Source organism: Pseudomonas rhodesiae (assembly GCF_007858255.1).
Lineage (GTDB): Bacteria > Pseudomonadota > Gammaproteobacteria > Pseudomonadales > Pseudomonadaceae > Aquipseudomonas > Aquipseudomonas rhodesiae.
In genome coordinates, this window is sequence record NZ_VFEU01000005.1 from 1 (window position 1) to 111,436 (window position 111,436).

General features: G+C 59.9%; 113 protein-coding genes, 1 tRNA gene and 5 pseudogenes (1 of these 119 cut by a window edge). 73 read left to right on the forward strand and 46 right to left on the reverse strand.

All coding sequences use genetic code 11. The features are described 5' to 3' along the window. The 4 genes and pseudogenes from FIV35_RS08945 to FIV35_RS08960 form a co-directional block, all read left to right on the forward strand. Positions 1-146: pseudogene (locus FIV35_RS08945) on the forward strand (ribonucleotide-diphosphate reductase subunit beta); the annotation flags it as partial. A gap of 75 nt (positions 147-221) precedes the next feature. Next, entirely contained in the window at positions 222-731 is a 510-nt protein-coding gene (locus tag FIV35_RS08950; RefSeq protein ID WP_034139058.1) for a hypothetical protein, read from the forward strand. A gap of 34 nt (positions 732-765) precedes the next feature. Further along, positions 766-943, forward strand: a pseudogene (locus tag FIV35_RS29870) (HNH endonuclease); the annotation flags it as partial. 70 nt (positions 944-1,013) lie between these two features. After that, positions 1,014-1,661: an HAD-IB family hydrolase gene (locus tag FIV35_RS08960; protein ID WP_034139059.1), complete on the forward strand. Its 648-nt coding sequence runs from the start codon at positions 1,014-1,016 to the stop codon at positions 1,659-1,661. Positions 1,662-1,777: 116 nt separating this feature from the next. Here FIV35_RS08960 and FIV35_RS08965 read toward each other — a convergent pair whose 3' ends face one another. After that, the gene (locus FIV35_RS08965; RefSeq protein WP_034139060.1) at positions 1,778-2,737 is read right to left on the reverse strand and encodes a LysR family transcriptional regulator; all 960 of its coding nucleotides are present in this window, start codon (positions 2,735-2,737) and stop codon (positions 1,778-1,780) included. A gap of 194 nt (positions 2,738-2,931) precedes the next feature. Between FIV35_RS08965 and argH the strand changes: the two genes are divergently transcribed. From argH to FIV35_RS09000, 7 genes are all read left to right on the forward strand, one after another. Beyond that, positions 2,932-4,359 (forward strand): argininosuccinate lyase, encoded by a 1,428-nt coding sequence (argH, locus tag FIV35_RS08970; RefSeq protein WP_034139061.1) that lies wholly within the window; start codon positions 2,932-2,934, stop codon positions 4,357-4,359. 119 nt (positions 4,360-4,478) lie between these two features. Next, a complete protein-coding gene (locus FIV35_RS08975; RefSeq protein WP_034139062.1) occupies positions 4,479-5,357 on the forward strand; it encodes an amino acid ABC transporter permease in 879 nt (292 codons plus the stop codon). Positions 5,358-5,381: 24 nt separating this feature from the next. Continuing rightward, positions 5,382-6,146 (forward strand): amino acid ABC transporter ATP-binding protein, encoded by a 765-nt coding sequence (locus FIV35_RS08980; protein WP_034139063.1) that lies wholly within the window; start codon positions 5,382-5,384, stop codon positions 6,144-6,146. A 25-nt stretch (positions 6,147-6,171) separates the two neighbouring features. After that, complete coding sequence (locus tag FIV35_RS08985; RefSeq protein WP_034139066.1) at positions 6,172-6,990, forward strand: ABC transporter substrate-binding protein; 819 nt, start codon at positions 6,172-6,174, stop codon at positions 6,988-6,990. 151 nt (positions 6,991-7,141) lie between these two features. After that, positions 7,142-8,311: an MFS transporter gene (locus FIV35_RS08990; RefSeq protein WP_034099980.1), complete on the forward strand. Its 1,170-nt coding sequence runs from the start codon at positions 7,142-7,144 to the stop codon at positions 8,309-8,311. 54 nt (positions 8,312-8,365) lie between these two features. Then, positions 8,366-9,313, forward strand: a complete 948-nt coding sequence (locus FIV35_RS08995; RefSeq protein WP_034139067.1) for a hypothetical protein — start codon at positions 8,366-8,368, stop codon at positions 9,311-9,313. 106 nt (positions 9,314-9,419) lie between these two features. Beyond that, on the forward strand, positions 9,420-9,800 hold the full coding sequence (locus FIV35_RS09000; RefSeq protein WP_034139068.1) for a helix-turn-helix domain-containing protein: 381 nt from the start codon (positions 9,420-9,422) through the stop codon (positions 9,798-9,800). Between the two features lie 29 nt (positions 9,801-9,829). Here the strand turns inward: FIV35_RS09000 and FIV35_RS09005 are convergent, their stop codons facing one another. Next, positions 9,830-10,579 carry a hypothetical protein gene (locus tag FIV35_RS09005; RefSeq protein WP_231980905.1) on the reverse strand — a complete coding sequence of 250 codons (750 nt, stop codon included), beginning with the start codon at positions 10,577-10,579 and terminating at the stop codon, positions 9,830-9,832. Positions 10,580-10,685: 106 nt separating this feature from the next. Next, entirely contained in the window at positions 10,686-11,735 is a 1,050-nt protein-coding gene (locus tag FIV35_RS09010; protein WP_034139069.1) for an MBL fold metallo-hydrolase, read from the reverse strand. Positions 11,736-11,859: 124 nt separating this feature from the next. On the opposite strand from FIV35_RS09010, the gene FIV35_RS09015 reads away from it, so the two are divergent. The 5 genes and pseudogenes from FIV35_RS09015 (at position 11,860) to FIV35_RS09030 (ending at position 15,923) form a co-directional block, all read left to right on the forward strand. After that, positions 11,860-12,486 (forward strand): TetR/AcrR family transcriptional regulator, encoded by a 627-nt coding sequence (locus FIV35_RS09015; RefSeq protein WP_034139070.1) that lies wholly within the window; start codon positions 11,860-11,862, stop codon positions 12,484-12,486. Between the two features lie 192 nt (positions 12,487-12,678). Next, complete coding sequence (locus FIV35_RS09020; protein ID WP_034139071.1) at positions 12,679-13,737, forward strand: diguanylate cyclase; 1,059 nt, start codon at positions 12,679-12,681, stop codon at positions 13,735-13,737. A gap of 340 nt (positions 13,738-14,077) precedes the next feature. After that, positions 14,078-14,770 (forward strand): annotated as a pseudogene (locus FIV35_RS30245) (PAS domain-containing protein); the annotation flags it as partial. A gap of 111 nt (positions 14,771-14,881) precedes the next feature. Beyond that, positions 14,882-15,319 (forward strand): annotated as a pseudogene (locus FIV35_RS30250) (methyl-accepting chemotaxis protein); the annotation flags it as partial. 85 nt (positions 15,320-15,404) lie between these two features. After that, positions 15,405-15,923, forward strand: coding sequence for a DUF1003 domain-containing protein (locus FIV35_RS09030; protein WP_034099993.1), 519 nt, complete (start codon positions 15,405-15,407; stop codon positions 15,921-15,923). On the opposite strand, the gene FIV35_RS09035 is transcribed toward FIV35_RS09030, so the two are convergent. Continuing rightward, positions 15,920-16,804, reverse strand: coding sequence for a LysR family transcriptional regulator (locus FIV35_RS09035; protein WP_034139073.1), 885 nt, complete (start codon positions 16,802-16,804; stop codon positions 15,920-15,922). The genes FIV35_RS09030 and FIV35_RS09035 overlap by 4 nt on opposite strands. An 80-nt stretch (positions 16,805-16,884) precedes the next feature. On the opposite strand from FIV35_RS09035, the gene FIV35_RS09040 reads away from it, so the two are divergent. Together FIV35_RS09040 and FIV35_RS09045 are read left to right on the forward strand one after the other, a co-directional pair. After that, positions 16,885-17,592 (forward strand): CTP synthase C-terminal region-related (seleno)protein, encoded by a 708-nt coding sequence (locus FIV35_RS09040; protein WP_034139074.1) that lies wholly within the window; start codon positions 16,885-16,887, stop codon positions 17,590-17,592. Beyond that, entirely contained in the window at positions 17,589-17,903 is a 315-nt protein-coding gene (locus FIV35_RS09045; protein ID WP_034099998.1) for an antibiotic biosynthesis monooxygenase family protein, read from the forward strand. Before FIV35_RS09040 ends, FIV35_RS09045 begins: the two co-directional genes overlap by 4 nt. Here the strand turns inward: FIV35_RS09045 and FIV35_RS09050 are convergent. Then, on the reverse strand, positions 17,900-18,238 hold the full coding sequence (locus FIV35_RS09050; protein ID WP_034139075.1) for a DUF2025 family protein: 339 nt from the start codon (positions 18,236-18,238) through the stop codon (positions 17,900-17,902). The genes FIV35_RS09045 and FIV35_RS09050 overlap by 4 nt on opposite strands. Positions 18,239-18,470: 232 nt before the next feature. On the opposite strand from FIV35_RS09050, the gene FIV35_RS09055 reads away from it, so the two are divergent. The 4 genes from FIV35_RS09055 (at position 18,471) to FIV35_RS09070 (ending at position 22,897) form a co-directional block, all read left to right on the forward strand. Further along, a complete protein-coding gene (locus FIV35_RS09055) occupies positions 18,471-19,598 on the forward strand; it encodes a glycerophosphodiester phosphodiesterase (protein ID WP_034114948.1) in 1,128 nt (375 codons plus the stop codon). A gap of 79 nt (positions 19,599-19,677) precedes the next feature. Further along, a complete protein-coding gene (locus FIV35_RS09060; RefSeq protein WP_034139076.1) occupies positions 19,678-19,983 on the forward strand; it encodes a PepSY domain-containing protein in 306 nt (101 codons plus the stop codon). Between the two features lie 145 nt (positions 19,984-20,128). Beyond that, entirely contained in the window at positions 20,129-21,151 is a 1,023-nt protein-coding gene (locus FIV35_RS09065) for a transporter (protein WP_034139077.1), read from the forward strand. A gap of 129 nt (positions 21,152-21,280) precedes the next feature. After that, positions 21,281-22,897 (forward strand): inorganic phosphate transporter, encoded by a 1,617-nt coding sequence (locus FIV35_RS09070; RefSeq protein WP_034139078.1) that lies wholly within the window; start codon positions 21,281-21,283, stop codon positions 22,895-22,897. A gap of 215 nt (positions 22,898-23,112) precedes the next feature. Here the strand turns inward: FIV35_RS09070 and FIV35_RS09075 are convergent, their stop codons facing one another. Beyond that, positions 23,113-24,009, reverse strand: coding sequence for a LysR family transcriptional regulator (locus FIV35_RS09075; protein ID WP_034100007.1), 897 nt, complete (start codon positions 24,007-24,009; stop codon positions 23,113-23,115). Between the two features lie 105 nt (positions 24,010-24,114). Here FIV35_RS09075 and FIV35_RS09080 point away from each other — a divergent pair, with 105 nt between their 5' ends. Then, the gene (locus tag FIV35_RS09080; protein WP_034100009.1) at positions 24,115-24,873 is read left to right on the forward strand and encodes an SDR family NAD(P)-dependent oxidoreductase; all 759 of its coding nucleotides are present in this window, start codon (positions 24,115-24,117) and stop codon (positions 24,871-24,873) included. Here the strand turns inward: FIV35_RS09080 and FIV35_RS09085 are convergent. Further along, positions 24,772-25,284: a multidrug/biocide efflux PACE transporter gene (locus tag FIV35_RS09085; RefSeq protein WP_034100011.1), complete on the reverse strand. Its 513-nt coding sequence runs from the start codon at positions 25,282-25,284 to the stop codon at positions 24,772-24,774. The genes FIV35_RS09080 and FIV35_RS09085 overlap by 102 nt on opposite strands. Before the next feature lie 88 nt (positions 25,285-25,372). Here FIV35_RS09085 and FIV35_RS09090 point away from each other — a divergent pair, with 88 nt between their 5' ends. After that, positions 25,373-26,227: a LysR family transcriptional regulator gene (locus FIV35_RS09090; protein WP_034139079.1), complete on the forward strand. Its 855-nt coding sequence runs from the start codon at positions 25,373-25,375 to the stop codon at positions 26,225-26,227. A gap of 5 nt (positions 26,228-26,232) precedes the next feature. Here the strand turns inward: FIV35_RS09090 and FIV35_RS09095 are convergent, their stop codons facing one another. The 3 genes from FIV35_RS09095 to FIV35_RS09105 are packed head-to-tail and all read right to left on the reverse strand — an operon-like array spanning position 26,233 to position 28,265. Next, positions 26,233-27,462 carry an RNA polymerase sigma factor gene (locus FIV35_RS09095; RefSeq protein ID WP_034139080.1) on the reverse strand — a complete coding sequence of 410 codons (1,230 nt, stop codon included), beginning with the start codon at positions 27,460-27,462 and terminating at the stop codon, positions 26,233-26,235. Next, positions 27,459-27,803: a YciI family protein gene (locus FIV35_RS09100; protein WP_034100016.1), complete on the reverse strand. Its 345-nt coding sequence runs from the start codon at positions 27,801-27,803 to the stop codon at positions 27,459-27,461. Before FIV35_RS09100 ends, FIV35_RS09095 begins: the two co-directional genes overlap by 4 nt. 42 nt (positions 27,804-27,845) lie before the next feature. Continuing rightward, complete coding sequence (locus FIV35_RS09105; protein ID WP_034139081.1) at positions 27,846-28,265, reverse strand: YybH family protein; 420 nt, start codon at positions 28,263-28,265, stop codon at positions 27,846-27,848. A gap of 145 nt (positions 28,266-28,410) precedes the next feature. Between FIV35_RS09105 and FIV35_RS09110 the strand changes: the two genes are divergently transcribed. Then, positions 28,411-28,896: a GNAT family N-acetyltransferase gene (locus FIV35_RS09110; RefSeq protein ID WP_034139082.1), complete on the forward strand. Its 486-nt coding sequence runs from the start codon at positions 28,411-28,413 to the stop codon at positions 28,894-28,896. A 74-nt stretch (positions 28,897-28,970) separates the two neighbouring features. Here FIV35_RS09110 and FIV35_RS09115 read toward each other — a convergent pair whose 3' ends face one another. Then, the gene (locus FIV35_RS09115; protein ID WP_034139083.1) at positions 28,971-29,453 is read right to left on the reverse strand and encodes a GyrI-like domain-containing protein; all 483 of its coding nucleotides are present in this window, start codon (positions 29,451-29,453) and stop codon (positions 28,971-28,973) included. A gap of 196 nt (positions 29,454-29,649) precedes the next feature. Here FIV35_RS09115 and alaC point away from each other — a divergent pair, with 196 nt between their 5' ends. Continuing rightward, the gene (gene alaC / locus FIV35_RS09120) at positions 29,650-30,861 is read left to right on the forward strand and encodes an alanine transaminase (protein WP_034139084.1); all 1,212 of its coding nucleotides are present in this window, start codon (positions 29,650-29,652) and stop codon (positions 30,859-30,861) included. A 159-nt stretch (positions 30,862-31,020) separates the two neighbouring features. On the opposite strand, the gene FIV35_RS09125 is transcribed toward alaC, so the two are convergent. Continuing rightward, complete coding sequence (locus FIV35_RS09125) at positions 31,021-32,373, reverse strand: GntP family permease (RefSeq protein WP_034100026.1); 1,353 nt, start codon at positions 32,371-32,373, stop codon at positions 31,021-31,023. An 83-nt stretch (positions 32,374-32,456) separates the two neighbouring features. Further along, entirely contained in the window at positions 32,457-32,990 is a 534-nt protein-coding gene (locus tag FIV35_RS09130; protein WP_034139085.1) for a gluconokinase, read from the reverse strand. A 213-nt stretch (positions 32,991-33,203) separates the two neighbouring features. Here FIV35_RS09130 and gntR point away from each other — a divergent pair, with 213 nt between their 5' ends. The 6 genes from gntR to FIV35_RS09160 all read left to right on the forward strand — a co-directional run bounded on the left by gntR (position 33,204) and on the right by FIV35_RS09160 (position 38,518). Further along, positions 33,204-34,235, forward strand: coding sequence for an HTH-type transcriptional regulator GntR (gntR, locus tag FIV35_RS09135; protein WP_162276713.1), 1,032 nt, complete (start codon positions 33,204-33,206; stop codon positions 34,233-34,235). 314 nt (positions 34,236-34,549) lie between these two features. Next, a complete protein-coding gene (locus FIV35_RS09140; protein WP_034139087.1) occupies positions 34,550-34,783 on the forward strand; it encodes a DUF6124 family protein in 234 nt (77 codons plus the stop codon). A 133-nt stretch (positions 34,784-34,916) separates the two neighbouring features. Further along, positions 34,917-35,549, forward strand: a complete 633-nt coding sequence (locus tag FIV35_RS09145; RefSeq protein ID WP_034139088.1) for a glutathione S-transferase family protein — start codon at positions 34,917-34,919, stop codon at positions 35,547-35,549. Between the two features lie 140 nt (positions 35,550-35,689). After that, a complete protein-coding gene (locus FIV35_RS09150; RefSeq protein WP_034100036.1) occupies positions 35,690-37,105 on the forward strand; it encodes an MFS transporter in 1,416 nt (471 codons plus the stop codon). Positions 37,106-37,236: 131 nt separating this feature from the next. After that, positions 37,237-37,734, forward strand: a complete 498-nt coding sequence (locus tag FIV35_RS09155) for a hypothetical protein (RefSeq protein ID WP_034139090.1) — start codon at positions 37,237-37,239, stop codon at positions 37,732-37,734. 346 nt (positions 37,735-38,080) lie between these two features. After that, the gene (locus tag FIV35_RS09160; protein ID WP_034139091.1) at positions 38,081-38,518 is read left to right on the forward strand and encodes a GNAT family N-acetyltransferase; all 438 of its coding nucleotides are present in this window, start codon (positions 38,081-38,083) and stop codon (positions 38,516-38,518) included. 204 nt (positions 38,519-38,722) lie between these two features. On the opposite strand, the gene def is transcribed toward FIV35_RS09160, so the two are convergent. From def to FIV35_RS09175, 3 genes are all read right to left on the reverse strand, one after another. After that, positions 38,723-39,262 (reverse strand): peptide deformylase, encoded by a 540-nt coding sequence (gene def / locus FIV35_RS09165; protein ID WP_034139092.1) that lies wholly within the window; start codon positions 39,260-39,262, stop codon positions 38,723-38,725. A gap of 3 nt (positions 39,263-39,265) precedes the next feature. Then, complete coding sequence (locus FIV35_RS09170; RefSeq protein WP_034100041.1) at positions 39,266-40,216, reverse strand: YihY/virulence factor BrkB family protein; 951 nt, start codon at positions 40,214-40,216, stop codon at positions 39,266-39,268. A gap of 182 nt (positions 40,217-40,398) precedes the next feature. Next, positions 40,399-40,584, reverse strand: coding sequence for a CsbD family protein (locus tag FIV35_RS09175; protein ID WP_034100043.1), 186 nt, complete (start codon positions 40,582-40,584; stop codon positions 40,399-40,401). Positions 40,585-40,784: 200 nt separating this feature from the next. Here FIV35_RS09175 and FIV35_RS09180 point away from each other — a divergent pair, with 200 nt between their 5' ends. Beyond that, positions 40,785-41,162 carry a hypothetical protein gene (locus tag FIV35_RS09180; RefSeq protein ID WP_024077075.1) on the forward strand — a complete coding sequence of 126 codons (378 nt, stop codon included), beginning with the start codon at positions 40,785-40,787 and terminating at the stop codon, positions 41,160-41,162. A gap of 57 nt (positions 41,163-41,219) precedes the next feature. Here FIV35_RS09180 and fadD1 read toward each other — a convergent pair whose 3' ends face one another. Both fadD1 and fadD2 read right to left on the reverse strand, forming a co-directional pair. After that, positions 41,220-42,911, reverse strand: coding sequence for a long-chain-fatty-acid--CoA ligase FadD1 (fadD1, locus tag FIV35_RS09185; RefSeq protein ID WP_034139093.1), 1,692 nt, complete (start codon positions 42,909-42,911; stop codon positions 41,220-41,222). Between the two features lie 396 nt (positions 42,912-43,307). Then, entirely contained in the window at positions 43,308-44,996 is a 1,689-nt protein-coding gene (gene fadD2, locus FIV35_RS09190; protein WP_034139094.1) for a long-chain-fatty-acid--CoA ligase FadD2, read from the reverse strand. A 211-nt stretch (positions 44,997-45,207) separates the two neighbouring features. Here fadD2 and FIV35_RS09195 point away from each other — a divergent pair, with 211 nt between their 5' ends. After that, positions 45,208-46,152, forward strand: coding sequence for an alpha/beta hydrolase (locus FIV35_RS09195; protein ID WP_034139095.1), 945 nt, complete (start codon positions 45,208-45,210; stop codon positions 46,150-46,152). A 57-nt stretch (positions 46,153-46,209) separates the two neighbouring features. After that, positions 46,210-46,680, forward strand: coding sequence for a MaoC family dehydratase (locus tag FIV35_RS09200; protein WP_003175719.1), 471 nt, complete (start codon positions 46,210-46,212; stop codon positions 46,678-46,680). A gap of 112 nt (positions 46,681-46,792) precedes the next feature. Here the strand turns inward: FIV35_RS09200 and FIV35_RS09205 are convergent, their stop codons facing one another. Next, positions 46,793-47,260, reverse strand: a complete 468-nt coding sequence (locus FIV35_RS09205) for a ferritin-like domain-containing protein (protein WP_034139096.1) — start codon at positions 47,258-47,260, stop codon at positions 46,793-46,795. Positions 47,261-47,466: 206 nt separating this feature from the next. Between FIV35_RS09205 and FIV35_RS09210 the strand changes: the two genes are divergently transcribed. Continuing rightward, entirely contained in the window at positions 47,467-47,703 is a 237-nt protein-coding gene (locus FIV35_RS09210) for a DUF3820 family protein (protein WP_003213031.1), read from the forward strand. Positions 47,704-47,713: 10 nt separating this feature from the next. Continuing rightward, complete coding sequence (locus tag FIV35_RS09215) at positions 47,714-48,895, forward strand: aminotransferase class V-fold PLP-dependent enzyme (protein WP_034139097.1); 1,182 nt, start codon at positions 47,714-47,716, stop codon at positions 48,893-48,895. A 101-nt stretch (positions 48,896-48,996) separates the two neighbouring features. On the opposite strand, the gene FIV35_RS09220 is transcribed toward FIV35_RS09215, so the two are convergent. From FIV35_RS09220 to zwf, 3 genes are read right to left on the reverse strand one after another with little or no spacing between them, the layout of a single operon-like run. Continuing rightward, complete coding sequence (locus FIV35_RS09220) at positions 48,997-49,662, reverse strand: bifunctional 4-hydroxy-2-oxoglutarate aldolase/2-dehydro-3-deoxy-phosphogluconate aldolase (RefSeq protein ID WP_034139098.1); 666 nt, start codon at positions 49,660-49,662, stop codon at positions 48,997-48,999. Positions 49,663-49,679: 17 nt separating this feature from the next. Continuing rightward, a complete protein-coding gene (gene pgl / locus FIV35_RS09225; RefSeq protein WP_034100055.1) occupies positions 49,680-50,393 on the reverse strand; it encodes a 6-phosphogluconolactonase in 714 nt (237 codons plus the stop codon). Next, positions 50,380-51,846: a glucose-6-phosphate dehydrogenase gene (gene zwf, locus FIV35_RS09230; RefSeq protein ID WP_034100057.1), complete on the reverse strand. Its 1,467-nt coding sequence runs from the start codon at positions 51,844-51,846 to the stop codon at positions 50,380-50,382. The genes pgl and zwf overlap by 14 nt, the downstream gene beginning before the upstream one ends. 219 nt (positions 51,847-52,065) lie before the next feature. On the opposite strand from zwf, the gene FIV35_RS09235 reads away from it, so the two are divergent. Next, a complete protein-coding gene (locus FIV35_RS09235; RefSeq protein ID WP_169868275.1) occupies positions 52,066-52,926 on the forward strand; it encodes a MurR/RpiR family transcriptional regulator in 861 nt (286 codons plus the stop codon). A 114-nt stretch (positions 52,927-53,040) separates the two neighbouring features. On the opposite strand, the gene FIV35_RS09240 is transcribed toward FIV35_RS09235, so the two are convergent. The 10 genes from FIV35_RS09240 to FIV35_RS09285 all read right to left on the reverse strand — a co-directional run bounded on the left by FIV35_RS09240 (position 53,041) and on the right by FIV35_RS09285 (position 64,092). After that, the gene (locus FIV35_RS09240) at positions 53,041-53,886 is read right to left on the reverse strand and encodes a D-hexose-6-phosphate mutarotase (protein WP_034114960.1); all 846 of its coding nucleotides are present in this window, start codon (positions 53,884-53,886) and stop codon (positions 53,041-53,043) included. A gap of 97 nt (positions 53,887-53,983) precedes the next feature. Further along, complete coding sequence (locus FIV35_RS09245; protein WP_034139099.1) at positions 53,984-55,330, reverse strand: carbohydrate porin; 1,347 nt, start codon at positions 55,328-55,330, stop codon at positions 53,984-53,986. Between the two features lie 87 nt (positions 55,331-55,417). After that, positions 55,418-56,578 (reverse strand): ABC transporter ATP-binding protein, encoded by a 1,161-nt coding sequence (locus FIV35_RS09250; protein ID WP_034139100.1) that lies wholly within the window; start codon positions 56,576-56,578, stop codon positions 55,418-55,420. A 2-nt stretch (positions 56,579-56,580) separates the two neighbouring features. Next, entirely contained in the window at positions 56,581-57,426 is an 846-nt protein-coding gene (locus FIV35_RS09255) for a carbohydrate ABC transporter permease (RefSeq protein ID WP_034100067.1), read from the reverse strand. Next, positions 57,419-58,327: a carbohydrate ABC transporter permease gene (locus FIV35_RS09260; protein ID WP_034100069.1), complete on the reverse strand. Its 909-nt coding sequence runs from the start codon at positions 58,325-58,327 to the stop codon at positions 57,419-57,421. Before FIV35_RS09260 ends, FIV35_RS09255 begins: the two co-directional genes overlap by 8 nt. A 99-nt stretch (positions 58,328-58,426) precedes the next feature. Then, positions 58,427-59,713 carry an ABC transporter substrate-binding protein gene (locus tag FIV35_RS09265; RefSeq protein ID WP_034139101.1) on the reverse strand — a complete coding sequence of 429 codons (1,287 nt, stop codon included), beginning with the start codon at positions 59,711-59,713 and terminating at the stop codon, positions 58,427-58,429. Positions 59,714-59,817: 104 nt separating this feature from the next. Then, positions 59,818-61,077 carry a D-mannose isomerase gene (locus FIV35_RS09270; protein WP_034139102.1) on the reverse strand — a complete coding sequence of 420 codons (1,260 nt, stop codon included), beginning with the start codon at positions 61,075-61,077 and terminating at the stop codon, positions 59,818-59,820. A 115-nt stretch (positions 61,078-61,192) separates the two neighbouring features. Beyond that, on the reverse strand, positions 61,193-62,020 hold the full coding sequence (locus tag FIV35_RS09275; protein WP_034114963.1) for an ATPase: 828 nt from the start codon (positions 62,018-62,020) through the stop codon (positions 61,193-61,195). A 127-nt stretch (positions 62,021-62,147) separates the two neighbouring features. Beyond that, positions 62,148-63,146: an NAD-dependent epimerase/dehydratase family protein gene (locus tag FIV35_RS09280; RefSeq protein WP_034139103.1), complete on the reverse strand. Its 999-nt coding sequence runs from the start codon at positions 63,144-63,146 to the stop codon at positions 62,148-62,150. Positions 63,147-63,198: 52 nt separating this feature from the next. Continuing rightward, the gene (locus tag FIV35_RS09285; RefSeq protein ID WP_034100077.1) at positions 63,199-64,092 is read right to left on the reverse strand and encodes a LysR family transcriptional regulator ArgP; all 894 of its coding nucleotides are present in this window, start codon (positions 64,090-64,092) and stop codon (positions 63,199-63,201) included. A 98-nt stretch (positions 64,093-64,190) separates the two neighbouring features. On the opposite strand from FIV35_RS09285, the gene FIV35_RS09290 reads away from it, so the two are divergent. From FIV35_RS09290 to FIV35_RS09305, 4 genes are all read left to right on the forward strand, one after another. Further along, entirely contained in the window at positions 64,191-64,592 is a 402-nt protein-coding gene (locus FIV35_RS09290) for an ACT domain-containing protein (protein ID WP_034139104.1), read from the forward strand. A gap of 5 nt (positions 64,593-64,597) precedes the next feature. Beyond that, the gene (locus FIV35_RS09295; protein ID WP_034139105.1) at positions 64,598-65,197 is read left to right on the forward strand and encodes a LysE/ArgO family amino acid transporter; all 600 of its coding nucleotides are present in this window, start codon (positions 64,598-64,600) and stop codon (positions 65,195-65,197) included. 178 nt (positions 65,198-65,375) lie between these two features. Then, positions 65,376-65,972: a superoxide dismutase gene (locus FIV35_RS09300; protein WP_003212997.1), complete on the forward strand. Its 597-nt coding sequence runs from the start codon at positions 65,376-65,378 to the stop codon at positions 65,970-65,972. Positions 65,973-66,201: 229 nt separating this feature from the next. Beyond that, the gene (locus FIV35_RS09305) at positions 66,202-66,423 is read left to right on the forward strand and encodes a hypothetical protein (protein ID WP_034139106.1); all 222 of its coding nucleotides are present in this window, start codon (positions 66,202-66,204) and stop codon (positions 66,421-66,423) included. A 205-nt stretch (positions 66,424-66,628) separates the two neighbouring features. On the opposite strand, the gene FIV35_RS09310 is transcribed toward FIV35_RS09305, so the two are convergent. After that, positions 66,629-66,808, reverse strand: a complete 180-nt coding sequence (locus tag FIV35_RS09310) for a hypothetical protein (RefSeq protein WP_146374963.1) — start codon at positions 66,806-66,808, stop codon at positions 66,629-66,631. A gap of 187 nt (positions 66,809-66,995) precedes the next feature. Here FIV35_RS09310 and FIV35_RS09315 point away from each other — a divergent pair, with 187 nt between their 5' ends. The 3 genes from FIV35_RS09315 to FIV35_RS09325 all read left to right on the forward strand — a co-directional run bounded on the left by FIV35_RS09315 (position 66,996) and on the right by FIV35_RS09325 (position 72,213). Next, a complete protein-coding gene (locus FIV35_RS09315; RefSeq protein ID WP_034100084.1) occupies positions 66,996-69,047 on the forward strand; it encodes a putative bifunctional diguanylate cyclase/phosphodiesterase in 2,052 nt (683 codons plus the stop codon). Positions 69,048-69,174: 127 nt separating this feature from the next. Then, complete coding sequence (locus FIV35_RS09320) at positions 69,175-70,518, forward strand: imelysin family protein (protein ID WP_034139107.1); 1,344 nt, start codon at positions 69,175-69,177, stop codon at positions 70,516-70,518. A 240-nt stretch (positions 70,519-70,758) separates the two neighbouring features. Then, positions 70,759-72,213, forward strand: a complete 1,455-nt coding sequence (locus FIV35_RS09325) for a TrkH family potassium uptake protein (RefSeq protein ID WP_034100087.1) — start codon at positions 70,759-70,761, stop codon at positions 72,211-72,213. Here FIV35_RS09325 and FIV35_RS09330 read toward each other — a convergent pair. After that, positions 72,170-73,228: an AraC family transcriptional regulator gene (locus tag FIV35_RS09330; protein ID WP_034100089.1), complete on the reverse strand. Its 1,059-nt coding sequence runs from the start codon at positions 73,226-73,228 to the stop codon at positions 72,170-72,172. The two genes, FIV35_RS09325 and FIV35_RS09330, sit on opposite strands and share 44 nt — an antisense overlap. Positions 73,229-73,387: 159 nt before the next feature. Here FIV35_RS09330 and FIV35_RS09335 point away from each other — a divergent pair, with 159 nt between their 5' ends. From FIV35_RS09335 to FIV35_RS09345, 4 genes are all read left to right on the forward strand, one after another. Continuing rightward, complete coding sequence (locus tag FIV35_RS09335) at positions 73,388-73,699, forward strand: Mpo1-like protein (protein WP_034139207.1); 312 nt, start codon at positions 73,388-73,390, stop codon at positions 73,697-73,699. A 116-nt stretch (positions 73,700-73,815) separates the two neighbouring features. Further along, the gene (locus FIV35_RS30095; RefSeq protein ID WP_259743740.1) at positions 73,816-73,944 is read left to right on the forward strand and encodes a hypothetical protein; all 129 of its coding nucleotides are present in this window, start codon (positions 73,816-73,818) and stop codon (positions 73,942-73,944) included. Positions 73,945-74,016: 72 nt separating this feature from the next. Continuing rightward, complete coding sequence (locus FIV35_RS09340; protein ID WP_034100091.1) at positions 74,017-74,199, forward strand: hypothetical protein; 183 nt, start codon at positions 74,017-74,019, stop codon at positions 74,197-74,199. Positions 74,200-74,301: 102 nt separating this feature from the next. After that, positions 74,302-75,498 (forward strand): MFS transporter, encoded by a 1,197-nt coding sequence (locus tag FIV35_RS09345; RefSeq protein WP_034114969.1) that lies wholly within the window; start codon positions 74,302-74,304, stop codon positions 75,496-75,498. On the opposite strand, the gene arfB is transcribed toward FIV35_RS09345, so the two are convergent. Together arfB and FIV35_RS09355 are read right to left on the reverse strand one after the other, a co-directional pair. After that, the gene (gene arfB / locus FIV35_RS09350) at positions 75,495-75,908 is read right to left on the reverse strand and encodes an alternative ribosome rescue aminoacyl-tRNA hydrolase ArfB (RefSeq protein ID WP_034114970.1); all 414 of its coding nucleotides are present in this window, start codon (positions 75,906-75,908) and stop codon (positions 75,495-75,497) included. The genes FIV35_RS09345 and arfB overlap by 4 nt on opposite strands. 110 nt (positions 75,909-76,018) lie before the next feature. Further along, positions 76,019-77,440, reverse strand: a complete 1,422-nt coding sequence (locus tag FIV35_RS09355) for an amino acid permease (protein WP_034139108.1) — start codon at positions 77,438-77,440, stop codon at positions 76,019-76,021. Between the two features lie 635 nt (positions 77,441-78,075). Between FIV35_RS09355 and FIV35_RS29570 the strand changes: the two genes are divergently transcribed. Continuing rightward, positions 78,076-78,213 (forward strand): hypothetical protein, encoded by a 138-nt coding sequence (locus tag FIV35_RS29570; protein ID WP_034100099.1) that lies wholly within the window; start codon positions 78,076-78,078, stop codon positions 78,211-78,213. A gap of 73 nt (positions 78,214-78,286) precedes the next feature. Further along, positions 78,287-79,246, forward strand: a complete 960-nt coding sequence (locus FIV35_RS09360) for a CgnE/CgnB domain-containing protein (protein WP_034139109.1) — start codon at positions 78,287-78,289, stop codon at positions 79,244-79,246. A 138-nt stretch (positions 79,247-79,384) separates the two neighbouring features. Here the strand turns inward: FIV35_RS09360 and rluB are convergent, their stop codons facing one another. The 5 genes from rluB to FIV35_RS09385 all read right to left on the reverse strand — a co-directional run bounded on the left by rluB (position 79,385) and on the right by FIV35_RS09385 (position 84,077). Then, positions 79,385-80,593 (reverse strand): 23S rRNA pseudouridine(2605) synthase RluB, encoded by a 1,209-nt coding sequence (gene rluB / locus FIV35_RS09365; RefSeq protein WP_034139110.1) that lies wholly within the window; start codon positions 80,591-80,593, stop codon positions 79,385-79,387. A gap of 231 nt (positions 80,594-80,824) precedes the next feature. Next, a complete protein-coding gene (gene scpB / locus FIV35_RS09370) occupies positions 80,825-81,739 on the reverse strand; it encodes an SMC-Scp complex subunit ScpB (RefSeq protein ID WP_034139111.1) in 915 nt (304 codons plus the stop codon). 12 nt (positions 81,740-81,751) lie between these two features. Further along, positions 81,752-82,570 carry a segregation and condensation protein A gene (locus tag FIV35_RS09375; protein ID WP_034100107.1) on the reverse strand — a complete coding sequence of 273 codons (819 nt, stop codon included), beginning with the start codon at positions 82,568-82,570 and terminating at the stop codon, positions 81,752-81,754. Further along, positions 82,571-83,200 carry an L-threonylcarbamoyladenylate synthase gene (locus FIV35_RS09380; protein ID WP_034100108.1) on the reverse strand — a complete coding sequence of 210 codons (630 nt, stop codon included), beginning with the start codon at positions 83,198-83,200 and terminating at the stop codon, positions 82,571-82,573. A 13-nt stretch (positions 83,201-83,213) separates the two neighbouring features. Continuing rightward, positions 83,214-84,077: a PHP domain-containing protein gene (locus tag FIV35_RS09385; RefSeq protein WP_034100110.1), complete on the reverse strand. Its 864-nt coding sequence runs from the start codon at positions 84,075-84,077 to the stop codon at positions 83,214-83,216. A gap of 87 nt (positions 84,078-84,164) precedes the next feature. Between FIV35_RS09385 and FIV35_RS09390 the strand changes: the two genes are divergently transcribed. The 7 genes from FIV35_RS09390 (at position 84,165) to FIV35_RS09420 (ending at position 89,664) form a co-directional block, all read left to right on the forward strand. Then, positions 84,165-84,761, forward strand: a complete 597-nt coding sequence (locus FIV35_RS09390) for a septation protein A (protein WP_034139112.1) — start codon at positions 84,165-84,167, stop codon at positions 84,759-84,761. Between the two features lies 1 nt (position 84,762). Further along, positions 84,763-85,062 carry a YciI family protein gene (locus FIV35_RS09395; protein ID WP_034139113.1) on the forward strand — a complete coding sequence of 100 codons (300 nt, stop codon included), beginning with the start codon at positions 84,763-84,765 and terminating at the stop codon, positions 85,060-85,062. Between the two features lie 107 nt (positions 85,063-85,169). Further along, entirely contained in the window at positions 85,170-85,577 is a 408-nt protein-coding gene (locus FIV35_RS09400) for an SH3 domain-containing protein (protein WP_034100116.1), read from the forward strand. 7 nt (positions 85,578-85,584) lie between these two features. Continuing rightward, complete coding sequence (locus tag FIV35_RS09405) at positions 85,585-86,262, forward strand: response regulator transcription factor (RefSeq protein ID WP_034139114.1); 678 nt, start codon at positions 85,585-85,587, stop codon at positions 86,260-86,262. A 135-nt stretch (positions 86,263-86,397) separates the two neighbouring features. After that, the gene (locus tag FIV35_RS09410; protein ID WP_034100120.1) at positions 86,398-86,862 is read left to right on the forward strand and encodes an LTXXQ domain protein; all 465 of its coding nucleotides are present in this window, start codon (positions 86,398-86,400) and stop codon (positions 86,860-86,862) included. Positions 86,863-86,929: 67 nt separating this feature from the next. Next, the gene (locus FIV35_RS09415; RefSeq protein ID WP_034139115.1) at positions 86,930-88,276 is read left to right on the forward strand and encodes a sensor histidine kinase; all 1,347 of its coding nucleotides are present in this window, start codon (positions 86,930-86,932) and stop codon (positions 88,274-88,276) included. A 38-nt stretch (positions 88,277-88,314) separates the two neighbouring features. Further along, a complete protein-coding gene (locus tag FIV35_RS09420) occupies positions 88,315-89,664 on the forward strand; it encodes a CoA transferase (protein ID WP_034139116.1) in 1,350 nt (449 codons plus the stop codon). Positions 89,665-89,715: 51 nt separating this feature from the next. On the opposite strand, the gene arcD (FIV35_RS09425) is transcribed toward FIV35_RS09420, so the two are convergent. Next, positions 89,716-91,143, reverse strand: coding sequence for an arginine-ornithine antiporter (gene arcD / locus FIV35_RS09425; protein WP_034139117.1), 1,428 nt, complete (start codon positions 91,141-91,143; stop codon positions 89,716-89,718). A 445-nt stretch (positions 91,144-91,588) separates the two neighbouring features. Here arcD (FIV35_RS09425) and arcD (FIV35_RS09430) point away from each other — a divergent pair, with 445 nt between their 5' ends. From arcD (FIV35_RS09430) to FIV35_RS09485, 12 genes are all read left to right on the forward strand, one after another. Then, the gene (arcD, locus tag FIV35_RS09430) at positions 91,589-93,016 is read left to right on the forward strand and encodes an arginine-ornithine antiporter (protein ID WP_034139118.1); all 1,428 of its coding nucleotides are present in this window, start codon (positions 91,589-91,591) and stop codon (positions 93,014-93,016) included. A 24-nt stretch (positions 93,017-93,040) separates the two neighbouring features. Next, a complete protein-coding gene (gene arcA / locus FIV35_RS09435; protein WP_034139119.1) occupies positions 93,041-94,297 on the forward strand; it encodes an arginine deiminase in 1,257 nt (418 codons plus the stop codon). Positions 94,298-94,366: 69 nt separating this feature from the next. Then, complete coding sequence (locus tag FIV35_RS09440; RefSeq protein WP_034100131.1) at positions 94,367-95,377, forward strand: ornithine carbamoyltransferase; 1,011 nt, start codon at positions 94,367-94,369, stop codon at positions 95,375-95,377. 88 nt (positions 95,378-95,465) lie between these two features. Beyond that, the gene (gene arcC, locus FIV35_RS09445; RefSeq protein ID WP_034139120.1) at positions 95,466-96,395 is read left to right on the forward strand and encodes a carbamate kinase; all 930 of its coding nucleotides are present in this window, start codon (positions 95,466-95,468) and stop codon (positions 96,393-96,395) included. 18 nt (positions 96,396-96,413) lie between these two features. Further along, a complete protein-coding gene (locus tag FIV35_RS09450; RefSeq protein ID WP_034139121.1) occupies positions 96,414-96,776 on the forward strand; it encodes a DUF5064 family protein in 363 nt (120 codons plus the stop codon). A 186-nt stretch (positions 96,777-96,962) separates the two neighbouring features. Beyond that, the gene (locus tag FIV35_RS09455; protein ID WP_034139122.1) at positions 96,963-98,471 is read left to right on the forward strand and encodes a sigma-54-dependent transcriptional regulator; all 1,509 of its coding nucleotides are present in this window, start codon (positions 96,963-96,965) and stop codon (positions 98,469-98,471) included. A 424-nt stretch (positions 98,472-98,895) separates the two neighbouring features. Beyond that, a complete protein-coding gene (gene gcvH, locus FIV35_RS09460; RefSeq protein ID WP_034139123.1) occupies positions 98,896-99,279 on the forward strand; it encodes a glycine cleavage system protein GcvH in 384 nt (127 codons plus the stop codon). Between the two features lie 10 nt (positions 99,280-99,289). Then, complete coding sequence (gene gcvP / locus FIV35_RS09465) at positions 99,290-102,130, forward strand: aminomethyl-transferring glycine dehydrogenase (RefSeq protein WP_034139124.1); 2,841 nt, start codon at positions 99,290-99,292, stop codon at positions 102,128-102,130. A 115-nt stretch (positions 102,131-102,245) separates the two neighbouring features. Continuing rightward, the gene (locus tag FIV35_RS09470) at positions 102,246-103,622 is read left to right on the forward strand and encodes an L-serine ammonia-lyase (protein ID WP_034139125.1); all 1,377 of its coding nucleotides are present in this window, start codon (positions 102,246-102,248) and stop codon (positions 103,620-103,622) included. Positions 103,623-103,662: 40 nt separating this feature from the next. Next, positions 103,663-104,787, forward strand: coding sequence for a glycine cleavage system aminomethyltransferase GcvT (gene gcvT / locus FIV35_RS09475; protein ID WP_034139126.1), 1,125 nt, complete (start codon positions 103,663-103,665; stop codon positions 104,785-104,787). Positions 104,788-105,180: 393 nt separating this feature from the next. Then, positions 105,181-105,393 (forward strand): cold-shock protein, encoded by a 213-nt coding sequence (locus FIV35_RS09480; protein ID WP_003365337.1) that lies wholly within the window; start codon positions 105,181-105,183, stop codon positions 105,391-105,393. Positions 105,394-105,486: 93 nt separating this feature from the next. Then, positions 105,487-105,975, forward strand: coding sequence for an RDD family protein (locus FIV35_RS09485; protein ID WP_034139127.1), 489 nt, complete (start codon positions 105,487-105,489; stop codon positions 105,973-105,975). A 66-nt stretch (positions 105,976-106,041) separates the two neighbouring features. Here the strand turns inward: FIV35_RS09485 and nadA are convergent, their stop codons facing one another. Further along, positions 106,042-107,100, reverse strand: coding sequence for a quinolinate synthase NadA (nadA, locus tag FIV35_RS09490; protein ID WP_034100151.1), 1,059 nt, complete (start codon positions 107,098-107,100; stop codon positions 106,042-106,044). 312 nt (positions 107,101-107,412) lie between these two features. Between nadA and FIV35_RS09495 the strand changes: the two are divergent. From FIV35_RS09495 to FIV35_RS09505, 3 genes and pseudogenes are all read left to right on the forward strand, one after another. Then, positions 107,413-107,838, forward strand: a pseudogene (locus tag FIV35_RS09495) (integrating conjugative element protein); the annotation flags it as partial. Positions 107,839-107,842: 4 nt separating this feature from the next. Continuing rightward, positions 107,843-108,811: a site-specific integrase gene (locus tag FIV35_RS30255; protein ID WP_377731799.1), complete on the forward strand. Its 969-nt coding sequence runs from the start codon at positions 107,843-107,845 to the stop codon at positions 108,809-108,811. Positions 108,812-109,005: 194 nt separating this feature from the next. Beyond that, the gene (locus FIV35_RS09505) at positions 109,006-109,950 is read left to right on the forward strand and encodes an antitoxin Xre/MbcA/ParS toxin-binding domain-containing protein (protein WP_034139128.1); all 945 of its coding nucleotides are present in this window, start codon (positions 109,006-109,008) and stop codon (positions 109,948-109,950) included. Positions 109,951-110,305: 355 nt separating this feature from the next. Here FIV35_RS09505 and FIV35_RS09510 read toward each other — a convergent pair. From FIV35_RS09510 to ybgF, 3 genes are all read right to left on the reverse strand, one after another. Continuing rightward, positions 110,306-110,381: transfer RNA gene (locus FIV35_RS09510), tRNA-Lys, on the reverse strand. Between the two features lie 147 nt (positions 110,382-110,528). Next, on the reverse strand, positions 110,529-111,176 hold the full coding sequence (queE, locus tag FIV35_RS09515; RefSeq protein ID WP_034139129.1) for a 7-carboxy-7-deazaguanine synthase QueE: 648 nt from the start codon (positions 111,174-111,176) through the stop codon (positions 110,529-110,531). 164 nt (positions 111,177-111,340) lie between these two features. After that, on the reverse strand, positions 111,341-111,436 hold the end of the coding sequence (ybgF, locus tag FIV35_RS09520; RefSeq protein WP_034100154.1) for a tol-pal system protein YbgF. 738 nt of this gene lie beyond the right edge of the window; 96 of the gene's 834 nt are visible here — the last part of the coding sequence; its start codon lies off the right edge, out of view; its stop codon occupies positions 111,341-111,343.

Genomic DNA, 111,436 nt, shown 5'->3' on the forward strand with positions numbered 1-111,436 from the left:
CGCAGATTGGCTTGAAGGAAGAGTATCCAGGCACGACCAACCCGTTCCCGTGGATGAGCGAGATCATGGACTTGAAGAAAGAGAAAAACTTCTTCGAAACCCGCGTGATCGAGTACCAGACCGGCGGTGCGCTGAGCTGGGATTGATTAACAAGTAACAGTAAAAAGAGCTGCTCACGGCAGCTCTTTTTTTTGACAAAAATTCAGGATCGGACCTACAGCATGGAAATGCTTGTCTTCACACTTATCAGCATCGCCCTACTCGCTCTTGGTGCCTGGAGCATTCTTTCGGGAAGACTCTACAGACAACCATTTGCCCTGTACCTAATTGGTTTTCTATTGGCGCTGGGGGGCGGGTACATCGCGTACGGCCTGGATCTGGGTTCTCAAAACGGTACAGTTTCTAAATTTTTCACCCATCTCAAACTCGCCTCATCGTTTGTCAGTTACACCATCGCAGCAGCGGGCGGCAGCCTCATCGCCAGCGGTATTGTTCTGAAAGCACAACACCAGGCCCAAAGGGACTACCTGAAAGCGAAAGCCTGCGTAGACCTGATTCTGGACAACATCAGGATCATTCAATTGAGTGCCAAGGAAATACTCGACGACCCTGCAAGATTCCCTTTAGAACAACAGGAAAAAAGACTCCGCGCGTTGCGCGAACGCTTTTGTGACCAGACGATCGCGCTGCATCAAGCCACTGATCGACTAGATCGGATGGCGAATCTATAGAGGCCTGGGTGGGGGCAGACTTATTTTTTGGGGGGGCCGGCCACTTCTTGAAGTACATCAACGCAAGCACCTGCCCCCAGAAGGGTTCGGATCGCATCACCAATGCTGTAGCCTTGTGCCCCAATTGCCATCAGCGTTGTCACCGATCAAGCGACCGGGGTGCTTTCACCAAAGCGCTCTACACCAAGGTCGGAAGATTGGCACGGGAGTAGACTCCTGCTGTCACACCTGATGCACGAAAAAAATACTAGATAGGACCGAGGCCAACCCGTGAACCCAGACATGCTCGAAGCCGGCCCCGTTGACGCCAAAGTACTCTCCGTCTTTGACTTCGACGGCACGCTCACCCACCACGACAGTTTCGTGCCCTTCCTCAAGTTTGCCTTCGGCAGCGGCGAGTTTTATGGCCGGATGGTCAAGCTAGCGGTGCCGGGGCTGCGTTTTTTGTTGCGGCAGATCAGCCGGGACGAGTTGAAGGCGCAGTTGATCCGCACCTTTATGACCGGGGTGGAGAAGACGTGGGTGCAGCAGAAAGCCGAAGAGTACTGCCAGCGCAATTGGGCGCGGCTGATGCGCCCGGCGGGGGTGCTATCGGTGGAGCAGGAGTTGGGCTCGGGGGCGGAGGTGACGCTGTGCTCGGCATCGCCGGCGTTGGTGCTGCAGCCATTTGCGGATCGGCTTGGGATCAAGTTGATTGGCACGGAGCTGGAGGTGGTCGACGGGGTGTTGACCGGCAAGCTCACTGGCAATAACTGCCGCTGTGAGAATAAAGTGCTGCGGCTTGAGGCGGTGTACGGGGATCTGGGGGAGTATCGACTGCGGGCCTGGGGCGATACGCGTGGGGATCGGGAGTTGTTGGCGGCGGCGCAGGATGCGCATTTTCGGCATTTTCATGCGAAGAAGAAAAAGCGCGCTCGCTTGCAGCGGTGATGCGGGTGGAGACGTTCGACAGGGAAACCGAGTCGGTCCCATCGCAGCCTCGCTAAAGCTCGGCACCTCCCACATTTGACCTTTTGCAGCCCGTTGATCTGTGTTCGGCGAAGGGTTTACGGGGTGGCTTTGAGATTTACGCCGAGGGCGGTGGCAAAGGCTTTTACCAGCGGACTTCTCGGCGCGTTGTGGCGCAGGATCAGGTTAAACGCCGTGCTCAGGTGAACCTGCTCCGGACACAGTGCGCGCAGGCGCCCTTCCCTTACCAACGGTGTGGCGTAGTGTTCGGGCAAGAAACCGATAAAGCGGCCGGTAAGGATCAGGATGGCGACGGCTTCGACCTGGGAGGCTGAGGCCGATTGGCTGTCGTAGTTGACGAAATGGCTCTTATCGCGATGGATCGCATACCGATGGTTGACCACTTCATATTGGCGCAGCACCTCAGGCGTGATGTCGTTCGCGGTGAACAGCGGATGTCCTACGGCGCAGTAGGCGTGGGCCCTTTCTTCGTAGAGCGGGAAGTAGTCGAATTCTTCGCGGCGCTGGTATACGGGAACAATACCGACGATCAAGCGCCCTTCCACTACGCCGCGCTCAACTTCATCCAATTGCGAGGCATGTAGGCGCAATCTTATTTTTGGCGATTGGCTATGTAAGGCGCCCAGGGCTTTAATCAATGGTGAATTAACATCGGAGACGGTGTTATCAATAACTCCGACACTAAGATCACCAATAAGCTCGTTTTGCGCCGAACTAAGCTTGTCTCTGAAACTGTCCACCGAGGCAAATAACTCAATGCTCGCCTGATATACCAACTTGCCTTCTTCGGTCAGCCCGAAGCCTTCGCGGCCCCGCGTACACAGGCGCATGCCGATGCGGATTTCCAGGTCGGAAATCTGTTTGCTGATGGCCGCGAGGCCCACGTTCAGCTCGTTTTGCGCGGCGCTGAAGCCTCCCGCCTCGACCACGGCCATAAATACCCGGAGCAATTTGAAGTCCAGGCCGCTCAGTTGCAAAGGCGGTCGAGTGCCGGGTTTTGGCGCTATGTTTCCAGAATTGGAAAGTGGGGTTTCCATAATACGCGTTGACCTCTAGTGCCATATTCAAACAGGCTTTGACCCAATCCTTGAATACAGCCAGGCGGCGATAATGAACATAAACAACCGACCTTGGCAACCTTGAATACGGTGCGTCAGACGCCGGTTCAACCCGATTGAAAACTTACTTTTACTGCCTCCGACTCTTCTAAAAACAAGCGTGAGGAACACCTATGTCTCAGCCTACCGACCGCCTTTGGGGCGCGCGTTTCAAGAGTGGCCCGTCCGCGGCATTGGCGGCGCTGTCCCGTTGCCCTGAGCGTTATTTCCGCCTGACGCCCTACGACCTGGCTGGCTCCCGCGCCCATGCCCGTGAGTTGCAGCGCGCCGGGCTGCTGGACGAATCGGAGACCCTGCGCACGCTGCAAGCACTGGACACTATCGGCGAGGATTTCGCCGCCGGCCGCCTGCATCCGACCCTGGATGACGAAGACGTCCACACCTTTATCGAACGCGTCCTGACCGAGCGCCTCGGCGCCCTGGGCGGCAAGCTGCGCGCCGGGCGTTCGCGCAACGATCAAACGGCCAATGATCTGCGCCTTTTCCTACGGGACCATGCGCGCACCATCGCCACCGAGGTGCTGGGGTTGCAGCAGGCATTGGTGACCCAAGCCGAACAGCATATCGAGAGTATCTGCCCGGGCTTTACCCACTTGCAGCAGGCCCAGCCGATTGTGTTCGCCCACCACTTGCTGGCTCACGCCCAGTCGATGTTGCGTGACGTACAGCGCCTGGTGGATTGGGATGCGCGCACGGCATTGTCGCCGTTGGGCGCGGCGGCGATGGCAGGTTCCGCGATTGCGCGTCAACCGCAGCAGTCGGCTGAGGAAATGGGCTACAGCGCACCCTGCGAAAACTCCATCGATGCCGTGGCCAGCCGCGATCATGTAGCGGAATTTCTGTTTGTGGCAGGCATGCTCGGGGTGAATATTTCGCGGCTGTCCGAAGAGTTTTGCCTGTGGTCGTCGCGCCAGTTTCGCTGGGTCGTGCTGGACGATGCCTATGCCACCGGTAGCTCGATCATGCCGCAGAAAAAGAACCCGGACATTGCCGAATTGGCACGGGGCAAGGCCGGACGTTTGATCGGCAACCTGACCGGGTTGATGTCGACGCTCAAGTCGTTGCCACTCTCCTACAACCGCGATCTGAGTGAAGACAAGCACAGCGTGCTGGACAGCGTCGACACCCTGCTGCTGGTGCTGCCCGCCATGGCCGGGATGGTCGCAACCATGAAGGTGCAAGTGGAGGAGCTGCGGCGCCAGGCCCCCATGGGTTTTACCTTGGCGACCGAAGTGGCCGATTGGTTGGCCACCCGTGGCGTGCCGTTCAAGGAGGCCCACGAGATCACCGGCGCTTTGGTGCAGGCCTGTGAGAAGCATGAGATCGAATTGTGGGAAGCCTCGCCGGCGATGCTGGCCGAGGTGGATGCGCGGTTGACCCCTGAAGTGCGCGATTGCCTGACCCTGGAAGCGGCGATTGCTGCGCGCAGTGGCTGGGGTGGGACGGCGCCGGAGCGGGTGCGCGAGCAGATCGGGCGGTTGAAGGTGGCGTTGGCTGAGCAGCAGAAATGGGCTGAGAGTTACCTGGGGTTTCGGCTTTGAGCCACTGGAATAGGTGGTGCCTGCACTGGCGCTTTCGCAGGCAAGCCAGTTCCCACATTTTGACCGCATTTCAACAGTTGCACCGAGTACAGCGGTAATCGCTTTTTTGGAGAATCACCATGAACCCAACCCCTGCCGAGCGCTTGCAAGCCGAGCGCAAGCAGTCCGAGAACCAGTTCGATATCACCCAGTACGAACATGTGCCGCGGCGCTATTACGGGCGCATGTTCTTCGCCACGTTGATTGTGATCGTCCTGGCGGCGCTGTTGCGCGCATTCGCCAATGGCCAGATCGAATGGTCCTACATCGGCCAGTTTCTGACGTCTGAAGCGATCCTGTGGGGCTTGGCCAATACCATCATCATGTCGATCCTGGCGATGGCGCTGGGCGTGGTGATCGGCGTGATCACCGCGATCATGCGCATGTCGGCCAACCCGATCCTGCGCTACGTGGCCATTACTTACACCTGGCTGTTCCGTGGTACGCCACTGATTCTGCAACTGCTGCTGTGGTTCAACCTGGCATTGATCTTCCCGGTGATCGCGATTCCCGGCCTGTTCAGCATCGACACCGTCGACCTGATGACGCCATTCGTGGCCGCCCTGCTCGGCCTGAGCATCAACCAGGGTGCCTACACCGCCGAGGTGGTGCGCGCCGGTTTGCTCTCGGTGGACACCGGCCAGTACGAAGCGGCCAAATCCATCGGCATGCCGAGTCTGCAAGCGCTGCGTAGGATCATTCTGCCGCAGGCCATGCGCGTGATTATTCCGCCCGTAGGCAACGAGTTCATCAGCATGGTGAAAATGACCAGCCTGGCCAGTGTGATCCAGTACTCGGAGCTGCTGCACAACGCGCAAAACATCTACTACGCCAACGCGCGGGTCATGGAGCTGCTGATCGTCGCGGGCATCTGGTACCTGGCGGTGGTGACCGTTCTTTCATTTGGCCAAAGCCGCCTGGAGCGTCGCTTTGCCCGCGGCGCCGGCAAGCGTTCGTAAGTCTGGGTTGAGGAGATTTGCCCCATGAGAAGCATCGTCAAGGCCGTCAACCTGAACAAGTATTACGACCAGTATCACGCGCTGCGCGACATCAATATCGAGGTCGAGCAAGGCGAGGTGATGTGCATCATCGGCCCGTCCGGCTCGGGTAAAAGCACCCTGCTGCGCTGCGTCAATCAACTGGAAAAAATCGACAAGGGCGGCCTATGGGTCGACGGCGAGCTGGTGGGTTACCGGGTGGTCGGCAACAAGCTGCACGAGATGAACGAAGTGCAGATCGCCCGCCAACGCCTGGCCACCGGCATGGTGTTCCAGCGCTTTAATTTGTTCCCGCATATGACCGTGCTGCAGAACATCATCGAAGGCCCGTGCCAGGTGCTCAAACGCTCGCCCAAAGAGGCCATCGAAGATGCCATGGAGCTGCTGGCCCGCGTCGGCCTGGCGGACAAGCGCAATGCGTATCCGGTGGAATTGTCCGGCGGTCAGCAGCAGCGTGTGGCGATTGCCCGCGCGCTGGCGATGCGTCCCAAGTTGATGCTGTTTGACGAACCCACGTCGGCCCTCGACCCGGAGCTGGTAGGAGAAGTGCTGTCGGTGATGCGCGATTTAGCCACCACCGGCATGACCATGATCGTGGTCACCCATGAGTTGGGCTTCGCCCGTGAAGTGTCCAGCCGCATGGTGTTTATGGACGCCGGCCAGATTGTGGAAGCCGGCAGCCCCGAAGAAATTCTAATAAGCCCACAAAACCCGCGTACCCAAAGCTTTATTTCTGCCGTTCGCACTTAACTAAATAACTAACGAGAACGTCCCCATGAAAAACCTGTTTATCCCTACCCTGCTCGCCGGCCTGATGGCCTCCACTGCTGTGTTCGCCTTGCCGGCGGCCATCAAGGACAAAGGCGAAATCAGTGCGGCCATCGTGCCGAACTACCCGCCGATGGATTTCAAAGACCCGGCCACCAACAAACTCACCGGTTTTGACTTTGACCTGGGCAATGCGTTGGCCGAGCGCCTGGGTGTAAAGATCAAATGGCAGGAAACCGGCTTCGAGCAGATGCTCAGCGGCCTGACCACCAAGCGCGTGGACATCGTGCTGTCAGGCATGAGCGACACCGCCGAACGGCAGAAATCGGTGACCTTTATCGACTACTTCACCAGCGGCCCACAGCTGTACACCCTGGCCAAGCGTGAAGAGATCAAGGAATTGACTGACTTGTGCGGTAAAAAAGTCGGCACCAGCCGCCGCACCACTTGGCCGTCGGAAATTACCGCATGGAGCAAGGAGCACTGCGAAGCGGCGGGTAAGCCAGGCATCGTAGTGATCGGCACCGAAGGTTCGGCGGACGCGCGAGCGCAGTTGCAGCAGAACCGCCTGGATGCAGCGATGCAGGGCAGCGAAACCATTCCGTATCTGATGTCGTTGGACAAGGGCAAGTACAAGCCGGTGGGCCTGGCGATTTCCAAGCAATTCACCGGGCTGGGCATCGAGAAGAGCAACACCGAGCTGGTCACGGCGATCAGTGAGACGTTGCAGGCCATGATCGATGACGGCACCTACGGCAAGATTCTGAAGAAGTGGGACCTGGAGCAAGGGGCGGTCGAGAAGATCACCATCAATGCCGGCCAGTAACAACACGGTCTGAAAATGTGCGAGGAGCTTGCCCCGATAGCGGTGGTTCAGTTAGCTGATGCTTGTCTGATACACCGCTATCGGGGGCGAGCCCCCTCCCACCTTTGATCTGTGTTGTCGTTAAGTACTCTTTAGGACGCTCGCCTTCACCGTGGCCACCTACTCCCTGGTAATCCGCCGCTTGATGATCTGCTCGGTCACCATCGTGGTCAGCCGCGCCATGACCAGCCCGTTGCTGGCGCTGCTATTGAGCACCCGCCTGGGCCTCAACCAGCAGGACATCGGCCTGTTGATGGGCGTCGCGGTGTTTATCGCCACGCTGCTGGGCTTGTATGGCGGCTACATCATCGATCGTTTGGAAAAGCGCAAGCTGTTGATCCTGGCGATGCTCTCCAGCTCCATCGGTTTTCTGTTGCTGACCTTTGCCAGCAACCTCTACCTCACCACCTTGACCCTGGTGATCACCGAAGCCGCCTCGGCCCTGTTTTTGATCGGCTCCAAGGCGATCATCAGCGAAAACCTGCCGGTGGGGGAACGGGCCAAGGTGTTTTCCCTGCGTTACACCCTGACCAACGTGGGCTACGCCACCGGCCCCATGGTGGGCGTGGTGATAGCCGGGCACATGCCGTTGGCGCCGTTTTTGATCGCCAGCGCGATTGCCTTGGGCAGTGTGTTCCTGATGATCGGCATCCCGCCCACTCAACGCGACGAAAGCGTCAAGCCACTGAGTTTTCTCAGCACGCTGCGCACCTTGCGCAACGATCGCACGTTGATCCTGTTCACCAGCGGCAGCTTGTTCAGCACCATTGTCCACGGGCGCTATACGCTTTATCTGTCACAGTTTCTGCTGGTGGCCTACAAGCCGGAGCAGGCGCTGAAAATTCTGTCAGCGGTGCTGGCATGCAATGCCGTTACCGTGATCGCCATGCAATACCAGATCGGCCGCTTCCTCAAGCGTGAGCAATTACGCTACTGGATCGTGCTGGGCACCACGCTGTTCATCGCCGGGTTGGTTGGCTTCAGCCTCGCGGACGGTCTGCTGAGCTGGTGCGTGGCAATGTTCGTGTTCACCTTGGGCGAGATGATCATCTACCCATCAGAGTTCCTGTTTATCGACACCATCGCCCCGCAAGCGCTGCGTGGCAGTTACTACGGCGCACAGAACCTGGCGGCGTTCGGCGGGGCGATGAGCCCGGTGATCTGCGGCTATCTGTTGATCAACGCAGCGCCCACCAGCATGTTCTACGCCCTGGGTGCGTTGACCGCGCTGGGCGGCACCTTGTGTTTTCTGAGTGGGCGGCGGGTTGCAGGTTCTTGCTGATATTTACCCAGGATCCGGCTATTAATAACGAACTTTCTCACGGACCCGAGCCCCATGAAATTCGACACGGCCTACTGCCTGAGTCTCGACGAAAAGCTATCGATCTATGATGTGCGCGAGCTGAATTTCGACGAAACCGTCGCCTTCGATTCTGACAAGGACAGCTTTCTCTGCCCCAACGACGTGTGCCGCGCTGCATTCCAAGCGAGCAACGTGCTGACCACCTTCAACGCGAAAAACGTCAACTACCTGCGCACGCCACACTTCAAGAACACCCCGGCCACCCAGCATATCGACGGCTGTCGTTACGCCAGCACGCACAAGGGCGCTGCCAGCGAAAGCGACGACGAGCGAGAGGACAATTTCCCATCGGAATTTGTACTGACGCGACGTACTTACCCACGCAACACCGCACTGCCCGGTAGCGAAGAGAAGATCCCACAAGATCCGACGAAGACGCCTTCAACACGCGTAGGCTCCCCCGCCAGCTCCCACGAAAGCGCACCGGACAAAACCAGCGTGTTCGCCCATCCGGTGGAGTGCTATGTGTCGAACATCGACAACAAGGACAAGCTGAAAAGCATGCCGTTGAAGATCGGCGATCACACCGCGACCTACTGGACGTTTTTCAAGAAAATCGAATACCTGCAAGACAACAAGGGCCTGATTTACTGGGGCAAGATCAAAGAGATCAAGGACTACACCAACAGCTTTCGCATCGACTTCGAAAAGAAGGTATGGCTGGACAAGAAACCCTATTCAGTGAATGTCTATCTGAGCAAAAAACTCATCGAGAACTATCGCAAACGCAAGGCATTCCTGGAGCAGATCAAAGCGGCTGTCGACAGTGAACGCACGCTATATTGCTTCTTTTACGGCGTGACCCCGGAGTTGAAACAGGTGCCGAGCAAGAAAAACCCGGAACAGACGTTCGGGGTATTCAGCGCGGATATCGAGAACCTGGACCATCTGATCATTCGCGAGGCGCCAGGGGTGCAATAGCAAGCGGCTCAACGCCACGAGACGGCACCAGTTGATGAGCGGTCAAAACAACTGTACAAAAACACAGTATAGTTTGCCCTCACTCGTCGAACCCTGGAGAAATTCCATGTCCTCTCTGGCAATCAGCTCTTTCGTAGACCAACAGATCCTGCTGCACCAATTCACCGCCAAGCACTGCGTGCAGGCCCGCGCCATGTTGGGCTGGAGCCGGGAAGAGCTGGCACGCCAGGCAGGTGTGACGGTCGACGCAGTGCAACGCTTTGAGCAGCACGTCGAGGCCGATGACGAAACCCGCCTGGCGTTGGCGTTTCGGCTGGAGGCTGAAGGGTTGGTATTCTTCCCGGGCTTCGCACCGGGATGGGGTATGACCGCTCGCAAGTGGGGTGCCAGCCCCACCGAACCCGCCCCCCAGAGCATGATTGCACGGCTGATGGGCTCCACCGCGGCAGCCATGGACTCGACCACGCCTCACGCCAATGGAGCTTAGCCACTCAGCCTATTGCGCGCCTACGGCGGTTAGGAAGATGTCAGCCGAGCGGCGTTGCGATAAGCCTGTGCCAGCGCCACCAGAGAGTCCCTGGACCATCGCGCGCCGTAAAACCATAACGTGGCGCCATCTTCGAGGGGTTCGCCCACCTTGGGGTAACCAGCCCAGCAAGCCGCATGGAATGCCCCGCTGCGGCTGTCCGACACCAGGGCATCCAGACGGTATTGGTTTATCAGATCATCGATTTCATTGCGGGTATGCAGGTCGAATTGCAGGCTGGCGTCCAACCGCTGCGCAGACACTGGAAAAAGCAACGCCCCTCCCCGGCGCAGCCTCTCCAGTGCGCGCATGAAGGATGCGGAGTGCTCAATGGAGTCGTGGGCATCGCCCTGCTGGTAGCGGTCGGCAAACCCTACACGCGTGCCAGCCAGAAGTGGGGTAGCCGTGCGGGTGGTGTCGTTTTGCACCAATGGCACTTCCACCATCACCGGCTCGGTAGGGTCCACGCCGCTTAACGCGATGAGTGACAGCGACGGATCCCGCATGGGTTTTGCAGGCAGGCTGGGCGCGTTGAAACCGGGAATCGGAATATGACTTTCCAGATGAATACGAGCTTGGGGGGCCGTATCGAAAGCAATACCCTTTTTTGCGCCGCCAGCGTCAGCGGAGACCGGAGGCGGGCCGCAGGTGGGTTTTGTCGATTCGCCCTGCACCAGCCCCAGTGACAACACTGGGCAAACGACTGTTTTTGAACACGGTTTCCTGTAATCCTTTTCCATCGGATGGCCCCCCTGCGATGATTTTCCGGGGGATGATCGCACCCTTGACTGGCGCCTGTCGCAGCCTTGAAACAGCTTGAAAACTCCTTTTTCGACGACACTTTCGTCAGCTCGCCAGATGCTCCCGAGCACCATGGGTTTCCACGTCCAGCCACCAGGCATGCCCACGCTCTGGCTGATTCAAACTGAATGCCCGTCCCATTGGCGGCGTTGCAATCGACACATTGCGCTCCCACGCCAATGCCATGATGCGATCAAAGGGTTCGTGCCAGGCATGGAACGCCAGATCGAAGGTGCCGTTGTGGATCGGCAGCAGCCAACGGCCTTTAAGGTCGATGTGGGCCTGCAGGGTTTGCTCGGGTTGCATGTGAACATGGGGCCAGTCGACGTTGTACGCACCGGTTTCCATCAATGTCAGATCGAAGGGGCCGTAGTGTTCGCCGATGCGCTTGAAGCCGTCGAAGTAGCCTGTATCGCCGCTGAAAAAAACTCGACGAGGGCCGTCGATCATGACCCATGAACACCAGAGAGTCTGGTTGGCATCGAACAGGCCGCGCCCGGAAAAATGTTGGGCGGGGGTGGCGACAAAACGAATGCCATCCACCTCGGTGCCCTGCCACCAGTCCAATTGACGCACTTTGCTGGCATCTATCCCCCACTTGACCAAGATGTCGCCCACCCCCAGCGGCGCGAGGAAATGCCGGGTTTTAACGGCCAGTTGGATGACAGCATTGCGGTCCAGATGATCGTAGTGGTTGTGGGAAAGAATCACCGCTTCAAGGTCAGGCAGTTCATCCAGACTGATCGGCGGTTGGTGGAAACGCTGGGGGCCGGCCCAACTGAATGGGGAAGCGCGTTCGGCGAAGACCGGGTCGGTCACCCAGAACTTGCCGCGCATTTTCAACAGTACGGTGGAATGCCCAAGGCGAAACACACTGTGGTCCGGCGCATTCCATAACTGCTCGCGGGTCAGCGGTTCGACGGGTATGGCCCCTACCGGCCGCGTTGTGCGGGGTTTGTTAAACAGCATATTCCAGAAAATACGCAACGTTTTGCCGAACCCGCCATGCTGCACGGGGGCTTCGTTGCTGAAAGCGCCCTTACCCTGCTCGGCGGGTTTGGCTGAAGGGACGACACGGGATGAAATCATGGCCATGACAGAGTGACTCCTACAGTCCGCTCATAAACTACACTGCACAGTGTAGTTTCAAGATTGCAACAAAACCCGTAGCAAGTAAACTACCGAGTGTAATTTCCCTCCTGAGAGCCGACCGCCAACCATGACTGCCCCTCAACGTCTTACCGACCGCAAACGCGAAGCCATCGTGAGCGCGGCGATCAGCGAATTTCGCGAAAACGGTTTTGAGGTCACCAGCATGGACAAGATCGCCGCCACTGCCGGCGTCTCTAAACGCACGGTCTACAACCATTTCCCGAGCAAAGAAGAGTTGTTCGCCGAGATTCTTCATCAACTCTGGGCCAGCACGGTCGCGCAGTTAGACGTCTGCTACAGCAGCGACCGCCCGTTGCGCGAACAGTTGCGCGGGTTGCTGGAGGCGAAGATGAAGATGATGTCGGATAACAACTTTCTCGACCTGGCCCGAGTTGCCATTGCCGCCACGATCCATTCGCCAGAACGCGCGCAGGATATGGTCACGCGTTTGAGCCAACGGGAAGAAGGCTTTACCCAATGGGTCCGCGCGGCTCAAGAAGACGGGCGGCTATCCGGCAACGATCCGGCCTTTGCCGCTCACCAGATCCAGAGCCTGCTCAAGGCGTTTGCATTCTGGCCGCAGATTACGCTGGGCCAACCTACCCTCGACGCGGCCACTCAGGCCAGCGTGATTGAGTCCGCCATCGACCTGTTTCTGGCCGGCTACGAAATCAAGCCCATCACACAGCCATAACGACTGTTGCAACAGCGACATTCCTGGTCGCTTTTGACGCATCTGCCATCCTTTTTGCGCAAATGGCCTGGAAGGACACTGATTATTCCTACCTGAATAATTGACAATATTCACGGGAGTTATCCGATCAGCGGTAATTCCCGCGAATGCGTGCCTTTATATCTACAAAAAAATCAGCTAACTCAGGTATCTATGGAAAACCGACAAGGCAAAGGGATCTCATTTGCCAGGCGTATTTACAAGCCAAGAATCATCGGCGCGGCCATGTGCTGCCTCAGTGTGACCGCCGCGCTCTACCCGCTGGGGATGCCTGCGTGGGTCTGGGCGGCGCTGCTGGTCAATGGTTTTGTCTGGCCTCATGTGGCGTATCAACTGGCTATCCGGGCCAAGTTTCCCTACAACGCTGAACGGCGCAACCTGCTGTTTGATGCCCTGTTCAGCGGGTTTTGGACCGCAACGCTGCAATTTACGCCGTTGACCAGCGTTACCCTGCTGTCGATGGTAGCCATGAACAACGTGGCCGCCGGCGGCCAACGTTTGTTGCTAGGCGGGCTGCTGGCCCAATTGTTCGGAGCAGGATTGGCCTGGGTGTTGTTTGGCGTGCAACTGAACCTCAATGTCAGGCTGATAGAGGTGTATGCCTGCCTGCCGATGCTAACGCTCTACCCCATGGCTATCGGCATGGTCTGCTATCAGTTGGCGATAAAACTGTCGGATCACAAACGCACGCTCAGCGCCCTGAGCCGTATCGACAGCCTCACGGAGCTGCTCAATCACGGTTCCTGGAAAGACTTGCTGAACCTTAAGTTCCACAAGTGCCAGCATCAGAAAAGCCACGCCACCATCGCGCTGATCGATATCGATCACTTCAAGCAAATCAACGACACCCACGGCCATATCGTCGGCGACACGGTGCTGCGGCAACTGAGCCTGGAGCTACGGCGCAACCTACGGGATAACGACCTGGCCGGGCGTTATGGAGGCGATGAGTTCTGTGTGATCCTTCCGCAAATGTCGCTGGAAAAGGCAGCACAACGCATGGAACGCCTGCGGGAAACCTTCGGCAACTACCGCATCCCTCACCTTCCGGAGCTTAAGGTCAGCCTGAGCATCGGTCTGGCGGATTTCCAGCCGGTCTACGACGATGCAGCCAGTTGGCTGAATGCGGCAGACCGTGCCCTGTATGCCGCCAAACACACCGGCCGCAACCGGGTCTGCGTCAACACCGATAGCCTAGCGCGCTCGGCCTGATAGTGGCGCAATGACATCTCGTCCGAAATATCCGCGTTTTCCCGCAGCGATACCATAATGCCTCTACTGGCCACCCGCCCAAAAAGGTCCTGTCCTGGGACGAACTTCTGGTCGGGCTGATCACTCTGAACCGGTTGTTCCACCCACACTGCCAGCACACGGAGGCTGGCAATGAGCACGTCAGCCGTAGGGTCTATGCCTTACGGGGGCAGGCGCATAACCATGGATAACCTCAGACGCTTGCTTGCTCGAGCACACCATCATGTTTTTCAATACTCATAAGAAAACGATCGACACCCTGCAATACACCCTCAATCAACAGAACAGCCTGCTGAACGCCATGGAACGCTCCATGGCAGTGATCGAGTTCGACCCGCAAGGCCAAGTGCTGCGGGCCAACGACAACTTTCTCAAAACCTTGCGCTACCGAGCCGACCAAGTGGTGGGCCAACCCCATCGAATGTTTTGCACCGCCGCATTTGCCCGCAGCGCCGAATACGCCCAGTTGTGGACGAACCTGCGCAGCGGCCAGTTCCAGTCCGGCACGTTCGAACGGGTGGCTGGCGACGGCCAGTCGGTATGGCTGGAGGCCAGCTACAACCCAGTGTGCGATGACACCGGCCGCCTGATCAAAGTGGTCAAGTACGCCATGGACGTCACCCCGCGCATGCAAAGCGAAAGCGAATCCAACGGCAAACTCGAAGCCATTGGTCGGGCCATGGCAGTGATCGAGTTCAACCTGGACGGCACGGTGATCACGGCCAATACCAATTTCCTGCAACGCATGGGTTATAGCCTGTCGCAGATCCAGGGCCAGCATCACCGTATTTTCTGCGCCCCGAACACCGCCGGCACCCAAGCTTACAGCGATTTCTGGCGGCGCCTGAACCAGGGCGAACTGTTCAGCGGGCAGTTCGAACGCGTGGATAAACACGGCAACACCGTATGGCTCGAAGCCAGTTACAACCCGGTCTACGACGCAGGCGGGCGCCTGTGCAAAATCGTCAAATTCGCCTCGGACGTAACGGCCAGGGTGCAGCAGCACGCCGCCGACGCCGCCAGCGCAGCCCAGGCCTATCACATCTCCATGACCACACGGGACATTGCCGAAAAAGGCGCCGAGGTGATTCAGCAAAGTGCCAGCGGGATGCGCGACATTGCCGCCGATATCGACGGTTCTTCGCACTTGATCGCCAAATTGGGCGAGCGCTCCGAACAGATCACCGCCATCGTCAACACCATTCGCGCGATCGCCGACCAGACCAACTTGCTCGCGCTCAATGCCGCCATCGAGGCGGCCCGGGCCGGTGAGCAAGGACGCGGGTTCGCTGTGGTCGCCGATGAAGTTCGGCAATTGGCGGCGCGCACCAGTGGCTCGACATCCGAGATCTCCAGCATGATCGCGATGATCCAGAACGAAACCCGCCAGGCCATCACCAGCATGGACGGCACCCGTGACCGTGCGGCGCTGGGGGTAGACCTGGCCAACCGCGCCGGCGCGGTGATCGTGCAGATCCGTGAGGGCACCAGCGAGGCGGTGCAGGCAGTGAGTGCGTTTGCCAACGTGCGGGGGGCTCACTGAGCCGGGGCTCGGATCATTCATGCAGTAGACAGTCGGCCAGAGCTATAGTGAACCACTGTCTCACCGTTGATGATCCGAGCCTGCCATGACCCCAGATGCCCCTCAAAAAAAACCTGTCGACCACCTGCGTTTCCACCGAGGCCACGCCCACCTGGCGCCGACGTTCGGTAACGACGCCTTCGCACTCAAAGCCGAAGCGTTTGCGCGGTTCTTCGGCACCCCCGCGTTTCTCGGTGCACAAACCCTGATCGTGATCCTGTGGGTGGCCCTCAACGTGAGTGGTATCACCCACTTCGACGTCTACCCATTTATCCTGCTCAACCTGGCTTTCAGCCTGCAGTCAGCTTATGCCGCACCGTTGATCCTGCTGGCCCAGACGCGCCAGGCCGCACGGGACAAGGCCCAGTCCGATGCCGATGCCCAACACCGCGAAGCCTTGGCCATTGCCAACAGCGAGCGCCAGGCCCAAGCCGAGCAAACCACCAAGCAGCTACTGGAATTGCTGGAGCAGAACACCCGGCTGACGGAAATCACCAAGCAGCTCTCGGAGCATATCGACAGCCTGACGTGCGAAATGCATGAGCACTTTGTGCGCAAGACTTAGCCTTGCGGCAAGCGCACCTGTTTTCCCAACTCATCGAACAGCGTCACCACTGAGCGCAAGGCCCGGCAATCGGGGCGCGTGAGCAGCCACAGCGCGGTGTCATGCCCGGTCAGCACCGGCCCAAGCGCTTGCAGGCCGCTGCCCAGCAGAAAGTCCGGCAGTGCCGCCACCCCTAGGCCCGCCCGCACCAGTTCGGTGACCGACAACATGCTGTTGCAACGATAGCTGGGGCGTACACCCGGCAAGTGCTGGCGGCGCCAGACGACGGTGGGGTGATCGGGCAGAAAATCATCCGGTGCGATCCAGGCCAGTTCCGCCAACTCACAGCCTGCGTGGCGGGCTGCATAGTCGGTGCTGGCGCAGACTTGGTAGGACACACGCCCCAGACAACGGCCGACAAGATGCTCCGGCGGCGTGCGCGTCAGGCGCAGGGCGATGTCGGCATCGCGGCGGCTGAGGTTGGCAAAATCATTGGAGGTAGTCAGTTCCAGGCTCAGCGCCGGGTAGTCCGGCATGAACTGCGTCAGCGCCGGTAGCAGCAAACCTTGCAGCACGGAGTCGGTGCACGTCAGGCGCACCGTGCCGCTGATCACTTCACCGCCCTGCTCCACGCCGATTCGCGCCGCTTCCAACGCTTGCTCCGCCCGTTCGGCCTGTTGCGCCAAGTTGCTGGCCAGGCCGGTGGGCAGGTAGCCGGCGCGGCTCTTTTCAAACAGCGTCTGGCCCAGCGCCGCCTCCAGTCGCCGCACGGCGCGGAACACCGTGGACACATCCACCCGCAGCAGCGCCGCCGCCCGCGCCAGGGTGCCGCCGCGCACCAGCGCGAGGATCAGAGAGAGATCGGCATAGTCGAGCTGATAGTGCATAGCTGCATTGAGCATGTGTTAAAACGCCAATATTGATTGCGTGGGCGCCAATCTATAGTGCACGCCAGCACACCACAAGCCATGGGACGCCCACGATGAAAGCCAAGCACTTGCACCTCGCCCTGATCGGCGACTACAACCCCGATGTGATTGCGCACCAGGCGATTCCCGTCGCGCTGCAACAGGCTGCCGACCGCCTCGGCGTGCAGGTCCATCCGCAGTGGCTCGACACCGACACCCTCACAGCCGGTACGCAGTTGCACCGCTTCGACGGTTTCTGGTGCGTGCCCGCCAGCCCCTACCGGGATACCGAAGGCGCCTTGCATGCCATCCGCTTTGCCCGCGAACAGCGGCGTCCTTTCCTCGGCACCTGCGGCGGCTTTCAACATGCCGTGCTCGAATATGCTCGCAATGTACTGGGCTGGGCCGATGCCGAACACGGCGAGCTGGCGCCCCACGCCGCCCGCGCGGTGATCACACCGTTAAGTTGCTCGCTGGTGGAGGCCACCGATACCGTGCGGTTAGCGTCCTACACCCGTATCGCCGACGCCTACGGCCAGTTGGAGATCGAAGAAGGTTATCGCTGCCGCTACGGTGTGAACCCGGCCTTCGCCCAGGCCCTATTCGAAGGCAACCTGATCCCCACCGGGCACGATTCAGCCGGGGACCTGCGCGCGGTGGAGCTACTGGACCATCCGTTCTTTGTCGCCACCCTGTTCCAGCCCGAACGTGGAGCGCTCAAAGGCACCCCGCCGCCGCTGGCGCTGGCGCTGCTCAAGGCCTGCCAGGCGGTGTCGGCATGATCGCTGACACACCGGCTGCGCCCTACTACGCGGTGATTTTCACCTCGCTGCGCACCGAAGGCGATCAAGGCTACAGCCAGGCCGCCATGCGCATGCTCGAACTGGCTCGTGAACAACCGGGGTTTCTCGGGGTGGAGTCAGCGCGAGAGGACGGCCTGGGGATCACCGTGTCGTATTGGGCCAGCGAAGCGGCGATCCTGGCCTGGAAACATCACGCCGAACACCGGGCGGTGCGTGAACAAGGGCGTAGCACCTGGTACTCGGCGTTTCACACGCGGGTGTGCAAGGTAGAACGGGACTACACCTTTTAGGCGCGGGCCTGGGCCTGCACCAGATTGCGCATAGCGCTGATCTGCGGAATTTCCACCCGACGCATATACACCCGCAGCGGTTCGGTGATGTTGATTCGATCGTCGATGTTCTGATCGAGCAGCAACTGAATGCGCTCGCGGGACAGGGTCATGGTTTGCCCCGGAGCCGGCAGCCAGACAAATTCGGCGCAGGGAATGATGCCGTCATCGGCCACGTCCATGCCGAACGAGTCTTCGCTGAAACGCACGATGTACTGGCCGGTTTTGCGGTTAAGGCCGACGAAACCGTTGAGTTGGTCGGCGGCCTGGCAGATAAGCTCGGAAGTGATGCGCATGCTAAACCTCACTGAAAAGTCCCACAGGGACTGGAAAGATGGTTTACACGCGTGGCAGAAGTTGCTGTCCTCTGACGGGGCAGCTGCGGGCAAGAGTACTGCAATGCAGGGTAAAAATGCGCAGAAAATTGGCGCGAGCGCACGTTAATGTCGGTTTGGTGATAGCGCCGTTCGCAATCAATTGTTAAAAAGGAGCCCTTCTCAAAGCTACCTCCAAGAAAGGACTTCGCCTATGCCTGCCACGTTCACCAAGAGCGCCTTGCTGCTCGCCCTGATGCTCGGCCTGGGCCACGCACAGGCTGCCGAACCGATCAGCCCGGCTGAATTGGCAACCAACGAAGGCATTCCATACCCCGCCGTGATCGCGCACCGTGGCGCGTCCTACGATGCTCCCGAATCCACTGCCGCCGCTTACAAAGTCGCACGCGACCTGGGCGCCGATTACCTGGAACTGGACCTGCAACGCAGCAAGGACGGCGTACTGTTCGCCCTGCACGACAACAACCTGCAACGCACCACCGATGTGGCCACCAAGTTCCCCGAGCGCAAAGACGCGCCGGCCAATGAATTCACCTGGAAAGAACTGCAAACCCTCGATGCCGGCAGTTGGTTCAACGCTGCCTACCCGGACCGCGCGCGGCCGGGGTTCGTCGGCCTGAAAATCCTCAGCCTGGACGACATCATCAAGATCGCCGAGGGCAACCCGCAGCACAAACCCGGGCTGTACATCGAAACCAAAGAGCCCCAGCAATTCCCTGGCATCGAAGCCGACCTGAAAAACAAGCTGCTGGATAAAGGCTGGTTGAGTTCCGCCGGTTCCAAGCTGGGCAAGAGCAACACCGGCGTGGGTCAGGGCAAGGGCCGCGTAGTGCTGCAAACCTTTGAAACCGCCAGCCTCAAAGAACTGCAAAAGGAAATGCCGAACACGCCGAAGATCCTGCTGCTGTGGGTAGGCGAAGGCAGCATCGAGCCGAAGTCCAAGCAGACCTTTGCCGAATCCGGCGAGCCGACCAAGGCCGCGTATTACGCCAAGCAAGAACCCAAGGACGCCGCCGAATTTGAAAAATGGGTGGACCAGGCCAAGAGCCTTGGCGCCATCGGCACCGGCCCATCGGCTCAGCTGACCAACCTGGGCGACCAGAGCTACACCGACCTGGTCAAGCCGGAAATGAACAAGCTGACCCACGACAAGGGCCTGCTGGTCCACGTCTACACGGTGGATGAGCCCGTGGACTTCGACAAAGTGATGAAGGCCGGCGTCGACGGTATCTTCACCAACCGCGCCGCCGAACTGCTGAAGTTCTACAAGCGCTGGCCGTCGTCGAGCGTGCAGGATCTGCTCAACGACTATAAGTACTGAGTGCGCCTTTAAGGATGAGTTAAGTTGCGCCGGTTAATCTGGCGCCACTTAAACAGCTCAACCGAGAAGGAAGCCCACCATGAAAACCCTGACTGCCCTGTTCGCTGCCACTGCTCTGACGTTGACCGCCGGCCTGGCCCAGGCCGACGTTCGCCCGGACCAGATTGAAGGCCTGCTCAAGTCCGGCGAAGTGATGCCATTCGAAAAACTCAACGCCGCCGCTGTGGCCAAACATGCCGGCGCCAGCATCACCGATACCGAGCTGGACCACAAAAACGGCGTACTGGTCTACGAGGTCGAAATGACCGACACCGCCGGTAAAAAGTGGGACGTGACCCTCAACGCCAAAACCGGCGCTGTGCTGGAAGACAAGCAAGACACTTGATCTACCCCTTTAAAAACGCGCTACCTTCGGGTGGCGCTTTTTTATGGGCGTCTTCAAACCGTAATGTCCGCGTCATACAGCCTTGCAATGATTCGCCCATGCGAGCCTGTGAAACGTCCTACAGGCGCTTTCTCTGCGAGCCTCCATGAACCACAGCATCGACCACAGCCACCAGGATTCCGATCTGTTTGGCTTGCTCTACGGTTTTCGTTTTCGCCCAGGTGAAAAAGGCGAACAGATCGATTCAGCCACGGCCTTGCAAGCGTTGCAGCAACCGGCCGATCCGGATGAGTTCCTATGGCTGCACCTGAACCTGGCACACGCCGCCTGCGAGCGCTGGATGAAAGCGCATCTGCAATTGCCCGAGGAGTTTTTTGAGGCGCTGCACGAAGGCTCCCGTTCAACGCGGATCGAACATGTCGACTCGGCGTTGCTGGCCGTGGTCAACGATGTGGTGTTCAACTTCAGCAGCATGGTGTCGTCGGATATTTCCACGCTGTGGGTATGTGCGCGCAGCCGCCTGTTGATCAGTGCGCGCCTGCAACCGCTGCACTCGGTGGACAAGTTGCGTTCGTCGGTCAAAGGCGGCGAGCGCTTTCGTTCGCCCCTGGAATTGCTGGTGCATCTGCTGCGCGATCAAGGCGAGGTGCTGACGCAGATCGTGCGCAGAACCAGCATCAGCGTCGACCATATCGAAGACCAGTTGCTCTCCTCGCGTCTGTCTACCAACCGCGCCGAACTGGGCGCCATGCGTCGGGTACTGGTGCGCCTGCAACGCCTGCTGGCGCTGGAGCCGGGCTCGCTGCTGCGCTTGCTTAATCGCCCGCCGCAGTGGTTGCAGAAGGAAGACGTGAAAGAGCTGCGTAAATCCACCGAGGAGTTCGCGCTGATCATCAACGACCTGACGGCCCTGGGTGAGCGCATCAAGTTGCTACAGGAAGAAATCGCCGCCAACCTCAACGAGCAGAGCAACCGCACGTTGTTCACCCTCACCGTGGTGACGGTGCTGGCGCTGCCGATCAATATCATCGCCGGCTTCTTCGGCATGAACGTGGGCGGCGTGCCGCTTTCTCAAGACCCGGAGGGCTTCTGGATCCTGGTGGCGCTGGTGGCGACGTTCACCCTGATTGCCGGGCGCTGGGCATTCCGCAAGCGTAAAGACTACTGAGACGAGTAATCCCGCCGTAGGAACAGACCGACGGTGGCCTCAATTGCTTAAACCATGACTTGACGCAGCATCTTTGTAACATTCTGCAATGATCATGGGCGACATCCTCCTTAATCTGGATGCTCCGGCATGGCCACCCCTTCCCTGACTGCCTCGCTGTCCACCGCAACGGCAGACCCCCAACCTCGGCTGGACAAGAAACCCAGCCTGTTGACCGTGATCATCTTTTTCGCCGTGCTCGCCATGGGCTTGCTGTTCACCGCCTATAGCCTGATGCACGACATGCATGAAATGGGCGCACAGCTCACCACCTGGACGCCTTTCCTCCTGTTGGGCGTGGCACTGCTGATTGCCCTGGGTTTCGAATTCGTCAACGGTTTCCACGACACCGCCAACGCCGTGGCCACGGTGATCTACACCAATTCGCTGCCGCCGCATTTCGCGGTGGTGTGGTCAGGCTTTTTCAACTTTCTCGGCGTGCTGCTTTCCAGCGGCGCGGTGGCGTTCGGCATCATCGCCCTGTTGCCGGTGGAGCTGATTCTGCAGGTGGGTTCCAAGGCCGGTTTCGCCATGATCTTCGCCCTGCTGATCGCGGCGATCCTATGGAACCTGGGCACCTGGTGGCTGGGCTTACCGGCGTCGTCGTCCCATACCTTGATCGGTTCGATCATCGGCGTGGGCGTGGCAAACGCCTTGATGCACGGGCGTGACGGCACCAGCGGGGTGGACTGGAGCCAGGCGATCAAGATCGGTTACGCCTTGCTGCTCTCGCCGCTGATCGGCTTTGTGTTTGCCGCGTTGCTGTTGCTGGCCCTGCGCGCCTTCGTGAAGAACCGCGCACTGTACAAGGCGCCCAAAGGCGACACTCCGCCGCCGTGGTGGATCCGCGGCATGCTGATCGCCACCTGCACCGGGGTGTCGTTCGCCCACGGCTCCAACGATGGCCAGAAAGGTATGGGCCTGATCATGCTGATTCTGGTCGGCACCCTGCCGATGGCCTATGCCCTGAACCGCGCCATGCCCGCCGAGCAATCGTTACAGTTTGCGGCGGTGGCCGAAGTGACCCAGGCCGCGCTGGTCAAATCCGCCCCACAGCCGCTGACCGGCGACCCGCGTGGAGTGCTCTCGGTGTACGTGCGCACCAAGGAAGCCACCCCGGAACTGGTGCCCGCCCTCGCCGCCCTGACCGGTCATATCGGCGATGAAGTCAAAGGCTACGGCTCCCTGGCCAAAGTCCCCGCCGAAGCGGTCGGCAACGTACGCAATGACATGTATTTGGCGAGCGAAACCATCCGCTTGATGGACAAGGGCAAAGTCGGTCATTTCGATGCCGACACCCAAGACAAGCTGCAACTGTTCAAACAGCAGATCGACAACTCCACGCGTTTTATTCCGCTGTGGGTGAAGATCGCCGTGGCCATCGCCCTGGGCCTCGGCACCATGGTCGGCTGGAAGCGCATCGTGGTGACGGTGGGTGAAAAGATCGGCAAGACCCATATGACCTACGCCCAGGGCGCCGCGGCGGAAACCGTGGCAATGCTGACCATCGGCGCGGCAGACATGTATGGCTTGCCGGTGTCGACCACCCATGTGTTGTCCTCCGGCGTGGCGGGCACCATGGTGGCCAATGGCGGCGGCTTGCAGATGAAGACCATCCGCAATCTGCTGATGGCCTGGGTACTGACACTGCCGGCGGCGATTGTGTTGTCCGGCAGCCTGTACTGGCTGTTTACCAACCTGTTCTGACGTACCTTGAGCAAACCTGTGGGTGGTACTGCTGTGGTGGTGGGCTTGCTGTGGTGAGCGGGCTTGCCCCGCGCTGAGCTGCGAAGCAGCCCCAAATCCAGGCACCTCGGTGTCTCAGCTAAACCATATCGTCTGGAATGGGGCCGCTTCGCAGCCCAGCGCGGGGCAAGCCCGCTCACTACAACAAACCCCTTCCCACCAGGGTGGAGCCGGGATTAAACGTGGGTCTGCACCATGGCGGCCAACCAGTCCATAAACACCCGAACACGCAACGGCAAATGCCGTTGCCCGGCGTACAGCAGGGCCACCTCCAACGGCGGTGGCGAGTAGTCCGGCAAGATCGCTACCAATTCACCGCGCGCCAATTCGTCGAGCATGCCCAGGGTCGGCACTTGAATAATCCCGAAACCACCCAGGCAGGCCGACTTGTACGCATCGGTGCTGTTGACCGTCACCCGCCCCGCCATGGGAATCCGTTGCACCTTGTTGCCTTGCAGGTACTCGAAACCCGCCGAACGTGACCCCAGCGGGCGTACGTAATGCACCAAGTGATGGTCGGCCAAATCGGCCAAGGTCTGCGGCACGCCGAAGCGTTGCAGGTAGGTGGCACTGGCGCAGTTGATCATCGGCAGGCTGCACAGCGCGCGGGCCACCACGGTTTGATCCGGCTGCGCGCCGATGCGCAATACGCAATCGAACCCTTCGGCGAGCAGGTCGACCTGACGGTCGGTGGCGCTGATTTCCAGCTCGATCAGCGGGTGGGCGTCCATGAACGAGGGCAGCCGCGGCAGGATCACTTCCCGTGCCAGGGCGTTGGGCATGTCCACGCGGATCCGCCCGGCCAGTTGGGCTTCGTCCTGGCGAAACAAGCCTTCGAGTTCCTCCATATGCGCCAGTAAATCCTTGCTGCGTTCGTACAGCACGCGACCGTCCTGGGTCGCTTGGACCTTGCGCGTGGTGCGTTGCAACAAGCGCGCGCCGAGCAGCTCCTCCAGCGCCTGCACATGCTCGGACACCGTGGAACGCGGCAGGCCCAGGCTTTCGCCGGCGCCGGTGAAACTCGACAGTTCGGTGACGCGCACAAAGGTGCGCAGCAGCTCAAGTTTGTTCATGGGATTGTTCGCCTTATCCGGCCAGTGTTTCCGATATAGCGCTGTTTATCACGTTATTACCGGACAAATACACTTCTTCCCACGATCACATCAGAGGACTGCACCATGACCCGTAAAATCGCATTGATCACCGGCGCCAGCCGAGGCCTGGGTAAAAACGCGGCATTGCACCTGGCCGCCCAGGGCGTCGACATCATCGGCACTTACCACAGCAAGGCCGACGAAGCCCAGGCACTGGTGGCGCAGATCGAACAATTGGGCGGGCGCGCGGCGATGCTGAAGCTGGATGTGAGCCAGAGTGCCACGTTCGGTGATTTTGTCGGCGATGTGGCTGGCGTGCTGAAAGAGGTTTTCGCACAGGATCGCTTTGATTTTCTGATCAATAACGCCGGCATCGGCATCCACGCCAGCTTCGCCGAAACCACCGAAGCGCAGTTCGACCAACTGCTGGCAATCCAATTCAAGGGCCCGTTTTTCCTGACCCAGAAGCTACTGCCATTGATCCGCGACGGCGGCCGCATCCTCAACGTGTCCAGCGGCCTGGCGCGCTTCAGCCTGCCCGGTTATGCGGCTTACGCGGCCATGAAAGGCGCCATGGAAGTGCTGACCCGTTATCAGGCCAAAGAGTTGGGCAGCCGTGGCATCAGCGTCAACATCCTCGCCCCTGGCGCCATTGAAACCGACTTCGGCGGCGGTGCCGTGCGCGATAACGCTGACCTCAACGCAATGGTCGCCAGCAACACCGCCCTGGGCCGCGCGGGCTTACCGGACGATATCGGCGGGGCCATTGCCAGCCTGCTTGCCGACGGTAGTCATTGGATCACCGGTCAGCGGATCGAGGCGTCGGGCGGCATGTTTCTGTAAGAAACGCTCGCGCAGCACGTCATAGCCCCAGTGATACACATAGGTGTACGGCAAAAAAAACAGCAGTACACCTATGTCCAGCATCAACGCCTGCATCAGGCTGATATTCAGCCACGCCGCAATCAACGGCACCGCGACGACAATCAGCCCGCCTTCGAACAGCAGCGCATGCAGCACCCGCGTCCATGCGCCGCCGGACAGTTGCAGGCGCGCTTTGAGGCGGTCGAACAGGCTGTTGAACACAATGTTCCAGCTCAGCGCCAGCAGGCTGAGGCCCAAGGTCACCGTGCCCATTTCCAAGGCCGGTCGCCCGGTGATCCAGACCAGCAGCGGCGTGCAGATCAACAAGGCCAACCCTTCAAAGCCCAAGGCTTGGCCAACACGTTCAGTCATCGATTTGGTGGGGTGCATAACCCGGCTCCGTGCGTAACGAGAGTTGCCATGGTTACCCGGCGGATCGATACTTCATAACCAATAACCATCGATCAAGGCGATAGTCATGGCTTCACATGAAGTGCTGCAGGCATTTGTCCAGGCGGCGACCCAAGGCTCGTTTTCGGCGGCGGCGCGCAAGCTCGGCAAGAGCCAATCCACCGTCAGCGCAGCGGTGGCGAGCTTGGAGATCGACCTGGATGTGGAGCTGTTCGACCGCAGCAGTCGCAAACCCACACTGACCCCGGCGGGCCATGTGTTGCTGCAACGCGCCGAGCAGGTGTTGGAAGCCAATAGCCGGCTGGCCCTGACGGCGAGTCAGTTGGCCCAGGGGCTGGAGCCGAAGCTGAGTATCGCCATGTCGGACACCTACCAGTCCGACCGTTTCGAGGCTGCCCTCAGCGCGTTCGAACGACGCTACCCCGACCTTGAGCTGGAATGCCTGATCGCCGAATGCGAAGACCTGATCGCCTTGGTGCAGAGCGGCCGTGCGCAGATCGCATTTATTGAACACCAGGCCCTGTACCCGCCGGACCTGACCTGCGCGCCCGTGGAGGAACGCACGGAAATCGCCCTGTTCGTATCCCCCAAGCATCCGTTGGCCAGCCTCGACACCCTCTCCGCGCAGGCCCTGCAACAGCATCGCGAACTGCGCCTGGCAAGCATCATCAACCCGAATGAAACCCGCGCCAGCGGACGTGTCTGGTCGGCCCCCAGCTACCTGATGCTGCTGGAAATGGCTCAGTTGGGTTTCGGCTGGGCGCCGATTCCGCGCTGGCTGGTGGAGCGGTTTGGCGGCGGGCAATTGGTGGAACTGAAGGCACGCGGCTGGCCGCGCTCAGTGGCGGTGGATGCGTTGTGGTCGCGGCACCATCCGCCAGGGCCGGCGGGGAGTTGGTTGTTGGGCAAGATGCTCGAATGATATTTCTAGGGCATTGAAGCGCTGACAAGTTGAGCCAGGCGTTGTTCGAGGAAGGCCTTTTCCGGGGCCTGTTGGGTCAGTGACAGGGCTTTTTCATACGCAGACCGCGCTTCTTTCAACCTTCCCAGTTGCCGGCAGAACTCGCCCCGGGTCGCGTGCGCCAAGTGGTAATCCTGCAACGCCCCGCGCGCCAGGATCCCATCGACCTGCTGCAACCCCGCCAGCGGCCCGTCGCGCATGGCCACCGCCACCGCTCGATTCAGCGCAATCACCGGCGACGGCAGCAGGCCCAGCAACACGTCGTACAGCCCGACGATCTGCGGCCAATCCGTCTGAGCCGCGTGAGGCGCTTCGGCATGTACGGCAGCGATCGCCGCTTGCAGGCAATACGGGCCAAAGCCTCGGCTGCTCAGCGCTCGCTGCACCAGCGCGCAGCCTTCGGTGATTAACGACGCGTCCCAAAGCGTGCGGTCCTGCTCATCCAGCAACACTAGCTCCCCACTCGCCGAGGTGCGCGCCGCACGGCGGGACTCATGCAGCAGCATCAACGCCAGCAGGCCCATTACTTCCGGCTCCGGCAGCAACGCCAGTAATAGCCGCCCGAGGCGAATGGCTTCGCCGCTCAATTCGTCGCGGGTGAGGTTTGCGCCGATGGACGCCGAATAGCCCTCGTTGAACACCAGGTAAACCACGCGCAGCACGCTGTCGAGGCGCTCCGGCAGTTCCGCCAGGGATGGCACCTGATAAGGAATGTTCGCCTCGCGGATCTTGGCCTTGGCCCGCACGATGCGCTGGGCGATGGTGGTGGGTGTGCTCAGGAAGGCTCGGGCGATTTCTTCGGTGGTGAGGTCGCAGATCTCGCGCAAGGTCAACGCAGCCTGGGCATCCGGCGCCAGCGCCGGGTGGCAGCAGGTGAAGATCAGGCGCAGGCGGTCGTCTTCCACGTCTTCGACACTCCACTCAGCCGCTTCCAGCGCATCGGCCTGCGCCTGCGATAACGGCGTAAAACGCGCCTGGCGGCGCAAGCGGTCGATCGCTTTGAAACGGCCGGTGGAGATCAGCCAGGCCCGTGGGTTGTCGGGCAGACCGTCCTGGGGCCAACGTTCGAGCGCGACGGAAAACGCCTCGTGCAGGGCTTCTTCGGCAAGGTCGAAATCCCCCAGCAGGCGAATCAACGTCGCCAGGACGCGTCGCGATTCGCTGCGATAAAGGGCCTCGATAGAGAGGCTGTTCAGAGCGCCAACTCGCGTACGGGCCGCACCTCGACGCTACCGACCCGTGCCGCCGGAATGCCACCGGCCACCTGCAGCGCTTCGTTCAAATCCCGCGCTTCGATCAGGTAGAAACCGGCGAGCTGCTCCTTGGTTTCGGCGAATGGCCCGTCGGTGATCGATAAGTGACCATTGCGCTTACGCACGGTGGTGGCGCTGGCCACAGGTTGCAGCGGCTCGGCGGCCAGCATGCGACCACTGGCCTGAATGGCCTGGGCGTAGGCAAGGCACTCCGGATCTTTTGGGCTGTCGGGTGAGCTATGCAGCAACGTTTCGTCGCTGTAGATCAGGCAGAGGTATTTCATGGATATCTCCGTTGTCGGAATGCTGACTATAGTTCGCGCAGCTCAAGGTTTCAGGTCGAACAGTGCGGTGCCTTTCTCCATATCGAAGGGGGCTGACCAATGCTCATGCATCACTTTCCACTGGCCCGCGATGCGCTGATAACCGGCGGTGACGCGCATCCAGCAGGCCTTCAACTCACCGTCCGGGCCGGTCCCGCCGCAGTGCGCCAGCCAGTGGGCAAACGCGCTGTCGGCCGCCTCGACGATGCGCAATTGATGAAACTCGAAAATCCCCGGGCCTGGGCAGTGCTTCATGCACTCTTCCCAATGGCTGCGGTAGGCGGCTTTACCCTTGAATTGCAGAGCGTTAACGGCGTCGAATGAGACGATATCGTCGGCGTAATAGCTGACAATCTTGTCGATATCGCGGCTTAGGACGGCATTTTTCCATTCTTCGATCAGGCGGTTGATTGCGGTGCTCATGGCGATAACTCCTTGGGGTGGAAAATCCGAAAGTCATCCTTAGTCGAACGCGTATCAGGCAAATCGACAGCCTGCTGAAAAATAATTTCGCCCCCATCAAACCCGATAGACTGCGCCCCTACTTGCAGCCCTCCGGACACCCTCGATGCATACCCGCCTGGTCGCCTATGGGGCACTGACTGACCTGCAACAACAGCAGCTCAATGCCATCGAAGTTCATCCTGAGCAACTGCCGTTTTGCGGCGATATGTATTGCGCACTCAATAGCCTGTTAGCTAAACCCAGCCCTGGCGTGAAAGGCTTTGCACTGTTGGCCGACGACGTCCCGGTGGCCTTCCTGTTGCTTAAACGTCCTCCCTGTCTGCCCCACTGGGCCGACGCACACAGCGCCACCCTGCATGCCTTGCAGGTGGACCGTCGGCAACAGGGCCGTGGGTTCGGCAAGGCGTGCCTGCTGGCACTGCCGGCGGCGGCGCTTGAAGCATGGCCGCAGATCAAGGGGTTGGAGTTGTCGGTGGACACGGACAACGTGGCGGCGATGGGCTTGTATTTGGGGCTCGGCTGGGTAGACAGCGGTGAGGCGTATAAGGGGCGGGTTGGCTATGAGCGCAGGTTGAGCTGGGCGCTTTAATCCGCAGTGAAGGATGTCACGTAAACATGCCGTTCAGACGCTTGTGTCATGTTTACGCGACAGGGGCGCTCAACTCAGCCGCGCTTTTCGACCGGCACCCAGACCTCCACCGTGCCCGTGCCTTTTTTCACATCGAAATCGGCGCTGTAGCGCTCGAAATCCGCGCCGGCCACTTTGAACCCGGAATGTGGCAGCCATTCGAACATGATGCGTTCGTAGGTTTGCGCCAGCGCCTGAACCGCGCCGTAATGCGGGAACACCGCGTAGCGGCGGGCCGGAATTTCGACGTACTTGAAGTTGCTCGGCACGTCATCCTTGCTCGGCACTTGCACCCCGGCCAGGTAATCGAACTCATCGTGGTGGGGGTTGTGACACACCCCATAGGTCACGCCGCCGGTACGTCGCTTAATCTCTTTGATGCAGCTGTCGAATAACTCCCACAAGCGTGGAATATCGCCCACGGTCGCCTTCGAATACCGCCCTTGCACCCCTGCGATCACCATGGCACTGCCTTCTTCCATGCGCGGTTCCAACGGTTGTTTTGTCTGCTGATCCATACGAACAGTCTCCTTCTTATGAGGGAACAAACCCGCATCGAGTATAGGGGCATACCCGGACTGTACTCCATGCAGAAAATTTTCCTACGTATCTGGACAACTTGCCATCACCGACCGTATTGTCTGCCCCGCAGGCCACCGCAGTGGCCAACGTCGCTCGGACGGTTCCGGGCGCTTACGTACTCTCGAGGCAACAATGGCCGAACAAGCTTCGCCGCGCCGCTTTGCGCGCATCGATCGACTCCCCCCTTACGTGTTCAATATCACTGCCGAGCTGAAGATGGCTGCGCGTCGGCGCGGCGAAGACATCATCGACTTGAGCATGGGTAACCCCGACGGCGCCACGCCGCCGCACATCGTTGAAAAACTCGTGCAAGTGGCCCAGCGTGAAGACACCCACGGTTACTCCACCTCCAAAGGCATTCCGCGCCTGCGCCGAGCGATTTCGCGCTGGTACAAAGACCGTTATGAAGTGGACATCGACCCCGAGTCCGAAGCCATCGTCACCATTGGTTCCAAGGAAGGCCTGGCGCACTTGATGCTGGCCACCCTGGATCAAGGCGACACTGTGCTGGTGCCCAACCCCAGCTACCCGATTCATATCTACGGTGCCGTGATTGCCGGCGCCCAGGTGCGCTCGGTGCCGCTGGTGCCTGGCGTGGATTTCTTCGCCGAGCTGGAACGGGCGATCCGCGGTTCGATCCCCAAGCCGAAAATGATGATCCTCGGTTTCCCGTCCAACCCCACCGCGCAGTGCGTGGAGCTGGATTTCTTCGAACGTGTGATTGCGCTGGCCAAGCAATATGACGTGCTGGTGATCCACGACCTGGCCTACGCCGATATCGTCTATGACGGCTGGAAAGCCCCGTCGATCATGCAGGTGCCGGGCGCCAAGGACATTGCGGTGGAGTTTTTCACCCTGTCCAAGAGCTACAACATGGCCGGCTGGCGCATCGGCTTTATGGTGGGCAACCCGGAACTGGTCAACGCCCTGGCGCGGATCAAGAGTTACCACGACTACGGCACCTTCACCCCACTGCAAGTGGCGGCGATTGCGGCATTGGAAGGCGACCAACAGTGTGTGAAAGACATCGCCGAGCAATACCGTCAGCGCCGCAACGTACTGGTCAAGGGCCTGCATGAGTTGGGCTGGATGATAGAGAATCCGAAGGCGTCGATGTACGTGTGGGCCAAGATTCCCGAGCAGTATGCCGCCATGGGCTCGTTGGAATTTGCCAAGAAGCTGCTGCTGGAAGCCAAGGTGTGCGTGTCACCGGGGATCGGCTTTGGCGAGTATGGGGATGATCATGTGCGCTTCGCGCTGATCGAGAACCAGGACCGCATTCGCCAGGCGGTACGTGGGATTCGCGGGATGTTCCGGGCGGATGGGTTGATCCAGAAAGCCTGAGCCATTTGTGTTGCAGAAATGCAATTAAAAATGTGGAAGGGGGTTTGCTCCCGATAGCTGAGTGTCAGTCACTGCTTCAGGTGACTGATCCACCGCTATCGGGGGCAAGCCCCTTACCACATTTGATTGGGTTTTCACCCTTGCCTTGTGGTGTGCCTGTTAGACCACCAACGACAGCAACATGATGAAGATCAACGCCACTACGGACAGGATGGTTTCCATCGCGGTCCAGGTCTTGAACGTCTCGGCCACGGTCATGTTGAAGTACTGCTTGACCAGCCAGAACCCCGCATCGTTGACGTGAGACAGGATCAACGAACCCGCCCCCGTCGCCAGCACCAGCAACTCGCGGTTAACCCCCGGAATCATGCCCACCACCGGCACCACAATACCGGCGCCGGTAATGGTGGCCACGGTGGCCGAACCGGTTGCCACGCGAATCACCGCCGCCACCAGCCACGCCAGCAGGATCGGGTTGATCTGCGCGGTGACGGCCATATGCCCGATAACATCGCCCACGCCGCTGGTCACCAGCATCTGCTTGAAGCCACCACCGGCACCGATGATCAGGATGATCGCAGCGGTCGGCGCAAGGCTGGCGTCGAGCAGTTTGAGGATCTGCTTGGAGTGGATGCCTTGACGCGCACCGAAGGTATACAACGACAGCAACAGTGCCAGCAGCAACGCGGTGATCGGGTGACCGATCATGTCCATCCAGTTACGCACGACATGGCCTTCGGCGAAGGCGATGTCAGCGAAGGTTTTGAGCAGCATCAGGAACACCGGCAGCAGCACGGTAACCAGTGTGATGCCAAAGCTCGGCAGGTCTTTGCTTTCCGGCTCGCGGGCCAGTTGATCCACCAGTTCCTGGGAGGGATTGCCTGGGATGTACTTGGCGATAAACGTACCGAAGATCGGGCCGGCGATGATGGCGGTCGGCAGCGCGACGATCAGGCCGTACAGGATGGTCTTGCCGATGTCCGCGCCAAACACGCCGATGGCCAGCAGCGGGCCCGGGTGCGGCGGCACCAGGCCATGCACCGCCGATAGGCCGGCGAGCAGCGGGATGCCGATTTTAATCAGCGACACACCGGTGCGGCGCGCGACGATAAACACCAGCGGGATCAGCAGTACAAAGCCGATCTCGAAGAACAACGGAATGCCCACCAGGAACGCGGCGAACATCATGGCCCACTGGACTTTTTCCTTACCGAAGGCGCGGATCAAGGTCTGGGCGATCTGATCGGCACCGCCGGATTCGGCCATCATTTTGCCGAGCATCGTGCCCAAGGCGAGGATGATGCCGACAAAGCCGAGCACCCCGCCGAAACCGTCCTGGAACGCCTTGATGATCTTGTCCACGGGCATGCCCGAGGTCAGGCCGAGAAAGCCCGCCGCGATGATCAACGCAATAAAGGGGTGAACCTTGAACCGGGTGATCAACACGATCAACCCGATAATAGTGACTACTGCATCAAGCAGTAGGTAGGACTCGTGGGACATGCCAAACATGGGGGTCTCTCCTGTTTGTTGTTGTTATTAAAGCGGGTGTTGAATTCACTGCCGGGGATAGCGCTATCTTGTCCGGCAAAAAATTATTTGGATGGTTCAAAACCGTGCTCACGCCACCAGGCATCGGTCTGCTCGGCCAGTTGCTCGACGCTGTCTTCGCTGGCGTTGAGGGCCAGGGTCAGTGGCTCGCCTTTGGGCGATTCGAGGGTGGCGAACTGGCTGTCGATCAGACTGGCGGGCATGAAATGGCCGGGGCGGTGGGACACGCGGTCGGCGGCCACTTCACGGGTCAGCTCCAGAAACACGAAACCCAGGCCCGGCGCGGCTTCGCGCAGGTGGTCGCGGTATTTTTTCTTAAGGGCCGAGCAGGTCAGTACGGGGTGTTGACCGGCCTTGAGCGAGCGGCGCAGCTCATCGCAGAGGATATCGAGCCAGCCGGCGCGGTCGTCGTCGTTGAGGGGGTGGCCGGCACTCATCTTTTCGATGTTCGCGGCAGGGTGAAAGCTGTCGCCTTCAATGGCGGTGGCGCCGTTGAGGCGGCACACGGCCTCGCTGACACTGGTCTTGCCGCAGCCGGCAACACCCATGATGACCAGAGCGGTAACAGGTTGACTCATGAAACACCTCAGGACGCAGATAGCGCTACCTTTGCACGCTGTAAGGCTAGTGCAAAAACAGGCTTTTCCCGCGCCGTCTTGTCTTTTTTTATGGAGTGACGCGTGCATCCGCTCCAACGGTTTGAACAGGATCAGGCAACCCAACGTTCAAGTATTTGCAGCCTTTTGGAGACAGCGCTACCTTAGTGCCTCGATTTTTGTTTGGCAAGCCGCCTGATGACCTCTAAGAACGATAAAAAACTACGCACCACAGGGCGCCCCACCCTCAACGAAGTCGCCCGCCTGGCCGGCGTCAGCCCCATTACCGCCTCACGCGCCCTGCGCGGCATCAGCACCGTAGCGACGGAGTTGGTGGAGAAAGTCCAACAGGCCGCTGCTGAATTGAACTACGTGGTCAACCCCGCTGCCCGCGCACTGGCCTCGGCCCAGAGCCATTCGGTGGTGGTGCTGGTGCCCTCGCTGTCCAACCTGCTGTTTATCGAAACCCTCGAAGCCATCCATCAGGTGCTGCGGCCCAAAGGCTTCGAAGTGTTGATCGGCAACTCCCACTACTCGCGCGACGAAGAAGAAAACCTGCTGCGCAATTACATGGCTTACCAGCCCCGTGGCTTGCTGCTGACCGGCTTCGACCGCACCGAAAGCGCCCGACGGATGGTCGAGACCAGCAACGTGCCCTGCGTCTACATGATGGACCTGGACCCGAATGCCGGCGTGAACTGCGTGGGTTTCTCGCAACTGGCCGCCGGCGAAACGGCGGCGGCGCACTTGATCGCCCGTGGGCGCAAACGCCTGGCCTACATCGGCGCGCAGCTGGACCAACGCACCCTGCTGCGCGGCGAAGGCTTTCGCCGTGCGCTGCAACAGGCCGGCCTGTACGACCCCGCCTTGGAACTGCTGACTCCGCGCCCCTCCTCTGTGGGCCTGGGCGGCGAATTGTTCCTGCAGTTGCTGGCCAGCCATCCGGAGGTGGACGCGATCTTCTTCGGCAACGACGACCTGGCCCAGGGCGCCTTGCTCGAAGCCCTGCGCCATAACATCAAAGTGCCGGAACGCGTGGCAGTGCTGGGTTTCAACGACTTGCCCTCCTCCTCCTTCATGGTGCCGCGCCTGAGCAGCATCAGCACTCCGCGCGAAGCGATTGGCCGGCGTGCGGCGGAGCATTTATTGACGATCATGGCGGGTAATAAGATCGCCAAGCCGGTGGTGGATATGGGGTTTGAGTTGCGGGTGCGGGAGAGTACGTAGGACGGGTGTAGGAAGAGGCTGACATTGCGCTAAGCGTCTTGCCCGGTTGCCTACGCTTACGCCAGAATCCGCCGGCTTGTGCGCCTGGAGTGCGGTCTTTAAGGTTTGCCGGTCGCTGAATGTCTCGGTGATCGGGTTTAGTAGCCCGCGCTTCCCAACACAAGATGCATGAGCCAATCGATGCTTGATGGTGGCTGTGCGCAGGGCGCCTTCGGGTGCGCCGGGTTGTGTGGGATACCGGTCTACTAACCTGCGTACAGCTGCCACCCTCGTTTAGTAGCGATGAGGTATCAGCCCATATCAGGTTCTTCAACATGCCAAGCCCACATCCCGCGCATACGCTTTTCACCGTCATCCCCGATGCCCCCACCGAAACCCTGCTGATCAACAGTTACGAAACCGTCTGTTCCGTCAGCACCTTGCTGCTCGACCTGTCCGATGACCTCACCGGCAAACACCGCGATATCGCCTTGGCCATTTATCAATTGAGTGAGCTGAGCGTATTGCTGGTTGGCAAAGCCATGGATCAACATACCCTGCGCTGTTAAGCACTTACCCGTTTAGCCGGTGGGAAGGAAGGGGCTCGGTCCTCTCACCTTTTCAACCGTGCCCGCGTGGAAATATCGCCGTAGCCTGCCGCCCCTGCTAGATTGTCCTTCTCTCCATCGCCAGGAAAGCACCATGGGACACTCACTGAAAATCCTCGGCCGCACGTCCTCCATCAATGTGCGAAAAGTGCTCTGGACCTGTCAGGAACTGGGCATCGACTACGTGCGTGAAGACTGGGGCATCGGTTACACACCCACCCAATCCGCTGAGTTCATGGCCCTGAACCCCAACGCCCAGGTGCCGGTGCTGATCGATGACCACGGCGTGTTGTGGGAATCCAACACCATTTGCCGTTACCTGGTCGGCCTTTACCAACGGCATGATCTGCTGCCCGCCGAGCCCGCGCCCCGGGCCCGAGTGGAGCAGTGGATGGACTGGCAGGCCACCGAGCTGAACCCGTCCTGGGGCTACGCGTTCCACGCCTTGGTGCGCAAAAACTCCGACTATCAGGACCCGCAACGTATCCAGGCCGGCGTGCAGGGCTGGAACGCCAAGATGGCCATCCTCGAACAGCAACTGGCCAAGACGCAGGCCTACGTCGCTGGCGATGAGTTCACCCTGGCCGACATCCTTATCGGCCTGTCGGTGCACCGCTGGCGCATGACGCCGATGGAGCATCCGCCTTTTCCGTCGGTGGCGGCCTATTACGAAAGGCTCAGCCAGCATGCGGGCTTCAAGGCGTTTGCCCTGGATGGGCATAATTGATTGTTGCGCCATAAAATCTTGAGCCATAAGCGGTAAACGCAATAAATCGCCAAATATGCCCCGCTCGCCCTGCCATTTAACAAGCAGCGATTTCCGTTAGCCAGCTAAGATTCCAGGTCCTGCACCTGGAATCGCTCACCATGTCCACACTCGCCGCTTCAACCACAGACGGTATCGACCCGCTGCGTGCCGCCCATATCAGCGCACGCATCGACCGCCTGCCCGCCGTCGCTACCGTCTGGCGCTTGGTGGCGCTGCTGTCCATCGGTGGTTTTTTTGAGCTGTATGACCTGTTCCAGACCGCCTATATCAGCCCCGGCCTGATCAGCGATGGGATTTTTCACACCGGCAGTGAAGGCGTGTTCGGTTTCTCCGACCAGGCCGCATTCGCCTCCGCGACCTTTCTGGGCCTGTTCCTCGGCGCCAGCCTGCTCAGCCCGATTGCCGACCGCTTCGGGCGTCGTGCGATCTTCACCTTTGCGCTGATCTGGTACACGGTGGCCACGGTGTTGATGGGCATCCAGACATCCGCCCTGGGCATTATCGGCATGCGTTTTCTGGTGGGGATCGGCCTGGGCATCGAACTGGTGACCATCGACGCCTATCTCTCGGAACTGGTGCCCAAGCGCATGCGCAGTTCGGCGTTTGCCTTCGCGTTTTTTATCCAGTTTCTGTCGGTCCCGGCGGTGGCGTTGATGTCGTGGTGGCTGGTGCCCCAGGCGCCGTTCGGGATCGCCGGTTGGCGCTGGGTGGTGCTGAGCAGCGCGGTGTTTGCGTTATTTATCTGGCAACTGCGCAAGCGCTTGCCGGAGTCACCGCGCTGGCTCGCGCAACAAGGCCGCTTCGATGAGGCCGGACAGATCATGGACAGCCTGGAGGCGCGCTGCCGCAAGGATCACGGTAAACCGCTGGACGAGCCCGAGCCAGAGGCCGTCAGCGTGCAGGGCAGCGGGCGCTTTGCCGATATCTGGCAACCGCCGTATCGGCGCCGGGCGTTGATGCTGATCGTGTTCCATGTGTTCCAGGCCATCGGCTTTTTCGGCTTTGGCAATTGGTTGCCGGCGCTCTTGTCGGGTCAGGGCGTGAGTGTGACCCACAGCCTGCTGTACGCCTTTATCATCACCCTCGCCTACCCGCTGGGGCCATTGCTGTTCGTGAAGGTGGCCAACCGCTTTGAAAACAAGTGGCAGATCGTCGGCTCGGCCATGGGCGCCGTGATCTTCGGCAGCCTGTTCGCACTACAGACCACGGCGGTAGGGCTGGTGTTCTGCGGCGTGATGATCACCTTCTGCAATGCCTGGCTGAGCTTCAGTTATCACTCGTACCAGAGCGAACTGTTCCCCACCAATATCCGTGCGCGGGCGGTGGGGTTCTGTTACTCGTTCAGCCGCTTGTCGACGGTGTTCAGCAGCCTGCTGATCGGGTTCATCCTCGAACACCTGGGCACACCGGGGGTGCTGGCATTTATCGCCAGCAGCATGCTGATTGTGATGATCACCATCAGTTGGTTCGGGCCACGCACGCGCAACCTGGCCCTGGAACATATCGCCCATTGACGGCAACGATTGGCCGTTGGCGGGATAAGTGTTGCCGCCGACGGCGCGCCGCCCCAGCAAAACCGGGGGTCTGGCACTCGGCATGCTATTTGCTCCGGCTGTGGCACCGAACATTACACAGGTGACCGATCATGCTGGTAAACAACAACACCCAAGCCGTGTCGACCGTTCAACAGATCAAGCGACCCGACATGGACCCCGCCAATGCCGCCGCCAGCGCGCTGTACAGCGGCGCCCTGCAAGCGGCGCAGCAAAGCGTGACCGTACCGGCCGCGCAGAAGGAATTGGACAAGGCCGCCGACCGTATCGACGAAGCCTTCGCCAAGACCCGCGTGCAATTGCAGACAGCCAGTACCGCCAGTGAAGTACCGGCAACCAGCTCGACCTCCGGGGCTCGCGCGGAATTCACTGACTATATGAGCAAATCCCCTGCCGAACGCATCCGCGAGCAATTGCTCAAGGAACAAGGGCTGACCGAGGCGGATGTGCAGAATATGTCCCAGGAAAAGCAGGACGCGATTTCCAAGCAAGTGGCTGAACGCTTGAAGCAACAGCAGGAACAGCAAGTAGCGGCGAAGACAGCTGAGCCTCAGGCGCGAACGTTGAAAGAAACCCTGGCGGCTATCTGACGTCACTGGCCGCGAGTTTTTTGCTCGCCAAGCCTTCAAGAACGCTGCATTCATCCAGCATGATCGTGTCGTCGTCGAACGGCTTCGCGAGCCTGCTCGCACCTGAGCGAGCAGGCGTTTGCGGATCAGTGCCCGAACAGACCTGTTTCGGATTTCTTGGCTTTCTTGTCTGCGCGTTTTTCATCGGCGGTCTTTGCCGGTTTTTTCTTCGCGGCTTTCTTTGAATCCATGCCTTTAGCCATGCTGCGTACTCCACTGTGAAGGGATGCAGCATTGGGTATACCACCTATTGCCCGGCAGAAGGCGCTTATAATCCTGGGCCCATCACGACGCCTGCTTGAATACCATGCCCGAGTTGCCCATTGATCCACTGCCAGAGCCCCTATGGCCGCTGCTGAACAAGTTTTACCGCCGCCACGACTCATCGATGAAGGCGCTCAAGGGCGGGCGTTTATGGGTGGCGCGCGATGGCGACATTGTCGCCGGGTTGTGCCTGACACCCGTGGTGGGCGGGCAGTGGCTGACGGGCGTGTTTGTGGCGCCGGATTATCGCGGCCAGGGTTTGGCGGCGCGGTTGATCCTTGAGGCAGTGGCGTCAGTCGAGGGCACGGTATGGTTGTTGTGCCATCCTGACTTGGAGCGGTTGTATCAGCGGATAGGCTTTACCCAGGACACGCGATTGCCGCAGTCCCTCGGCGAGCGGCTGGTGCGTTACAAGCGCAACAAACCGATGATCGCGATGGGCTTGGAATCGGGAGTGAGGCCGCCCTCGGATAGCAGGTAACCGAGAGGGAATGGGCCCATGCTTTTTGTCTGGCACACCGCGGTGTCTGAAGAGAGGCCCGCTTCGCGGCCCGGCGCGGGGCAAGCCCGCTCACCACAACCACTTTGTGGGCCGATCCCCTGTGGTGAGCACGCTTGGATTTTGTGTAGCTAACCAAGGCTTGGGCACGCCCCTTTTTTCACATGCTGATGGGCATTCCTTCGATTAATCCGCCGTGGCGGGATCCAACTCCGGGAACATCACGTCGATGAAGCCGAACTTGCTGAAGTCGGTGATGCGCGATGGGTATAACCGGCCGATCAGATGGTCGCATTCGTGTTGCACCACCCGCGCATGGAAGCCATCGGCAAAGCGCACGATCGGCTCGCCCTTGGGATCGAAACCTTCATAACGGATCTGCTGGTAGCGGTTCACCGCACCGCGCAGGCCAGGCACCGACAAGCAACCTTCAAAGCCTTCTTCCAGCAGCGGGCTGAGTGGCGTGATCAGTGGGTTGATCAGGATGGTCTGGGGCACGGCCGGCGCGTCCGGGTAGCGCTCGCTGCTCTCAAAACCGAAGATCACCAATTGCAGATCCACGCCGATCTGCGGCGCGGCAAGGCCTACACCCCCCACATGCTCCATGGTCTGGAACATGTCATCGATCAGTTGCCACAGTTCGGGGCTGTCGAACATTTCCGGCGGAACCGGAGGGGCGATGCGTAGCAAGCGTTCGTCGCCCATTTTCAGGATTTCACGGATCATTGATCAGGCTTCGTCAGTAGTGGGCTTAATGGAATGGTCACGGCCAAGGCCGGAAACATGTTGTTTCTCATGGACCGGCGGCTCATCGAAATCCTTGGCCCCCGGTTCCTTGCCTTCGGCTGACATGTGTTCAATCACCGCATTCATCTCCGCACCCAGCAACAGCACGGCGGATGATATGTAAAAGTATAGGAGCAGCACGATGATCGCACCGATGCTGCCGTACATGGCGTTGTAATCGGCGAAGGTCTTGACGTAGTAGCCAAACCCCAGCGAGGCAATGATCCATACCACCACCGCCAGTACAGAGCCGGGGGTGATAAAGCGAAATTTCTGTTCGACATCGGGCATCACGTAGTACATCAGCGCCACGGCGAACATCAGCAGAATCACGATTAGCGGCCAACGCACGATGGTCCACAGGGTGACCACGAATTCCTGCATGCCGATCTGCCCGGCCAGCCACTCCATCACCTGTGGGCCGAGCACCATCAGCGCGGCGGCGGCGAGCAACATCCCGGCGATGCCTACGGTGTAGAAGATCGACAACGGAAAACGCTTCCAGATCGGCCGACCTTCGACCACGTCGTAGGCGGCGTTCATGGCGCTCATCATCAGGCGCACGCCGGCCGAGGCCGTCCACAGCGCGATCACGATACCCACCGACAGCAGGCCACCCTTGGATTGCTGCAACTGGTCGATCACTGGATTGACCTGCTCCAGCGCCTGGGGCGGCAGCACCAGCTCCGATTGCAGGCGTAGCCAGCTGAAGAAGTCCGGCAGGTGCAGGAAACCAATCAGCGCAATCAAAAACAGTAGAAACGGAAACAGCGAGAACAGCATCTGGTAAGCCAGCGCCGAGGCATAGGTGGGCATTTCGTCGTCGACGAATTCCTTGACGGTGCGCAACAGCACTTTGTGCAGCTTGAGACCATCAAGTACTGGAAAAATCATAGCGTCTCCTTTCGCCGCAAAGAGGATAAGGTCATGGGCGACTCAAGGGCCGTTTTCTACATCAAAGTAGCCCATCTGGCGACTTTGAAACAATTTCCAAACTTTAGTTGCAGCAGGCGACACAAAAACGGCCATCCGTGGATGGCCGCAGGACAGCGGGTTAACACCCGCCAAAGCCAGCGTTACTTGGTGGCTTTTTTAACGGCATCTTTGGTTTTGCCGACCGCCTGCTGAGCTTCGCCCTTCTTCTCTTGTACGACGCCTTCGGCGCGCATTTTGTCGTTATCGGTGGCTTTGCCGACACCTTGCTTAATATTGCCGACCGCTTCGTTGGCCAAGCCTTTTGCCTTATCCGCTGTGCTGCCCATGGTATTTCTCCGAAAGAACAATCAAGGGTTATTGGTCGTTACATGAAGATTGACCGGAGCGGATTCGGCAGAGTTTCAATTATTTTCAGGGTGCATTTGATCGGTGCGCACAGGTTGGGCTTTATGTTTTGCGGCCAACCCATGAGAATGCGCGGCACATTCAGGCTATAAGGCTGAATAACAGATCCCGTAGGAAGGTTATGAAACTCAATAAAGCACAGGCCATTGCCCGCAGAAACCAGGAACTGGGCGGTGCCGTACTCGGCGTCAACAACTGCCATTTCACCGACCTGGACCGCAAACGCAACATTTGGTGGTTTGATCTGCCGGTGGCACGGATTGCGGTGGGCCAGTACGAGTGGATTCACCTGCTGATGCACAACGCCGAGACCGACCAGTTGTTGCATCTGAAGGTGCCGACGGTGTTTCTGCGCGAGAAACTCGAAGGGCTGGTAGTGCGTAATGCGGGCAAGCGCAAGCCGGAGATCACTCTGGAGCTGAGCGCGGATAAGGATTCGTTCTTGAAAGATGTGCGTCCGGCGGGTGCGGGTGTGAACTTCGCGCAGTTTGCCCTGTAAGAGCCGCGGTCAGAAAAAATGTGGGAGGTGGCTTGGCCCCCCCCCATTTGAATTGCGTTACTTTTTAAGACCGAGCTTCTTCAGCTCTTCGTCGCGCAACTCGCGACGCAGGATCTTGCCGACGTTGGTCGTCGGCAAGGCATCGCGGAATTCCACCGCCTTGGGCACCTTGTAGCCAGTGACGTTGGCGCGCATGTGCTCCATCACCTGCTCCTTGGTCAGGGTCGCACCCGGCTTGACCACAATAAACAGCTTGATGTGTTCCCCGGACTTCTCGTCCGGCACGCCGATGGCTGCACACTGCAACACGCCCGGCAGACCCGCCAGTACGTCTTCCAGCTCGTTGGGGTACACGTTGAAGCCGGAGACCAGGATCATGTCTTTCTTGCGATCAACGATGCGCATATAGCCATCGGGCTGGATGATCGCGATGTCGCCGGTCTTGAGCCAACCTTCGCTGTCGAGCATCTCGTCGGTGGCATCCTGGCGCTGCCAGTAGCCCTTCATCACTTGCGGGCCCTTGACGCACAGCTCGCCGGTTTCACCCAACGGCAGCTCGGTGCCATCGTCGGCGATGACCTTGCACACCGTCGAAGGCACCGGAATGCCGATGGTGCCGATCTGGATATGCTGGATCGGGTTCACGGTGGCCACCGGGCTGGTCTCGGTCATGCCGTAACCTTCGCAGATACCGCAACCGGTCACGGCTTTCCAACGCTCGGCCGCTGCCAGTTGCAGGGCCATACCGCCGGAGAGGGTGACTTTCAGCGCGGAGAAGTCCAGCTTGCGGAAGGCTTCGTTGTTGCACAACGCCACGAACAGCGTGTTCAGGCCGACAAAGCCGCTGAACTTCCACTTCGACAGCTCCTTGACCATCGCCGGCAGGTCGCGCGGGTTGCTGATCAGGATGTTGTGGTTGCCGATCAGCATCATCGCCATGCAATGAAAGGTGAATGCATAGATGTGGTACAGCGGCAGCGGTGTGATCAGGATCTCGCAACCTTCATTGAGGTTGGAGCCCATCAGCGCCTTGCACTGCAGCATGTTGGCCACCAGGTTGCGATGGGTCAGCATTGCGCCCTTGGCGACGCCCGTGGTGCCGCCGGTATATTGCAGCACGGCCACGTCGCTGCTGACCGGGTTAGCGTCGCTGACCGGTTGACCGCGTCCCTTGGCGAGCACGTCGTTGAATTTGATCGCCTGGGGCAAGTGATACGCCGGGACCATTTTCTTCACGTACTTGATGACGCTGTTGATCAGCAGGCGCTTGAGCGGCGGCAGCAGGTCCGCGACTTCGGTGACGATCACATGCTTGACGGCGGTCTTGGGCACGACCTTTTCCGCCAAGTGGGCCATGTTGGCCAGGCAGACCAGCGCCTTGGCGCCGGAATCGTTGAACTGGTGTTCCATTTCCCGCGCGGTGTACAGCGGGTTGGTGTTGACCACAATCAGGCCGGCGCGGATGGCACCGAACACAGCGACTGGGTATTGCAGAACGTTGGGTAGTTGCACGGCGATTCGATCGCCAGGCTTCAAGTCGGTATGCTGTTGCAGGTAGGCGGCGAAGGCGCCGGACAATTCGTACAACTCACCGTAGGTGATTGTCTTGCCCAGGTTGCTGAACGCCGGTTTGTTAGCGAAGCGCTGGCAGGACTGTTTAAGTACCGCCTGAATATTTGGATACTCGTCTGGATTGATTTCTGCAGCAATCCCGGCGGGGTACTTATCCTTCCAAAAGTCTTCGTTCATGGAAGCCCACTCCTCAGCGACGCGAATTCATCATCGCATTTGATGCGATTATTATTGGTGTATGTTTTTTACGTTTTAAGGTGAGTCTGGCGCGTTCAAGCAGGCCGAGAGGTCACAAAGCGCGCCGAGAGTAGCAGCTTTGCCGAGGGCCGACTAGAGCCAAAAGAGGGCCCTACAGTCATAAACATGACTCACGAATATCTAATGGTCATTTTTAGAGCAAAGATTCTATATCCACAAAAAAGGCTCTAGAACAAGCCTTAGCAGATTAAACACAGACAAATATGGGAGGGGGCTTGCCCCCGATGGCATTAAACAGTCGATACAAATGGTGACTGTTGCGCTGCCATCGGGGGGCAAGCCTCCTCCCATATTTTATTGCACTTCACTTCAGGGTCAGGCGATGTCGCGTAGCTCCCTGCGCAGGATCTTGCCCACGGGCGTCATCGGCAACGACTCACGCAAAACGATGTGCTTGGGCACCTTGTAGCCGGTGAAGTTGCTTTTGCAGTACGCCTTCAGCTCTTCAAGGCTGACCCCCTGAGCCCGCGCCACCACGAACAGCTTCACCGCCTCCCCGGTGCGCTCGTCCGGCACGCCGATCACCGCGCAACTGGCCACTGCCGGGTGGGCCATGACCACGTCTTCGATTTCGTTGGGGTACACGTTGAAGCCGGAGACGATGATCAGGTCTTTCTTGCGGTCCACAATGCTCACAAAGCCATCGGTGTCGATCACCGCAATATCACCGGTTTTCAACCACCCTTCGGCATCCAGGGTATCGGCGGTTGCCGCCGGTTGCTGCCAGTAGCCCTTCATCACCTGTGGGCCCTTGATGCACAGTTCGCCACGCTCCCCCAGGGGCAATTCGCGGCCGTCGTCATCGATCACCTTCATGGCCGTACCCGGCACTGGAATACCCACGGTGCCCAGCCGCGATTGGCTACCGTAGGGGTTGGTGCTGGCCACCGGCGAGGTTTCGGTCAGGCCGTAGCCTTCGCCGATGGTGCAGCCGGTCAGGGCCTTCCAGCGCTCGGCGGTGGCCTTGACCAGCGCGGTACCGCCGGAATTGGTGATCTTGAGGTGCGAGAAATCCAGGGTCTTGAAATCCGGATGGTCCATCAGCGCGACAAACAGCGTGTTCAACCCCAGCAGGCAGGAAAACCGCCACTTTTTCAGCTCCTTGATAAACCCGCCGATGTCGCGCGGGTTGGTGATCAGCACGTTGTGGTTGCCGGTCACCATCATGCACATGCAGTTGGCCGTAAAGGCATAGATGTGGTAGAGCGGCAGCGGCGCGATCATCACCTCCTGCCCTTCCCGTACCAGCGGCTGGCCGTTATCGCTGACCTGGGACATGCACGCCCGTGCCTGCTGCATATTGGCCACCAGGTTGCCGTGGGTCAGCATCGCGCCCTTGGCCAGGCCAGTGGTGCCGCCGGTGTATTGCAGCACGGCGATGTCATCCAGGGTCACCGGGTGGCGGGTCACGCTCAGGCCCGCGCCCATGCGCAGGGCACGCTTGAACGATACTGCGCGTGGCAAGTGATAGGCCGGGACCATCTTCTTGACCTTGTCGACCACGGTGTTGACCAGCCAGCCTTTGGCGGCGGGCAGGAAGTCGCCCATTTTGGCTTCGATCAGGTAGTCGATCTCGGTGTCGGCACACACTTCCTGCACCCGCGAACCGAACAGGTTGAGGTAGACCAGCGCCCGCACGCCGGCATCCTTGAATTGGTGGCGCATTTCCCGCGGGGTGTACAAGGGGTTGGTGTTGACCACGATCAACCCGGCGCGCAGCGCCCCGAACACCGCGATGGGGTAATGCAATACGTTGGGCATCTGCACGGCGATGCGCTCGCCGGGCTTGAGGTCGGTGTGATGCTGCAGGTAACCGGCGAACGCCGCGCTCTGGCGCTCAAGCTCGGCGTAGGTCAGGGTCACCCCCATATTGCTGAATGCCGGACGGTCGGCAAAGGCTTTGCAGGAACGCTCGAAGACTTCGATCACCGACTTGTAGGTTGTGAGGTCGATGTCATTGGGAACGCCCGCCGCGCGTTTGTCATTCCAGAAATCAGGTTGCATTATTCTTGTCCTCTGTACCTGAGTGTGTCCGGCCGCTTTTATGCTGCGATGGAAAGCGGAGCTTTGGGGACGTTAGCAGCTATGGCCAATCAGGCAAATACAGGAAAGAGTGTCATCAACTGCGTGAATCTTCCTACAAGGGCCTGTACTGATCAGCCGCTTGCCAGAAGATCAGCGATACACTGCAACGACACCGAGCAAAGGAACCGCCATGAACCACAGCACCTTCTGGCTGACTGCGAACGACCATACCCGCCTATACGTCAACCAATGGCTGCCACAGGGGCCGCTCCAGGCTGTGGTGATGGTGTCCCACGGCATGGCCGAGCACAGTGGGCGCTACGTCCGCCTGGCCGAGGCCCTGGGCGATGCGGGCTACGGTGTGTACGCGCTGGACCAGCGAGGCCATGGACGGACCGCCGATGAAGGCACTCTGGGGTTGTTCGCCGAGCACGATGGCTGGAACAAAGTGGTAGGCGACCTGGCCAGCCTCAACCAACACATCGGCCAACAGCATCCGGGGCTGCCGATCGTATTGCTGGGGCACAGCATGGGCAGTTATATCGCCCAGGCTTATCTGCTGCACCACAGTGCCAGCCTGCATGGGGCGATTCTCAGTGGGTCGAATTTCCAGCCGGTGGCGCTATACCGCGCCGCGCGCCTGATCGCTCGCGCCGAACGCCTGCGCCAGGGCCTGCGGGGTCGCAGCGCCGTGATCGACTTCCTGTCGTTTGGCTCTTTCAACAAAGCGTTCAAACCCAACCGCACGGCCTTCGACTGGCTTAGTCGCGACCCGGATGAGGTGGATAAGTACGTCAACGATCCCCTCTGCGGTTTCCGTTGCACCAACCAACTGTGGGTGGATTTGCTTGGCGGCTTGCAGCAGATCAGCAAAGCGTCCAACCTCGCGCAGATCGATCCGGGCCTGCCGATTCTGGTGATGGGCGGCGACTGTGATCCGGTGAGCGAGGGCAGGCGTCTCACCCACCTGGCTCAAGCCCTGCAAGCGGCCGGCTGCCAGCACCTGCAACTGACTATTTACCCCCAGGCGCGTCATGAAGTGTTCAATGAGACCAATCGTGCGCAAGTCACGGCGGATGTGGTGACATGGCTGGATCACGCCCTGAGTTTGCAACGGCCTGCCCGCTGCGAATAAATTTTCCTTTAAAATCAGCAAATTAAATTACCGATTAGCCACAGGATGCGCTCTTAGATGACCCAGGTAACCAACACCCCGTATGAAGCCCTTGAAGTCGGCCAGACCGCCAGTTACAGCAAGACTGTCGAAGAGCGCGATATCCAGCTGTTCGCGGCGATGTCCGGCGATCACAACCCGGTGCATCTGGACGCCGAATACGCCAAGGCCACGATGTTCAAGGAGCGTATCGCCCACGGCATGTTCAGCGGCGCTTTGATCAGCGCAGCCGTAGCCTGCGAACTGCCTGGGCCGGGCACGATTTATATCGGTCAGCAGATGAGCTTTCAGAAGCCGGTGAAGATCGGCGACACCCTGACGGTGCGCCTGGAAATCCTGGAGAAACTGCCCAAGTTCCGCGTGCGGATTGCCACCCGCGTGTTCAACCAGCGCGACGAGTTGGTAGTGGATGGCGAAGCAGAGATTCTTGCGCCGCGTAAACAGCAGGTGGTGACCTTGACCGAGCTGCCGCCGATCAGCATCGGCTGAATACAAATGTGGGAGAGGGCTTGCCCCGATTGCGGTGAGTCAGTCATTGAAACATCGACTGATTCTCTGCTATCGGGGGCAAGCCCCCTCCCACATTGACTAGGCGGTAAGCTTACGACTGAGCGCGAGCCTGGTTACGCAGGGCTTTAACCTGGTCGTGATTGCGTTGCACGCCGTGGTACTGACGCTCAACCAGGTCACGAATGCCCAGCAGGTTGTGCTTGTTGATCTTCTCGATCGCTTCACGGTAAGCCTTCAGTGCGTGGTCTTCACCGCGCTCGGCTTCGTTCAGCACAGCCTCTTCATCTTTACCGGTAACCATCGACTTCACGTCGACCCAGCCACGGTGCAGTGCGCCTGCCATGCTGCCGGAATCTTCCGGATCGCCACCCAAGGCACGCACGGCGGTTTTCAGCTCGGCGGCAGCGGTGGCGCAATCGGCGGAACGCTTGGCAAACAGCGCCTTGAGTTCTGGGTGCTTGATATCTTCAGCGCACTCTTTAAAGCCTTTTTGGCCGTCGATGCTGGTTTCGATCAGGTCGTTCAGTACGGAGATCGATTCTTTGTTGATGTCAGTCATTTTCCAATTCCTTATGTGGGTTGAGAAAGGTTGTCTTAATGATTGCAGCGCCCGTGCCAGGTTTTGAAAAATAACTTTATTGTTTTAATTCAATTACTTACGAAATATTGAACCATCTGTATGTACGTTATTTGCATGATCTGTCATTTGGCCTTCATGCAGAATGCCTGTATTTTCCAAGACCCTCTCGTAACCATCTGACGTTCATGAACCCGGAAAAGCTCGAACTGCTGATCACCCGCGAAATGCCTTTCGGCAAATACAAAGGGCGGATCATTGCCGACTTGCCAGGCCCCTACCTGAACTGGTTCGCTCGCGAAGGTTTCCCCCACGGCGAACTGGGTGGTCTGCTGGCACTGATGCAGGAAATTGACCACAACGGTCTGTCAGAACTGCTCGAACCGCTGCGCGCCAAACACGGCAAGCCTGCCCCACGCCATTAAGAGCCCACCCATGCCCAGCAACGCCCAAAACGAAGCGCATTGGCAAGCAATCGCTCAACGCTATGACTGCGAGCCAGGCCCCATCAATCTTGAGAACGGTTACTTCGGCCGCATGAGCCGGGCGGTGCAGGCCCAGTACCTGGAGCATGTGGCGTTTATCAACCGCAGCAATGCGGTGTATGTGCGCCAGCGTTTCGAACAGGGCGAAAACATCGAGATCCGGCGCCAGCTCGCCGCCTTGATAGAGGTGGAACCCGAGTCGGTGGCATTCACCCGCAACGCCACCGAAGCCTTGCAGTCGCTGATCCGCAACTACAACCGCCTGCAACCGGGTGACCAAGTGCTGATCAGCGATCTGGAGTACGACACGGTAAAGGGCGCGATGCGCTGGCTGGCGGCGCATCGCGGTGTGGAGGTTATCGAACTGTCCCACACCCATCCGGCCAGTTTCGACAGCCTGCTACAGACCTATCGCGATGCCTTCGCCCAATGCCCGCGTCTCAAGCTGATGGCCCTGACCCACGTTACCCATCGCACCGGGCTGGTAATGCCAGTGGCCGCCATTGCTCAGGCAGCACGGACGCACGGTGTTGACGTGATCCTCGACGGTGCCCACGCCCTTGGCCAGATCGACTTCAACTTGGCCGATCTGGGCATCCAGTTCGCCGGGTTCAACCTGCACAAATGGATCGGCGCACCGTTGACCCTGGGCTTCCTGTACATCGCTCCCGAGCGCCTGGCCGATATCGACCCGGACATGGGCGAGCTCCACTACCCCATCACCGATGTACGCGCGCGGACGTCCTACAGCACGCCGAATTTTCCGGCGCTGATGACCTTGCCACTGGTATTGGATGAGCATCGGGCACTGGGTGGCGCGGCTGCCAAAGGTGCGCGGGTCAATTACCTGCGGGATACATGGGTGAGCCAGGTAAGGTCATTGCCGGGGATCGAGGTGCTGACGCCGGATGATCCGAGGCTGTATTGCGGGATTAGTGCTTTCAAGTTCGGCGGTCGGGACCAGCAGGCGATGGCGGACCGTTTGCTCAAGGACTACAACCTCTTCACCACGACCCGTGTTGGGGCCTCGTTCGGGACGTGTATTCGGATCACCCCCGGGTTGGTCACCTCGGTGGCGGACATCCATCATCTGGTCACTGCCATCGGCGAACTGCACCGCAGCCCTCTATAAAAGCAGGCGCAGGTTTATTGCAGGCAAAAAAAAGCGGTACACCGACCAAGTGCACCGCAAAAATGCCGTTAAGCACAGCAACAACGATTCGGTAAATCAGATCAATCCAACAGCGCCAGGGCCTGGGCGGTAACTTCCTGGATGCGTGCCCAGTCGCCGTTCTTGATCCACTCTGGGTCGAGCATCCAGCTGCCGCCCACGCACATCACGTTTTTCAACGCCATGTAGCTTTTGATATTGGCCGGGCCGACGCCGCCGGTCGGGCAGAATTTCACTTCGCCGAACGGGCCGCCCAGGGCCTTGATTGCCGCTACGCCACCGCTGACTTCAGCGGGGAACAATTTGAAACGACGGTAGCCCAGGCCATAGCCTTCCATGATGCCGGACGCATTGCTGATACCCGGCAACAGCGGGATCGGGCTGTGCACCGAGGCTTCCAGCAGGTCGCGGGTAATCCCGGGGGTGACGATAAACTGCGAGCCGGCCACTTCCGCAGCCTCCAGCATGTGCCGATCCAACACGGTGCCGGCGCCGGTGCACAGTTCAGGGCGCTGCTCGCGCAGCACCTGAATGGCCTTGAGGCCGAACTCCGAACGCAGGGTTACTTCCAGCGCCGTCAGGCCGCCGGCCGCCAGGGCATCGGCCAGGGGCAGAATGTCCTGTTCGCGGGCGATGGTGATCACCGGCAGGATCCGCGCCTTGGCGCAGAGGCTGTCGATCAAGGCAACTTTATCCGCCATGGACACGGTCGGTTGAGGGCTTTTCATAGCGGCTGATCCTTGGCTCATGGGCACCAGTAAATCTCTAAAGTAGGTTGCAGAAACGCGCGAATCGGCATGGCGGCGACGTCGTCACTGGCCAGCGCGGCGCTCAAAGTGGTCAATTTCGAACTGCCGGAGATCGACAGCACGGTGTAGCGGGCCGTGGCCAGCAACGCGCGACTCATGGTCAGGCGCTGGTGCGGCACGGTCGGCGCCAGCATGGGCCAGCAACGGCGGGTACCGTCGGGCTGCAGGGCTTCGTTCAGGTTCGGGCTGTTGGGAAACAGCGACGCGGTGTGGCCGTCATCGCCCATGCCCAGCACCAGCACATCGATGGCGGGCAGTTCGGCCAGCAGGCGATCGGCCTGCTCGGCAGCCTCTTCCAGGTTCGCGGTGGCGCTGTACAAACTGAGGAACCGCGCCTTGGCGGCCGGGCCCTGCAGCAGATATTTCTTCAATAGGCCGGCATTGCTGTCGGCATGCTCTACCGGCACCCAGCGCTCATCGGCGAGGGTGATGGTGACCTTGGACCAGTCCAGGCCCTGCTTGGCCAGGTTCTGGAAAAACGCCACCGGGCTGCGCCCACCGGACACCACCAGCGTCGCTTCGCCACGGGCGCTGATGGCCGTGCGCAATTGTTCGGCCACATCGTTGGCCAAACCGTCCGCCAGCAACGCAGGCGTACGGTACTCATGGGCGCTGACGCCCTGCGGCAGTTTCAATTCAGATATCGCCATACCATGACCTCCCATCCCGCGTGATCAGTGCAATGGAGCTCATCGGCCCCCAGGAGCCCGCCGCATACGGCTTGGGCGCATCACCGGATTTTTTCCAACCGGCGATCAACTGGTCACACCACTTCCACGCGGCTTCGATTTCATCTTTGCGAACAAACAGGTTCTGATTGCCGCGCATCACTTCCAACAGCAAACGCTCGTAGGCATCGGGAATGCGCGTACTGCGGTAGGTGTCGGAAAAATTCAGTTGCAGCGGGCCGCTGCGCAGTTGCATGCCTTTGTCCAGGCCCTGCTCCTTCGTCATCACACGCAAGGAAATCCCTTCGTCCGGTTGCAGGCGGATGATCAGTTTGTTGCTGATCTGCAAGCGCTGCTCGGGGGCGAAGATATAGTGGGACGGTTCCTTGAAGTGGATAACGATCTGCGACAGCTTTTGCGGCATGCGCTTGCCGGTACGCAGGTAGAACGGCACACCGGCCCAACGCCAGTTACGGATATCGGCACGCAAGGCGACGAACGTTTCGGTGTCGCTCTGGGTGTTGGAGTTTTCTTCTTCCAGGTATCCCGGCACCGGCTTGCCGGCGCTGTAGCCGGCGATGTACTGGCCACGCACCACTTGGGTGGTAAGGCCGTCCGGGCTGATCGGCGCCAGGGCCTTGAGCACCTTGACCTTCTCGTCACGGATGCTGTCGGCGGACAGGTCGGCCGGTGGGTCCATGGCGATCAGGCAAAGCAGCTGCAACAGGTGATTCTGGATCATGTCCCGCAGTTGGCCGGCTTTGTCGAAATAACCCCAACGACCTTCGATGCCCACTTGCTCCGCCACGGTAATTTCTACGTGGGAAATGTAGTGCTGGTTCCACTGGGTCTCGAACAGGCTGTTGGCAAAACGCAGCGCAATCAGGTTTTGAACGGTCTCTTTGCCCAGGTAATGGTCGATGCGGTAGGTGCGGTTTTCCGGGAAAAACTGCGCCACGGCGTCGTTGACCTTGCGCGAGGACTCCAGGTCCGAACCGATGGGTTTTTCCAGCACCACGCGGGTGTTGTCCGCCAGGCCGACCTTGGACAAATTTTCGCAGATCGCGCCATACACCGCCGCCGGAGTGGCGAAGTAGGCGATCAGGCGTTGTTCGGTGCCGGCTTTTTCAGCCAGGGCCACGTAGTCGTCGGCTTTCATAAAGTCGACATGGACGTAGGTCAGACGCGCCAGGAAACGCTGGGCGATGCTGTCGTCCAGTTCCTTGCCGACGTATTTACGCAGTTCTTTTTCGATATGGGCCAGGTGCTGCTGCTCGGAGCCGGCTTCACGGGCCAGGGCCAGGATGCGCGTGTCTTCGTGCAACAGACCTGCACCATCCAGCTGATAGAGGGCAGGAAATAACTTGCGTAGCGCCAGATCACCCAAGGCGCCAAACAGGGCAAAGGTGCAGGGTTCCACGGTTATCGAAGGCATGATGTTTGTTCTTTTATCAAGTTAAGCTACAAATACCTTTTTTCAAGGTATCACTCAAGGAAAAATGTAGTAATAACCACAACATTTTCCCGAAATACGCATTGCGAGTGGTGGTGTTCAGCTACCCTCAGTAGGATAGGCCACCGCAAAAGGCCGCTCGTCGATTGCTTGCCGCCCTTAATTTGCATCGTCGCCCGAAGGAAAGACTGAATGGACCGCGTGCGAAATCTTCTGGAGCAGATCCAGAGCCGCCTCGAAGACTTGAACAAGGCAGAGCGCAAAGTCGCTGAAGTCATCCTGCTCAACCCGCAGCAGGCCACACGCTTCTCGATCGCCGCCCTCGCCCAGGCCGCCTCGGTCAGTGAACCGACGGTCAACCGTTTCTGCCGTTCATTCGGCGTGAGCGGTTACCCTGAACTCAAATTGCAGTTGGCGCAAAGCCTGGCCAGTGGCGCGGCTTATGTCAGCCGCGCCGTGGAGGCCGATGATAACCCGGAGGCCTACACGCAGAAGATCTTTGGCAGTGCCATCGCCTCCTTGGACAGCGCCTGCCAGGCCCTGGACCCGAACCTGATCAGCAAGGCCGTGGACCTGCTGATCCAGGCCCGGCAGATCCACTTCTTCGGCCTCGGTGCTTCGGCCCCAGTGGCCATGGACGCCCTGCATAAGTTCTTCCGTTTCAACCTGGCGGTCACCGCCCACGCCGACGTGCTGATGCAGCGCATGATCGCCTCGGTGGCCCATACCGGTGAGCTGTTCGTGATCATTTCCTACACCGGGCGTACCCGCGAGCTGGTGGAAGTGGCGCGTATCGCACGCAGTAACGGCGCCTCGGTGCTGGGCGTGACCGCCGAGAACTCACCGTTGGCCAAGGCCAGTACGGTGAGCCTGAATATTCCACTCCCGGAAGATACGGATATCTACATGCCGATGACGTCGCGGATCATCCAACTGACCGTGCTGGATGTGCTGGCCACCGGCATGACATTGCGTCGCGGGGTGGATTTCCAGCCGCATTTGCGCAAGATCAAAGAGAGTTTGAATGACAGCCGGTATCCGGTGGGGGATGAGTTTAACTAAGCTCGAATCTCTACCAGCAGTACCGCCGCCATCGCGGGCAAGCCCGCTCCCACAGGGGAATGCGTTCCAAATGTGGGAGCGGGCTTGCCCGCGATGAGGCCATCAGCAACAACGCTAGACTCCAGCCCGAGCCTGCAAACTCAGGTGCGCCCGCTCCCCCGGCGCTAAACTGGCCCCGGCCATCGCCGACTCCACACACACAAACCCCGACGCCTCGTTAAAACTCACGCCCAACAGCGGTCGGCTGCCCGGATGCCACACCACGGTGTCGGCACTCTCGCCCGTGTCGATGCACAGTTCGCGCTGCCAGGCATGGTCCTTGAGGTGCAGTTCGCCTTCGTGCTGGAACACCCGCTGGCATCCGCCCTCTACGCGCAACTCGCCCTCCTGCTGGCACATCTGGCGGTTGAGCTGATCGTAACCTTGCGCGCCTTCGAGCCCAGACAGCGCTACCTCATCAACGTGACCAATACGCCAGTAAGCGTGCAACGCATGGCTCAACTGGCACGGCAGTTCGTCCTGATGCTCGGTGCTCAGGCGCAATTCCAAGGTAGCCCCCAAGTGCGCGTGCAGGTCCACCTGCCAGTCGCACAGTTGCAATTGCCAGTGCAGGTTCACGCCTTCGTCATCGCTGGAGCTATCGAGCAGTTTCCAGTCGATCAGGCGCGCCCAGCCATGGGACGGCCAGGCGTTTTCGCTGGGGTGACGGCCATACCATGGCCAGCACACCGGCACGCCACCACGAATGGCACCGACCTGCGGCCACTTGGCCGCGCACCACAGCCAGGGCTTCTGACCACGCGGCTGAAAATGCAACAGCTGCGCGCCCTGGCGACTGAACACCGCCTGGCACAGCGGATGATCGATCACCAACACGTCGCGCATCTGAAAGCGTTCCCAGGCGAACACTGGACGTTCGCGCAGGGATTTGAAAAAGCGTTGCAGCGGATGCTCATGCATGTGCCACGGTCCTGTATCACAGTGCTGCGCAAAAAAAAGCGGATAGCCATGGCTATCCGCAAATGCGCACAGAGAGAAGGAGCTTATCGCAACAGCGTTAGAACGTAGACTGAATTTTCAGACCCGCTACCAGCGCGTTGTCGACTTTGTCCACGCCGCCAGGCTGCACGACGTATTGCAGGTTGGGACGTACGGTCAGCCAGTTGGTAACGTGGAAGCCGTAGTTGAGTTCGAAGTTGTATTCGGTCTCACGAATCGGCGTGTACAGCGGGTTGTCATAGTCGCTGACGCCGTTAGCGGCATTGAGCAGTTCCGAGTTGCGCTTGACGTCATTGTTGACATGCAGGCGCGCGGCACCAATACCGACGTCGTCTTTTGGACGCGCATCGAATGGGCCTTTGTACACCAGCATGAGCGACTGATAGTTGTCGACCAGGTTGGTTTCCTTGTCGTGGAAAGTGGCGTTGGCTGCGATGTTCAGGCCGCGCGACGCGTCGCCGTTATGGGTGGTGAGTTGCTGCTGCGCAACGAACCAGTAGCCTTTTTTGCTGCTGCGGGTACGGAAGTCAGCGCCACTGAGGACCGCATCGCCACCGTTGACGTCTTCACGAACATCCGGAGCATCGGCGGCGCTCTTGTAGTAACCCACGCGGTATTCGCCCGGCAGGTTATTCACTTTCGGCGACCAGACCAATTCCACCGGGATTACAGTACCTTTGGTACCGCTGCCGCTGAGTTTGAAGCCGTTGCCGTGTTCAAGCTGCGACGGGTTCTGGTTGTAGGCACCGATCTGGGCATACAGCTCAGGGGTGATGTTGTACTTGACGCGGATAGCCGCCTGGCTGACTGGCCAGTTGTACCAGGTGTTGACGTAGTTACCGACCTGGGAGCCGCAGAACGACAGGTTCTGGAAGTCGCATGGGAAGGTGTTGAAGTCTTCGCCTTCACCGAAGTAGCCCAGTTTCACGTCCAACTTGTTGTCGAACATCTGGTGCTGGATCCAGAACTGGGTCAGACGCACCATATGGCCACGGCCATACACTTCTTGGGACGAACTCAGCGTGCCGGCACGCGGGTCGCCGATACGGTCGTTGGAGATGTTCTGGCCGTTACGATTGGTCAACTGGATCTTGGCCTGGGTGTTATCCCAGCCCCACAGTTTTTGCAGGTCCAGCGCCACACCCAGACCGAACTGGTCGGAGTAGCGACCGGTCTTGTCGTCGTTGTAACCACCGTGGGCGTTGTAGCCCATTTCCCCGACGTAGTCGGCCTTGATGTCGATACCTTGCTCGATCAGCTTGGTACGCTCGCCACCCCAGTCGCCGGTCATCCACTTGGAATCGGCGCTGAATGCATCGGCCGCCATCGCATTGGCGGACAATACCAGGGCTGCTGCTGCTGACAGTTGGCAGATCAGCCGAGTGTTGTTGTGTTGCTTTTTCATCCCTACATCCTCGTCTTTATTGTTATTAAACTGTTTTTATCTAACGCGGGTTACATTTTTTTTAACCAAAACAACAACTTATCTCAATCAACGGCCCTTGAACTGGGTCACGTTGTCGGCAGGCACCTGAGCAGGCAACGCGGCGACAGTGCCCAAACGCTCGCCGGTGTTGGAGTCAAACAGCAGCACCTTGGCCGGGTCGAACTGCAGGGTCAGGGTCTCCCCCACTTGCGGTGCCACATCCGGTGCCAGGCGGCAGCAGACTTTGGTGTCATTGAGCTGCACGAACACCAGGGTGTCCGGGCCGGTAGGCTCGGTAACCTGGACTTCGGCGCGAATACTCGACGAGCCATTGCCCTCCCCCGCCGCCAGCACGATTTGCTCCGGGCGCAGGCCCAGGATCACATCGCGGTCTTCCAGACCGGCGTCGTTCATCCCCAGCGGCAATTCGCAACGGGCCTGGCCGCTGTCGAGCAGCGCTACCAACTTCCCGTCTTTGCGTTTTAGACGCATAGGAACGAAGTTCATCGGTGGTGAACCGATAAAGCTTGCCACAAACAGGTTAGCCGGGTCGTTGTAAATTTCCTTCGGCGTGCCGAATTGCTGGATGATGCCGTCCTTCATCACCGCCACTTTGTCGCCCAGGGTCATCGCTTCGATCTGGTCGTGGGTCACGTAGACCGTGGTGGTCTTGAGGCGCTGGTGCATCAGCTTCATTTCGGTGCGCATCTCGACCCGCAGCTTGGCGTCGAGGTTGGACAGCGGTTCGTCGAACAGGTAGATCTTCGGCCGACGCGCCAGGGCACGGCCCATGGCCACGCGCTGTTGCTGACCGCCGGAGAGCTGGCCCGGCTTGCGGTTGAGCAAATGTTCGATCTGCAGCAGCTTGGCCACGCGCGCCACTTCGGCGTCGATATCGGCCTGGGGCATCTTGCGGATTTTCAGGCCGAACTCGATGTTCTCGCGCACGCTCATGGTTGGGTACAGGGCGTAGGACTGGAACACCATGGCGATGTCGCGATCCTTGGGGCTCATGCCGCTGACGTCCTGATCACCGATCATGATCGCGCCACCGGTGATGGTCTCCAGGCCCGCGATGCAGTTCATCAGCGTGGATTTACCGCAACCCGATGGGCCGACCAGGATCAGAAACTCGCCTTCCTTGATCGACAGTTCGATGTTCTTCAAGGTGTCGGGCAGGCCGGGGCCATAGGTCTTGTTTACATTGCGAAGTTCGAGCGTAGCCATGATTACCCCTTGACCGCGCCGGCCGTGAGGCCGCGCACGAAATACTTGCCTGCGATCACATAGACCAGCAGGGTCGGCAGCCCGGCGATCATCGCCGCCGCCATATCCACGTTATATTCCTTGGCCCCGGTGCTGGTGTTGACCAGGTTGTTCAGCGCCACGGTGATGGGCTGGGAGTCGCCACTGGAGAACACCACACCGAACAGGAAGTCGTTCCAGATCTGAGTGAACTGCCAGATCAGGCAGACCATGATGATCGGCGTCGACATCGGCAGAATGATCCTACGGAAAATCGTGAAGAACCCCGCACCGTCTAGGCGTGCGGCCTTCACCAGTGCATCCGGAATGCTGACGTAGTAGTTACGGAAGAACAGTGTGGTGAACGCCAGGCCATAGACCACATGCACGAACACCAGACCGGTAGTGGTGCTGGCCAGGCCCATCTTGCCCAGGGTGAACGACGCCGGCAGCAGCACGGTCTGGAACGGCAGGAAGCAGCCGAACAGCAACAGGCCGAAGAACAACTGCGAACCACGGAAGCGCCACATCGACAGCACGTAACCGTTCAACGCGCCGATGGCGGTGGAAATCAGCACCGCAGGCACGGTGATCTTGATCGAGTTCCAGAAGTAACCATCCACGGTGGCCCAGGCCTTGACCCAGCCGATACCGCTGACCACGGTGGGCCAGCTCAGCAAGTTACCGGTGCTGATGTCTTCGGGGGTTTTGAAACTGGTCAGCAACATCACCACCAGCGGTACCAGGTACAGCAACACCGCCAGGATCAGCACCGCGTAGATCGCGATGCGACTCAGGCTGATGGAAGGTTTGGCAGCGAGACTAGTCATGACGCTTGGTCCTCAGCTCGGAGTACAGGTACGGCACGATGATCGCGAGGATCGCACCGAGCATCAGGATGGCACTGGCCGAGCCCATGCCCATCTGGCCACGGCTGAACGTGAACGAGTACATGAACATCGCGGGCAGGTCGGACGAGTAGCCCGGGCCGCCGGCGGTCATAGCCGCCACCAGGTCGAAGCTCTTGATCGCAATGTGCGCCAGGATCATCACCGCACTGAAGAACACTGGGCGCAGGCTCGGCAGCACCACGCTCCAATAAATACGCGGCATGCTCGCACCGTCGATCTGGGCGGCACGGATGATCGACTGATCAACGCCGCGCAGGCCGGCGAGGAACATCGCCATGATGAAACCGGAGGCTTGCCACACGGCGGCGATGACCAGGCAGTAGACCACGCGGTCCGGGTCGATCAGCCAATCCAGACGGAAGCCTTCCCAGCCCCAGTCACGCAGGAGTTTGTCCAGGCCCATGCCCGGGTTGAGCAGCCATTTCCAGGCCGTACCGGTAACGATCATCGAGAGCGCCATCGGGTACAGGTAAATGGTGCGGATAAAGCCTTCGCGACGGATACGCTGGTCGAGGAACACCGCCAGCAGCACGCCGATCACCAGGGTAATACCGATGAACATCCCACCGAACACGGCCAGGTTCTTGCTCGCCACCCACCAGCGGTCGTTGTCGAACAGACGCTGGTATTGGGCAAGACCGGCCCACTTGTAGTTGGGCAGGAACGTGGACGTGGTGAACGACAGCACAAACGTCCAAAGGATGTAGCCATAGAAGCCGACCAACACGATGAACATGCTGGGCGCTAGCACCAGTTTAGGTAGCCAGCGCTGCAATGCATCGAACGGCGAGGCCTTGCTGAACACAGCAACAGAACTCATGGGGAAATCCAATAATAAGACTGAAGGCAGCTACAAGCGGCAAGCGTCAAGACATACCGCCCCGCTTGCAGCTTGCAGCTTGTAGCTTGTAGCTAGTTCCTACTTGGCAGACTTGATCGCAGCGCCGAGTTTCTTGGCGGTGTCGGCCGGGTCGGCTTTCGGGTCGTTGATGTAGTTGGTCACGACATCGAAGAACGCGCCTTGCACAGCCAGGGTGGTGGCCATGTTGTGGGCCATGCTTGGTTGCAGGCCGCCGGTCTTGGCATCAGCCAGGAAGTCCTTGGCTGCAGTTTGGGCGCAGGAGTCGAAGCCGAGCTTGTCCATTTCATTGAGCATGTCGGTTCGAACAGGGATCGAACCCTTGTTGATGCTGAAGACTTTCTGGAAGTTTTCACCCAGCACGACTTTGGCAATGTCCTGCTGACCGGCCGCAGTGCCTTTGTCTTTCTGCTTGAACACCGCCAGGGAGTCGATGTTGTAGGTGAAGGCTTTGTCGGTACCTGGGAAGGCTACGCACTCGTAATCCTTGCCGGCGACTTTCTTGGCGGCGGTCCACTCGGACTTGGCCCAGTCACCCATGATCTGCATACCGGCCTTGCCGTTGATGACTTTGCCGGCTTCCAGGTTCCAGTCCTGGCCTTTGCCGTCGACATCCATGTAGGTCGCGACTTTCTTCAGCTCAGTCAGGGCCTTGACCATTTCCGGGCCGGTCAGCGCGGCGTTATCCAGGTCGACCAGGGCTTTCTTGTAGCCATCGGCGCCCATCACCGAGAGCACCACCGCTTCAAACACGGTGCTGTCCTGCCAAGGCTGGCCACCGTGGGCGAGCGGAATGAAACCCGCGGCCTTGAGCTTGTCGCCCGCTGCGTAGAATTCTTCGAGGGTGGTCGGGTTCTTGGTGATGCCGGCTTTCTTGAAGACTTGCGGGTTGATCCACAGCCAGTTCACACGGTGGATATTGACCGGTACGGCGACATAGTCACCTTCGTACTTCACGGTATCGGAGACTTTTTTGTCGAGCAGCGAATCCCACTTTTCTTCTTTAGCGACGTCTTTGAGCACGTCGGTGTCGAGCAGGCCGGTGGACGCCCACTCCTGGATGTCGGGGCCTTTGATCTGGGCTACGCCCGGTGGGTTGCCGGCGACGGCGCGGCTTTTGAGCACGGTCATGGCAGTCGCGCCACCACCGCCGGCGACGGCTCCGTCTTTCCAGGTGAAACCGTCTTTCTCAACTTGGGCCTTCAGGACATCCACAGCCGCTTTTTCGCCACCCGAGGTCCACCAATGCACCACTTCAACCGTACCTTTGGAGTCGGCGGCAAATGCACTGAGGGGGAACAACGAGGCAAGGGAAATAGCAACGGCGAGGCGATTAATCGCGTTCATCTGAGTACCTTTTTTTGTTGTTATGCATGCAAGTCTTAGGCTTGCGCTGCACGGAGTTTAAACATGGATTTTTGGGGCGCAGGTAACAAAGGGATGCACAAACGTCACCACTTGGTGACATAGCTTCCGGCGCTCAAGGCGCTGGTCATGCTGGGCGCCAGCGGCAGCGCAGGCAGCACCACCGCTTGCCAGGCATGGTACAGGTCTGGCTTGCCGCCCCAAATCTTGCTGCTGGGTTGGTTATGTGGGCTGAGCTCGTGGTGCCAACTGCCCTGCACGCGGTCGATAAAGTGGCTGTCGCAGAATTCCCAGATCCGCCGGTACCAGGTTTCGTAGTGCAACTCGCCGGTGCGCTTGAGCAGGGCCTGGGCGGCGGCGCTGGCTTCAGCGTGGGTCCAGTGCAGGCGCTCGCGCACCACCGGGCGATGGTTCCAGTCCAGGGTGTAGACAATTCCCGGCGCACCGTCCACAGACCAGGCGTATTCGCTGGCACTGGCGAACAGGCCCTTGGCGTCACCCAGCAGCCACGCGGGGGTGGGCAACCCGGCATGCAGGCGCGCGGCCTCAAGGTGCAGCACCAGCCGCGCCCATTCGAAACCATGGCCGGGGGTGATGCCATAGGGGCGGAAACCATCGGCGGGGTTGTCTTCGTTGTAGGCCCGCAGGGGTTGCCAATGGGCGTCGAAGTGTTCGATCACCATGAATTGACTGCCGGCGGCATGCTGGTGAATCAATCGCTCGACGATCCGCAGCGCGCGGTCCAGCCAGCGCGTATCGCCGGTGACATCGGCCAGGGCGAGGAAGGCTTCGGTAGCGTGCATATTGCTGTTGGCGCCGCGATAGGCCTCCAGCCCGCTCCAGTCCTGGGCAAAGGATTCGAGCATCACGCCCTCCTCTTCGCTCCAGAAAAACTGGTCGATGATATGGATCGCATCGGTGAGCAACTGCTGCGCGCCGGGCGCACCGACCACCACCGCAGAACTGGCGGCCAGCGCCACGAATGCGTGCAGGTAGGCGGCTTTACCTCGGTTGCCATCCAATGCACGAGGCGTGGCGAACCAGCCGCCGTGTTCAGGGTCCCGCAACGGGCCGCTTAGGGCCGCAACGCCATGAGCCACCAGCTCGGCGTAACCGGGCAAGCCCATGGCATGGGCCATGGCGAAGCTGTGGGTCATGCGGGCGGTGTTCATGGTTTCGGCGTGAGCGTCGGCGGGCAATCGGCCGGTAGCGTCCAGGTTGCCGAAACCGTCGGGCAGCCGCGAGGCTTTGGCGAATGTCAGCAGGCGCTGGCCTTCGGCGGCGAGCCAAGCGTGATGGGCAGGTGCGTTCAGCCAACTGCTGGCGGGCAGTGGTTGGGTGGTCATGGGGGCGGCCCTTATTGTTTTTTGTGGGATGACCGGAGTCTAAACAAGGGCCTTGCAGGGGCATGTAACGAAGGGGATAGGAAATGTCACCAGACGGTGACATTTCCTCAAGCGATTATTGCGTCGGTGCGGCGATCTGGCGCTGCAGGTTCTGCACCTGGCTTTGCAGGGTGGTGATATTGCGCGTGGTCTGGATGCGGAACACATCGAATTCCTTGTTGGTGGGCGCATCACTGTTGAGTGGCTGAGTCTCCTGCGCACTCTTGAGCACCACCAGGTCCTGCTCAAGGCGGGCAATGGCGGCGCTTGGGTTACCCTGCTTTTTCAGCGCGGCAACGTCGGCGACCAGGTCCTTGATCTCGGCGTCGCGCTTGGCGGTATCGCCCTGGGCGGCCTTGAGCGTCGCTACGGCGTCGGTGAGGGCTTGCACCTGGCCTTGCAACTTGGCATTGGCGTTGGACAAGTCGGTGGTGCTGGCCGTCATCTGTGCCAGGCGCTTGTCCAGCTCGGTGGCCTGGCCGGCCACGCCGAGTTGCTGCTTGCCCTGCTCCAGCAATTGCTTTTCCAACTGCTGGATCTGCAATTTCAACGCTTCGCTGCCGTTGTTCACATTGGCTTCACTGGCCACAACCTTGCCGGAAATGTCCTGCAAGCGCCCGGCCGCTTCTTCGCTGATGCGGGCAAAGCTCTCCTGGGTGGCAACCAATTGCTGGCCCATCAGGGAAATCTGCTGGAAGCTCCACCAGGCCAGGCCGGCGAAGGCGATCAGCAGCGCGCCGATCAAGGCCCACAACGGCCCGGTATTGGCGCTCTTGACCTTGACCACCGGCGTCGTGCGCGAACGCACCGAGGTGGCCGGGGTGGGTTCGAAATCATCGTCGTCCCCAAGGTCGGCCCGCAGGCTGGGAACGTTGTCGAAATCGTCGTTGGCATCGTTACGCATGGATCAACCCTGAATCATTGAAATGGCTGGCTGGAACGCCGAGCGACGGCAGTATAAACCGCCACCCCGCCGCACTGATCGACCGGGAACCCCACATTCGGTTCCCGGTGTGTTGCCGCTTGTGACCTTACCGAGTGCCCGGATCCTGAGCCTTCCACCAGCCGCAGAACTCGTCGAGGGCGGTCCACAGGCTGACCTTGGGCTCATAGTCCAGATAATGCCTGGCCCGACTGATGTCGAGGGTGAAATCTTTGTTCATGACCTGCATCCCCAGGCGCGACAAGGCAGGCTCCGGTCGACCGGGCCAGATCGCGCAGAATGCCTCGTTCAACGCTGCCACGCTGTAGGACAAACCGTAGGAACGATACCGTGTGACCTGGGGCAACTGCATTTGGCGCATCACATAGTTCACCACATCCCACACCGGCACCGGCGCGCCATTACTGATGTTGTAGGCCTTGCCCAGTGCCGAGCCGGTGGCAAGCAGACTGCTTAGCAGCGCTTCATTAAGGTTGTGCACGCTGGTGAAGTCGACCTTGTTCAGGCCGTCGCCGACGATCGCCAGGCGGTTCTTGCGCTGCATGTTCAGCAAGCGCGGGAAGATGCTCATATCGCCGGCCCCCGTCACGAAGCGCGGGCGCAGCGCCAGCACCTCAAGACCGAACTCCTGGGCGCCGAACACTTTTTGTTCCGCCAGGTATTTGGTAGCGGCATAGGGATGCTTGAAGCGCTTGGGCACTTGCTCTTCAGTCAGGCCCAAGTGGTCGCGGCCGTCAAAGTAGATCGACGGCGAGGACAAATGCACCAGACGCCGGACCCGCTCCTTGAGGCAGGCTTCGACCACGTTTTCGGTGACCAGCACATTGCCTTGATGGAAGTCCTGATACTTGCCCCACAGCCCCACGGCGCCGGCGCAGTGCACCACGGCCTCCACGTCTCGGCACAGGTCGCGCACCAGGTCGGCGTCATTCAGATCACCTTGGATAAACTCGGCGCCACGCCGCACCAGGTGCTCTACACCTTCGGCGCGTCGCCCGTTGACCCGCACGTCCAGGCCCTGCTCCAGGGCAAAACGCGCAAAGCGTCCGCCGATGAAGCCGCTTGCGCCGGTGACCAGAATCTTCATGTATTACCCCGTGTTCTTTCATTTTTCATCGCGGTTGCCTTGACGCACGCCGTCAGTCCAACGGCACCAACCATTGGCCGCACGCGTGGGCCAGATGGTCGGTCAACAAGTTCAGCAATTGCCCGCCACTGCGCCAATGATGCCAGTACAACGGCACATCGATCGGCTTATCTGGCAATAACTCCACCAACACGCCTTTTTGCAACTGGTCGCGCACCTGTAATTCGGGGACGAGGCCCCAGCCCAGCCCAGCTTCCGTCAGGCGGATAAAGCCTTCGGACGAGGGGCATAAATGGTGTTCGAAACCGCCGTCCACACCGAGCGACGCCAGGTAACGGTGTTGCAGGAAATCATCCGGGCCAAACACCAGCGCCGGGGTGCGGGCCAACTGATCGGCACGCACACCGCCGGGAAAGTGCCGCGCAATAAAGGCCGGGCTGGCCAGTGCGCGATAACGCATGGCGCCAAGCAACAGGCTGCGCGCGCCGGCCACCGGACGCTCGCTGGCGCAGATGCAGGCCGCTACCTCACCGGCGCGCATGCGCTTGAGGCTGACCGCCTGGTCTTCCACCACCAGATCCAGCAGCAAGTGCTGCTCAGCGCAAAACCCACTGACCGCCTCGGCCCACCAAGTGGCCAAGCTGTCGGCATTCAAGGCGATACGCAGGCGCTCGGGCATGCCCTCTTCGTCCAGCGCCGGCACCTGACTCTGCAGGTCACGCTCCAGCAAACGCACCTGTTGCACATGGTTAAGCAGACGACGGCCGATCTCCGTGGGCGCCGGCGGCGTAGCCCGCACCAGCACTGGTTGGCCGATACGCGCTTCCAGCAGTTTGATGCGCTGGGAAATCGCCGATTGCGACACCCCCAGCACCTGCGCACCGCGTTCGAAGCCAGCCTGTTCCACTACCGCCGCCAGGGCGGACAGCAATTTATAGTCGAACATCAGTTTCTCTAATGAGCGATCAGCAATATTGGTTTTTCTTATACAGCTTGCGTCGGGAGAATAGCCAGCATTGCTTCTCTTTATAAGGAACCCCGCCTATGGCCGGCGAAACCACACTGGCAACGCTGCTGCGCAGCATGAGCCCACACCTCAATGAAGGTGACTACGTATTTTGTACCCTGCCCGACGGCCGTATCCCGCCAGCCTGCGAGGTCATCGGCAGTTTCCGTGAGCAGGAGGGCCTGACCCTCATCGTCGAACGTCAGCAGGCAGAACAGGCCGGCCTGGCGTTCGAGTACGTCGCCGCATGGATCACCCTGAACGTGCATTCGGCCCTGGAAGCCGTGGGCCTGACCGCCGCTTTCGCCAGCGCCCTGGGCAAGGCCGGCATCAGTTGCAACGTGATTGCCGGTTATTACCACGACCACCTGTTTGTCGGCCGCGCCGATGCCGAGCGCGCCATGGCTGTACTGCGCCAATTGGCGGCGACCGCGGAGTAAACCTTATGTGGCAAAGCTATCTGAACGGTCTGTTGGTCGCGCTGGGGCTGATCATGGCGATCGGCTCGCAAAACGCCTTTGTATTGGCGCAGAGCCTGCGGCGTGAACATCACTTGCCCGTGGCGGCACTGTGCGTGGTGTGCGATGCGATTCTGGTGGCCGCCGGGGTGTTCGGCCTGGCGACGGTGCTGGCGCGAAACCCGCTGCTGCTGGCGATTGCGCGCTGGGGCGGTGCCGCGTTCTTGTTGTGGTACGGCACTTTGGCGCTGCGCCGGGCGTTTTCCACGCAGAGCCTGGAGCAAGGCGGCAGTCTCAAGGTCCGCTCATTGCGCGCGGTGCTGCTGAGCGCACTGGCGGTGACATTGCTCAATCCCCATGTGTATCTGGATACCGTGTTGCTGATCGGCTCGTTGGGCGCTCAGCAAACCGAGCCTGGCGCCTATGTCGCCGGCGCCGCCAGCGCGTCGTTCCTGTGGTTCGCCACTCTCGCACTCGGCGCGGCCTGGTTGGCCCCGTGGCTGGCGCGTCCATCGACCTGGCGCCTGCTGGACCTGCTGGTGGCGATCATGATGTTCAGCGTGGCCTATCAATTGATCAGCGCGTGAGCAATATTCCAAAACGCTCTGGAACCTCTATCCCACACAGTTGTTGCGTGGTTTTGCCACACCCCCGGTGCTATGATCCTGCCCCTGCGCCGCAAAGAGTACAAACTCCCCGGCGCATGTTTGGCCGCCCGTGATCGGCCTTGCGCTCACCGCAACTGACCTGATTAGGAGAATCATCATGGCTTTCGAATTGCCGCCGCTGCCCTACGCACACGATGCCCTGCAGCCGCACATCTCCAAGGAAACCTTGGAGTACCACCACGACAAGCACCACAACACCTATGTCGTGAACCTGAACAACCTGGTGCCTGGCACCGAGTTCGAAGGCAAGACCCTGGAAGAGATCGTCAAATCCTCTTCGGGCGGCATCTTCAACAACGCCGCTCAGGTCTGGAACCACACCTTCTACTGGAACTGCCTGGCGCCAAACGCCGGCGGCCAACCTACCGGCGCACTGGCTGAAGCCATCAACGCGGCGTTCGGTTCGTTCGACAAGTTCAAGGAAGAGTTCACCAAAACCTCCGTCGGCACCTTCGGTTCCGGTTGGGGTTGGCTGGTGAAGAAGGCTGACGGTTCCCTGGCCCTGGCCAGCACCATCGGCGCCGGCAACCCGCTGACCAGCGGCGATACCCCGCTGCTGACCTGCGACGTGTGGGAACACGCTTACTACATCGACTACCGCAACGTGCGTCCAAAGTATGTGGAAGCGTTCTGGAACCTGGTCAACTGGAAGTTCGTCGCCGAGCAGTTCGAAGGCAAGACCTTTACTGCCTGAGCACCGCTTGCGGTTATAAAGCGCTCGGTGCCCCAGGCGACGTAAACAACGCCGCGAGAGCACCGGCCTATAGCAAATGCCCCGACTTGTCGGGGCATTTGCTTTTCCAGGGTAAATTCTGGAAACAGGGCGTAATCCCCTGCCCGATCAGGACAGGAACCGTGCAGTGCTGATTTGCCACGCAGTCAGTGAAGGGAATTTATCCCGATATCCTGCCGGAGAAATCACGATGACTATTGACGCAAAAGTAGCTCTTCCTTTGATAGGCGATGTGCTTAAAGAGGCACTTCCGGTGATGGGCGAACTGGTCAAGGCAATTGCACCCTTGCTTCAACCATTCGCTGACGCGGCGGCAAAGAAGATTGCCGGCGACGAAGAAAGTGCGTCAAAGCCCATCGAGTTTTCTCTCACACCAGAACCTGAAAAAAAGACTTTGACTATCACTTGGTAAACGGAGTCGCCCCCCTGCGTCCTCGCAGTGGTCGGTAAAGCGTGGGTTGAGGCAGGCGTACGCCAATCCGCCTGCCCCCATCGCTCCTTCCGAGGTGAGGTCAGCAACGCCATAGGCAAAAGGGAAATTACACACGGCGAACAAACAACGCTGCGGGCGGGTGCCCCCGCCCACTTTGTTTCGCGCTCGAAGGACGATTTCAGCGTTAGTATCTTAGCCCCGGCAGATTACCGACCAGATTAAATAGTTCTTCACCGACACGCCCAACCGTGCTAGCAGCCTGATCAACGAACGGCTTAGCGACCGTAGCAATCGCCGGCTTAACCAATGGAATCAATATCGGGGCTGCTACTGCTAGTGATGATGCTGCTGCTGCTGCTGCCATAAGTTGATTCTCCAACGTTGTATGAAAGGCGTATTCCTTTCCCACCCTACGTGGCGAATCGATACCGTCCGGTTCCACAACCTTGTCGGTTTTCGCACTTGCCCGAATGTCCCTTTGACTGCCATCACCAGATTGCCAATACTCATGGCATATTGAAGGCCACCCGCATGAGACAAGGAATGCCCCTTTGAAGCTGGAACTCAAGAACAGCTTGTCGGTGAAGTTGCTACGGGTTGTGCTGCTGTCGGCGTTGGTCGTGGGCGTGGCGCTGAGCGTGGCGCAGATCGTGTATGACGCCTACAAGACGCGCCAGGCCGTGGCCAGCGATGCCCAGCGTATCCTCGATATGTTTCGCGACCCCTCTACGCAGGCCGTGTATAGCCTGGACCGCGAGATGGGCATGCAGGTGATCGAGGGGCTGTTTCAGGACGACGCGGTGCGCATGGCCTCCATCGGCCATCCCAACGAAACCATGTTGGCGGAAAAAAGCCGCGCGTTGCAGCACGCCCCAAGCCGCTGGCTGACCGACCTCATTCTTGGCCAGGAACGCACCTTCACCACGCCCCTGGTGGGCAAGGGCCCTTACAGCGAGTACTACGGCGATCTGAGCATCACCCTCGACACCGCCACCTACGGTGAGGGATTTATCGTCAATTCGGTGATTATTTTCATTTCCGGGGTGCTGCGCGCATTGGCCATGGGGCTGGTGCTGTATCTGGTCTATCACTGGTTGCTGACCAAACCGCTGTCGCGGATTATCGAGCACCTCACATCCGTCAACCCGGACCGGCCCAGCGAACACAAAATCCCACAGCTCAAGGGCCACGAACGCAACGAACTGGGGTTGTGGATCAATACCGCCAATCAGTTGCTCGAATCCATCGAACGCAACACGCACCTGCGCCACGAAGCCGAATCCAGCCTGCTGCGCATGGCTCAGTATGACTTTCTCACCGGCCTGCCGAACCGCCAGAAACTGCAGGAGCAGCTGGACAAAATCCTGATCGACGCCGGCCGTCGTCAGCGCCGTGTCGCGGTGCTGTGTGTGGGGCTGGACGATTTTAAAAGCGTCAATGAGCAGTTCACTTACCAGGCCGGCGACAAATTGCTCCTGGCTCTGGCCGATCGCCTACGTGCCCACAGCGGGCGGCTCGGCGCCCTGGCCCGCCTGGGGGGCGATCAGTTCGCCCTGGTGCAGGCCGATATCGACCAGCCCTACGAGGCCGCCGAACTGGCGCAAAGCATCTTGGATGACCTCGAAGCGGAATTTGCCTTCGAGCACGAACAAATCCGTCTGCGCGCCACTATCGGTATCACGCTGTTCCCTGAAGATGGCGACAGCACCGAGAAGTTGCTCCAAAAAGCCGAGCAGACCATGACCCTGGCCAAGAGCCGTTCACGCAACCGTTACCAGTTCTATATCGCCAGCGTCGACAGCGAAATGCGCCGGCGCCGCGAGCTGGAAAAAGACCTGCGCGACGCCCTGAGCCGCGAGCAGTTTCACTTGGTGTATCAGCCGCAGGTCAGCTATCGCGAACAACGGGTGGTCGGCGTCGAAGCCTTGCTGCGCTGGCAGCACCCCGAGCATGGCCTGGTACCGCCGGACCTGTTCATCCCCCTGGCAGAGCAGAACGGCACCATTATTCCCATTGGCGAATGGGTGCTGGATCACGCCTGCCGGCAATTGCGCGAATGGCATGATCAGGGCTTCACCCAACTGCGCATGGCGGTCAACCTCTCGACGGTGCAGCTGCACCACGCCGAGCTGCCACGGGTGGTCAACAATCTGATGCAAATCTACCGCCTGCCGCCACGCAGCCTTGAGCTGGAGGTCACCGAGACCGGCCTGATGGAAGACATCAGCACCGCCGCCCAGCACCTGCTGAGCCTGCGGCGCTCCGGCGCCTTGATCGCTATCGATGACTTCGGCACCGGTTATTCCTCCCTGAGTTATCTCAAAAGCCTGCCGCTGGACAAGATCAAGATCGACAAGAGCTTCGTCCAGGACCTGCTGGACGATGATGACGATGCCACCATCGTGCGGGCGATCATTCAACTGGGTAAGAGCCTGGGCATGCAGGTGATCGCCGAGGGGGTGGAAACCGCCGAGCAGGAGGCTTATATCATCGCCGAGGGCTGCCACGAGGGTCAGGGTTACTACTACAGCAAACCCCTGCCGGCGCGGGAGTTGGCGGTTTTTTTGAAGCAAGTCGAGCGCAATAACGCGGCCATTCTTTGACCTGGCGAAACGATACTGAATATTTCCCGCGTATAACCCTTTACACAAAATGCAAATCTTTCGCATTATGTCGCAGTTTTGCGCGGCTCCCGCGCGCCCTCTCAACAACCGAAGCAGGATGTTCGCCATGATTCGTATGCCCCTGGCCACCGCCAGTCTGCTGGCCATTGCCATTTCTCTCGCCGGCTGCGGCGAAGGTAAAGACAAAGCCGCCGCGCCCCAGGCGCCGACCCCGGCGGCCAGCACTGCCGCGCCAGCGGCGGCCGCCCCTGCCGGAAAAGTCGACGAAGCCGCCGCCAAGGCGGTAGTCGCGCACTACGCCGACATGGTGTTCGCGGTGTACAGCGATGCCGAATCCACCGCAAAAACCCTGCAAACCGCCATCGACGCGTTCCTCGCCAAGCCCAACGATGAAACCTTGAAAGCCGCGCGCACCGCCTGGATCGCCGCGCGCGTACCGTACTTGCAGAGCGAAGTGTTCCGCTTCGGCAACACCATCATCGACGACTGGGAAGGCCAAGTGAACGCATGGCCCCTGGACGAAGGCTTGATCGACTATGTCGACAAGTCCTACGAGCACGCCTTGGGTAACCCCGGCGCCACCGCCAACATCATCGCCAACACCCAGGTTCAGGTCGGCGAAGACAAGGTCGATGTGAAAGACATCACCCCGGAAAAACTCGCCAGCCTCAATGAGCTGGGCGGTTCCGAGGCCAACGTGGCCACCGGCTACCACGCCATCGAATTCCTGCTGTGGGGCCAGGACCTCAACGGCACCGGCCCAGGCGCCGGCAACCGCCCGGCCTCGGACTACCTGACCGGCGCCGGTGCTACTGGCGGCCACAACGAGCGTCGCCGTGCCTACCTGAGCGCGGTCACCCAATTGCTGGTCAGCGATCTGGAAGAAATGGTCGGCAACTGGAAACCCAACGTCGAAGACAACTACCGCGCCACGCTGGAAGCAGAACCGGCCACCGACGGCCTGCGCAAAATGCTGTTCGGCATGGGCAGCCTGTCCCTGGGCGAACTGGCTGGCGAGCGGATGAAAGTATCCCTGGAAGCCAACTCGCCGGAAGACGAGCAGGACTGCTTCAGCGACAACACCCACAACTCGCACTTCTATGACGCCAAGGGCATCCGTAACGTCTATCTGGGCGAGTACACCCGTGTCGACGGCACCAAGATGACCGGCGCCAGCCTGTCCTCCCTGGTGGCCAAGGCCGACCCAGCTGCCGATACCGCGTTGAAAGCGGACCTGGCGGCCACCGAAGCGAAGATCCAGGTCATGGTCGACCACGCCAACAAGGGCGAGCACTACGACCAATTGATCGCCGCCGGTAACGACGCCGGTAACCAGATCGTGCGCGACGCCATCGCCGCCCTGGTCAAGCAAACCGGGTCGATCGAAGCCGCAGCGGGTAAGCTGGGCATCAGCGACCTGAACCCGGATAGCGCCGATCACGAGTTCTGATCAGTGCCGAGTTGAAAGAGGCGACCTTCGGGTCGCCTTTTTTTATAGCCACACAAAAACCATGTGAGAGGGGGCTTGCCCCCGATGGCAGTGTGTCAGTGAGGGCGGTATCGGCTGACCCACCGCCATCGGGGTTCATGCCCGCTCCCACATTTGAGTCACGGCGTTCCCGGCCACGCAGGTTTACATGCCCTGCACCCCAGGTAGAATGGCGCCTCTGCCCTATCTCGAGCGAACTTCATGGCGTTGCCGACCCTGCGCATCATCGGATTCATCATCGGCATCTTCCTGATCACCCTTGCGATCGCCATGGTTGTGCCCATGGCCACTCTGGTCATTTTCGAACGCACCAGCGACCTGCCCTCCTTTTTATGGGCCAGCCTGATCACGTTTGTCGCCGGCCTGGCGCTGGTTATCCCCGGTCGCCCCGAGCAGGTGCACCTGCGCCCGCGAGACATGTACCTGCTCACTGTCAGCAGTTGGCTGGTGGTGTGCGTGTTCGCCGCGTTGCCGTTTCTGCTGACCCAGCACATCAGTTATACCGACTCGTTTTTCGAAAGCATGTCCGGCATTACCGCCACCGGGTCCACGGTGCTGAGCGGTCTGGACAGTATGTCACCGGGCATCCTGATGTGGCGCTCGCTGCTGCACTGGCTGGGGGGCATCGGGTTTATCGGCATGGCGGTGGCGATCCTGCCGCTGCTGCGCATTGGTGGCATGCGTCTGTTCCAGACCGAATCCTCGGACCGTTCGGAAAAGGTCATGCCGCGCTCGCATATGGTGGCGCGGCTGATCGTGGCGGCGTATGTGGGCATCACCATCCTCGGCAGCCTGGCGTTCTGGTGGGCCGGTATGGGCCTGTTCGACGCGATCAACCATGCGATGTCGGCGATTTCCACCGGTGGTTTCTCCACCTCCGATCAGTCCCTGGCCCACTGGGAGCAACCGGCGGTGCACTGGGTGGCTGTGGTGGTGATGATCCTCGGCAGCCTGCCGTTCACCTTGTACGTCGCCACGTTGCGCGGCAACCGTCGGGCATTGATCAAGGATCAGCAGGTGCAAGGTCTGCTTGGCTTGCTGCTGGTGACCTGGCTGGTACTCGGCACCTGGTACTGGTGGACCACCAATCTGCACTGGCTGGAGGCGCTGCGCCACGTTGCGCTGAACGTCACATCGGTAGTGACCACCACCGGTTTTGCACTGGGGGACTACAGTTTGTGGGGCAATTTCTCACTGATGCTGTTCTTCTACCTGGGGTTTATCGGCGGCTGTTCGGGCTCCACGGCGGGCGGCATCAAGATTTTCCGCTTTCAAGTGGCTTACATCCTGCTCAAGGCCAACTTGAATCAATTGATTCACCCACGCGCGGTGATCAAGCAGAAATACAACGGCCACCGCCTCGACGAAGAGATCGTGCGCTCGATCCTGACCTTTTCGTTTTTCTTCGCCATCACCATCTGCGCCATCGCCCTGGCCCTGTCGCTGCTGGGCCTGGACTGGATGACCGCCCTGACCGGCGCCGCCAGCACCGTGTCCGGCGTCGGCCCGGGCCTGGGAGAGACCATTGGCCCGGCCGGCAACTTCGCCAGCCTGCCGGATGCGGCCAAGTGGATCCTGTCCCTGGGCATGCTGCTGGGCCGACTGGAGATCATCACAGTCTTTGTTCTGTGTATCCCGGCGTTCTGGCGTCACTGACCGTCGACGCGTCCTGCAACCGCGCCCGGTACTCGCCGGGCGTGGCATCGAACCAACGGCGAAACGCGCGAAAGAAATTACTCGGGTCGGCGAACCCCAACAGGTAGGCAATTTCCAGCAAGGTCATGCTCGGCTGCGCCAGGTACTGCTCAGCCAATTCGCGCCGCGTGTCGTCGAGCAAAGTTTGGAAACTAGTGCCCTCTTCCTGCAAACGCCGTTGCAAGGTGCGTTGGGACAGGTGCAGCGTCCGGGCCACGACCTCGCGCTTGGGCTCACCCTGCGGCAGCAAGCGGCAGAGCACTTGACGCGCCTTGTGGGTCACACGGCTTTCCGAGAAGCGCGCCAGGTATTCGCCGGCAAAGCGATCATGCAGCAGCGCCATGGCTTCATTGGCCGTGGGCAGCGGTGTGTCCATATCGGCACGCTCGAAGATCAACGCGTCATAGGGCGCATTGAATTCCAGCGGCGCATGGAACGCCTGCTTGTAGGGCGCCAGGTCCAGCGGTGGTTCGCCTTGTAACAGGACTTTGCGCGGATGCAGGGTTCGCCCGGTCAACCAGCCGCATAGCGCCAGCGCACAGGCCAGGGAGGCTTCGGCGCTTTGTCGGGTTGGAGGCAGATGGTCGCCATGCACCGTCAGAATCAGCGCATAGCCTTCGGGTAACAGACGGAAACTCAAGTCGGCACTTTCGGCAATGATGCGCTGATAGCGCACCAGCCGCATAAAGCCTTCGGCCAGGGTGTTGCTGGACATCAGCGCATAACCAGCCACATGGAACGACGCCGGGCGCACCACTTTGCCCATGTTCAAGCCAATCGCCGGGTTGCCTGACAGCTCAACCGCGCGCTGCCACAGCCGGGTCATGGAGTCCTGCGGGAAGCGCGCGTCGGGATCGCTCAGGGCGGCGTAGTCCAAACCCAATTGCTTGAACAGGGCTTGGCAATCGAGGCCGTCCATTTCCAATGCCTTGACTATCCCCATCGCCCAGCTTGCAGAAGTTGTTCGTTCGCTCATGGCGTCTTCTTAATTAAGCAGGCTCAAAGCCAGCCAGGAAGGCAAGGATACTAAAGTGGCATCTATTGTCACTGGCTGTTACCAGTGATCACTCTAGACTCAAATAAGCTCCCCGCCGAACATCTGTTGGGCGGCATAACAATCAAAGGGCCGGCCATCGTGGAAAATATCAAGCGATTCAACAGCTTCGCCGAGTTCTACCCCTATTACCTACAGGAACATGGCAACAGCACCTGTCGCCGCCTGCACTTTATCGGCACCACGCTGGTGATCGCCATCCTGGCGTATGCCATTGGCCGAGGTTCACTTGGCTTGCTGCTGGCGGTGCCGATCGCCGGCTACGGCTTTGCCTGGGTTGGCCACTTCTTCTTCGAAAAGAACCGTCCGGCGACGTTTCAGCACCCGTTCTACAGCCTGCTGGGGGATTTTGTGATGTACCGCGACATGATTCTGGGCAAGGTGCCGTTCTAGGTCATGTGGATATAAAAATCTTTTTGTCATTTACAGTGCTGTATCCTGCGAAAGCTTTTTGAAAGCGCGGAATCACCTGCGATTGAAAAAAACAGACTTTGCGAGGAGCGACGACAATGCACGAGATCCCTAATCTCCCCTTCCCAAGCCTGCACGAAACTGAGCAGCCAACCCCGCAACAGGCCAGCGACAAGCAGCCTGAGGCCAAAGAAGCCAAACCAGTCGACAGCGAACGCCAGGACTGACGCCGTACCAGACCGTGTGGAAAGCGCACCATTGAGCGCTTTCCACACTGCCTGAAGCCAAGAGATCTTCCCATGACCGACACCCTCCCCGACAACCCGGACACAGCCATCCTCGATGCGGCCTTGCAGATGGTCGAGGTGTGGAATCGCCTGAGCGCCGATAAGCAAGCCATGCTGCTCAAGCGTTTCGGTACCCAAGAAAACGCCCTCGCCGCTCTGGTGACCACGCAATTGCTGAGCCCTGCCCAAGCTTGAGCTTTTTGAACTGAGCTTTTTGTGGATTGCTGCCCTGCGCGGGCCAAACCACCGGTATCATTAGCAGCCTATCTTTACCTGCTGCGAATGTGGACCCTTCCCATGCCCGATACCCAGCGCCCCATGGCGGTCACGCTGCAAGTTGTTTCCATCGTCTTATTCACCTTTATCGGTTACCTGAATATCGGCATTCCCCTGGCCGTATTGCCAGGCTATGTGCACAGCGAACTGGGGTTTGGCGCGGTGATCGCCGGGCTGGTGATCAGCGTGCAATACCTGGCCACATTGCTGAGCCGCCCGTACGCGGGGCGCATCATCGATAACCTGGGCAGCAAGCGCGCCGTGCTGATCGGCCTGACGGGCTGCGGCCTGAGCGGTGTGTTCATGCTGCTGGCGGCGTGGTTTTCCAGCCTGCCGGCGCTGAGCCTGGGCAGCCTGCTGATCGGCCGTCTGGTGCTGGGCAGCGCTGAGAGCCTGGTGGGTTCGGGCGCCATCGGTTGGGGCATCGGCCGCGTAGGCGCGGCCAACACCGCCAAAGTCATCTCGTGGAACGGTATCGCCAGCTATGGCGCGCTGGCCGTCGGCGCGCCGTTGGGGGTGCTGCTGGTCAGCCATCTGGGGCTGTGGAGCATGGGGGTGAGCATCATCCTGCTGGCCGCCGTGGGGCTGTTGCTGGCGTGGAACAAAGTCGCGGCGCCGATTGTGAGCGGTGTGCGCCTGCCATTTATGAATGTGTTGGGGCGCGTGCTGCCTCACGGCTGCGCGCTGGCCCTGGGCTCTATCGGCTTTGGCACTATCGCCACGTTCATCACCTTGTATTACACCACCCAGCACTGGGATAACGCGGTGTGGGCCTTGAGCCTGTTCGGTGCCAGCTTTATCGGGGCGCGCCTGTTGTTTGGCAACCTGATCAACCGCATCGGCGGCTTTCGCGTAGCAATCGCCTGCCTGTCGGTGGAGATCCTCGGTCTACTGTTGCTGTGGCTGGCCCCGGACGCCAACCTGGCCCTGGCGGGCGCGGCGTTGAGCGGCTTCGGGTTTTCCCTGGTGTTTCCGGCGCTGGGGGTGGAGGCGGTCAATCTGGTGCCGGCCTCCAGCCGTGGTTCGGCGGTGGGGGCTTATTCGTTGTTCATCGACTTATCACTGGGCGTCACCGGCCCGCTGGCCGGCGCCGTGGCGGCAGGCTTCGGCTTTGCCTCAATCTTTCTGTTCGCCGCCCTCGCCGCCCTCGGTGGCTTGCTGCTAAGCCTGTACTTGTATCGTCAGGCGCCCAAAGCCCGCGAAGCACGCGACGCCTAGAAATCGACCTTGCCGCGCCCGGCCTTGATGCTGCCGCGCTTGGTCTTGGATTCCAGGCGACGCTTCTTCGAACCCAGGGTCGGCTTGGTCGGGCGACGCTTCTTCTCCACCTTGGTGGCGCTCTGGATCAATTCCACCAGCCGCGCCAGCGCATCGGCGCGATTCTGCTCTTGGGTCCGATACGACTGAGCCTTGAGCACCAGCACACCGTCGCTGGTGATGCGACTGTCACGTAGCGCCAGCAGCCGCTCTTTGTAGAACTCTGGCAGCGACGACGCAGGGATATCGAATCGCAGGTGCACCGCGCTCGACACCTTGTTGACGTTCTGCCCGCCAGCACCCTGGGCGCGGATGGCAGTCAACTCGATTTCGGCATCGGGCAGGTGGACGTTGTTGGAAATCACCAGCATGGGCAATGGGTTCCTCTGGGGGGCGACCAAGGATACGCGAACGCGCTCGGCCTATGCCTTGAAACGACAAACCCGGCGCATGGCCGGGTTTGCTCGACTGCAAAAAATCCTTACTTCAGCGCAGACGCGACCAAGTCCAGACGCTGCTGCGCACTGCGTTTGTTCTTGATCCAATAACACACGGCCATGAACACCACCCACACCGGGATCGCATACACCGACACCTGGATGCCCGGAATCATCAGCATGACCACCAGGATAAACACCACGAACGCCAGGCAGATGTAATTACCGTACGGGTACCACAGCGCCTTGAACAACGGCACCTGGCCGGTGCGGTTCATGTGTTGGCGGAATTTGAAGTGGGAAAAGCTGATCATCGCCCAGTTGATCACCAGCGTGGCCACCACCAACGACATCAACAGTTCCAACGCGTGCTGCGGGATCAGGTAGTTCATCAGCACCGCCACCAGGGTGATCGCCGCCGAGGCGAGGATCGAACGTACCGGCACGCCGCGCTTGTCGATCTTGGCCAGCGCCCGCGGGGCATCGCCCTGTTCGGCCATGCCCAGCAGCATGCGGCTGTTGCAGTACGTGCCGCTGTTGTACACCGACAGCGCCGCCGTCAACACCACGAAGTTGAGGATGTGTGCCGCGGTGTTGCTGCCCAGCATCGAGAACACCTGCACGAACGGGCTGCCGCTGTAGGCATCGCCGGACGCGTTGAGGGTCGTCAATAGGCTGTCCCAGGGCGTCAGCGACAACAGCACCACCAGGGCGCCGATGTAGAAAATCAGGATGCGGTAGATCACCTGATTGATCGCCTTGGGGATCACGGTGCGCGGCTGATCGGCTTCGGCAGCGGTAAAACCGAGCATTTCCAGGCCGCCAAACGAGAACATGATGATCGCCATGGCCATCACCAAGCCGCCGACGCCGTGGGGGAAGAAGCCGCCGTGGTCCCACAGGTTGCTCACCGACGCCTGCGGGCCGCCGCTGCCGCTGACCAACAAGTAGCTGCCCAGGGCAATCATGCCGACAATCGCCACCACTTTGATGATGGCAAACCAGAACTCGGCTTCGCCGAACACTTTGACGTTGGCCAGGTTGATCACATTGATCAGCACGAAGAAGGCCGCCGCAGAGACCCAGGTCGGGATCTCCGGCCACCAGTAGTGCACGTACTTGCCAACAGCCGTCAGCTCCGACATGCCCACCAGAATGTACAGAATCCAGCAGTTCCAGCCCGACAGGAAGCCGGCGAAACCGCCCCAGTACTTGTGGGCAAAATGACTGAAGGAACCGGCAACCGGCTCTTCGACGATCATTTCGCCAAGCTGGCGCATGATCATGAAGGCAATGAAGCCGCAGATGGCATAACCCAGGATCATCGACGGGCCGGCGGACTTGAGCACGCCGGCCGAGCCCAGGAACAGGCCGGTGCCGATGGCGCCACCGAGGGCGATCAACTGGATATGACGGTTTTTCAGGCCACGTTTCAGTTCGCCTGAAGAGGAATCGGGTCCACTCATGGAAAGGGTCTCACGCAAGGTTTGATGATGTTGAATGCACGTTGCTGTCTTGAATCTCTGCTCAAGCAGCGCCGCTCAAACCCCAGCGCAGGCACCAGGAATACAGCGTCTTTCTAAGGGTCATGCGTCACCTGTTTGTTTTTATCTGTGACGAAATCGAACCCGTCCGGCTCGTGGCCGGGCGGAGTGATCGGGGTGGTTAACCCCAGGTTTTGGCCTTTTGCGCAGGTACGCAAAGGGGGGTCACAGTAAAACGCGCGCATTGTACACCGCTCGACAGCCTGGGGCGGCCATTGCAGCGGGCGTGCGACGATCTGTCAGGCATTCCTTACAGCGCCGAATAACTCAATAATGCCGCGAACAAGTCGTAAATTAATCGTTACAGCGCGGAAAATCCTCGTTACAGCTGTAACTCACGGGAAAATTGACGCTCAGAAATTTCCTTCATGATGGCCATCCCCAGTGTCTTGAATTTCCTCGGAAAAAAATTCTCGCGAAAAATCAGAACAAAAAATCCAAATGAAACCGTGTCAATAAAAATTTTGCATTCTGAAACACCCTCACCTAGGTTTCCCACTTGCCCAGCGAGACCGCTGGCAAGCCGTTCTCAAACAACGTCCTCTAGGAGATACACCATGCAAGTACTGGAAAACGACCTGGAAACCGAACTGCAACTCGACGATTGGTTTGAAGCGCCGACCCATGAGGCCGCCGTAGAAATGATGCAAGCCGATGCCGTTGTGCCGTTTGGCACCGCGATGTGGCCTTTCTAACCCACGACAGGCATCCAGCGGGTGCTGTGCACGGCACCCGCTCCCTTACCCAAGACACACAAGGACATCCGTCATGGACAAGGCCCGCGCCGTCGAACATTTCCTCTACTACCTGGCTCATCATCCGGCCCTCAACGGCCTGAGCTGCCCGACCGTGCTACTGGGCCATACCGAGCGCTATGACGCTATCGCCCGCGCCATTACCCAAGGCAGCGCCGGTCGCTTCAATTTCCAAGTGCAGCGCCTGGATCTGACCGCCAGCGATGCCATGGCTCAGGCCATCGAAGCCTGCGACCTGTACCTGTTCCTCTACGATTCCTCCACGCTGCCCAACCCAAGCGCCGAAGGCCCGGACTTTATCCGCGCCCTGCAAGCGGTGATGGCCGAACACTGGAAGAAGTCCCTGCTGTTCAAGGATTACGGCGACTATTTCTACGATACGTTCAGCGTCGAGCCACAACGCATCGCCGACCTCAACGCCACGCTGATCCGGCGCATGGGCCAGGCCACGGTGCTGAGCTTCACCGACAAGCACGGCTCACGCCTCCAGGCGCCCCTGAGCAGTATCAAGAAGTGGACGAATATCAACGGCGTCGGCAACCACGACCTGGCTCCCGGCGAGATCGCCACCCACAGCGAAGCGATCAATGGTCAGGTGCGGTTTGTCGGCACCTTCCTCAGCACCATCCCCTTCGCGCGTAAATACGGCGTGCTGCAATCACCGCTGGAGCTGTGGATCGAGAATTCGACCATCTGCAGCGTGGCCAGCGACGTGCCGGGGCTGGCCGATGACTTCAACAAATACCTCAACGCCAACCCGTCCAACCGCCGTGTGGAGGAACTCGGCATCGGCACCAATGAAGGGGTCAAGGATTTATACGCACGCAATGCTGGCTTCGAGGAGCGCCATTGCGGTCTGCATCTAGGCTTGGGTGGCGGGCAGAAAGGCAGTCATCACCTGGACTTGATCTTTTCCAGTGGGGTATTGGCGTTGGATGACAAGCCGGTGTTCGATGGCAGGTTTGCGTTCTAGCGCCAGCTACAAGTCGCGAGTCGCGAGCTACAAGCTACAAGCTACAAGCTACAAGTCGCAAGCCTCAAGAAAAAAGCGCCAGCCTGTGAGGGTTAGCGCTTTTTCTTACAGCTTGCAGCTAAAAACTTACCACTGTTCTTAAGGCTTCTTGCGACCAAACCCTGGACGCTGACCGGAACCGGCTGGAGCGCCACGGCGCTTGCCCGATGGCTCGTCCGCGACCAGTTTCGGGCCAGGGCGTTTGTTCGCCGCCGGCTTGGCTGGGCGCTTGGTGCTGGCGCTGTCGGCCGGGCGATCGGCTTCACCGCGGTTGCTGCGGCCCCCGGCCGGTGCAGGTCGCGGAGCGCGTGGCGCACGTTCGCCTTCCTGACGCGACGGCGCGGTCGGGCGACGCTCGCCTTCGATGTGCGGTTCGCGGGAGATGCGCCCGCCAGTCGCCGGTGCATTCAGGGCCGGGCGCAGGGTGCGCGCAACGCGTTCGGTACGGGCTACCGGGCGCGACGATTTACGCTGCATCCGCTCAAGCTTGTCTTTGCTCTTGGCGTTCATCTGCGGCATCGCCACCGGGGTCAGGCCCACTTCGGCACTGAGGATGTCGACTTCGTACTGGCTCATTTCGCGCCAGCGCCCCATCGGCAAGTCGGAATTCAGGAACACCGGGCCGAAACGCACGCGCTTGAGGCGGCTGACCACCAGGCCCTGGGATTCCCACAGACGGCGCACTTCGCGGTTACGGCCTTCCATCACCACGCAGTGGTACCAGTGGTTGAAGCCTTCGCCACCCGGTGCCTGCTTGATGTCGGTGAACTTGGCGGGGCCGTCTTCCAGCACCACACCGGCCTTGAGGCGTTCGATCATCTCGTCGTCGACTTCGCCACGTACACGCACGGCGTATTCGCGGTCCATCTCGTAGGACGGGTGCATCAGACGGTTGGCCAGCTCGCCGTCAGTGGTGAACATCAGCAGGCCGGTGGTGTTGATGTCGAGACGACCGATATTGATCCAGCGGCCTTCTTTCGGCTTAGGCATCTTGTCGAACACGGTCGGACGGCCTTCCGGGTCGTCACGGGTGCAGATCTCGCCATCAGGCTTGTTGTACATGATCACGCGGCGCACCGATTCGGCGGCCTCTTCGCGCTTGATGACCTTGCCATCGATGGTGATTGCATCATGCAGATCGACGCGCTGGCCAAGGGTGGCTTCCACGCCATTGACCTTGATGCGCTTCTGGGTGATCCAGGCTTCGACGTCGCGGCGCGAGCCCACGCCGATACGCGCCAGCACCTTTTGCAGCTTTTCGCCTGCTGGGCCGATTTCCTGGCTGTCGTTCTGGTCTTTATCGTTCATCTTAAGCACCTCCCGGTGGGTCGATTCAGGCGTGGCCTGAAGAGTGTTGAAAGCGGGGCTTTGGCCGAATAGCTCGGCAAAGGGTCGCGAATCATACGCGCATGGCGCGCGTTGCGCATCAGAGAGTAGTCGATAAGCGCCAGGTCATTGATTTTTCCGCCGACCGGTGATGCCCAAAGCACCGCTGAACCCTTGTGGAAGGGGGCAAGCCCCTTCCTACATTGGACTGCGTCAGTCTTCGAACTGGCGGCGTTCGTTCTCGATGGCTTCGGCCAGGGCCCGGGCTTCGTCTTCTTCGTCGCTCAAGGGCGGTTGTTCGAGGGCGGCGACGGCGGCCAGGAGTTTTTCGCGGGCTTCGGCCACGCCGAGGATATCGTCCTCAGGTTCAGGTTCGACCTCCACGCTCGCCTGGGCTTCGGGCTCGGCCTCACCATCGCGCAGCAAGTCATCGAAGTCGGTCTTGATGCCCTGCTCCATGTCGTCCAGTTCCAGCAACAAGGTGTGGAAACTGGTCTCGTCCTTCGGCTCCTCCGGCTCGGCGCTGGCGTCCGCCAGTTCCTGCAACCCCGCCGGAACCGGCGCGTCGTCGAAATCGAGTACCGGTTCGGCCTCCATTTCGCGCAATTCGGCGAGCGGCGGCAGGTCGTCGAGGTTTTTCAGGTTGAAGTGGTCGAGGAACACTTTGGTGGTGGCGAACATCGCCGGTTTGCCCGGCACGTCGCGGTAGCCGACGATGCGGATCCACTCACGCTCCAGCAGCGTCTTGACGATATGGCTGTTGACCGCCACGCCCCGCACATCCTCGATCTCGCCCCGGGTGATCGGCTGGCGATAGGCAATCAATGCCATGGTCTCCAGCATCGCCCGCGAATAGCGCTGCGGACGTTCTTCCCACAAACGCCCCACCCAAGGGGAAAATTTCTCACGGATCTGCAAGCGATAACCCGAAGCTACTTCGCGCAGTTCAAAGGCACGGCCGTCGCAGGATTTACGCAGGATCTCCAGGGCCTTCTTGAACACCGGCGGCTCGGGACGCTCGGCCTCTTCAAACAGTTCGAACAAGCGCTCCAGGGACTGCGGCTTGCCCGAGGCCAAAAGAAAAGCCTCCAGCAAGGGGGCCAGTTCGCGAGGTTCAGTCAGATTCATGGTGTCAGCTCTTTATTCGGCTCGCGCCCGCACGTGGATAGCCGCAAAAGGCTCATTCTGGACCAGCTCGACCAAGGATTCCTTGACCAGTTCGAGGATCGCCATAAACGTCACCACCACACCCAGGCGCCCTTCTTCGGCGGTGAACAGCTCGACAAACGGCACAAACCCGCCACCCTTGAGGCGCTCCAGCACATCGCTCATGCGCTCGCGGGTGGACAGCGCTTCGCGGCTGACCTGGTGGCTTTCAAACATATCGCCCCGGCGCAGCACCTCGGCCATGGACATCAGCAATTCTTCCAGGCTCACGTCCGGCAGCAACTTGCGCGCGCGGGCCTCGGGGGCGTCGAGCTTGGGCACCACCACATCACGACCGACGCGGCTCAAGCCGTCGATGCCCTCGGCGGCGGCCTTGAAGCGCTCGTACTCCTGCAGGCGTCGGATCAGTTCGGCGCGCGGGTCATCCTCTTCGGCCTCCACCGTCTCCGAGCGCGGCAACAGCATGCGCGATTTGATCTCGGCGAGCATGGCCGCCATCACCAGATACTCGGCGGCCAGCTCCAGACGCACCGACTGCATCAGCTCGACATAGCCCATGTACTGGCGGGTGATTTCCGCCACGGGGATGTCGAGGATATTGATGTTCTGTTTGCGGATCAGGTACAGCAACAAGTCCAGCGGGCCTTCGAACGCTTCCAGGAACACTTCCAGCGCATCCGGCGGGATGTACAGGTCCAGCGGCATTTCCATGACCGCCTGGCCGTAGACCATGGCGAACGGCAGTTCCTGCTGGGCGCCTGCCTGGGGATCGACGGATTCCACAGCCGACATTCAGGCCTCGGCCATAAAGGGCGCGGGGTCGCCGCAACCGACGCGGATCACTTCCGGCTCGCCATCGGCCAGATTGATCACGGTGGACGCCTTGGCGCCGCCGAAACCGCCGTCGATGATCAGGTCCACCTGTTTTTCCAAGAGCTGACGCATCTCGTACGGATCTTCCAGCGGCTCGGTCTCGCCGGGCATGATCAGCGACACACTCATCAGGGGCTCACCCAGCTCGGCCAACAGCGCCAGGGCAATCGGATGCTCCGGCACGCGCAGGCCGATGGTGCGCTTCTTGGGGTGCAGCAGCAGGCGCGGCACTTCGCGGGTGGCGTTGAGAATAAAGGTGTAAGGCCCCGGTGTGTGGGCCTTGAGCAGGCGGAAGGTGCCGGTATCGACCTTGGCGAACAGCCCCAATTGGGACAGGTCGCTGCAGATCAGCGCAAAGTTGTGTTTGTCGTCCAACTGACGCAAACGTCTGACCCGTTCGACCGCGCCTTTATCGCCGATCTGACAACCGATGGCGTAGGACGAATCGGTGGGGTAGATCACCACGCCGCCGGCGCGAATAATCTCCACGGCCTGTTTAATCAGGCGTGGCTGGGGGTTTTCCGGATGAATCTGGAAGAATTGACTCACGTGCTCTACCTGTTCAGACGGTGGCAATAATGGGGTCATGCTTGAATCGCCCCCACAAGAGCGGCAAATCCTCCGGGACCGGACGATACTCGCCGATCTCGGACCAGCCGCCTGGGCCATGAAAGTCACTGCCGGCACTGACCAGCAGACCAAATTCGCGGGCAAGAATCGCCAGACTGCCAACCTGCTCGGCGGGTTGATGCCCGTTGACCACTTCGATAGCGTGGCCTCCCGCTCCAATATAGTCGCCGATCAGCTTGCGACGTTTGCTGCGGGTGAAATCGTAATGCCAGGGATGCGCCAGGCTGACCCAGGCCCCGGAGGCCCGCAGGGTCTCGACGGTGTCCTCCAGGCTCGGCCAGTGTTGCTTGACGTCACCCAGCTTGCCGGCGCCCAGCCATTTGCGAAAGGCTTCGGCACGGTCCCGCACGAACCCTTGGCGCACCATCCAGTCGGCAAAATGCGGACGGGCCGGCGCGTTGCCGCTGTCGCCCAGCTCCTGCTGGATGGCCCGCGCACCCTCGAGGGCGTTGGGCATGCCTTTAAGGCCAAGCTTGCGGCTTATTTCTTCGGACCGCAGCCAACGCCCATCGTGCAAATCGGCGATGGCCCGGACCAGCGGCGCAGCATTCTGGTCGAAACCGTAGCCCAGTACATGAATAGTGGCGCCGCCCCAGGTGCAGGACAACTCCACACCGTTGACCAGCTGCATGCCCAGCGCCTGGGCCGCCGCGCGGGCTTCGTCCAGGCCTTCGAGGGTGTCGTGGTCGGTCAACGCCAGGACTCGCACGCCGTGTTCAAACGCTCGCGCAACCAGTGCCGCGGGCGCCAGGGCGCCGTCGGAGGCTGTGCTGTGGCAGTGCAAATCAACATTCACGGGGGGTTGTAACCTCAAGTCAGCTGGCGCTTTCGCTACCAAGGATGTTTGTTATTATGCCGACACATCCAGCTTCTGGCTCTTACTGTGAAACAATTCATCGACTTCATCCCGCTGTTGCTGTTTTTCATCGTTTACAAACTCGACCCCAGGGTCATCGATATCGCCGGCCATGAGCTGACCGTCGGAGGCATCTACAGCGCCACCGCAGTGCTGATCATCAGCTCTATCGTGGTCTATGGCGCCCTCTTCATCTCCCAGCGCAAACTGGAAAAAAGCCAATGGCTGACCCTGGTCGCGTGCCTGGTCTTCGGCAGCCTGACCCTGGCCTTCCACAGCGAAACCTTCCTTAAATGGAAAGCCCCGGTGGTGAACTGGCTGTTCGCCCTGGCGTTCATCGGTAGCCATTTCATCGGTGATCGCCTGTTGATCAAGCGGATCATGGGCCATGCGCTGACTTTGCCGGAGCCGGTCTGGACCCGCTTGAACGTGGCGTGGATCGCGTTTTTCCTGTTCTGCGGCGCTGCCAACCTGTTTGTGGCCTTTACCTTTCAAGACTACTGGGTCGACTTCAAAGTGTTCGGCAGCCTGGGCATGACCGTGTTGTTCCTGATCGGCCAAGGCATCTACCTGTCGCGCCACCTGCATGACACCGACCCCACCACGCCGAAGACCGAGGACTGACATGCTCTACGCCATCATTGCCACCGATGTTGCCCACTCCCTGGATAAGCGCATGTCCGTGCGCCCGGCGCACGTCGAACGCCTCAAGCAGCTGCAGGCCGAAGGCCGCATCGTGCTGGCCGGCCCGCACCCTGCCGTCGAGAGCGATGACCCGGGCGAGGCTGGTTTCACCGGCAGCCTGATCGTCGCCGAATTTCCATCCCTGGCTGACGCCAAAGCCTGGGCCGACGCCGATCCGTACGTGGCAGCAGGCGTCTACGCCAACGTGGTGATCAAACCGTTCAAGCAAGTCCTGCCTTAATCCGCAGGCGTGCCGAACCTATTGCGTTCGGCACACTCCTAATGGCTCATTATTCCCGGTAACCTGCCGACAACCTTCTGAATATTCGTGTGGAATCAGGAGTTCCGATGCGCTTACGTCAGTTGTGTCTGTTGGCAGTGTTAATGATCGGGGCTACGGCCCACGCTGAAGAACCCTCGAACACCGGCAGCTCCACGCCCCTGTCCTTGAGTGCCGGCGCCCAGATCACCGAGTTGCAGCAACGCTTGAAAGACAGCGAACGGCAACGTGAAGAACTGAGCAAGCAACTGCAAAGCGCGGATGCGACCCGTGAGAGCGCCCAATTGAGTCGCCTTCGCCAAGAGAACCAACGCCTGGCCCAGCAACTCAAAGACGCACAGGGCGGCGGCTTGACCCGATGGCTGACTGAGCAACAGCAGTGGTTCGTCACCGGTGGCGCCGTTGCTTTGATTGCCCTGTTGTGTGGGATCTTCGCCAGCGGGGGGCACCGTCGCCGTCGACAATGGCTAAATTGAGTGAGTCATGAGCGAGCTGTTACTGATAGATGATGACCAGGAGCTCTGCGAGCTGCTGACCAGTTGGTTGAGCCAGGAAGGTTTCCAGGTGCGTGCCTGTCACGATGGCCTGAGTGCGCGCAAGGCCTTGGCCGACAGCGCCCCCGCCGCCGTGGTGCTGGACGTGATGCTGCCCGACGGTAGCGGCCTGGAGTTACTCAAGCAGTTACGCACCGACCACCCGGAATTGCCCGTGCTGATGCTCTCGGCGCGCGGCGAACCGCTGGATCGCATCCTCGGCCTGGAGCTGGGCGCTGACGATTACCTGGCCAAACCTTGCGATCCTCGGGAATTGACCGCACGCCTGCGCGCCGTGCTGCGCCGTAGTCACCCGACGGCCGTGTCGACCCAGCTCGAACTGGGAGATCTGTGTTTCAGCCCGGTGCGCGGCGTGGTCAGCATCGATGAACAGGAATTTACCCTTACCGTCTCCGAAAGCCGCCTGCTCGAAGCCCTGCTGCGCCAGCCCGGCGAGCCGTTGGACAAACAGGAACTGGCGCAGATCGCCCTGGGTCGCAAGCTGACCCTATACGACCGTAGCTTGGATATGCACGTCAGCAACCTGCGCAAAAAGATCGGCCCCCACCCCGATGGCCGGCCCCGGATCGTGGCGCTGCGTAGTCGTGGCTATTACTACAGCCTCTGACCTGGCTGCCGGGTTTTGTCAGCGCCGGACAAAACCCTCTTTACCGAAGCTTTACTCACACCTGACCGCCGCTGACCTTGATCTCCGTAACCTACTCACATCCGGACTCACCGGAATAGAGACAGGAGAATCACCATGCGCAAGACCCTTATCGCTTTGATGTTCGCCGCAGCCCTGCCCACCGTCGCCATGGCCATGCCAGAAGGCCCGACCCCAGGCCCAATGGGCGGCCCTGAAGGCCATATGATGGGTGGCCCAGGTCACGGCGAACACGGTCCGCGCGGCAAAGGCGGCCCGTTCAGCCAACTGGACCTGAGCAAAGAACAGCGCGAGCAGATCGGCAAACTGATGGGCGACCAATGGCACGCTCGCAAGGATCTGGTCAAAAAGTACCTGGACAAACTGCCGCCTGCCGAGCAGAAAGCCATGCAGGATGAAATCGCCGCCGGCCGCCAGAAAACCCAGGCGGATATCCGCGCAGTACTTAAGCCGGACCAGCAGAAGAAGTACGACGAGATCGTCAAGAAGCAAGCCGAGCGTCGTGCCGAGTGGCAGCAGTTCCAGGCGTGGAAAGCCCAACAGCCGCAAAAAGCGCAATAATGCGTCCGCGTTAATCCCCCAGCCCAGTGGCCAAAGCCACTGGGCTTTTCCTGTTTGAGGGTGTCCTGTGCGTTCATTGTTCTGGCGAATCCTGGCAAGTTTCTGGCTAGCCATCGCCCTGGTTGCCGGCTTGTCGATCCTGCTGGGGCATATGCTCAATCAAGATGCGTGGATTCTGAGTCGCCATCCCGGCCTGAGTAACCTGGCTCAAGAGTGGACCCAACTCTACGAAGCCCAGGGCGAGGACGCGGCTCAAGACTTGCTGCAACAGCGCAAGCGTCAGTACCACATTGACGTCCAAGTGCTGAATGAAAGCGGTGAACCTGTGGTGCGCGGCACCTTCCCACGCCGTGCGGCCGCGTTCGAAGCGCGCCAGAACGACAACAAGGACAGCCACCTGCCCTGGCGCCGGCTGACCGCCGAATACACCAGCGAAAAAACCGGCGACACCTACCTGCTGATCTATCGCATCCCCCATCCGGAACTCGATGCCTGGCACCGCAGCAGCCTGGCCTGGCCCTTGAGCGCGCTGGCTATCGCCCTGGTGGTGCTGACGCTGTTCAGCCTGTTCGTCACCTTGTCCATCACCCGCCCGCTCAGCCGCCTGCGCGGCGCAGTGCATGACCTGGGCCAGGCCACCTACCAGCAGAACAGTCTGGCGCGCCTGGCCAATCGGCGTGACGAGTTCGGCGTACTGGCTACCGACTTCAACCGCATGGGCGCCCGCCTGCAAAGCTTGATCGGCAGCCAGCGCCAGTTGCTGCGCGACGTGTCCCACGAACTGCGCTCGCCCCTGGCGCGTCTGCGCATCGCTCTAGCCCTGGCCGAACGCGCCAGCCCCGATGAACGGGAACGACTCTGGCCACGCCTGACCCGCGAATGCGACCGTCTGGAGGCGCTGATCAGCGAGATCTTGGTACTGGCCCGCGTTGACGCCGACAACGCCAGCGCTGAGGAGGTGGACCTCAAGCCCTTGCTCAAAACCTTGCAAAAAGATGCACAACTCAGCGCGCCGGACCAAGTGGTGAACCTGAGCGCCGACACCGACCTGCACCTCAAGGGCTGGCCGACCATGATCGAACGGGCGGTGGATAACCTGTTGCGCAATGCCCAGCGCTTCAACCCAACGGACCAGCCCATCGAGTTGCAAGCCCAACGTCAGGGTGAACGCATTGTGATCAGCGTGCGCGACCACGGCCCCGGCGTCGATGCCGAACACTTGAGCCAACTGGGCGAGCCGTTTTACCGCGCGCCGGGCCAGACCGCCCAAGGTCACGGCCTGGGCCTGGCGATTGCCCGGCGCGCAGCGGAACGCCACGGCGGCAGCCTAAGCCTGGCCAACCATCCAAGTGGCGGCTTTATCGCCAGCCTCGACCTGCCGTTGCAACCTGGGGTTGTCACTCCCGGCGGCTGATCTTCTATAGTGGCCCTTCTCAAAAAGGAGGGCTTTTGATGACTGATCTGCTGACTCCCATCCAAGCCGCACTCGATCTGCCGCAAACACCGCTGCCCCTGACGGCTGCCGGCGCCCTGCCCTCGGCCTTTGCCGTGACCGATCTGGCCTGCGCAAGCATCGGCGCCGCCGGCCAGGCCGTGGCTGAGCTGATCCGGCAACAGACCGAACGCTTGCCCGCCGTCAGCGTGGACCGACGTTTGGCGTCCTGGTGGTTCTCCTCCTCGATCCGCCCGCTGGGCTGGCAAGTGCCGCCGCTGTGGGACCCGGTGGCCGGCGACTACGCCAGCGCCGACGGTTGGATTCGCCTGCACACCAACGCCCCCCATCACCGCGCCGCCGCCGAGCAGGTGCTGGGTAAAGTCCGTGATCGCACCGAGATGGCCAACAAAGTCACGGCGTGGAAGGCCGCCGACCTGGAACAGGCGGTTGTGGAGGCCGGCGGTTGTGCCGCGCAGATGCGTGCTTGGCCGGCCTGGCAGCAACATCCCCAAGGCCTGGCAGTGAATGCCGAGGCCCTCGTGCAGCGCCAGACCTTCACAACCACCGTCAACAAACCCTGGACTGGCTCGGTGGCACGGCCACTGGCCGGGCTCAGGGTGCTGGACCTGACCCGCGTGCTGGCTGGCCCCGTGGCCAGTCGTTTTCTGGCCGGGCTGGGCGCGGATGTGCTGCGCATCGACTCGCCGACCTGGGACGAGCCGGGGGTGGTGCCGGAAATGACCCTGGGCAAACGCTGCGCGCGGCTGGATTTGAAAACCCGGGAAGGCCGGCAGCGGTTCGAAGCCTTGCTCAAGGACGCCGACCTTCTGTTCCACGGTTATCGCGCCGACGCCCTTGAACACTTGGGCTATAACGCCGAGGGCTTGCAACGCATCGCCCCCGGTCTGATCGACGTCAGCCTCAATGCCTACGGCTGGAGCGGCCCATGGCGCAACCGCAGAGGGTTCGACAGCCTGGTGCAAATGAGCAGCGGCATCGCCGAGGCGGGCATGGCCTGGCAGCAGGCCGACAAACCGGTGCCGCTTCCCTTGCAGGCGCTGGACCATGCCACCGGTTACCTGATGGCCGCCAGCGCGCTACAAGCCTTGAGCGAACGCTTGAAGTCCGGCCGGGGTGGATCGGCGCGCTTGTCCCTGGCGCGCACGGCGAAACTGTTGGTAGACGCCGGGCAGGCGCCGCAACAACCGGCGCTGAGGCCAGAGGAGCCTGACGATCAAGGGTTGCTGGTCGAACAAACCGCCTGGGGCCCGGCGCATCGGCTGCTGCCCCCCGTCAGTATCAACGGCACACCGTTGCAGTGGGATCTGCCGGCCGGAGAACTGGGTTCACATCGGCCACAGTGGTGATCGTCTGCCCTTGTCGAGATGCCGATAAGGGCTGCGCCGCGCTCCTCACTGTCACAACGACAGTACCCCGCTGTATAACCCATAGGCTGCCAGCCCCGCGCCGGCAATCACGCAGCTGAAAATGCCTTTTTCCACATGGGTGAACAACGGCAGGCCCTGTTCGCGCTTGGCCAGGGCGAACAGGATCACACCCGGCGCATACAGCAGCGCCGATAAGAGCAAGTACTTCAACCCGCCGGCGTACAGCAGCCACACCGCGTAGCCGAGGGCGACCAGGCCGATAAGCAAGTCTTTGAGACGCTGACGGTGGGCGCCTTCGTAGGTCTCGCCGCGCCCGCTCAACAACACCGCATACGCCGCCGACCACAGGTAAGGCACCAGAATCATTGAAGACGCCAAGTAGATCAGCTTGGTGTAGGTGCTGTGGGAAAACAGGGTGATCACCAGGAACGCCTGGATCATCAGATTGGTCAGCCACAGCGCGTTGACCGGCACCTGGTTGGCGTTTTCCTTTTTGAGGAAGGCTGGCATGGTCTTGTCATGGGCGGTGGCGTAGAGAATCTCCGCGCACAACAAAGCCCACGACAGCAACGCACCGAGCAGCGACACCGCCAGCCCGACGCTGATCAACAGCGCCCCCCACGGCCCGACGATACGCTCCAGTACGCCGGCCAGCGACGGGTTTTGCAGCCCCGCCAACTCCGGCCGGCTCATGACCCCCAAGGACAACACATTCACCAGCACCAGCAACGCCAACACGCCGAGAAAGCCGATCACCGTGGCCCGGCCGACGTCAGAGCGCTTCTCGGCCCGCGCTGAATACACGCTGGCGCCTTCGATGCCAATAAACACAAACACGGTGACCAGCATCATGTTGCGCACCTGCTCCACCACCCCGCCGATCTGCGGGTTGCCCAGGCCCCAGATATCCCGGGTGAACACGTCGGCCTTGAATGCCACGGCGGCAATCACGATAAACATCAGCAGCGGTACGATTTTCGCGACGGTGGTGATCTGGTTGATAAACGCCGCCTCCTTGATCCCACGCAGCACCAGAAAGTGCACAGCCCACAGCAACAATGAGGCACAGCCGATGGCCACCGGGGTATTGCCCTGGCCAAAGACCGGGAAAAAGTAACCGAGGGTGCTGAACAGCAGCACGAAGTAACCGACGTTGCCCAGCCACGCACTGATCCAGTAACCCCAGGCCGATGAGAAGCCCATGTAGTCGCCGAAGCCGGCCTTGGCGTAGGCATACACCCCGGAATCCAACTCGGGTTTGCGGTTGGCCAGGGTCTGGAACACAAAGGCCAGAGTCAGCATGCCTACGGCAGTGATCGCCCAACCGATCAATACGGCGCCGACTTCGGCGCGTGCGGCCATGTTCTGGGGCAACGAGAAAATCCCCCCACCGATCATAGACCCCACCACCAAAGCGATCAGGCCACTGAGGCGAAGCTTCTGGGTTGTTTGAGACATGAGTACTCCTGACTGTAACCACTTGAGCCAACAACTGTGCACTCAACTTATTTAATCGCTCGAGTGTAACGCTTATTACCGAGCGTAATTTAACCGCGATGCTCATAACGCAAAGGCATGACAGTTAATAGAGTTTAGGCTTATTTAGAATTTAAATACGACTGGCCACACCAGGTATTGCTGGTTAGTTCGCAGGCGGCTCTGAAAAAGTTTGCACATTCAGGAATCCCGTCTAGCTTCAAACGTTCATATATTGCAACAAATGATTAACCACACGAACAAAGCGCTCTAGAAAGCGCTTTTGCGGGGCAAACCAAGGTTTATCGGTTTGCCTTTAAGTCATTAATTCACAATGGAATGTGCCAATGAAGTGATCTGAGTCAGCTGTTTGATTAGCACACGGAATTATTCTGTGGTCTCTCTTCTCCTGCATTGGAGTTATGCAATGTCTGAATCTCCCGGAAAACTTCGATTAGGCGCTCTGGTTGCACTTGTCGTCGGCTCGATGATCGGCGGCGGCATTTTCTCACTACCGCAAAACATGGCCGCCAGCGCCGATGTCGGTGCGGTATTGATCGGTTGGGTCATTACGGCCATCGGCATGCTGACCCTCGCGTTCGTGTTCCAGACCCTGGCCAACCGCAAGCCCGACCTCGACGGCGGTGTGTACGCCTACGCCAAGGCCGGTTTCGGCGACTACATGGGTTTCTCCTCAGCCTGGGGTTATTGGATCAGTGCCTGGCTGGGCAACGTCGGTTACTTCGTGCTGCTGTTCAGCACCCTCGGTTACTTCTTTCCAATCTTTGGCGAAGGCAACACCCCGGCTGCGGTAATCGGCGCCTCGGTGCTGTTGTGGGCCGTGCACTTTCTGGTGCTGCGCGGGATCAAGGAAGCGGCGTTCATCAACCTGGTGACAACCGTCGCCAAAGTGGTGCCGCTGGTGTTGTTCGTGCTGATCGCCCTGTTCGCGTTCAAGCTGGACATCTTCACCGCTGACATCTGGGGCGTGAAAAACCCGGACCTGGGCAGCGTGATGAACCAAGTGCGCAATATGATGCTGGTCACCGTATGGGTGTTCATCGGCATCGAAGGCGCAAGCATCTTCTCGGCCCGTGCGGAAAAACGCACCGATGTGGGCAAGGCCACAGTGATCGGGTTTATCACCGTGCTGCTGTTCCTGATGCTGGTCAACGTGTTGTCCCTGGGCATCATGACCCAACCGGAACTGGCCAAGTTGCAGAACCCATCGATGGCTGCCGTGCTGGAGCACGTGGTGGGCCACTGGGGCGCGGTGTTGATCAGTGTCGGCTTGATCATCTCGCTGTTGGGGGCCTTGCTGTCGTGGGTGCTGCTGTGTGCGGAGATCATGTTCGCCGCCGCCAAGGACCACACCATGCCGGAGTTCCTGCGCAAGGAAAACGCCAACCACGTACCGGCCAACGCCCTGTGGCTGACCAACGCGATGGTGCAACTGTTCTTGATCATCACTTTGTTCTCGGCCAGTACTTACCTGTCGCTGATCTACCTCGCCACCTCGATGATTCTGGTGCCCTACCTGTGGTCGGCCGCTTATGCCGTGCTGCTGGCGGTGCGCGGCGAGACTTACGAAACCGCCCTGGCCGAGCGCAAGAAAGACCTGTTTATCGGTGCCATCGCGCTGATCTACGCGATCTGGCTGCTCTACGCCGGCGGCACCAAATACCTGCTGCTGTCCGCCCTGCTCTATGCACCCGGCGCGATTCTGTTCGCCAAGGCCAAGCATGAACTGGGCAAACCGATTTTCACCAACGTCGAGAAGCTGATTTTCGCCGCGGTAGTCATTGGCGCCCTGGTGGCGGCCTATGGACTCTACGACGGCTTCCTGACCTTGTAATTGTGTCCCACTGGAGGATCTGAAATGACCACGGAAAAAGTGAAGTACGGCGTCCACTCCGAAGCCGGCAAACTGCGCAAAGTCATGGTGTGCTCCCCAGGTTTGGCCCACCAGCGGCTGACCCCCAACAACTGCGATGAACTGCTGTTCGACGACGTGCTGTGGGTGGCCCAGGCCAAGCGCGACCATTTCGATTTCGTCACCAAGATGCGCGAGCGGGACATTGATGTGCTGGAAATGCACAACCTGCTGACCGATATCGTCGCGATGCCCGAAGCGCTGGACTGGATCCTGGCGCGCAAAATCACCGCCAACACGGTGGGCCTGGGCCTGGTCGAAGAGGTCAATTCCTGGCTGCGCAGCCTGGAGCCGCGCAAGATCGCCGAATTCCTGATCGGCGGCGTGTCCGCCGATGACCTGCCAAGCAGTTTCGGCGGCCGAACCATCGAGATGTTCCGCGACTTCCTCGGCCATTCCAGCTTCATTCTGCCGCCGTTGCCCAACACCCAGTTCACCCGCGACACCACTTGCTGGATCTACGGCGGCGTGACGCTCAACCCGATGTACTGGCCGGCGCGACGCCAGGAAACCTTGCTGACCAGCGCCATCTACAAATTCCATCCCGAGTTCACCAACGCCGACTTCCAGATCTGGTACGGCGACCCCGACCAGGAACACGGCGCCGCCACGTTGGAAGGCGGTGACGTGATGCCAATCGGCAACGGCGTGGTGTTGATCGGCATGGGCGAGCGTTCGTCCCACCAGGCCATCGGCCAACTGGCGCGCAACCTGTTCAAAAACAAAGCGGTGGAGCGGGTGATCGTGGCCGGCCTGCCGAAGTCCCGCGCCGCAATGCACCTGGACACCGTGTTCAGCTTCTGCGACCGCGACCTGGTCACCATTTTCCCCGAAGTGGTCAACCAGATCGTGCCGTTTACCCTGCGCCCCGACGAGAGCAAGCCCCACGGCATCGATATCCAACGGGAAACAACCAACTTCGTCGACACCGTGGCCGCGGCGCTCAACCTCAAGGCCCTGCGCGTGGTCGAGACCGGCGGCAACAGCTTCGCCGCCGAGCGCGAGCAGTGGGACGACGGCAACAACGTGGTGGCCGTGGAGCCGGGCGTGGTGATCGGCTACGACCGCAATACCTACACCAACACCCTGCTGCGCAAGGCCGGCGTGGAAGTCATCACCATCAGCGCCGGTGAACTGGGCCGCGGCCGTGGCGGCGGCCACTGCATGACCTGCCCGATCATCCGCGACCCAATCGACTACTAATTTTCAAGCCATGGCCGCCGCTCATAAGGCGTCGGCCATGGGGATAACCTAAACAGAAGGAGATCCATCATGGCTTTCAATATGCGCAACCGCAGTCTGCTGTCGCTGATGCACCACACCACCCGTGAGTTGCATTACTTGCTGGACCTGTCCCGCGACCTCAAACGCGCCAAGTACACCGGCACCGAGCGTCCGCACCTGCAAGGCAAGAACATTGCGCTGATTTTCGAAAAAACCTCCACCCGTACCCGCTGCGCGTTCGAAGTGGCGGCCCATGACCAGGGCGCCCACGTCACCTACATCGACCCGGTCTCGTCGCAGATCGGCCACAAAGAAAGCATGAAAGACACCGCGCGCGTGCTCGGCCGCATGTTCGACGCCATTGAGTACCGTGGCTTCGAACAGGAAATCGTCGAAGAGCTGGCCAAGTTCGCTGGCGTGCCGGTATTCAACGGCCTTACCGCCGAGTTCCACCCTACCCAGATGATCGCCGACACCCTGACCATGCGCGAACACAGCGACAAACCGCTGCATGACATCAGCTATGCCTACCTGGGCGACGCGCGTTACAACATGGGCAACTCGTTGCTGATGATCGGCGCCAAGCTCGGCATGGATGTGCGCATCGGCGCACCGAAGGCCTTGTGGCCGCACGAAGATTTCATCAAGCAGTGCCAGGCTTTCGCTGAAGAAAGTGGCGCTCGCATTACCATCACCGAAGACCCTAAAGAAGCCGTGAAAGGCGTGGACTTCATCCACACCGATATCTGGGTATCCATGGGCGAACCGGTGGAGGCATGGGATGAGCGCATCGAGCAACTGCTGCCGTACCAGGTCAACGCACAGATGATGAAAGCCTCGGGCAACCCTCGGGTGAAGTTCATGCACTGCCTGCCGGCGTTCCACAACAGCGAAACCAAGGTCGGCAAAGATATCGCCGCGCGCTACCCGAACCTGGCCAATGGTGTGGAGGTGACCGAAGAGGTGTTCGAGTCGCCGGCCAACATTGCCTTTGAGCAGGCGGAAAACCGCATGCACACCATCAAGGCGATTCTGGTATCGGCGCTGGCGGATATCTAAAGGCTACACGGGTTAAGTGTGGAGGGGCTTGGCCCCTCCCACATTTGGTCCTGTGTTCGCATCATCGAACTCTAGAAGGACATTCTTTATGCGCATCGTCGTAGCCCTGGGCGGCAACGCCCTGCTCCGCCGTGGTGAACCCATGACCGCGGACAACCAACGCGCCAACATCCGCATCGCCACCGAACAGATCGCCAAGATCCACCCTGGCAACGAACTGGTAATCGCCCACGGCAATGGTCCGCAGGTCGGCCTGTTGTCATTGCAGGCGGCGGCCTACACCAGCGTCTCGCCCTACCCGCTGGACGTGCTGGGCGCCGAGACCGAAGGCATGATCGGCTACATCATCGAACAGGAACTGGGCAACCTGCTGGACTTTGAAGTGCCGTTCGCCACCTTGCTCACCCAAGTGGAAGTGGACGCCAACGACCCAGCGTTCAAGCACCCCACCAAGCCCATCGGCCCGGTGTATTCCAAGGAAGAAGCGGAAAAACTCGCCGCTGAAAAAGGCTGGACGATTGCCCCGGACGGCGATAAATACCGCCGCGTGGTCGCAAGCCCACTGCCCAAACGCATCTTTGAAATTCGCCCGATCAAGTGGCTGCTGGAAAAAAGCGCCATCGTGATCTGCGCTGGCGGCGGCGGCATCCCAACAATGTACGGCGAAGACGGCAAGCTCAAGGGCATTGAAGCCGTGATCGACAAAGACCTGTGCTCGTCGCTGCTGGCCTCGCAACTGGACGCCGACTTGTTGGTGATTGCCACCGACGTCAACGCGGCCTTCATCGACTATGGCAAGCCCACGCAAAAGGCCATCGGCCAGGCCCATCCCGACGACATGGAAAAACTCGGCTTCGCCGCCGGCTCCATGGGGCCCAAGGTTCAGGCCGCCTGCGAGTTCGCCCGCCGCACTGGCAAAACCGCCGTGATCGGTTCACTCTCGGACATCGAAGCGATCGTCCAGGGCACCGCCGGCACACGCATCAGCACGGCAACACCTGGCATCACCTATCTGTGAAGTAGAGGAGATTCGCCTATGGCCACCTTTGAATCCGGTCACTTGCATATCGAGCGGCATGCGCTGAACAAGGGCGACTACAGCTACAACCTCTGTATCGACTATCAGGTTGAGCAGGACCCGAAGGAAGGCAAGGGCATGCAGTTCACGATCCATGGCTCGGTACAGGGCAATCAACTCAAGGAGACGTTTTTCCTGCCCAAGGACCAGGCATTCGACTTTGCCCGTCATGCGATGAATATCGCGCAGAAATACGGCATGCCCAAGGTCGCGGTATTGAACGGCTCGATGCACAAACAGTACGACCTGATGTTCGAGGATGTGCGGCAGCAGCTGGATGTGAAATCGGGCGATCCGGTCAAACCCGAACACCTGGCATAATCCGTTCACACTGACACACTACCGTTAAAACTGTGGGAGGGGGCTTGCCCCCGATAGCGGCGAATCAGCCACAGATACGTTGGCTGACACGTCGCGATCGGGGGCAAGCCCTCTCCCACAGTTTGATCTCTATCGCCTGCAAGGCATACTTGGCACCCTCCGCATCCCAGAACCCAACGCCATCCCATGCGTATCCACGTCAGCTTCATCGACCGCGTCGGCATCACCCAGGAAGTCCTGGCCCTGCTGGGTGGGCGCAATCTGAATCTGGATGCGGTGGAGATGGTGCCGCCCAACGTCTATATCGATGCACCGACGTTGAGCGCCGAAGTGCTGGAAGAATTGCGCGACGCCCTGTTCAGCGTGCACGGCGTGCAGGCGGTGACCGTAGTGGACATCCTCCCTGGCCAACGCCGTCACCTGCAATTGGATGCCCTGTTGGCCGCCATGACCGCCCCGGTGCTGGCCGTGGACAGTGCGGGCAAGATCCTGCTGGCCAATCCGGCGTTGATCGCGCTGTACGGCCGCGAACCGGCCGGCGAAAGCATCAGCGCGCTATTCAATGACCCGGCCTTGCTGGAAACCCTGCTGGAACAGGGCTTTCGCCTGCCGCTGCGCGAGATCAGCGTGAACGGCCAGACCTGGTTGCTCGACGCCACGCCGATCACCGATGCCGGCGCCCTGCTCACCCTCTACCAGCCCAACCGTATCGGCGAACAGCTGTCGGCCCTGCACCACGACCATGCAGAGGGCTTCGATGCGCTGCTTGGCGAGTCCCCGGTGATCCGCACCCTCAAGGCCCGCGCGCAAAGGGTGGCGGCGCTGGATGCACCGTTGCTGATCCAGGGTGAAACCGGCACCGGCAAAGAGCTGGTGGCCCGCGCCTGCCACGCCATCAGCGCACGCGCCAGTGCACCGTTCCTGGCCTTGAATTGCGCGGCGCTGCCGGAAAACCTCGCCGAGAGCGAGCTGTTCGGTTACGCACCGGGTGCCTTTACCGGCGCCCAACGCGGCGGCAAACCGGGCCTGATGGAACTGGCCAACCAGGGCACGGTGTTCCTGGATGAAATCGGCGAAATGTCGCCGTACCTGCAGGCCAAACTGCTGCGTTTTCTCAATGACGGCAGCTTCCGCCGGGTCGGCGGCGACCGTGAGGTGAAGGTCAACGTGCGCATCCTCAGCGCCACCCACCGCGACTTGGAAAAAATGGTCAGCGAAGGCACCTTCCGCGAAGACCTGTTTTACCGCCTCAATGTGCTCAACGTGGAAGTGCCGCCCCTGCGCGCGCGCGGCCAGGACATCCTGCTGCTGGCGCGCTACTTCATGCAGCAGGCCTGCGCGCAGATCCAGCGCCCGGTGTGCCGCCTGGCGCCAGGCACCTACCCGGCGCTGCTGGGCAACCGCTGGCCGGGCAACGTACGCCAATTGCAGAACGTGATCTTTCGTGCCGCAGCCATTTGCGAAAGCAGCCTGGTGGACATCGGCGACCTGGACATCGCCGGCACCTCGGTGGCGCGCCGGAGCGACGTGGAAATCGACAGCCTGGAACAGGCCGTGGAAGACTTCGAGCGCGACCTGTTGGAAAAGCTCTACACCAGCTACCCCTCGACTCGCCAACTGGCCAGCCGTCTGCACACCTCGCACACAGCCATCGCCCATCGATTGCGTAAGTACGGTATTCCCAACAAGCCCTGAACAGGTGGATGGGATTCGGCTGTGAAACACAGACATTGTGGGAGGGGGCTTGCCCCCGATGGCGGTGGGCCAGTCACAGGTTAGTTGGCTGATCGGTAGTCATCGGGGGCAAGCCCCCTCCCACATTGAATGCACTGCCAAGGTTTGGTCTGAGAACGACATCCACTGTACCGAAAGCGCTACAGCGTAACGATATCACTACAACCCTGCTTTTTGCGCGCCATGCAAGGCTTTGATCCACATAGGCTTTTTTTCAAGGGCCTAGCTGTATCGAAATCGCTACACCTCAGGCACTCCTCATACCGTCAATTTTTTATAACCCATTGATTTATATGATCTAAATAACATTGGCCGCGATTTTGCTAAGCAACTGCCACTGTTCCCATTCCGTCCACCAGACGAATTCTGGCCCTGAGGAGTTTGCATGAGCGAGTTGCGTTTTACTGAAGATCACGAATGGCTGCGCGCCGAAGCCGACGGCAGCGTCACCGTGGGCATCACCGCTTTCGCACAGAACGCACTGGGTGATGTGGTTTACGTGCAACTGCCAGAGCTGCAGGCCTACACCAAGGGCGACGAAGCCTCCACCGTGGAATCGGTCAAAGCCGCCAGCGGCGTGTACATGCCGTTGGACGGTGAAGTGCTGGAAGTGAACGACAAGCTCAGCGAAAGCCCGGAGCTGGTCAACGAAGACCCGATGGGCGATGGCTGGTTCTTCCGCTTTAAACCGGCCGATGCAAATGCAGTGACTACGCTGTTGGATCAGGACGCGTACGACCGCCTGATCAAAGCCAACGCCGAAGCCTGAGGAGCACGCCATGACCGTTAATCTGACCACCGCCAACGAATTCATCGCCCGCCATATCGGCCCGCGCCAGGCAGACGAGCAACACATGCTCGCCAGCCTGGGCTTTGACTCCCTGGAAGCCCTGAGCGCCAGCGTGATCCCGGAAAGCATCAAGGGCACCAGCGTGCTCGGCCTGGAAGACGGCCTGAGCGAAGCCGAGGCGCTGGCGCGGATCAAAGCCATCGCCAGCCAGAACCAACTGTTCAAGACCTACATCGGCCAGGGCTACTACAACTGCCACACGCCGGCACCGATCCTGCGCAACCTCCTGGAAAACCCGGCCTGGTATACCGCCTACACCCCTTACCAGCCGGAGATTTCCCAAGGCCGCCTGGAAGCGCTGTTGAACTTCCAGACCCTGATCAGCGACCTCACCGGCCTGCCGATCGCCAACGCATCCCTGCTCGACGAAGCCACCGCCGCCGCCGAGGCCATGACCTTCTGCAAACGCCTGAGCAAGAACAAAGGCAGCAATGCCTTCTTCGCCTCGATCCACAGCCACCCGCAGACCCTCGACGTGTTGCGCACCCGTGCCGAGCCATTGGGCATCGACGTGGTGGTGGGCGATGAGCGCGAACTGAGTGACTTCAGCCCATTCTTCGGCGCCCTGCTGCAATACCCGGCCAGCAATGGCGATGTGTTCGACTACCGCGAACTCACCGAGCGCTTCCATGCCGCCAACGCCCTGGTGGCCGTGGCCGCCGACTTGCTGGCCCTGACCCTGTTGACCCCACCGGGTGAATTCGGCGCCGACGTGGCCATCGGCAGCGCACAACGCTTCGGCGTGCCGCTGGGCTTCGGTGGCCCGCATGCGGCCTATTTCTCCACCAAGGATGCGTTCAAGCGCGATATGCCAGGCCGTCTGGTGGGCGTGTCCGTTGACCGTTTCGGCAAGCCGGCCCTGCGTTTGGCCATGCAGACCCGCGAGCAGCACATCCGCCGCGAGAAAGCCACGTCCAACATCTGCACCGCTCAAGTGCTGCTGGCCAACATCGCCAGCATGTACGCGGTGTACCACGGCCCCAAAGGCCTGACGCAGATCGCCCAACGCATTCACCAGTTGACCGCCATCCTCGCCAAAGGCCTGAGCGCGCTGGGCGTGAAGGTCGAGCAAACGCAGTTCTTCGATACCCTGACCCTCAACACCGGCGCCGCCACCGCTGCCCTGCACGACAAGGCCCGCGCCCAGCGCATCAACCTGCGCGTGGTCGACGCTGAGCGGGTTGGTCTGTCGGTCGATGAAACCACTACCCAGGCCGATATCCAGGCCCTGTGGGCGATCTTCGCCGACGGCAAGGCCCTGCCCGCTTTCGACGCCCAAGCCGACAGCTGCCTGCCGGCGGCGCTGCTGCGTCAATCGCCGATCCTCAGCCACCCAGTGTTCAACCGTTACCACTCCGAAACCGAGCTGATGCGCTACCTGCGCAAACTGGCCGACAAGGACCTGGCGCTGGACCGCACCATGATTCCGTTGGGCTCGTGCACCATGAAGCTCAACGCCGCCAGCGAAATGATCCCGGTGACCTGGGCCGAGTTCGGCGCCCTGCACCCGTTCGCCCCAACCGAACAAAGCGCCGGTTACCAGCAACTGACCGCCGACCTGGAAGCCATGCTCTGCGCGGCCACCGGTTATGACGCCATCTCCTTGCAACCGAACGCTGGTTCCCAAGGCGAATACGCCGGGCTGCTGGCGATCCGTGCTTACCACCAGAGCCGTGGCGAAGCCCGTCGCGATATCTGCCTGATCCCCTCGTCCGCCCACGGCACCAACCCAGCCACCGCCAACATGGCCGGCATGCGCGTGGTCGTCACCGCCTGCGACGCCCGTGGCAACGTGGACATCGAAGACCTGCGCGCCAAAGCGATCGAGCACCGCGAGCACCTGGCCGCGCTGATGATCACCTACCCGTCCACCCACGGCGTGTTCGAAGAAGGCATCCGCGAAATCTGCGGGATCATCCACGACAACGGCGGCCAGGTGTACATCGACGGCGCCAACATGAACGCCATGGTGGGCCTGTGCGCGCCGGGCAAGTTCGGCGGCGACGTGTCCCACCTGAACCTGCACAAGACCTTCTGCATCCCCCACGGCGGTGGCGGCCCAGGTGTTGGCCCGATTGGCGTCAAATCGCACCTCACGCCTTTCCTGCCGGGCCATGCGGCCATGGAGCGCAAGGAAGGCGCGGTGTGCGCGGCGCCATTCGGCAGCGCGAGCATCCTGCCGATCACTTGGATGTACATCAGCATGATGGGCGGCGCGGGCCTCAAGCGCGCGTCACAACTGGCGATCCTGAACGCCAACTACATTTCCCGTCGCCTCGAAGAGCACTACCCCGTGCTGTACACCGGCAGCAACGGCCTGGTGGCACACGAGTGCATCCTGGACCTGCGCCCGCTCAAGGACAGCAGCGGTATCAGCGTGGATGACGTGGCCAAGCGTCTGATCGACTTCGGCTTCCATGCCCCGACCATGTCGTTCCCGGTGGCGGGTACCCTGATGATCGAACCGACCGAAAGCGAATCCAAGGAAGAACTGGATCGCTTCTGCGACGCGATGATTGCCATCCGCGAAGAAATCCGCGCGGTGGAAAACGGCACCCTGGATAAAGACGACAACCCACTGAAAAACGCCCCGCACACCGCCGCCGAACTGGTGGGTGAATGGAGCCATCCGTACAGCCGTGAACAGGCGGTGTACCCGGTTGCATCGTTGATCGAAAGCAAGTACTGGCCGCCGGTGGGCCGGGTCGACAACGTGTTTGGCGATCGCAACCTGGTGTGTGCGTGCCCGTCGATCGAGCTTTATGCCTAAAGCAGTTGGAAGCGGCAAGCTACGAGCTGCAAGTTAAAAGCCGAATGGCTCTTTCTTGCCGCTTGTGGCTTGCCGCTTGCCGCTGCTCCTATAACAAGAAACCGGAGAACCACTCATGTCTTTAAGCGTGTTCGACCTGTTCAAGATTGGCATCGGCCCCTCCAGTTCCCATACCGTCGGCCCGATGCGCGCCGCCGCTCGATTCGTCGAGGGGCTCAAGCGTGACGCGCTGTTGAGCGCCACCACTCACGTCAAGGTGGAACTCTATGGCTCCCTCGGCGCCACCGGCAAAGGCCACGGCAGCGACAAAGCCGTGCTGCTGGGCCTGGAAGGCGAACACCCGGACACCGTGAACACCGAAACCGTGGCCACGCGCCTGGCGCAGATGCGCAGCGCCGGTCGCTTGAACCTGCTCGGCGAACACAGCATTGCGTTCAACGAGAAAGAACACCTGGCGATGATCCGCAAGCCCCTCGCCTATCATCCCAATGGCATGATCTTCCGCGCCTTCGACGCCGCCGGCCTGCAGATCCGCAGCCGCGAGTACTACTCAGTCGGCGGTGGCTTCGTGGTGGATGAAGGTGCCGCCGGCGCTGACCGGATTGTCGAAGACGCCACGCCCCTGACCTTTCCATTCAAGAGCGCCAAGGACCTGCTTGGGCATTGTGCGACGTACGGATTGTCCATCAGCCAAGTGATGCTGACTAACGAAAGCGCATGGCGTCCAGAGGCGGAAACCCGGGCCGGCCTGCTGAAAATCTGGCAGGTCATGCAGGACTGTGTCGACGCGGGCTGTCGTAACGAAGGCATTTTGCCCGGTGGTTTGAAGGTCAAGCGCCGCGCCGCGGCCCTGCATCGTCAACTGTGCAAAAACCCGGAATCGGCGTTGCGCGATCCCTTGTCGGTGCTTGATTGGGTCAACCTGTACGCCCTGGCGGTCAACGAAGAAAACGCCAACGGCGGGCGCGTGGTCACAGCGCCCACCAACGGTGCGGCCGGGATCATTCCGGCGGTGCTGCATTACTACATGCGCTTTATCCCAGGAGCGAACGAAGACGGCGTGGTGCGTTTTCTGCTCACCGCCGCCGCCATCGGCATTCTTTACAAGGAAAATGCGTCGATCTCCGGCGCCGAGGTGGGCTGTCAAGGTGAGGTCGGCGTGGCTTGCTCCATGGCCGCCGGCGCACTGTGTGAGGTGCTGGGCGGCAGCGTTTCGCAAGTGGAAAACGCCGCCGAGATCGGCATGGAGCACAACCTCGGCCTGACCTGCGACCCCATTGGCGGCCTGGTGCAAGTACCTTGCATCGAGCGCAACGCAATGGGCTCGGTGAAGGCGATCAACGCTGTGCGCATGGCCTTGCGTGGTGATGGGCAGCACTTCGTGTCCCTCGATAAGGTCATCCGCACCATGCGCCAGACCGGCGCCGATATGAAAAGCAAATACAAGGAAACCGCCCGTGGCGGTTTGGCGGTCAACATTATCGAGTGCTGACGCCTAAAGGCGCGCCAGCACGTTTTTTCAGGAGCTGAACATGTCCACCGAAACCCTATTGAAAACCCCGCTGCATGCCCTGCATATCGAGCTGGGCGCACGCATGGTGCCCTTCGCCGGGTACGACATGCCGGTGCAATACCCGCTCGGTGTCATGAAGGAGCATCAGCACACCCGTGATCAGGCCGGGTTGTTCGATGTGTCCCATATGGGTCAGATCCGTCTGAGTGGCGCCAATGCCGCCAAGGCCCTGGAAACCTTGGTGCCGGTCGACATCATCGACCTGCCGGTGGGCATGCAGCGCTACGCGATGTTCACCAACGATCAGGGCGGCATCCTCGATGACCTGATGGTGGCCAATCTGGGTAAGGATGAGCTGTTCCTGGTGGTCAATGCGGCCTGCAAGGATCAGGACCTGGCCCACCTGCGCCAACACATCGGTGATCAGTGCACCATCGAGCCGCTGTTCGAAGCGCGCGCCCTGTTGGCGCTGCAAGGCCCGGCAGCGGTGAAGGTGCTGGCGCGCCTGGCGCCGGAAGTGACCAAGATGACCTTTATGCAGTTCGCCGCCGTGCGCCTGCTGGGTGTGGATTGCTATGTCAGCCGCTCCGGCTACACCGGCGAGGACGGCTTTGAAATTTCCGTGCCCGCGGCCAGCGCTGAAAGCCTGGCCCGCAGCCTGCTGGCCGAAACCGAAGTACAACCCATCGGTCTGGGCGCCCGCGATTCCCTGCGTCTGGAAGCCGGCCTGTGCCTGTACGGTCATGACATGAACACGGAGACCACGCCTATCGAGGCCAGCCTGCTATGGGCCATTTCCAAGGCACGCCGCGCCGACGGTGCCCGCGCCGGTGGTTTCCCGGGGGCGGACCGGATCTTCACCCAGCAACAGACTGGCGTGAGCCGCAAGCGCGTGGGCTTGCTGCCCCAGGAACGCACGCCAGTACGTGAAGGCGCTGAGATCGTCGACGCACACGGCAGCGTGATTGGCAGCGTCTGCAGCGGCGGCTTCGGCCCAAGCCTGGGCGGCCCACTGGCCATGGGTTACCTCGACAGCGCCTTTACCGCTCTGGATACAGAAGTCTCTGCGTTGGTGCGTGGGAAAAAGGTGCCACTTCGTGTAAGTAAAATGCCATTTGTGCCACAGCGTTACTACCGTGGCTGATTGACTGTTCCTATAAGTAACGCGGTCGCGCCAAGGCGCACTAAACTGTAACGCGACCGCCATAAAACAGTGCATTTACGATAGTTAATATGACTGGCGGCTGCCTATATCAAGTGATTAGGACTATCGAATAAGTCAGTTCCATTATATTCAACAAAGTGTCATCAGCCCGCGCAATGCGGGGCGTCCGGCAGGGCTTGTTTTTATCGTATTAGTTGGCGTAGAGTTTGCCCACTGTGTTTGCATGGGTCGCTTGGAACCTGGACCTGGGCAGTAGCTGAAGTAGTTTTGCTACAACCCGTTCGACGTCTCTTACTTTCCTGCAACCCAGCCCAGTACTCTTTCGCGTGAAAGGGGCTGTCATTAATTTTTTAGCGTCAAGGAAATAAGAAAATGGCTGAACGTCAGAGCGGTACCGTCAAGTGGTTTAACGACGAGAAAGGGTTTGGTTTTATCACTCCAGAAAGCGGTCCGGATCTGTTCGTGCATTTCCGCGCTATTCAGGGCAACGGCTTCAAGAGCCTGAAAGAAGGCCAGAAAGTGACCTTCGTTGCGGTGCAAGGCCAAAAAGGCATGCAGGCTGACGAAGTTCAAGCAGAAGGCTGATTCCTCTGCGACAAAAAGCCCCTGATATGACATCAGGGGCTTTTTTATGGGCGCAATTCCGTAAAATGGCCTTTTCCTTCCGAGAGCCCTGCCATGTCCAAACCCCTGCTGAGCCCCCAAGGCGAATTTCCCGCCGTTGGCCTGGGCCGTCGTTTGGCAACGATGTTCTATGACTTCCTGTTGTGCACAGCCCTGATGATCGTCACCGCGTTTATCTACAAACTGATCTGGATCGCGTTCGTGGGCGAAGCCAGGATGCGCACGCTGACCGAATCGGGCGCCTTGGATGGCGACCCACTGCTGTCGACGATTCTGTTGTTTGTACTGTTTGGGTTCTTCGCCAAGTTCTGGACCCATTCCGGTCAGACCCTGGGCATGCAGGTGTGGGGCGTACGCGTGCAGAACGCCGACGGCTCGCGGATCAGCCTGTGGCAAGCGTTGCTGCGCTTTGTGGTGTCGATTGCGTCGTGGTTGTGCGTGGGGCTCGGGTTTCTCTGGTCGCTGTTCGACAAGCAGAAACGCAGCTGGCATGACATCTATTCGGATACGCAGTTGGTGCGGATTCCGAAGCAGAAAAAATAACCCCGTGCCTGGTACAGATCAACAGGTGGGAGGGGCGTACCCTCCCACGTTTTTTACCGAGCTCGACTATGCGTTACCGGCCAGCTTCAGGCGCGCAGCCTGAGTAAAATCCAGCATGCGCTTAAGCGGTCTCACAGCCTGTGGGATCACCGACGGTTCGACGAAGATCTCGTTGCTGCCCTCACGCAGGCACTGCAGCGTGCGCTCCAGCGTATTCATGGCCATCCACGGGCAGTGTGCGCAACTGCGACATGCCGCACCGTTGCCGGCCGTAGGCGCTTCTACGAAGACCTTGTCCGGGCATAGCTGCTGCATCTTGTAGAAGATCCCGCGGTCGGTCGCCACGATGAAAGTCTTGTTCGGCAAACGCTGCGCGGCGGCAATCAGTTGACTGGTGGAGCCCACCGCATCGGCCAGCTCGATCACCGACGTGGGAGACTCCGGGTGCACCAGGATGGCTGCATCCGGGTACAGCGCCTTCATATCTTCCAACTGCTTGGACTTGAACTCCTCATGGACGATGCAGGCACCATCCCACAGCAGCATGTCGGCGCCGGTCTGGCGCTGGATGTAGGTGCCCAGATGTTTATCCGGGCCCCAGATGATGGTTTCACCGTTGTCCATCAGACTCTCGACAATTTCCAGCGCACAGCTGGACGTCACCACCCAATCAGCCCGCGCCTTCACCGCAGCCGAGGTATTGGCGTACACCACCACGGTACGCTCGGGATGCTGATCGCAAAACGCCGAAAACTCATCGACCGGGCAGCCCAGGTCCAAAGAGCAGGTCGCTTCAAGCGTAGGCATGAGAATGCGTTTTTCAGGTGTAAGGATCTTGGCCGTCTCCCCCATGAAACGCACGCCGGCAACTAGCACGGTCTTGGCCGGGTGCGCGGCGCCGAAGCGAGCCATTTCCAGGGAGTCGGAGACACAGCCACCGGTCTCTTCGGCCAGGGCCTGAATCACCGGATCGCAGTAGAAGTGGGCAACCAGTACCGCGTCTTGAGCTTTGAGCTCAGCGGCGATGGCGGTACGCAGGCTCGCCTCTTCTTCGGCGCTCAGAGCCTTAGGCTGCTTGGCGTCGAGATGGGCTTGAACCAGTAAGCGTTCGGAAATGTGCGTCATTGTTCGCAAGACCTGCAGGCGCAGAAGCGCGAAAGTCGAGTGTACCACCGGCTCTGGAGCCCTTCGGGCACCGCCGGACGAAGTGATTGTGTTCATCAAGCACGGGTGAAACTGAAGCTGGGCAAGGCTACAGAATATCGAATGGATTCAAAAGCCTAATCTGGTATTCGCGGGGTGCCTGCTTTCAAGGATCATTTCAATCTGGTGCTGATCGACACTCAGGGCGCCAGGTCGGCCATGCTTGAGATGGTGCTCGCCCTAGACCTGGTTGTCTCACCTCTACAACCCAATATGCTCGCTGCTCGCGAATTCAGCTGTGGTAGCGGCTTAGTATGCAGTGTCTGGTCCTCCCCTCAGGAAGCGAGCGCGTTCGCCAACCGAGTGCTAGGGGAACAACAGCAACAAACCTGTGACAACTGCCCACCGACGGTTACCGCTGCGGGTGTTGGTCTCACCCCACTGATTCAAGAAACTTACGATACCAAGCTGAAAGCGCTGCAAGAGCTGCTGTCGGGCAGCAAAACGCTATCGCTCGAAAACCTCAATGCCGCGAGTAGTAACTCACTGCCAATTACACGAAGCGTAACTGCCGCCCTGAAAGACGAACGGGATCAGGACGTGCTCGCCCGAAGGCTGGCTCCTGAGGTCGCCCTGTCTGACGTGCTTGAGAAAGCCCTGATCCTGCAACGAACACTGCTTGCCGGCAGCCGTGGACCGAACGTTGCGGCTAACGACTTGGGTGGTGGAAGAACGCATTAGCAAAAAGCGCAGCACGATCACGCCCGCATGGTTCTGGCTGGCAGTATTTGAACTCTTTTATCAAAGCGGCATTCGTCTGAACGCGCTACTTAGCGTGCGCTACAAGGACGTGAAGTGGGACAAACGTTTACTGCTGGTGGACGCAGACACAGAGAAGACTCATCGCGAGTACTCAATCCCTATCACGGGTGATCTTGAACCCCATATCAGAGCGGTGATGGACGCGGCAGAACAGGTTGGATTTGAAGCTGACGATCAACTTTTCAATGTAAATCGTTTTTCTCAACACTACCGCCGGAAGACCATGAACACCGACCAGGTTGAAGCCATGTATCGCAAGCTGATCAATCGGTTCGGAACAAAAATGACTCCACATCGATTTCGGCACACGCTGGCAACGGATCTGATGAGGCAACCGGAACGCAACATCCACATCACCAAAAGCCTGCTGAACCACTCAAACGTCGCGACGACCTTGGGGTACATCGAGACTGATTACGACCATATGCGCGCAGTCATGCAAGAGCGGAGCATGGGTCAGGGCACGACCAGGATAGAACGTCGTGTGGATGATCGAATACCGGTGAGCGCACCCGAAGAAGAGATCATCGCTGTAGAACTGCCCGAGGCAGAATCTCCACCATTGTTGATCGCACACGAACCTGAGCTGTGTGAAAGTCCGGTGCTTCCACCACCACAAACGCTGGCAGAGACAAGCGGTTACAAGCTTTTAACACACGTTGAGAGCCTGGATTCAGAACGATACACAATTGATCAGGCCATGCTGCCTACAGGCACCGGGCTCAGTCACGAACTGAGCTGGGATGGACCGGGTACCTGGTGGGAGGACTTAGGGCTACCATCGCCATCCAATGAGGAAAGCATGGAATCATCAATGATGTTCACGCTAATGAGCGGAATGACCGGCATGAAAAGTTATAGCCGGGGTTGAGTTGACCCAGTCCCTTCGATACACAGTGCTGCAGAGTCGACCCATCAAATTTGATCAATCCATGTTGCGCCACGCAGTCGGATACGCAATAATTTGCCCAACAACTAACCCTCATGATCAGTGTGGCTCGACCATCTGGTTGGAGGGGGAAAAAGCCGGCGAAAGCCGGTTTTTTCGTTTCCGGAGTACAAGAAATGCAGGGAACGCCTGAATCAGCCCCTCTGCGCACGCGCGTTTACATCGACGGCTACAACTTTTACTACGGCTGCCTGAAAGGCACACCTTACAAGTGGCTGGACATGCTTCAGCTCTTCGAATCCCAAATCCTTCCGTCTGTTCTGGTAAAAGACCGGCATGGCCAAACACGGAGGTCTGAACTCGTTGAAAGCCCGTCGATTCTTTTCTTCACGGCCAAAATTCTTGAGTCAATCGCCAAGTCAGTCGATTCTGTATCTTCACAAGCCCGATATCACACGGCCCTGCGAAAACTCTATTCCGGCCGCATTGAATTGATCGAGGGCTACTACGCGGTTAACAGAATCAAGGTCAAAATTGTCGACGCCGAACTCCCAAATCGCCAGCCAAGGGAGTGCCAGGAACTGCTGGCTTGGAAGTTCGAGGAAAAGCAAAGTGACGTGAACCTTGCGTTACACGCCTACCACGATGCGATTACGGATCAGATCGACCAGGCGGTGATTGTCACCAACGACACTGACATCGCACCAGCACTGCGAATGATCAGAACCCATACCAACACGCTGATCGGACTTGTTGTGCCAACCACCAATCAGCAACGGTACCCCAACACTGATTTGGTGAAATTCGCACACTGGACACGCCACCACATCAATCTCAACGAACTCGCCACATGTCAGCTGCCTAGAGTCATCCCTGGAAAGCACCCGACTGTGAAGCCGAACTCTTGGTACGCACAACCCGACCTTCTGATAAAAATCGTAGATCAAGCTATTCAGGTAAGGGGAAGTCGCTCTGCTGCATTCAAATGGCTGGAACAGCCTAATGACTATCTGGGAGGTAAGCGCCCTATCGAATTGGCAGAGACCATCGAAGGTGCACACGAGGTACTGGAGTACATCCGAAGCTGGGTTACCCAAAATATTCCACAAAAGAACGAATGAGCGTTAGAGCCTCCCTTCATGAGCACATTAACGTGCGCCCAATCCCATCGTTTTGAGTGTAGGAAGGTTGTCAGCACCTAAGCCTGACAATCGTTGAGGAATTTTCCTTACGCTCATTGATGCCAGCCCTGACAGACTTACCTCAAATCGCTGAAAACGCTACAGCAGCGGCTCCATCCATATTGACATCACCAAAAGCCGCCACTACTGTTCGGGTCAGACGGCTGCATGTCCGACAGTTTGAATAGGCTTTTCAAACCTTTCCGACTCCGTCCGCCCCCCCAAATCGCAGGCAAAAAAAAACCCGGAAATCCTCACTTACGTGGGCCTTCCGGATTTTCTAAACCGCTAAAAATGGTGGGTCGTGTGGGATTCGAACCTACGACCAATTGGTTAAAAGCCAACTGCTCTACCAACTGAGCTAACGACCCGCTGTGTGGTGGCGCGTATAATACTGATTTCTAAGGACTATTCAACACTTTATTTAAAATAAATCAGAAAAAACACCTTATCGCCGTGATTCAGGCTATTTGCAAGCCCCATACAACCCACCAAGGCCGAGTCCGAGAAGCTGAATTTCAACGACCCGGCTCGTCGTTCCACAGGTATTTATGGAGCTGCAGCTGCAAGCGCACCGGCAGATTGTCTGCCACTATCCAGTCGGCCAGGTCACGGGCATTCAGGTCATGGTGGCTTGGGGAGAACAGCACCTCACCTGCGCGCCGCTCAAGACCATACTGAATCAGCTTTGATACTGCCCAATCGTAGTCATCACGAGAACAAATCACGAACTTGACCTGATCGTTGACGCTCAGCAGATCCATATTCTCGTAGCGGTTGCGATGCGCCTCTTTTGAATCCGGAGTTTTGAGGTCGACCACGCGGCTCACGCGAGGATCGACCGCAGAGATGTCCAGGGCGCCGCTGGTTTCCAGAGACACTTCATAACCTGCGTCACACAGCTGCTTGAGCAACGGGATGGCATTGGGCTGTGCCAGGGGCTCACCGCCCGTCACGCAGACGTAACGGGGCTTGAAACCTGCCACCTGCTCCAGGATATCGTCGAGGGTACGCACGGTGCCGCCACTGAAGGCGTAAGCGCTGTCACAGTATTGGCAACGCAGAGGGCAACCTGTCAGCCGTACAAATACAGTAGGCAGGCCTGCGGTTCGCGTTTCACCCTGTAACGAGTAAAAAACTTCGGTAATGCGTAATGTGTCTTGCATAGTCGCCACGGGCGTAACAGCTAAACAGGCTGTCCGCCTCCGTCAGGCACTTCCAGGAACCCCGCCAACGCGTAGACCCCAAGAAGCGTGTTTCATAAAAGGGCGTGGATTCTAACGAAAAAACCCGCGCCAGGCGCGGGTTTCTTCTAAACGGGCCGCTTCGCTTACAAGCGTTGCAGGTCGCGTTGAGCCAACTGGGCAGCAGACGTCCCAGGATATTGGGCCACTACTTGCTGCAGAATGCCTTTGACCTTGTCGGT

What these genes read in the sequence shown, in the direction of transcription:
- FIV35_RS08950 (WP_034139058.1), top strand. Translation starts at nt 222, where the DNA reads ATGGAAATGCTTGTCTTCACACTTATCAGCATCGCCCTACTCGCTCTT.
- FIV35_RS08960 (WP_034139059.1), top strand. Translation starts at nt 1,014, where the DNA reads ATGCTCGAAGCCGGCCCCGTTGACGCCAAAGTACTCTCCGTCTTTGAC.
- FIV35_RS08965 (WP_034139060.1), bottom strand. Translation starts at nt 2,737, where the DNA reads ATGGAAACCCCACTTTCCAATTCTGGAAACATAGCGCCAAAACCCGGC.
- argH (WP_034139061.1), top strand. Translation starts at nt 2,932, where the DNA reads ATGTCTCAGCCTACCGACCGCCTTTGGGGCGCGCGTTTCAAGAGTGGC.
- FIV35_RS08975 (WP_034139062.1), top strand. Translation starts at nt 4,479, where the DNA reads ATGAACCCAACCCCTGCCGAGCGCTTGCAAGCCGAGCGCAAGCAGTCC.
- FIV35_RS08980 (WP_034139063.1), top strand. Translation starts at nt 5,382, where the DNA reads ATGAGAAGCATCGTCAAGGCCGTCAACCTGAACAAGTATTACGACCAG.
- FIV35_RS08985 (WP_034139066.1), top strand. Translation starts at nt 6,172, where the DNA reads ATGAAAAACCTGTTTATCCCTACCCTGCTCGCCGGCCTGATGGCCTCC.
- FIV35_RS08995 (WP_034139067.1), top strand. Translation starts at nt 8,366, where the DNA reads ATGAAATTCGACACGGCCTACTGCCTGAGTCTCGACGAAAAGCTATCG.
- FIV35_RS09000 (WP_034139068.1), top strand. Translation starts at nt 9,420, where the DNA reads ATGTCCTCTCTGGCAATCAGCTCTTTCGTAGACCAACAGATCCTGCTG.
- FIV35_RS09005 (WP_231980905.1), bottom strand. Translation starts at nt 10,579, where the DNA reads ATGGAAAAGGATTACAGGAAACCGTGTTCAAAAACAGTCGTTTGCCCA.
- FIV35_RS09010 (WP_034139069.1), bottom strand. Translation starts at nt 11,735, where the DNA reads ATGGCCATGATTTCATCCCGTGTCGTCCCTTCAGCCAAACCCGCCGAG.
- FIV35_RS09015 (WP_034139070.1), top strand. Translation starts at nt 11,860, where the DNA reads ATGACTGCCCCTCAACGTCTTACCGACCGCAAACGCGAAGCCATCGTG.
- FIV35_RS09020 (WP_034139071.1), top strand. Translation starts at nt 12,679, where the DNA reads ATGGAAAACCGACAAGGCAAAGGGATCTCATTTGCCAGGCGTATTTAC.
- FIV35_RS09030 (WP_034099993.1), top strand. Translation starts at nt 15,405, where the DNA reads ATGACCCCAGATGCCCCTCAAAAAAAACCTGTCGACCACCTGCGTTTC.
- FIV35_RS09035 (WP_034139073.1), bottom strand. Translation starts at nt 16,804, where the DNA reads ATGCTCAATGCAGCTATGCACTATCAGCTCGACTATGCCGATCTCTCT.
- FIV35_RS09040 (WP_034139074.1), top strand. Translation starts at nt 16,885, where the DNA reads ATGAAAGCCAAGCACTTGCACCTCGCCCTGATCGGCGACTACAACCCC.
- FIV35_RS09045 (WP_034099998.1), top strand. Translation starts at nt 17,589, where the DNA reads ATGATCGCTGACACACCGGCTGCGCCCTACTACGCGGTGATTTTCACC.
- FIV35_RS09050 (WP_034139075.1), bottom strand. Translation starts at nt 18,238, where the DNA reads ATGCGCATCACTTCCGAGCTTATCTGCCAGGCCGCCGACCAACTCAAC.
- FIV35_RS09055 (WP_034114948.1), top strand. Translation starts at nt 18,471, where the DNA reads ATGCCTGCCACGTTCACCAAGAGCGCCTTGCTGCTCGCCCTGATGCTC.
- FIV35_RS09060 (WP_034139076.1), top strand. Translation starts at nt 19,678, where the DNA reads ATGAAAACCCTGACTGCCCTGTTCGCTGCCACTGCTCTGACGTTGACC.
- FIV35_RS09065 (WP_034139077.1), top strand. Translation starts at nt 20,129, where the DNA reads ATGAACCACAGCATCGACCACAGCCACCAGGATTCCGATCTGTTTGGC.
- FIV35_RS09070 (WP_034139078.1), top strand. Translation starts at nt 21,281, where the DNA reads ATGGCCACCCCTTCCCTGACTGCCTCGCTGTCCACCGCAACGGCAGAC.
- FIV35_RS09075 (WP_034100007.1), bottom strand. Translation starts at nt 24,009, where the DNA reads ATGAACAAACTTGAGCTGCTGCGCACCTTTGTGCGCGTCACCGAACTG.
- FIV35_RS09080 (WP_034100009.1), top strand. Translation starts at nt 24,115, where the DNA reads ATGACCCGTAAAATCGCATTGATCACCGGCGCCAGCCGAGGCCTGGGT.
- FIV35_RS09085 (WP_034100011.1), bottom strand. Translation starts at nt 25,284, where the DNA reads ATGCACCCCACCAAATCGATGACTGAACGTGTTGGCCAAGCCTTGGGC.
- FIV35_RS09090 (WP_034139079.1), top strand. Translation starts at nt 25,373, where the DNA reads ATGGCTTCACATGAAGTGCTGCAGGCATTTGTCCAGGCGGCGACCCAA.
- FIV35_RS09100 (WP_034100016.1), bottom strand. Translation starts at nt 27,803, where the DNA reads ATGAAATACCTCTGCCTGATCTACAGCGACGAAACGTTGCTGCATAGC.
- FIV35_RS09105 (WP_034139081.1), bottom strand. Translation starts at nt 28,265, where the DNA reads ATGAGCACCGCAATCAACCGCCTGATCGAAGAATGGAAAAATGCCGTC.
- FIV35_RS09110 (WP_034139082.1), top strand. Translation starts at nt 28,411, where the DNA reads ATGCATACCCGCCTGGTCGCCTATGGGGCACTGACTGACCTGCAACAA.
- FIV35_RS09115 (WP_034139083.1), bottom strand. Translation starts at nt 29,453, where the DNA reads ATGGATCAGCAGACAAAACAACCGTTGGAACCGCGCATGGAAGAAGGC.
- alaC (WP_034139084.1), top strand. Translation starts at nt 29,650, where the DNA reads ATGGCCGAACAAGCTTCGCCGCGCCGCTTTGCGCGCATCGATCGACTC.
- FIV35_RS09125 (WP_034100026.1), bottom strand. Translation starts at nt 32,373, where the DNA reads ATGTTTGGCATGTCCCACGAGTCCTACCTACTGCTTGATGCAGTAGTC.
- FIV35_RS09130 (WP_034139085.1), bottom strand. Translation starts at nt 32,990, where the DNA reads ATGAGTCAACCTGTTACCGCTCTGGTCATCATGGGTGTTGCCGGCTGC.
- FIV35_RS09140 (WP_034139087.1), top strand. Translation starts at nt 34,550, where the DNA reads ATGCCAAGCCCACATCCCGCGCATACGCTTTTCACCGTCATCCCCGAT.
- FIV35_RS09145 (WP_034139088.1), top strand. Translation starts at nt 34,917, where the DNA reads ATGGGACACTCACTGAAAATCCTCGGCCGCACGTCCTCCATCAATGTG.
- FIV35_RS09150 (WP_034100036.1), top strand. Translation starts at nt 35,690, where the DNA reads ATGTCCACACTCGCCGCTTCAACCACAGACGGTATCGACCCGCTGCGT.
- FIV35_RS09155 (WP_034139090.1), top strand. Translation starts at nt 37,237, where the DNA reads ATGCTGGTAAACAACAACACCCAAGCCGTGTCGACCGTTCAACAGATC.
- FIV35_RS09160 (WP_034139091.1), top strand. Translation starts at nt 38,081, where the DNA reads ATGCCCGAGTTGCCCATTGATCCACTGCCAGAGCCCCTATGGCCGCTG.
- def (WP_034139092.1), bottom strand. Translation starts at nt 39,262, where the DNA reads ATGATCCGTGAAATCCTGAAAATGGGCGACGAACGCTTGCTACGCATC.
- FIV35_RS09170 (WP_034100041.1), bottom strand. Translation starts at nt 40,216, where the DNA reads ATGATTTTTCCAGTACTTGATGGTCTCAAGCTGCACAAAGTGCTGTTG.
- FIV35_RS09175 (WP_034100043.1), bottom strand. Translation starts at nt 40,584, where the DNA reads ATGGGCAGCACAGCGGATAAGGCAAAAGGCTTGGCCAACGAAGCGGTC.
- FIV35_RS09180 (WP_024077075.1), top strand. Translation starts at nt 40,785, where the DNA reads ATGAAACTCAATAAAGCACAGGCCATTGCCCGCAGAAACCAGGAACTG.
- fadD1 (WP_034139093.1), bottom strand. Translation starts at nt 42,911, where the DNA reads ATGAACGAAGACTTTTGGAAGGATAAGTACCCCGCCGGGATTGCTGCA.
- fadD2 (WP_034139094.1), bottom strand. Translation starts at nt 44,996, where the DNA reads ATGCAACCTGATTTCTGGAATGACAAACGCGCGGCGGGCGTTCCCAAT.
- FIV35_RS09195 (WP_034139095.1), top strand. Translation starts at nt 45,208, where the DNA reads ATGAACCACAGCACCTTCTGGCTGACTGCGAACGACCATACCCGCCTA.
- FIV35_RS09200 (WP_003175719.1), top strand. Translation starts at nt 46,210, where the DNA reads ATGACCCAGGTAACCAACACCCCGTATGAAGCCCTTGAAGTCGGCCAG.
- FIV35_RS09205 (WP_034139096.1), bottom strand. Translation starts at nt 47,260, where the DNA reads ATGACTGACATCAACAAAGAATCGATCTCCGTACTGAACGACCTGATC.
- FIV35_RS09210 (WP_003213031.1), top strand. Translation starts at nt 47,467, where the DNA reads ATGAACCCGGAAAAGCTCGAACTGCTGATCACCCGCGAAATGCCTTTC.
- FIV35_RS09215 (WP_034139097.1), top strand. Translation starts at nt 47,714, where the DNA reads ATGCCCAGCAACGCCCAAAACGAAGCGCATTGGCAAGCAATCGCTCAA.
- FIV35_RS09220 (WP_034139098.1), bottom strand. Translation starts at nt 49,662, where the DNA reads ATGAAAAGCCCTCAACCGACCGTGTCCATGGCGGATAAAGTTGCCTTG.
- pgl (WP_034100055.1), bottom strand. Translation starts at nt 50,393, where the DNA reads ATGGCGATATCTGAATTGAAACTGCCGCAGGGCGTCAGCGCCCATGAG.
- zwf (WP_034100057.1), bottom strand. Translation starts at nt 51,846, where the DNA reads ATGCCTTCGATAACCGTGGAACCCTGCACCTTTGCCCTGTTTGGCGCC.
- FIV35_RS09240 (WP_034114960.1), bottom strand. Translation starts at nt 53,886, where the DNA reads ATGCATGAGCATCCGCTGCAACGCTTTTTCAAATCCCTGCGCGAACGT.
- FIV35_RS09245 (WP_034139099.1), bottom strand. Translation starts at nt 55,330, where the DNA reads ATGAAAAAGCAACACAACAACACTCGGCTGATCTGCCAACTGTCAGCA.
- FIV35_RS09250 (WP_034139100.1), bottom strand. Translation starts at nt 56,578, where the DNA reads ATGGCTACGCTCGAACTTCGCAATGTAAACAAGACCTATGGCCCCGGC.
- FIV35_RS09255 (WP_034100067.1), bottom strand. Translation starts at nt 57,426, where the DNA reads ATGACTAGTCTCGCTGCCAAACCTTCCATCAGCCTGAGTCGCATCGCG.
- FIV35_RS09260 (WP_034100069.1), bottom strand. Translation starts at nt 58,327, where the DNA reads ATGAGTTCTGTTGCTGTGTTCAGCAAGGCCTCGCCGTTCGATGCATTG.
- FIV35_RS09265 (WP_034139101.1), bottom strand. Translation starts at nt 59,713, where the DNA reads ATGAACGCGATTAATCGCCTCGCCGTTGCTATTTCCCTTGCCTCGTTG.
- FIV35_RS09270 (WP_034139102.1), bottom strand. Translation starts at nt 61,077, where the DNA reads ATGACCACCCAACCACTGCCCGCCAGCAGTTGGCTGAACGCACCTGCC.
- FIV35_RS09275 (WP_034114963.1), bottom strand. Translation starts at nt 62,020, where the DNA reads ATGCGTAACGATGCCAACGACGATTTCGACAACGTTCCCAGCCTGCGG.
- FIV35_RS09280 (WP_034139103.1), bottom strand. Translation starts at nt 63,146, where the DNA reads ATGAAGATTCTGGTCACCGGCGCAAGCGGCTTCATCGGCGGACGCTTT.
- FIV35_RS09285 (WP_034100077.1), bottom strand. Translation starts at nt 64,092, where the DNA reads ATGTTCGACTATAAATTGCTGTCCGCCCTGGCGGCGGTAGTGGAACAG.
- FIV35_RS09290 (WP_034139104.1), top strand. Translation starts at nt 64,191, where the DNA reads ATGGCCGGCGAAACCACACTGGCAACGCTGCTGCGCAGCATGAGCCCA.
- FIV35_RS09295 (WP_034139105.1), top strand. Translation starts at nt 64,598, where the DNA reads ATGTGGCAAAGCTATCTGAACGGTCTGTTGGTCGCGCTGGGGCTGATC.
- FIV35_RS09300 (WP_003212997.1), top strand. Translation starts at nt 65,376, where the DNA reads ATGGCTTTCGAATTGCCGCCGCTGCCCTACGCACACGATGCCCTGCAG.
- FIV35_RS09305 (WP_034139106.1), top strand. Translation starts at nt 66,202, where the DNA reads ATGACTATTGACGCAAAAGTAGCTCTTCCTTTGATAGGCGATGTGCTT.
- FIV35_RS09310 (WP_146374963.1), bottom strand. Translation starts at nt 66,808, where the DNA reads ATGGCAGCAGCAGCAGCAGCATCATCACTAGCAGTAGCAGCCCCGATA.
- FIV35_RS09320 (WP_034139107.1), top strand. Translation starts at nt 69,175, where the DNA reads ATGATTCGTATGCCCCTGGCCACCGCCAGTCTGCTGGCCATTGCCATT.
- FIV35_RS09325 (WP_034100087.1), top strand. Translation starts at nt 70,759, where the DNA reads ATGGCGTTGCCGACCCTGCGCATCATCGGATTCATCATCGGCATCTTC.
- FIV35_RS09330 (WP_034100089.1), bottom strand. Translation starts at nt 73,228, where the DNA reads ATGAGCGAACGAACAACTTCTGCAAGCTGGGCGATGGGGATAGTCAAG.
- FIV35_RS30095 (WP_259743740.1), top strand. Translation starts at nt 73,816, where the DNA reads ATGCACGAGATCCCTAATCTCCCCTTCCCAAGCCTGCACGAAACTGAG.
- FIV35_RS09340 (WP_034100091.1), top strand. Translation starts at nt 74,017, where the DNA reads ATGACCGACACCCTCCCCGACAACCCGGACACAGCCATCCTCGATGCG.
- FIV35_RS09345 (WP_034114969.1), top strand. Translation starts at nt 74,302, where the DNA reads ATGCCCGATACCCAGCGCCCCATGGCGGTCACGCTGCAAGTTGTTTCC.
- arfB (WP_034114970.1), bottom strand. Translation starts at nt 75,908, where the DNA reads ATGCTGGTGATTTCCAACAACGTCCACCTGCCCGATGCCGAAATCGAG.
- FIV35_RS09355 (WP_034139108.1), bottom strand. Translation starts at nt 77,440, where the DNA reads ATGAGTGGACCCGATTCCTCTTCAGGCGAACTGAAACGTGGCCTGAAA.
- FIV35_RS29570 (WP_034100099.1), top strand. Translation starts at nt 78,076, where the DNA reads ATGCAAGTACTGGAAAACGACCTGGAAACCGAACTGCAACTCGACGAT.
- FIV35_RS09360 (WP_034139109.1), top strand. Translation starts at nt 78,287, where the DNA reads ATGGACAAGGCCCGCGCCGTCGAACATTTCCTCTACTACCTGGCTCAT.
- rluB (WP_034139110.1), bottom strand. Translation starts at nt 80,593, where the DNA reads ATGAACGATAAAGACCAGAACGACAGCCAGGAAATCGGCCCAGCAGGC.
- scpB (WP_034139111.1), bottom strand. Translation starts at nt 81,739, where the DNA reads ATGAATCTGACTGAACCTCGCGAACTGGCCCCCTTGCTGGAGGCTTTT.
- FIV35_RS09375 (WP_034100107.1), bottom strand. Translation starts at nt 82,570, where the DNA reads ATGTCGGCTGTGGAATCCGTCGATCCCCAGGCAGGCGCCCAGCAGGAA.
- FIV35_RS09395 (WP_034139113.1), top strand. Translation starts at nt 84,763, where the DNA reads ATGCTCTACGCCATCATTGCCACCGATGTTGCCCACTCCCTGGATAAG.
- FIV35_RS09400 (WP_034100116.1), top strand. Translation starts at nt 85,170, where the DNA reads ATGCGCTTACGTCAGTTGTGTCTGTTGGCAGTGTTAATGATCGGGGCT.
- FIV35_RS09405 (WP_034139114.1), top strand. Translation starts at nt 85,585, where the DNA reads ATGAGCGAGCTGTTACTGATAGATGATGACCAGGAGCTCTGCGAGCTG.
- FIV35_RS09410 (WP_034100120.1), top strand. Translation starts at nt 86,398, where the DNA reads ATGCGCAAGACCCTTATCGCTTTGATGTTCGCCGCAGCCCTGCCCACC.
- FIV35_RS09420 (WP_034139116.1), top strand. Translation starts at nt 88,315, where the DNA reads ATGACTGATCTGCTGACTCCCATCCAAGCCGCACTCGATCTGCCGCAA.
- arcD (WP_034139117.1), bottom strand. Translation starts at nt 91,143, where the DNA reads ATGTCTCAAACAACCCAGAAGCTTCGCCTCAGTGGCCTGATCGCTTTG.
- arcD (WP_034139118.1), top strand. Translation starts at nt 91,589, where the DNA reads ATGTCTGAATCTCCCGGAAAACTTCGATTAGGCGCTCTGGTTGCACTT.
- arcA (WP_034139119.1), top strand. Translation starts at nt 93,041, where the DNA reads ATGACCACGGAAAAAGTGAAGTACGGCGTCCACTCCGAAGCCGGCAAA.
- FIV35_RS09440 (WP_034100131.1), top strand. Translation starts at nt 94,367, where the DNA reads ATGGCTTTCAATATGCGCAACCGCAGTCTGCTGTCGCTGATGCACCAC.
- arcC (WP_034139120.1), top strand. Translation starts at nt 95,466, where the DNA reads ATGCGCATCGTCGTAGCCCTGGGCGGCAACGCCCTGCTCCGCCGTGGT.
- FIV35_RS09450 (WP_034139121.1), top strand. Translation starts at nt 96,414, where the DNA reads ATGGCCACCTTTGAATCCGGTCACTTGCATATCGAGCGGCATGCGCTG.
- FIV35_RS09455 (WP_034139122.1), top strand. Translation starts at nt 96,963, where the DNA reads ATGCGTATCCACGTCAGCTTCATCGACCGCGTCGGCATCACCCAGGAA.
- gcvH (WP_034139123.1), top strand. Translation starts at nt 98,896, where the DNA reads ATGAGCGAGTTGCGTTTTACTGAAGATCACGAATGGCTGCGCGCCGAA.
- gcvP (WP_034139124.1), top strand. Translation starts at nt 99,290, where the DNA reads ATGACCGTTAATCTGACCACCGCCAACGAATTCATCGCCCGCCATATC.
- FIV35_RS09470 (WP_034139125.1), top strand. Translation starts at nt 102,246, where the DNA reads ATGTCTTTAAGCGTGTTCGACCTGTTCAAGATTGGCATCGGCCCCTCC.
- gcvT (WP_034139126.1), top strand. Translation starts at nt 103,663, where the DNA reads ATGTCCACCGAAACCCTATTGAAAACCCCGCTGCATGCCCTGCATATC.
- FIV35_RS09480 (WP_003365337.1), top strand. Translation starts at nt 105,181, where the DNA reads ATGGCTGAACGTCAGAGCGGTACCGTCAAGTGGTTTAACGACGAGAAA.
- FIV35_RS09485 (WP_034139127.1), top strand. Translation starts at nt 105,487, where the DNA reads ATGTCCAAACCCCTGCTGAGCCCCCAAGGCGAATTTCCCGCCGTTGGC.
- nadA (WP_034100151.1), bottom strand. Translation starts at nt 107,100, where the DNA reads ATGACGCACATTTCCGAACGCTTACTGGTTCAAGCCCATCTCGACGCC.
- FIV35_RS09505 (WP_034139128.1), top strand. Translation starts at nt 109,006, where the DNA reads ATGCAGGGAACGCCTGAATCAGCCCCTCTGCGCACGCGCGTTTACATC.
- queE (WP_034139129.1), bottom strand. Translation starts at nt 111,176, where the DNA reads ATGCAAGACACATTACGCATTACCGAAGTTTTTTACTCGTTACAGGGT.